93 protein-coding genes, 6 tRNA genes, 1 other RNA gene and 1 riboswitch (2 of these 101 running past the window's edge) are annotated in these 115,343 nt (G+C 39.6%); of the genes, 58 read left to right on the forward strand and 42 right to left on the reverse strand.

Translation table 11 applies throughout. The features are described 5' to 3' along the window. On the reverse strand, positions 1-141 hold the beginning of the coding sequence (locus tag V6R21_RS10330) for a tetratricopeptide repeat protein (RefSeq protein ID WP_334243413.1). The gene continues 591 nt to the left of window position 1, outside the view; only the first 141 of its 732 coding nucleotides appear in the window; the start codon lies at positions 139-141; the stop codon falls past the left edge of the window. Between the two features lie 255 nt (positions 142-396). Beyond that, on the reverse strand, positions 397-1,305 hold the full coding sequence (locus tag V6R21_RS10335; RefSeq protein ID WP_334243416.1) for a nucleoside phosphorylase: 909 nt from the start codon (positions 1,303-1,305) through the stop codon (positions 397-399). A 389-nt stretch (positions 1,306-1,694) separates the two neighbouring features. Here V6R21_RS10335 and V6R21_RS10340 point away from each other — a divergent pair, with 389 nt between their 5' ends. From V6R21_RS10340 to V6R21_RS10355, 4 genes are all read left to right on the forward strand, one after another. Further along, positions 1,695-2,042, forward strand: coding sequence for a hypothetical protein (locus tag V6R21_RS10340; protein ID WP_334243418.1), 348 nt, complete (start codon positions 1,695-1,697; stop codon positions 2,040-2,042). Between the two features lie 546 nt (positions 2,043-2,588). Further along, positions 2,589-4,124 (forward strand): helix-turn-helix domain-containing protein, encoded by a 1,536-nt coding sequence (locus V6R21_RS10345; protein WP_334243420.1) that lies wholly within the window; start codon positions 2,589-2,591, stop codon positions 4,122-4,124. Between the two features lie 82 nt (positions 4,125-4,206). Then, positions 4,207-6,879 (forward strand): TonB-dependent receptor, encoded by a 2,673-nt coding sequence (locus V6R21_RS10350; protein ID WP_334243423.1) that lies wholly within the window; start codon positions 4,207-4,209, stop codon positions 6,877-6,879. Positions 6,880-6,889: 10 nt separating this feature from the next. Further along, positions 6,890-7,738, forward strand: coding sequence for a DUF4249 domain-containing protein (locus V6R21_RS10355; RefSeq protein ID WP_334243424.1), 849 nt, complete (start codon positions 6,890-6,892; stop codon positions 7,736-7,738). On the opposite strand, the gene V6R21_RS10360 is transcribed toward V6R21_RS10355, so the two are convergent. From V6R21_RS10360 to V6R21_RS10375, 4 genes are all read right to left on the reverse strand, one after another. Continuing rightward, a complete protein-coding gene (locus tag V6R21_RS10360; RefSeq protein WP_334243426.1) occupies positions 7,710-8,426 on the reverse strand; it encodes a hypothetical protein in 717 nt (238 codons plus the stop codon). The genes V6R21_RS10355 and V6R21_RS10360 overlap by 29 nt on opposite strands. Before the next feature lie 8 nt (positions 8,427-8,434). Continuing rightward, positions 8,435-9,289, reverse strand: a complete 855-nt coding sequence (locus tag V6R21_RS10365; RefSeq protein WP_334243428.1) for a hypothetical protein — start codon at positions 9,287-9,289, stop codon at positions 8,435-8,437. 93 nt (positions 9,290-9,382) lie between these two features. Then, positions 9,383-9,805, reverse strand: a complete 423-nt coding sequence (locus V6R21_RS10370; RefSeq protein ID WP_334243430.1) for a hypothetical protein — start codon at positions 9,803-9,805, stop codon at positions 9,383-9,385. A 110-nt stretch (positions 9,806-9,915) separates the two neighbouring features. Next, positions 9,916-10,977, reverse strand: coding sequence for an endonuclease/exonuclease/phosphatase family protein (locus tag V6R21_RS10375; RefSeq protein ID WP_334243432.1), 1,062 nt, complete (start codon positions 10,975-10,977; stop codon positions 9,916-9,918). Between the two features lie 345 nt (positions 10,978-11,322). Between V6R21_RS10375 and hpt the strand changes: the two genes are divergently transcribed. Both hpt and V6R21_RS10385 read left to right on the forward strand, forming a co-directional pair. After that, positions 11,323-11,850 carry a hypoxanthine phosphoribosyltransferase gene (hpt, locus tag V6R21_RS10380; RefSeq protein WP_334243434.1) on the forward strand — a complete coding sequence of 176 codons (528 nt, stop codon included), beginning with the start codon at positions 11,323-11,325 and terminating at the stop codon, positions 11,848-11,850. A 256-nt stretch (positions 11,851-12,106) separates the two neighbouring features. Further along, positions 12,107-12,757: an AlbA family DNA-binding domain-containing protein gene (locus V6R21_RS10385; RefSeq protein WP_334243436.1), complete on the forward strand. Its 651-nt coding sequence runs from the start codon at positions 12,107-12,109 to the stop codon at positions 12,755-12,757. 719 nt (positions 12,758-13,476) lie between these two features. Here the strand turns inward: V6R21_RS10385 and pulA are convergent. The 5 genes from pulA to V6R21_RS10410 form a co-directional block, all read right to left on the reverse strand. Next, positions 13,477-15,483 carry a type I pullulanase gene (pulA, locus tag V6R21_RS10390; protein WP_334243439.1) on the reverse strand — a complete coding sequence of 669 codons (2,007 nt, stop codon included), beginning with the start codon at positions 15,481-15,483 and terminating at the stop codon, positions 13,477-13,479. Between the two features lie 113 nt (positions 15,484-15,596). Next, on the reverse strand, positions 15,597-16,538 hold the full coding sequence (locus V6R21_RS10395) for a hypothetical protein (protein WP_334243441.1): 942 nt from the start codon (positions 16,536-16,538) through the stop codon (positions 15,597-15,599). Between the two features lie 32 nt (positions 16,539-16,570). Then, positions 16,571-17,515, reverse strand: coding sequence for a hypothetical protein (locus V6R21_RS10400; protein ID WP_334243442.1), 945 nt, complete (start codon positions 17,513-17,515; stop codon positions 16,571-16,573). 170 nt (positions 17,516-17,685) lie between these two features. Beyond that, positions 17,686-18,522 carry a hypothetical protein gene (locus V6R21_RS10405; RefSeq protein WP_334243446.1) on the reverse strand — a complete coding sequence of 279 codons (837 nt, stop codon included), beginning with the start codon at positions 18,520-18,522 and terminating at the stop codon, positions 17,686-17,688. A gap of 145 nt (positions 18,523-18,667) precedes the next feature. Next, positions 18,668-19,600 carry a hypothetical protein gene (locus V6R21_RS10410; protein WP_334243448.1) on the reverse strand — a complete coding sequence of 311 codons (933 nt, stop codon included), beginning with the start codon at positions 19,598-19,600 and terminating at the stop codon, positions 18,668-18,670. Between the two features lie 228 nt (positions 19,601-19,828). Between V6R21_RS10410 and V6R21_RS10415 the strand changes: the two genes are divergently transcribed. The 19 genes from V6R21_RS10415 to V6R21_RS10505 all read left to right on the forward strand — a co-directional run bounded on the left by V6R21_RS10415 (position 19,829) and on the right by V6R21_RS10505 (position 38,914). Then, positions 19,829-20,239 (forward strand): hypothetical protein, encoded by a 411-nt coding sequence (locus V6R21_RS10415; protein WP_334243450.1) that lies wholly within the window; start codon positions 19,829-19,831, stop codon positions 20,237-20,239. Positions 20,240-20,414: 175 nt separating this feature from the next. Beyond that, on the forward strand, positions 20,415-21,215 hold the full coding sequence (locus V6R21_RS10420; protein WP_334243452.1) for an inositol monophosphatase family protein: 801 nt from the start codon (positions 20,415-20,417) through the stop codon (positions 21,213-21,215). Positions 21,216-21,326: 111 nt separating this feature from the next. Next, entirely contained in the window at positions 21,327-22,409 is a 1,083-nt protein-coding gene (locus tag V6R21_RS10425; protein WP_334243454.1) for a branched-chain amino acid aminotransferase, read from the forward strand. 208 nt (positions 22,410-22,617) lie between these two features. Then, positions 22,618-23,032: a transfer-messenger RNA gene (gene ssrA, locus V6R21_RS10430) on the forward strand. A gap of 164 nt (positions 23,033-23,196) precedes the next feature. Continuing rightward, positions 23,197-23,718, forward strand: coding sequence for a hypothetical protein (locus tag V6R21_RS10435; RefSeq protein WP_334243456.1), 522 nt, complete (start codon positions 23,197-23,199; stop codon positions 23,716-23,718). A 135-nt stretch (positions 23,719-23,853) separates the two neighbouring features. After that, complete coding sequence (locus V6R21_RS10440) at positions 23,854-24,942, forward strand: helix-turn-helix domain-containing protein (RefSeq protein ID WP_334243458.1); 1,089 nt, start codon at positions 23,854-23,856, stop codon at positions 24,940-24,942. A gap of 189 nt (positions 24,943-25,131) precedes the next feature. Continuing rightward, positions 25,132-28,014 carry a TonB-dependent receptor gene (locus tag V6R21_RS10445; protein WP_334243459.1) on the forward strand — a complete coding sequence of 961 codons (2,883 nt, stop codon included), beginning with the start codon at positions 25,132-25,134 and terminating at the stop codon, positions 28,012-28,014. A 73-nt stretch (positions 28,015-28,087) separates the two neighbouring features. After that, complete coding sequence (locus tag V6R21_RS10450) at positions 28,088-29,212, forward strand: tyrosine-protein phosphatase (protein WP_334243461.1); 1,125 nt, start codon at positions 28,088-28,090, stop codon at positions 29,210-29,212. Positions 29,213-29,364: 152 nt separating this feature from the next. Next, a complete protein-coding gene (locus V6R21_RS10455; RefSeq protein ID WP_334243463.1) occupies positions 29,365-29,970 on the forward strand; it encodes a TetR/AcrR family transcriptional regulator in 606 nt (201 codons plus the stop codon). A 72-nt stretch (positions 29,971-30,042) separates the two neighbouring features. Next, complete coding sequence (locus tag V6R21_RS10460; RefSeq protein ID WP_334243466.1) at positions 30,043-31,326, forward strand: TolC family protein; 1,284 nt, start codon at positions 30,043-30,045, stop codon at positions 31,324-31,326. 2 nt (positions 31,327-31,328) lie between these two features. Next, positions 31,329-32,246 (forward strand): HlyD family secretion protein, encoded by a 918-nt coding sequence (locus V6R21_RS10465; RefSeq protein ID WP_334243468.1) that lies wholly within the window; start codon positions 31,329-31,331, stop codon positions 32,244-32,246. A gap of 3 nt (positions 32,247-32,249) precedes the next feature. Beyond that, positions 32,250-33,161: an ABC transporter ATP-binding protein gene (locus tag V6R21_RS10470; protein ID WP_334243470.1), complete on the forward strand. Its 912-nt coding sequence runs from the start codon at positions 32,250-32,252 to the stop codon at positions 33,159-33,161. After that, positions 33,148-33,888: an ABC transporter ATP-binding protein gene (locus tag V6R21_RS10475; RefSeq protein ID WP_334243472.1), complete on the forward strand. Its 741-nt coding sequence runs from the start codon at positions 33,148-33,150 to the stop codon at positions 33,886-33,888. The genes V6R21_RS10470 and V6R21_RS10475 overlap by 14 nt, the downstream gene beginning before the upstream one ends. A gap of 23 nt (positions 33,889-33,911) precedes the next feature. Continuing rightward, entirely contained in the window at positions 33,912-35,036 is a 1,125-nt protein-coding gene (locus tag V6R21_RS10480) for an ABC transporter permease (RefSeq protein WP_334243474.1), read from the forward strand. 2 nt (positions 35,037-35,038) lie between these two features. Then, a complete protein-coding gene (locus V6R21_RS10485) occupies positions 35,039-36,157 on the forward strand; it encodes an ABC transporter permease (RefSeq protein WP_334243475.1) in 1,119 nt (372 codons plus the stop codon). Between the two features lie 56 nt (positions 36,158-36,213). Continuing rightward, positions 36,214-36,762, forward strand: coding sequence for a uracil-DNA glycosylase family protein (locus V6R21_RS10490; protein ID WP_334243476.1), 549 nt, complete (start codon positions 36,214-36,216; stop codon positions 36,760-36,762). A 10-nt stretch (positions 36,763-36,772) separates the two neighbouring features. Continuing rightward, the gene (locus tag V6R21_RS10495; protein ID WP_334243479.1) at positions 36,773-37,489 is read left to right on the forward strand and encodes a hypothetical protein; all 717 of its coding nucleotides are present in this window, start codon (positions 36,773-36,775) and stop codon (positions 37,487-37,489) included. Between the two features lie 408 nt (positions 37,490-37,897). After that, positions 37,898-38,311, forward strand: coding sequence for a VOC family protein (locus tag V6R21_RS10500; protein ID WP_334243481.1), 414 nt, complete (start codon positions 37,898-37,900; stop codon positions 38,309-38,311). A 24-nt stretch (positions 38,312-38,335) separates the two neighbouring features. Beyond that, positions 38,336-38,914, forward strand: a complete 579-nt coding sequence (locus tag V6R21_RS10505) for a DinB family protein (RefSeq protein ID WP_334243483.1) — start codon at positions 38,336-38,338, stop codon at positions 38,912-38,914. Positions 38,915-38,962: 48 nt separating this feature from the next. On the opposite strand, the gene V6R21_RS10510 is transcribed toward V6R21_RS10505, so the two are convergent. Next, positions 38,963-39,853, reverse strand: coding sequence for a sterol desaturase family protein (locus tag V6R21_RS10510; protein ID WP_334243484.1), 891 nt, complete (start codon positions 39,851-39,853; stop codon positions 38,963-38,965). A gap of 151 nt (positions 39,854-40,004) precedes the next feature. On the opposite strand from V6R21_RS10510, the gene V6R21_RS10515 reads away from it, so the two are divergent. Further along, positions 40,005-41,450, forward strand: a complete 1,446-nt coding sequence (locus tag V6R21_RS10515; RefSeq protein WP_334243486.1) for a leucine-rich repeat domain-containing protein — start codon at positions 40,005-40,007, stop codon at positions 41,448-41,450. A 61-nt stretch (positions 41,451-41,511) separates the two neighbouring features. Here V6R21_RS10515 and V6R21_RS10520 read toward each other — a convergent pair whose 3' ends face one another. Further along, positions 41,512-42,069: a porin family protein gene (locus V6R21_RS10520; RefSeq protein WP_334243487.1), complete on the reverse strand. Its 558-nt coding sequence runs from the start codon at positions 42,067-42,069 to the stop codon at positions 41,512-41,514. A gap of 194 nt (positions 42,070-42,263) precedes the next feature. Here V6R21_RS10520 and V6R21_RS10525 point away from each other — a divergent pair, with 194 nt between their 5' ends. After that, positions 42,264-43,292 carry a threonine aldolase family protein gene (locus V6R21_RS10525; protein ID WP_334243489.1) on the forward strand — a complete coding sequence of 343 codons (1,029 nt, stop codon included), beginning with the start codon at positions 42,264-42,266 and terminating at the stop codon, positions 43,290-43,292. A gap of 181 nt (positions 43,293-43,473) precedes the next feature. Further along, positions 43,474-43,884 carry a hypothetical protein gene (locus V6R21_RS10530; protein WP_334243491.1) on the forward strand — a complete coding sequence of 137 codons (411 nt, stop codon included), beginning with the start codon at positions 43,474-43,476 and terminating at the stop codon, positions 43,882-43,884. A gap of 49 nt (positions 43,885-43,933) precedes the next feature. On the opposite strand, the gene V6R21_RS10535 is transcribed toward V6R21_RS10530, so the two are convergent. The 7 genes from V6R21_RS10535 to V6R21_RS10565 all read right to left on the reverse strand — a co-directional run bounded on the left by V6R21_RS10535 (position 43,934) and on the right by V6R21_RS10565 (position 45,516). Further along, a tRNA-Phe gene (locus V6R21_RS10535) sits at positions 43,934-44,006 on the reverse strand. Positions 44,007-44,084: 78 nt separating this feature from the next. Continuing rightward, positions 44,085-44,157 (reverse strand) — tRNA-Phe (locus tag V6R21_RS10540). Positions 44,158-44,221: 64 nt separating this feature from the next. Beyond that, positions 44,222-44,294: transfer RNA gene (locus V6R21_RS10545), tRNA-Phe, on the reverse strand. 80 nt (positions 44,295-44,374) lie between these two features. Then, positions 44,375-44,447 (reverse strand) — tRNA-Phe (locus V6R21_RS10550). 80 nt (positions 44,448-44,527) lie between these two features. Then, positions 44,528-44,600 (reverse strand) — tRNA-Phe (locus tag V6R21_RS10555). 79 nt (positions 44,601-44,679) lie between these two features. After that, positions 44,680-44,752 (reverse strand) — tRNA-Phe (locus V6R21_RS10560). 149 nt (positions 44,753-44,901) lie between these two features. After that, the gene (locus tag V6R21_RS10565; protein WP_334243494.1) at positions 44,902-45,516 is read right to left on the reverse strand and encodes a SprT-like domain-containing protein; all 615 of its coding nucleotides are present in this window, start codon (positions 45,514-45,516) and stop codon (positions 44,902-44,904) included. Between the two features lie 83 nt (positions 45,517-45,599). On the opposite strand from V6R21_RS10565, the gene mazG reads away from it, so the two are divergent. The 3 genes from mazG (at position 45,600) to thrC (ending at position 49,548) form a co-directional block, all read left to right on the forward strand. Then, positions 45,600-46,403: a nucleoside triphosphate pyrophosphohydrolase gene (mazG, locus tag V6R21_RS10570; protein WP_334243495.1), complete on the forward strand. Its 804-nt coding sequence runs from the start codon at positions 45,600-45,602 to the stop codon at positions 46,401-46,403. 266 nt (positions 46,404-46,669) lie between these two features. After that, complete coding sequence (locus V6R21_RS10575; RefSeq protein ID WP_334244920.1) at positions 46,670-48,061, forward strand: alanine/glycine:cation symporter family protein; 1,392 nt, start codon at positions 46,670-46,672, stop codon at positions 48,059-48,061. A gap of 182 nt (positions 48,062-48,243) precedes the next feature. Next, complete coding sequence (thrC, locus tag V6R21_RS10580) at positions 48,244-49,548, forward strand: threonine synthase (RefSeq protein ID WP_334243496.1); 1,305 nt, start codon at positions 48,244-48,246, stop codon at positions 49,546-49,548. A gap of 63 nt (positions 49,549-49,611) precedes the next feature. Here thrC and V6R21_RS10585 read toward each other — a convergent pair whose 3' ends face one another. The 4 genes from V6R21_RS10585 to V6R21_RS10600 form a co-directional block, all read right to left on the reverse strand. Continuing rightward, positions 49,612-50,649 carry an OmpA family protein gene (locus V6R21_RS10585; RefSeq protein ID WP_334243497.1) on the reverse strand — a complete coding sequence of 346 codons (1,038 nt, stop codon included), beginning with the start codon at positions 50,647-50,649 and terminating at the stop codon, positions 49,612-49,614. Between the two features lie 288 nt (positions 50,650-50,937). Next, positions 50,938-52,998 carry a thioredoxin domain-containing protein gene (locus V6R21_RS10590; RefSeq protein ID WP_334243498.1) on the reverse strand — a complete coding sequence of 687 codons (2,061 nt, stop codon included), beginning with the start codon at positions 52,996-52,998 and terminating at the stop codon, positions 50,938-50,940. A gap of 185 nt (positions 52,999-53,183) precedes the next feature. Then, positions 53,184-53,885, reverse strand: coding sequence for a rhomboid family intramembrane serine protease (locus tag V6R21_RS10595; RefSeq protein ID WP_334243500.1), 702 nt, complete (start codon positions 53,883-53,885; stop codon positions 53,184-53,186). A 115-nt stretch (positions 53,886-54,000) separates the two neighbouring features. Continuing rightward, complete coding sequence (locus V6R21_RS10600; RefSeq protein WP_334243502.1) at positions 54,001-54,981, reverse strand: PhoH family protein; 981 nt, start codon at positions 54,979-54,981, stop codon at positions 54,001-54,003. 484 nt (positions 54,982-55,465) lie between these two features. On the opposite strand from V6R21_RS10600, the gene dacB reads away from it, so the two are divergent. After that, a complete protein-coding gene (gene dacB, locus V6R21_RS10605; RefSeq protein WP_334243503.1) occupies positions 55,466-56,914 on the forward strand; it encodes a D-alanyl-D-alanine carboxypeptidase/D-alanyl-D-alanine endopeptidase in 1,449 nt (482 codons plus the stop codon). 235 nt (positions 56,915-57,149) lie between these two features. Continuing rightward, positions 57,150-58,643 carry a tetratricopeptide repeat protein gene (locus tag V6R21_RS10610; RefSeq protein ID WP_334243504.1) on the forward strand — a complete coding sequence of 498 codons (1,494 nt, stop codon included), beginning with the start codon at positions 57,150-57,152 and terminating at the stop codon, positions 58,641-58,643. A 25-nt stretch (positions 58,644-58,668) separates the two neighbouring features. Here the strand turns inward: V6R21_RS10610 and V6R21_RS10615 are convergent, their stop codons facing one another. Both V6R21_RS10615 and V6R21_RS10620 read right to left on the reverse strand, forming a co-directional pair. Then, positions 58,669-59,157: a nuclear transport factor 2 family protein gene (locus V6R21_RS10615; RefSeq protein WP_334243505.1), complete on the reverse strand. Its 489-nt coding sequence runs from the start codon at positions 59,155-59,157 to the stop codon at positions 58,669-58,671. A gap of 138 nt (positions 59,158-59,295) precedes the next feature. Then, the gene (locus tag V6R21_RS10620; RefSeq protein ID WP_334243507.1) at positions 59,296-59,901 is read right to left on the reverse strand and encodes an outer membrane beta-barrel protein; all 606 of its coding nucleotides are present in this window, start codon (positions 59,899-59,901) and stop codon (positions 59,296-59,298) included. Between the two features lie 245 nt (positions 59,902-60,146). Between V6R21_RS10620 and V6R21_RS10625 the strand changes: the two genes are divergently transcribed. Further along, the gene (locus V6R21_RS10625) at positions 60,147-60,839 is read left to right on the forward strand and encodes a cytidylate kinase-like family protein (protein WP_334243509.1); all 693 of its coding nucleotides are present in this window, start codon (positions 60,147-60,149) and stop codon (positions 60,837-60,839) included. A gap of 45 nt (positions 60,840-60,884) precedes the next feature. On the opposite strand, the gene cysM is transcribed toward V6R21_RS10625, so the two are convergent. After that, a complete protein-coding gene (cysM, locus tag V6R21_RS10630; protein WP_334243511.1) occupies positions 60,885-61,769 on the reverse strand; it encodes a cysteine synthase CysM in 885 nt (294 codons plus the stop codon). A 560-nt stretch (positions 61,770-62,329) separates the two neighbouring features. Continuing rightward, a riboswitch (SAM riboswitch) is annotated at positions 62,330-62,436 on the forward strand. Positions 62,437-62,746: 310 nt separating this feature from the next. On the opposite strand from cysM, the gene V6R21_RS10635 reads away from it, so the two are divergent. The 15 genes from V6R21_RS10635 to pheA all read left to right on the forward strand — a co-directional run bounded on the left by V6R21_RS10635 (position 62,747) and on the right by pheA (position 81,432). Beyond that, positions 62,747-64,063 carry an O-acetylhomoserine aminocarboxypropyltransferase/cysteine synthase family protein gene (locus tag V6R21_RS10635; RefSeq protein WP_334243513.1) on the forward strand — a complete coding sequence of 439 codons (1,317 nt, stop codon included), beginning with the start codon at positions 62,747-62,749 and terminating at the stop codon, positions 64,061-64,063. A 41-nt stretch (positions 64,064-64,104) separates the two neighbouring features. Continuing rightward, complete coding sequence (metX, locus tag V6R21_RS10640) at positions 64,105-65,193, forward strand: homoserine O-acetyltransferase MetX (RefSeq protein WP_408612986.1); 1,089 nt, start codon at positions 64,105-64,107, stop codon at positions 65,191-65,193. After that, positions 65,177-66,361 carry a homoserine dehydrogenase gene (locus tag V6R21_RS10645; RefSeq protein WP_334243515.1) on the forward strand — a complete coding sequence of 395 codons (1,185 nt, stop codon included), beginning with the start codon at positions 65,177-65,179 and terminating at the stop codon, positions 66,359-66,361. Before metX ends, V6R21_RS10645 begins: the two co-directional genes overlap by 17 nt. A 216-nt stretch (positions 66,362-66,577) precedes the next feature. Then, complete coding sequence (locus V6R21_RS10650; RefSeq protein ID WP_334243517.1) at positions 66,578-66,745, forward strand: hypothetical protein; 168 nt, start codon at positions 66,578-66,580, stop codon at positions 66,743-66,745. A gap of 423 nt (positions 66,746-67,168) precedes the next feature. Further along, positions 67,169-67,999, forward strand: a complete 831-nt coding sequence (locus V6R21_RS10655) for a CheR family methyltransferase (protein WP_334243519.1) — start codon at positions 67,169-67,171, stop codon at positions 67,997-67,999. A 34-nt stretch (positions 68,000-68,033) separates the two neighbouring features. Then, positions 68,034-68,627 (forward strand): chemotaxis protein CheB, encoded by a 594-nt coding sequence (locus V6R21_RS10660; protein ID WP_334243520.1) that lies wholly within the window; start codon positions 68,034-68,036, stop codon positions 68,625-68,627. Then, positions 68,628-69,638 carry a GAF domain-containing protein gene (locus V6R21_RS10665; protein WP_334243522.1) on the forward strand — a complete coding sequence of 337 codons (1,011 nt, stop codon included), beginning with the start codon at positions 68,628-68,630 and terminating at the stop codon, positions 69,636-69,638. Positions 69,639-69,800: 162 nt separating this feature from the next. Next, entirely contained in the window at positions 69,801-73,280 is a 3,480-nt protein-coding gene (locus tag V6R21_RS10670) for a PAS domain S-box protein (protein WP_334243524.1), read from the forward strand. 180 nt (positions 73,281-73,460) lie between these two features. Next, positions 73,461-74,006, forward strand: a complete 546-nt coding sequence (locus V6R21_RS10675; protein ID WP_334243526.1) for a SiaB family protein kinase — start codon at positions 73,461-73,463, stop codon at positions 74,004-74,006. A gap of 12 nt (positions 74,007-74,018) precedes the next feature. Then, entirely contained in the window at positions 74,019-74,381 is a 363-nt protein-coding gene (locus V6R21_RS10680) for a DUF1987 domain-containing protein (RefSeq protein WP_334243527.1), read from the forward strand. A 285-nt stretch (positions 74,382-74,666) separates the two neighbouring features. Further along, entirely contained in the window at positions 74,667-77,798 is a 3,132-nt protein-coding gene (locus V6R21_RS10685; protein ID WP_334243529.1) for an ATP-binding cassette domain-containing protein, read from the forward strand. 110 nt (positions 77,799-77,908) lie between these two features. Then, positions 77,909-78,814, forward strand: coding sequence for a hypothetical protein (locus tag V6R21_RS10690; protein WP_334243531.1), 906 nt, complete (start codon positions 77,909-77,911; stop codon positions 78,812-78,814). Between the two features lie 64 nt (positions 78,815-78,878). Continuing rightward, on the forward strand, positions 78,879-79,310 hold the full coding sequence (locus tag V6R21_RS10695; RefSeq protein ID WP_334243533.1) for a hypothetical protein: 432 nt from the start codon (positions 78,879-78,881) through the stop codon (positions 79,308-79,310). Positions 79,311-79,503: 193 nt separating this feature from the next. Then, on the forward strand, positions 79,504-80,196 hold the full coding sequence (locus V6R21_RS10700) for an ABC transporter ATP-binding protein (protein WP_334243536.1): 693 nt from the start codon (positions 79,504-79,506) through the stop codon (positions 80,194-80,196). Between the two features lie 171 nt (positions 80,197-80,367). Continuing rightward, positions 80,368-81,432 carry a prephenate dehydratase gene (gene pheA / locus V6R21_RS10705; protein WP_334243538.1) on the forward strand — a complete coding sequence of 355 codons (1,065 nt, stop codon included), beginning with the start codon at positions 80,368-80,370 and terminating at the stop codon, positions 81,430-81,432. Between the two features lie 79 nt (positions 81,433-81,511). Here the strand turns inward: pheA and aroQ are convergent, their stop codons facing one another. Next, positions 81,512-81,934 carry a type II 3-dehydroquinate dehydratase gene (gene aroQ, locus V6R21_RS10710; protein WP_334243540.1) on the reverse strand — a complete coding sequence of 141 codons (423 nt, stop codon included), beginning with the start codon at positions 81,932-81,934 and terminating at the stop codon, positions 81,512-81,514. Between the two features lie 223 nt (positions 81,935-82,157). Here aroQ and V6R21_RS10715 point away from each other — a divergent pair, with 223 nt between their 5' ends. Beyond that, on the forward strand, positions 82,158-83,705 hold the full coding sequence (locus V6R21_RS10715) for a hydroxymethylglutaryl-CoA reductase (protein WP_334243542.1): 1,548 nt from the start codon (positions 82,158-82,160) through the stop codon (positions 83,703-83,705). A 70-nt stretch (positions 83,706-83,775) separates the two neighbouring features. Here V6R21_RS10715 and V6R21_RS10720 read toward each other — a convergent pair whose 3' ends face one another. Further along, on the reverse strand, positions 83,776-84,630 hold the full coding sequence (locus V6R21_RS10720; protein WP_334243546.1) for a sterol desaturase family protein: 855 nt from the start codon (positions 84,628-84,630) through the stop codon (positions 83,776-83,778). Between the two features lie 274 nt (positions 84,631-84,904). Then, a complete protein-coding gene (locus tag V6R21_RS10725) occupies positions 84,905-86,095 on the reverse strand; it encodes an MFS transporter (RefSeq protein WP_334243548.1) in 1,191 nt (396 codons plus the stop codon). Between the two features lie 175 nt (positions 86,096-86,270). Between V6R21_RS10725 and V6R21_RS10730 the strand changes: the two genes are divergently transcribed. Together V6R21_RS10730 and V6R21_RS10735 are read left to right on the forward strand one after the other, a co-directional pair. Further along, positions 86,271-87,593: a glycosyltransferase 87 family protein gene (locus V6R21_RS10730; protein ID WP_334243550.1), complete on the forward strand. Its 1,323-nt coding sequence runs from the start codon at positions 86,271-86,273 to the stop codon at positions 87,591-87,593. 109 nt (positions 87,594-87,702) lie between these two features. Next, positions 87,703-89,028 (forward strand): pyridoxal phosphate-dependent aminotransferase, encoded by a 1,326-nt coding sequence (locus V6R21_RS10735; protein ID WP_334243552.1) that lies wholly within the window; start codon positions 87,703-87,705, stop codon positions 89,026-89,028. A gap of 138 nt (positions 89,029-89,166) precedes the next feature. Here V6R21_RS10735 and V6R21_RS10740 read toward each other — a convergent pair whose 3' ends face one another. The 6 genes from V6R21_RS10740 to V6R21_RS10765 all read right to left on the reverse strand — a co-directional run bounded on the left by V6R21_RS10740 (position 89,167) and on the right by V6R21_RS10765 (position 93,766). Then, complete coding sequence (locus V6R21_RS10740; RefSeq protein WP_334243554.1) at positions 89,167-90,171, reverse strand: DUF4097 family beta strand repeat-containing protein; 1,005 nt, start codon at positions 90,169-90,171, stop codon at positions 89,167-89,169. After that, positions 90,152-90,913 carry a hypothetical protein gene (locus V6R21_RS10745; protein ID WP_334243556.1) on the reverse strand — a complete coding sequence of 254 codons (762 nt, stop codon included), beginning with the start codon at positions 90,911-90,913 and terminating at the stop codon, positions 90,152-90,154. Before V6R21_RS10745 ends, V6R21_RS10740 begins: the two co-directional genes overlap by 20 nt. 29 nt (positions 90,914-90,942) lie before the next feature. Next, a complete protein-coding gene (locus V6R21_RS10750; protein ID WP_334243557.1) occupies positions 90,943-91,458 on the reverse strand; it encodes an RNA polymerase sigma factor in 516 nt (171 codons plus the stop codon). Between the two features lie 145 nt (positions 91,459-91,603). After that, positions 91,604-92,020, reverse strand: coding sequence for a Fur family transcriptional regulator (locus V6R21_RS10755; RefSeq protein WP_334243559.1), 417 nt, complete (start codon positions 92,018-92,020; stop codon positions 91,604-91,606). Between the two features lie 159 nt (positions 92,021-92,179). Further along, entirely contained in the window at positions 92,180-92,800 is a 621-nt protein-coding gene (locus tag V6R21_RS10760) for a hypothetical protein (RefSeq protein ID WP_334243561.1), read from the reverse strand. Between the two features lie 12 nt (positions 92,801-92,812). Continuing rightward, on the reverse strand, positions 92,813-93,766 hold the full coding sequence (locus tag V6R21_RS10765) for an MlaD family protein (protein ID WP_334243563.1): 954 nt from the start codon (positions 93,764-93,766) through the stop codon (positions 92,813-92,815). 598 nt (positions 93,767-94,364) lie between these two features. Between V6R21_RS10765 and V6R21_RS10770 the strand changes: the two genes are divergently transcribed. Together V6R21_RS10770 and V6R21_RS10775 are read left to right on the forward strand one after the other, a co-directional pair. Next, positions 94,365-97,490, forward strand: coding sequence for a putative LPS assembly protein LptD (locus tag V6R21_RS10770; RefSeq protein WP_334243565.1), 3,126 nt, complete (start codon positions 94,365-94,367; stop codon positions 97,488-97,490). A 163-nt stretch (positions 97,491-97,653) separates the two neighbouring features. Continuing rightward, positions 97,654-98,604, forward strand: coding sequence for an L-threonylcarbamoyladenylate synthase (locus V6R21_RS10775; RefSeq protein ID WP_334243568.1), 951 nt, complete (start codon positions 97,654-97,656; stop codon positions 98,602-98,604). A 59-nt stretch (positions 98,605-98,663) separates the two neighbouring features. Here V6R21_RS10775 and V6R21_RS10780 read toward each other — a convergent pair whose 3' ends face one another. The 4 genes from V6R21_RS10780 to V6R21_RS10795 form a co-directional block, all read right to left on the reverse strand. Continuing rightward, complete coding sequence (locus V6R21_RS10780) at positions 98,664-99,239, reverse strand: NUDIX hydrolase (RefSeq protein ID WP_334243570.1); 576 nt, start codon at positions 99,237-99,239, stop codon at positions 98,664-98,666. A gap of 125 nt (positions 99,240-99,364) precedes the next feature. Continuing rightward, positions 99,365-100,390 (reverse strand): pseudouridine synthase, encoded by a 1,026-nt coding sequence (locus V6R21_RS10785; RefSeq protein WP_334243573.1) that lies wholly within the window; start codon positions 100,388-100,390, stop codon positions 99,365-99,367. Between the two features lie 275 nt (positions 100,391-100,665). Further along, complete coding sequence (locus tag V6R21_RS10790) at positions 100,666-101,031, reverse strand: Hpt domain-containing protein (protein WP_334243575.1); 366 nt, start codon at positions 101,029-101,031, stop codon at positions 100,666-100,668. Positions 101,032-101,218: 187 nt separating this feature from the next. Next, positions 101,219-102,052, reverse strand: coding sequence for a queuosine precursor transporter (locus V6R21_RS10795; RefSeq protein WP_334243577.1), 834 nt, complete (start codon positions 102,050-102,052; stop codon positions 101,219-101,221). A gap of 133 nt (positions 102,053-102,185) precedes the next feature. Between V6R21_RS10795 and V6R21_RS10800 the strand changes: the two genes are divergently transcribed. From V6R21_RS10800 to V6R21_RS10810, 3 genes are all read left to right on the forward strand, one after another. Continuing rightward, positions 102,186-103,250, forward strand: coding sequence for an aminotransferase class V-fold PLP-dependent enzyme (locus V6R21_RS10800; RefSeq protein ID WP_334243579.1), 1,065 nt, complete (start codon positions 102,186-102,188; stop codon positions 103,248-103,250). A gap of 357 nt (positions 103,251-103,607) precedes the next feature. After that, positions 103,608-104,435: an energy transducer TonB gene (locus tag V6R21_RS10805; RefSeq protein WP_334243581.1), complete on the forward strand. Its 828-nt coding sequence runs from the start codon at positions 103,608-103,610 to the stop codon at positions 104,433-104,435. A 208-nt stretch (positions 104,436-104,643) separates the two neighbouring features. Continuing rightward, entirely contained in the window at positions 104,644-106,545 is a 1,902-nt protein-coding gene (locus tag V6R21_RS10810; protein WP_334243583.1) for a M23 family metallopeptidase, read from the forward strand. A gap of 34 nt (positions 106,546-106,579) precedes the next feature. Here the strand turns inward: V6R21_RS10810 and V6R21_RS10815 are convergent, their stop codons facing one another. Next, positions 106,580-107,299: a hypothetical protein gene (locus V6R21_RS10815; protein ID WP_334243585.1), complete on the reverse strand. Its 720-nt coding sequence runs from the start codon at positions 107,297-107,299 to the stop codon at positions 106,580-106,582. Between the two features lie 451 nt (positions 107,300-107,750). Between V6R21_RS10815 and V6R21_RS10820 the strand changes: the two genes are divergently transcribed. Further along, positions 107,751-113,534, forward strand: a complete 5,784-nt coding sequence (locus tag V6R21_RS10820) for a S8 family serine peptidase (RefSeq protein WP_334243586.1) — start codon at positions 107,751-107,753, stop codon at positions 113,532-113,534. Between the two features lie 42 nt (positions 113,535-113,576). Here V6R21_RS10820 and V6R21_RS10825 read toward each other — a convergent pair whose 3' ends face one another. After that, on the reverse strand, positions 113,577-115,343 hold the 3' portion of the coding sequence (locus V6R21_RS10825) for an OmpA family protein (RefSeq protein ID WP_334243587.1). 288 nt of this gene lie beyond the right edge of the window; the window shows 1,767 of its 2,055 coding nt (coding positions 289-2,055); its start codon lies beyond the right edge, outside the window; it ends in the stop codon at positions 113,577-113,579.

The following is a 115,343-nucleotide window of genomic DNA, read 5'->3' on the forward strand; positions in this document are numbered from 1 at the left end:
AATGGCTTCTCTGTATTTTCCAAGATCCATTTTGGCTTTCGCTTGCTGCGTATAGTCCTCAGATGAGGTAGATTGGCAACTTGTAAGTGCGACGCCTGTAAGCGAAAAAAATGTCAGTGCTTTATAGATCAGTTTTTTCATGCTGAGTTTATGTTTATCAAAGGTGCAATGCGGCAAACTTGTTAGCCACTTATACACCAAAAGTGAATGGTTATATCCGATTTTGAATGTGGTAGTTTGCGATTTTTGTCTCTAACACACTTTCTATAAGTGATTGCAAATTTAATATTTCTTTTGAATAGGCAGCCGTTTATTGAATCTCAAAATAAGAAGCCACAAAAAAAGAACGACTCCAAATGCCTGAAGTCGTTAGGTGTATATCAAAAATACGGAAGACTACTTGGTCTTACTTTTATGAGTAAGGTTACGGAGTAGTTTTTCTATCATAGGCTCGAGTGACTTATTTGGATTGATAGCTGTGTTGCCAGTTACCAGATTTGACGTGATGATACCAGCCGACATTGCATTGTGCCCAAGCAGACGTGAAATGGCATAGAAAGCAGAAGTTTCCATGTCCATGGCAGAAATCCAGAAGTTTTCCTTGTTGAATCTTGCCAACTCTGTCTGTAAATGTGGAAAACTTACCTTGTACCGGAGCTGCCTTCCTTGGGGAGCATAATACCCTGGCATCGTTACAATGTTGCCTTTCTGAATTCCAGTTCCAGCCTTTTGAAGCAAACTCTCATCACCAAAGGAACAGTAAGGTGTTTCGGGTAGTGCTACTTCTGATTTGAGCAGGTTGCAGATGTTCTTTTCCTTGTCGCTCATTTCCCACTCATAAAACTTCATCAGGTTGTCCAGCCCTATGGCATATTCATTGACGAAGTGACTGCCTACAGGGATGTCTTCCTGAAGGCTAGTAAGTGTACCGATACGGATCAGGTTTAGCTTTCTTAATGAGTCACGCTGTCTCTTAGTCTCTAGGTTGGTGTTGACCAAGGTATCTAACTCATTTAGCAGGATTTCAATATTGTCAATACCCATACCTGTTGAAATGACAGTGATGGGAGTACCTTTGTAAAGTCCTGTATGCGTAGCGAATTCCCTGCGAACCACTTCGTGCTCAACCCTGTCAAACAGGTTGCTGACCAAGTGTACATTTCCCAGATCACTCACTGTAATTACTGTATCAGCTACCTGTTCCGGATGCAGGTTCAAATGCAGAATACTTTTGTCGTGATTCAGCACCAATGAAGTATCGTTGAATTCAGGTTCAGATGTTTTTTTCTTGCTGAATAGAGACATGATTGGTGAAAAAGTTTGGTTTAAAGATAAATAGTTTTGGATTAGCTAGCTAAAACGCTTTTTGGAATAGTTGTTATCACCAAAAAAGCTGCCTATTGTTTTAAAAATAGCACTTTTCCAATAATTATTTAATTAACGATTAAATTCTTAATAAATATATCTGTTTCGTAATATGTCTTGAAATAGACCAAGAACCTGTGTATATTTTTAATTAGGATTAAACACTTTCATTACATCATACAGATTAGCTACATAATCTTTCTGATTGGGCGTGTAAGTGTTTTGTCTGAAAACCCAAAGCACACATAAACAACACAGGAGTGATAAGTCAATACTATCACGAGATCACTCCCAAAATAATTGCACGAACAGTATAAATAAACCAAATAATGAAGACAATTGAACAATTTAGCCTACGGAATATCGTCCTGATTGAAAGATACTTGAATGATTCAATGAATCCGAAGGAAAAAAGAGAGTTTCTTGTCCGACTGAGTGTAGATGATGAATTGAGGGAAGATTTTGACATGGTCGTGGATGCATTTTTCCAAGGAGAAGAGCAAGCAACCGAAGATGAAAACTCATTTTGGTTTAAAATCAAGCAGGCTCGACAGAAAAGTATCGTCCTGAGTAAAGCTGATATTGCCCGCGATATAGTAGGGTATGGAATGTTTGCAGTTGGCGTAGCAGGAGCACTTGTATTGATATGTAGTGTAGTGGTCTCCGTGATTTCATAAGTGTGTTGAAAAGTAATTTCTCAGTTGCTGCTAACGATTACCTTTATCAGGTTTTACTCCCTTAAAAAATTAGTAACAAATACAACTATTTACCCTTTCAGCGAAAATTTGCCCAATGGGCATAAAAAAGGCTACCTTAAAAATAAGGTAGCTTTTTTTTGAAAACGAAAAATTAAATGTCTGATTGACAGCGTTAAGCACCTTTATATGAATAATAAGAGGTGATTAGAATTCTATTCTTAGGAATATATTGCAAACATAATTAAACAGATTTATAACTCAAAGCGAAATTTCGCTTTATGGCGTAATTTTGCTCAATACGTAATGGAAATTAGTATTTAAGTGATATTTTTACAGAAAAACCAAGTATCAGCATTGCTGAGATAAGATGCTCGCTGGAATGAGAGCAAAGCGGCAAAACCTGTTTTTTTACCACTGAAAACAAGCTAAGCCAATCTAATGGTCAACTTACTGTACTAACCAAGCTGGTCACGTCTTATTCCGGAAAAATCTAATTTGTGCTATTTCAGCAATTTTTTATCAGCTGTGACTGGCAGTATCAACACGCATAATACCAACAAACAAGTGATAAGGGAGGAAAATATACGTTTGATTTTAGGGCTGAAGGTAAGGATGAAGCGACAGGAGTTGCAGATGTCCTTGTCTGAACTGGCTAAAAAGGCAGATATGTCCGTATCATACCTGAATGAGATTGAGAAAGGGAAAAAGTACCCGAAAAGAAGCAAGATTCTGGCATTGTCAGGGGCATTGGGTGTTTCATATGATCAATTAGTATCATTGAAAATTTCCAAAAAACTTGGTGCGCTATCAGATCTGCTGACGTCTGATATCTTACATGAGCTTCCGCTTGACGTTTTCGGTATTGAGCCTAGAAACCTGATAGAGCTAATGTCTGATGCACCGGCTAAACTGAGTGCATTTGTCAATACTATTGTGGAGATCTCTCGAAACTATGCCTTGACAGTGGAGAGTCTTTACTTCTCTGTGCTAAGGTCTTATCAGGAGATGCACGACAACTATTTTGAAGAGATTGAGCGTTTGGCCGACTCTTTCCGAGAGGAGTTTCTAAGTGGAGAGCGGAGTAAGGGTGAAGTGCTGCGTGAGTATCTTCAAAAGGAATGTGGTTATGCAATTGATGAGGAAAAGCTAGGACAAGAGGAAGTCTTGAACAGTTTCCGCTCAGTGCTGAAAGAAGAAGGAGGGAAAAAGCTGCTGCTTGTCAACAAGAACCTGAATGAAAGGCAGCGTTGCTTTATTTTTACTCGTGAGATTGCTTACCACCTAATGGAGCTGGAAGAACGTTCCAATACATATTCATGGTTGAAGGTAGCTTCTTTTGATGTATTGCTAAACGATTATAAGGCTACTTATTTCGCAGGAGCTGTGGCGTTACCGGAAGCAATGCTGGTTGAGGACTTGAATGAAATTCTCAATGCAGATGAATTCAGGGCTGAGACTTTTGTTGAAAAGATGAGGTTTAGAAAAGCCTCTCCAGAAACCTATATTCACAGGTTGACGAGTATGTTGCCGAAAAACTTTGAGTTGAATAAGCTGTTTTTCCTGAGACTGGACCATATGCCTGGTGAAAATCAGTACCTTTTGACCAAAGAATTGCATCTTGATGGGTTACACAGCCCTCATGGTACAGTTTTGAGTGAACATTATTGCAGAAGGTGGGTTTCTCTTAAAGTGTTTCAACAACTTGAAGAGCATCTTGCACAAGGAGGTGACTCAAATGCTGTGGTTTGTTCAGCTCAGATTTCAAGATATATTACTTCAGGGAAAGAGTATTTTTGTATCAGTATAGCAAGGCCTACGCCTTCACCTTCTACTGAAAAAACGCATACTAGTATCACGATAGGGTTCTTGATGAATGATGCCTTTAAGCAACGATTCAAGTTCTGGAGATCGGAGAAATTGAAAGTGGAGTTTGTAAACGAAACATGCGAACGTTGTCCTGCTTCCGACTGTTCGGTCAGGGCGGCAAAACCATCTGTGCTCGAACGGCAAAAGAAAGAGACAGAATTGAATAAGGCACTTACCTCATTGATGGCTGAATAAATCAGAATCAGGCAGCAAAAGGTGTTTTTTGTTGCCTGATTTGTATTATTGTGGTGAGAATGTAACTGACTGGCTGGTGTATATGCGCTTTTTTGACCAACATATCCTAAAGATATTACTCATATTTTTTATCTGGATCGCAGGATTCACTTTTTCCTTTGGGCAAAAAGCTGATCAGCAGCTTTATACCTTTCGGATGATTGAAGAATCATATCCGGCTCTAATTGACACGCTTTCCAAAGTTGCCAACCTCAACTTCATTTATAGTGATGATAATATTCCATTGATCACCAGAGTTACCATTGACTTGCGGAATGAGCCTATTACTGCTGCATTGGATGAAATGTTCGATGGGCGTTTTCTTGCCTATGAGTTAGACGGTCAGGATGTGATGATCAAGGTCGTTAGGCAGCCTTTTGATTCAAGGGCAGGGCAAAAGTTGAAAAGATACACCATTAGTGGGACTATCTTTGATGAAGAGACCGGAGAAGAACTGATTGGAACCACGATCTATATTAAAGACCTTTTGAGTGGTACGGTGGCGAATGACCACGGTTTTTATTCCTTGTCATTACCTGAAGGTAACTATACATTGGTTTTCAGTACTGTTGGTTACGGAAAGCGAGAGTTGACAATCAACTTACTGGAAAACCGAGGGATCAGCCAGTATTTGACGCCTGAACAGCAGGAGTTGAAGGAAGTAGTGGTCATTGGAAGCGACGAAGTGAACGGGGAAGACTTACAACGTTTGCACAGTTCAACGAGAATAAACCCACTTTCAGTCCGTCAGATGCCCATGCTTTTAGGTGAGGCTGATGTAGTAAGGGCTCTCCAAATGATGCCAGGTGTACAAACTCAATCCGAAGGAGCTGCGGGTTTTTCTATCAGGGGAGGTGGTACAGATCAGAACCTTGTCTTGGTGGACGATACACCTATCTATAATGTATCTCACTTATTAGGGCTATACTCTATTTTCAATTCGGATGCATTAAAGGATGTGGAGCTTTACAAGTCGGGTATTCCACCTAAATATGGTGGAAGGCTATCCTCAGTGCTGGATGTACGACTGAAAGAAGGAAACAAGAATAAGTTTAGTGTAGCTGGTGGAATAGGCACTATTGCTGGCAGGGTTATGCTGGAAGGTCCTCTTGTTCAGAATAAATCATCTTACATTCTTTCTGCAAGAAGAACTTATCTGGATTTGTTGTTTCCGGGAGGTGGTTATAATAGTGGCAATTCAGCAACCAATGTGTTGAATTTCTATGATATAAATTTCAAGGTAACACATACATTGGGCAAAAATGATAAGCTAAACCTGTCGTTCTACTCCGGCAGAGACAAGTTTGGTATCCGTGATATCCAAACGAGTGACTGGGGAAATAATTCATTATCACTGAGGTGGCGTAAGGTGATAAATCCTAAGCTTTTCAGTAATACAAACTTGTGGTATACAGACTATAAGGCAACGTCACTCCTGAATTATGTAGAAGACTATGGTTACCAAACGACTTACAGCCTTCAGGATGCTGGAATCACTCAGGACTTTACCTACTTCATTGCGCCTAAGTTTACATTTGATTTTGGAGCGGATATCACTTTCCATTATTACACATTTGGTGAAATTACGCCCGTATCAGAAAATACCTTGCTCGAAGCAGAAGATGCCCGCCCAGTCAGGGCATTGGAATCAGCATTTTATGCTAATCTTGAACATGAATTGACTCCAAAGTTACGTGTGAGGTATGGCTTGAGGTATTCCCGTTTTGATTCTTTCTCCAAGAGAAGAGAGTACATTTATGATACTGAAGATATCGTAGCGCCAGGAACATCTGAAGCGAATATTGTAGATACCTTATTCAATGCGAATTCCAGCGAGATTATCAATACCCATCAAGGATTTGAACCTCGACTGGCAATGAATTACCTGATTGATGACAACAATTCTTTCAAGGTAGCTTATGACAGGACAAGGCAGTACTTGCATCAACTAGCGGTGTCTTCAATACCAACTCCGACATCAGGTTTCTGGATTCCGGCAGATAAGTATATTCCTCCTCAAATAGGGAATCAGACATCTTTTGCTTACACACGATTGTTGAACAATAAGTCGCTGGAATTGACCTTGGGTGGATATTATAAGAATATGGATAACCAGATTGACTTTAAACCAAACTCTGGTTCCACAATTACAGACCATGTAGAGACAGATGTACTGATTGGAGAAGGAGAAGCTTATGGATTGGAATTCTTGCTTCGAAAACAGAAAGGTAAGTTTACTGGGTGGACCAGTTATACATGGTCTTCAGCAACGAGACAGATTGAAGGGATTAATGAAGGGGTAGCCTACCCAACCAACTTTGACCGGACCCATAATTTCTCTCTGGTCATGGATTACAAAATAAGTGAACAGCTTAACTTAACTGCCAGTTGGTCATTTGCTTCTGGTTTGGCTTATACATTCCCTGTCGGAAAGTATGGTGTAGGGGATTTTCAAGTGCCTGTTTATTCAGGTCGAAATGGTTTCAGATTACCAGCAACTCACCATTTGGATCTTTCCTGCACGATTTTCAGAAAGATGTCACCGGACAAAAAGAATGAAAGTAACTTCAACTTTTCGATCTACAATGTATATGCACGCAAAAATACCTTTGCTTATGTATTTAGACAAAGTGTAGAAGACCCGACAAGAACAGAAGTCGTAAAGCTTTACTTGTTTAGTATATTGCCGGCATTCTCATACAATTTCAGATTCTAGCTTGATACAGATGAAAAACCTGTTGTTCTATATCCTTTTACTATCCACTTTGTCAGTTTTTTGTTCCTGTGAAAAACTGGTAAACCCAGACCTGATTACAATTGATCCGGTGGTGGTAGTGGATGCGCAAATAGGAAATGATACTTCTTACGTTCGTCTTACGCGAACTACAGCTTTTTCATCTGCTGAACCAATACCAGTTATTCAGGAGGCGTCAGTACGTTTGAAGGAAGATGGGAAAGATGTAGAATATCTTTTCAGGGAACAGTTTCCCGGTTGGTATATTCCAATTTCCAAAAACTTTGAACCTGTACCGGGTAGGAGCTATATATTAAGTGCCGTGACCGAAGGTGTTTCTTATGTAGCAACGTCACAGATGCAACCTCAGCCAGTCTTGGATACCGTGATGGTTAATTTTGTTGAAGATGGTAGAGATGATTTCAGAGATGAAGGGTATTATATCTCTCTGCTTTTTCAGGATACGCCTATCAGGTCTGACTACTATCGGGTGGAAGCATTTTTAAATGGTTTTAACCTAAGCTTATTGCCTGATGTAGGTATCATGTTAGAGAGTGATAATGGAAAGGATGGAAGGCTACTGGTGTATGAAATTCCTTATGCATTCTCTGATGGCGATAGTGTATCTGTAAAATTAAGGTCGTTGTCTGAAGACTCTTTTGAGTATTACAATAGTCTGAAACTCCTTTCAGATGCGGGAAGCCCCTCGCAGGCAGTTCCTGAGAACCCTCCTTCCAATGTGAAAGCTGATGCGGATGATATCAAGGCGTTAGGGTTGTTTTCAGCAGAAAATACCACCAGTATTGAAGTAGTTATTGGCGGTGTTGACGAAGAAGAGTAGGCTGGTGCTTCTTCTTCCTTTGTTTATTCATGAAATAGGATAATCCCCATCTTGCTGTATTGTAAAAAAGCTGAGAGGCTGTAGGTTTTAGGTATTCTTTTGATAACCACCATGAAATAGCGCTGACACCTGTGCTCACCATACCACTTTCCGCAGAAAGGTTTGTCAGTAATGCATAAGAGGGAGGAAGGAGATGGGCACCTATTAGCATAGTATCCAATACACGATCCCAACTGTTGCTGGTACTTTGAAAAATACTGACAAAATCCTGAAGCTTTTTGAAATGGATTTTTTGGAACGACGTATAAGCTTCTCTAAATGCCGCATCTCCCCAATGTTTTTTATAGTCTGGCAGAAGGTTAATGATGTCGGCATCAGGTTGAATAAGCGTCGAGAATGTAAACACTTCAGCGGTAGCCCTGTCATTTTTATAAGAGAAGGCAGTCTCGATTTCATAACAGCCCTCAGTCATCATGGTTCGGATAATACGATAGCCACGCAAAGGAACAGGAAACCGGTTTTTCAGTTCTCCCATTACTTTTACTTCACCAATACGTTCCTGAAAGGATTGCCATTGCATTTTGAAAAAGGCAGGAGAGGTATTGCGCATTTGCCTTTTTGCATTTGAAATACCTTTAACCTTGGTCAGAGTAAAGGTTTTTAATGATTGCCACTTTCGCTTCTCCATTGACCCACTTAGTTTTTGCCAAATAGTTGACCCAATGCTTTGCCTGCCAATTGAGACACAGTTTTAAAGAGTGTGCTCCATTGCTTGGTAGCCTCATTAGTAGCGTCATTATGCAGGTTCAAAGCAATGCTTCTGATGTCCTCAGGTAAACTGATAAAGTGATTGGTCATGTAATTGGTGACATCCCCGTCAATCTGAATGACTGTTTGCAGCAATATTTGCTGTGTGCCGATTTCCCAAGCTTTTCGGATTACGGTGATGTTGTCAGGAGCAAGATCCATGTCTTCCACCTTGTTGATGTCCCTTAAAGAAAGATCGTTGTTCCACAAGTGAGAAGAAAGCTGAGAGGTAAACGGCAACAGTTCATTGGAGGTCTCGGCAGGCAGTGTAGCCTGTGAGGAAAACCCTTCTTGAGCCAGTTCTATCTGTTCACTGAAACGTTTGCGGCGAATTTTGAATATACCAATAATGTTACTGCTTTGGCTTTCGATTCGGGCTAGCAGTCTGATCCTTTTTTTAAGGACATCTTTTGCATTGTCGTCTTGAAGCATGGGCACGACACCTTCATAGTATTGCTTGCCAGCAGCAGCTTGCTGCTTAATTTCTACAAATGAATACTCACCGGCACCTTCCCAGCGGAGGAGTGTCTTGGGTCTACCATCTTTGGCTTGTTGTGGAGGACGACCATCCGCTTTTTGGCAAAGTCCATATTCTATCAACAGGTGTCTGTATTCGTTGGCAATTTCAAGTAGTGCTACCCTTTTATTGGAAGGCATCTTGGCTCCAGTCGTATTTTCCTTGATGATCGTGTTGACTTCAAGGTTGAGTAGTTCTCCAGCTAAATTCTTCAGGTATTGGTCCATCTTGCAGGGGGGTAAGCGCAAGACCTCCAAGGTCTAGGCCAAGGAGGTCTTGAGGTTGTATCTTATCTTTTTCTTCTTGGTATGAAGTATTGGTTAGATCGCGTCATAACTAGGCCAGTAAGGGCTGTTGCTGTCCTGTTTCTGTGCTGTGATAGGCTTGTTCTCTTTCAGGTTTTGAGCATTCTGATAAAGCTCAAATAGTGAATAAAGGGCCTTCACATTTCCTTCAATGATCATATGTCCCTGCTCCTCTTTTCTAGAGTGAAACTCTCTTAACCAAGTGTATTTATCGTCAATAAGTCCTTCACTGACATGCGTCGTTACATCTCCCTGAATCAGGTTCATGGAACTGCTGATCACTTTTACATCTGCCTCTTCTTTTCTTGTAACATTATTGCCATCCACCTCATAGTCACTGACAATTGTTTTGACTTCAAGGTTAACAAGGTTGCTGATGTGTTTCTCTATATTATTAAGGAAATCAGAAAACAGGTTCTGTTCTTTTTGTTCAGACATATCTATGTATGGGGTTTATGTTTCTAGCTTTATCGTTCCTGTATTCAATTTTAATGATTGAAAATGAATTTTACACAAAAAATACCCGCTATTTTTAAATTCAGTGTTGCCTACCTGTTTACCAATCGGTAATTGCCTTTGATCGGGAAGTGATCAGAATAGGGTACTTGAAGAGTGTTGAAATTGTTGGTTTGTAGCCCTTTACTGTAAAACTGGTTGTCTAATCTAAGGAAGAAAAGCTTAGAGTGGTTCAGGGTGAAGCCAAGGCCAATTCCTTTTTCTTCAAAAGCATTTTTTAGGATTGACCTGATTCTCTGATAGGGATAACTGAAAGGTGTATCATTGAAATCTCCACAAAGGATTGTGCGGTAAGGGCTTTCCTGTATAAACTTATATAGGATATTGACTTGTTCAGCCCTTCTGGATTGACTTTTTCGGTACTTGGTTAGCATTCGCCAAGCTTTCATAAAAATACCCGCATGTTGAATGTTGCGGTCCTCGCTAAACACCATTGAGTGTAGGTGAGTATTTATGATTCTGACTGTTTCTTTACCTATCTGAACATCTGCATAAATAGCTCCATTGGATGTGCCTTTTGTATAGGGTAGTTGGATCTTTCCTGTGTTGGTGATGGGAAATCGGCTGAAGATGGCGAGACCAAATTGATCGCCCATATGGTTGGTGGTAATCGGTACTGCATGAGCGTTGTAACCATTTTTTTGAAGTCTTTCAATTGTTCTGAATAGCCCTTCTGGTTGGTTTTTCCCATTTCGATCCTGATTGTAAAACTCTTGAAAACATTTGATATCGCTTTGATCGTTCTCTAGAAACTGTAGAATAGCTTCACTTTCCTGAAAGTCATTGTTTAGGTGCTTGTAAACATTGAAAACCTGAACGTTGTAACTCAATACAGAGAGGTCAGTCTTTTTGGTAGATGGTACTCCAGTGCCAACAAAGGCATTGATGAAGTGTGCTCCATAAGTAAGCATCAGGATAGAAGGGATGGCTTTTTGCCATTTGCGGTTGAAAATCCACCATGTAGCAAGTCCGCTCTGAAGCAGTACAACAGCAGGTAGTGCGAGCGTCAGCCAAGTACTGAACGGGACGTTTTCAGGAGATATCTGAGCGGAGAGAATAGCCAGCGCAGAAATGACAATAGTAAACCAATACATGTGTGCAGGAGAGTAAGTGTGACAATAGGAGTGTCAATATCCTTGATTTTCTTTGTTAAAAAGTGATTTCAGAGGGGCAAACCAAAAATATTTAACTTTAGTAACAAAATTCCATAGCAGTTTTTTTAATGATCCTTTAGCTTTGCAGGCTTCGTTATAAGTTAGCATCCATTGCTGCTGATAACTATCATAAGATTCTAGGGTTGTGCCAAACAGTTTATAAATCATTTTGTCTAAGATGGAACTGTAATGCATATCCCGTATCTTTAATAATAAGAATACATCATGAGGGTGTGTTCACTACAAAACCACAAAATAGCAGTACTTCTGTAAATACGAACCATAATGAAAATCTGGAATAAAGAATTTGTACCTTTTATTAGTAAGGAAGAGATAGCGAAGCGTGTAAAGGAACTGGGTGAGCAGATCACGGATGTATATAAGGGGGAGGAGCTAGTCATTATTGGCGTTCTGAATGGATCCTTTATGTTTACATCAGACTTGGCTAAAGAAATTGCCATGCCTGCTGAGGTACAGTTTGTGCGCTATGCGTCTTATGAAGCCACTGAAAGTACAGGAGTAGTCAGAGAGCTTATCGGTTTTACAGACAATGTAAAAGGTAAGCATGTACTGATTGTAGAAGACATTGTTGACAGTGGTCGTACAATGAAGAAGTTACTGGAAGAAGTAAACCAATTTGAGCCAGCTTCAGTGAAAGTAGTTTCCTTGCTGTTTAAGCCGGAGGCTTTGAAGGTTGATGTTCAAGTGGATTATGTTGGTTTTGAGATTGATCCAAGGTTTGTTGTTGGATATGGCTTGGACTATGACGGATTAGGTAGAAATATTGAAGAGATCCTTGTGCTCAAATCATAAGGCTTGAAACAGGATAGAATCAAGGATATAGAAGCTTCGCAGACAATTAGGTCTGCGAAGCTTTTTTGTTAATTAGATCATTTCTGTAGTATTTTACGACCTTGCCTTTCTTGATATTGCCATTTTTGGGAAGAGTTGAGTTGATAGTAAATGTTGCAATATTATTAGGCTGTGGAAAGACATTTTTGGCTTAAACCTGTTACACAATTTGTTACTGTTGGTAACATGTGTGTACAGCTAAAAATATTGATGAGAAGTGGAACTATCAGAATTAAGAAGGCTGGTCAACAGCGGAGAGGGAACTCATATTGAGTTTAAGAAAAAAGTGGCAGATCCACTGAAAATCACAAAAGAGGTAGTGGCTTTTGCCAATGCTACAGGTGGGTACCTGATTGTAGGGGTCAGTGATGATGGGAAAATAGATGGCGTGAGGGAACCTGAAGGAGAGCTCTATATTCTGGAGGAAGAAATCCGAAAGCGTTGCAAGCCATCAGTTCACTATACTGTTCATAAGGTTCCGTTGAATAGAAACATTCATGTACTGGTATTGGAGATAAAAGAGAGTACTCAAAAACCCGTGTTTTTGGCATATAACCTCAAGACAGGTAGGGGAAAGGCTTATATCAGAGTTGCTGACAAAAGTGTACAGATGAGTAAGGTTGTCAGGAATATCCTGAAAGAAAGCAGGAGAGAGTTGATACAGGGATTCAGTTACGGAGTCAATGAGCAGTGGGTATTGAGGTACTTGGACGAGCATGAGAGGGTTACGCTGAAAGAGTTTTCAGAGAAGGCCAAGATCTCACAGGAAGACGCTGAGGCGGTACTGGTGAGTTTGACGGTTTCAAATGTGTTGGAAGTTTTGCCAAGTGAAGTGCAGGATATCTTCCGTCTGAAACCGAATGCATAAAAATCTTCTTTTTTGGTTTAAAAGAAGTACAATTTATTATACAGATATTTATGTTGATAACGCTGTGAATAATGTTGATAACTAGGTTGTTAACAGTGGAGAAGCATGTTACTTTTCTTTGTTGATAACTTTATGATATATTAAATCTATAGCGTTGAATATGCGATTAAAGGCAGTTAGAGGTGTTTTTTCATAGTTATCAACAACTTACTCACACTGTTGGTAACTTTTTGTGAAACATTGTGGAACATGTTGATAAATTAACTACAATAATCTATTGAATTGTTAATGAAAATTGGAATAACAATCTGTTTGTTGGGTTCTTAAAGGGAGGGCTACAGAACAGGTCAAATGGAAAAGCAACTACGATAATTGGAGACATGCTTTCCTTTTTACGATTATTTAGCTAAAATTGCTGCAAATATTAGGACTGTGTCCATAATCAGTAGCAGAATTTTAATATCCTGTTACTTATTAAATAGATCGGAAAAATATTTTTTTCAACAACCAAACATCATCCAAAAAATGGAAGTTCTAGGTATCGCGGCTATCGCATTTATGGTGCCTCCTATGCTGGGCGCTATTGCTTACGGAGTAATAAACTTTATGAAAGCAAAGAAAGAAATTGGCTTCTAATTAAAGATTAGTCAAACAAAAAAGCAGTAACCTTCAAGCTGAAAAGCATCAAGGTTACTGCTTATTTTTTGTCTTATAAATGCTTATTTGACCATTACCAGTGCTGTTCTTCCCGGAACAGTGATGTTACCACCTTCCAAACGTCTAACTCCTGTAGGATCGGCTTTCTTGTCATCCACAATCACCAACCAACGTCCTTTGGGAACATTCAGGTTTTGAGGGCCTTTGTTACCATTAAAGATGACCATGATTTGTTCTGCCTTATCTCCATTGGCATGTCCTTCTATGGTATAACCTACTGTCAAAGGGTTTTTGAAAGACATAAACTTCAAATGCTTTTGAATCATTTCAGCAGTAGGCATTCTGAAGGCAGGGTGTGCCTTGCGTACTGCGATCAGTCCCTTGTAGTAATCTACTACATCTTTGTTTTCAACTTTCCACTCCCAGCGAATGCGGTTGATAGAATCAGGACTGTTGTATGAATTTTCTACGCCGAATTTGGTTCTCATCATTTCAACACCTGCATGTAGGAATGGAATACCTTGAGAGGTTAACACAATAGCGTTTGAAAGCTTATGCATTTTCTTGATTTCTTCTTCCGAAGCCTCCTCATTTGAAACCTTCAGCTTGTCATACAGTGTGTGGTTATCATGGCAGGATACGTAGTTGATGGTCTGAGCAGGTTCGTTAGCCCAAGGCTCTTTGGAGTAATTCACTGCTGCATAGTTGACATCAGGGTGCTGTGTAGAGGCAACAATCCCGAACTTGACACTTTCAGCTGTACCTTCCTTGCCCGATACAAAGCCTTTGCCTTTCTCTTCAGACCAATGCCCCTTAATGGCATCACGCATATCATCTGAAAAGGCTGCTACCTGACCCATTTGTGGCATATGTGCTTTGAGGGCACGTTTTTCTACAGGCAATGGACTGTCACTAGCGGTCCATCCTTCTCCATATACATAAATACTTGGGTCAACTTCCTTGAGTGCCGCTGTAAGCTGATTCATGGTCTCAATGTCATGAATTCCCATTAGGTCAAAACGGAAACCATCCAAATGATATTCTTTTGCCCAATAGAGAACCGACTCAATCATGTACTTACGCATCATGGCTCTGTCTGAAGCAGTCTCATTGCCACAGGCAGAAGCATCTGAGTATTTGCCATCTTCCCAATGGCGATAGTAATACCCTGGTAATTCCTGATTGAAGTAAGCTCTGTCTCTATCAAAAGTATGGTTATAAACGACGTCCAGTACTACTCTTAGCCCTTTGTCATGCATAGCCTTGACCATTTGCTTAAACTCTTTGATTCTAACAGCACCATCAGCAGGGTCAGTAGAATAGGAGCCTTCAGGAACATTGTAATTTTGGGGGTCGTAGCCCCAGTTGTATTGTGGTTGGTCCAACTTGCTTTCGTCAATAGTCTTGTAATCGAAAGCTGGTAGAATATGGACGTGAGTAACACCCATTTCTGCAATGTGATCCAAACCTGTAGAGACTCCTTCTGGACCTTTTAGGCCACTTTCTGCTAGCCCCAAAAACTTACCTGGATATTGGCTTCCGGCATTTTCAGAAATGGTGATATCCCTTACATGCAACTCATATAAGATAATGTCATTGATATTCTTAAGTGGAGGTCGTGTATCATTTTCCCACCCTTCAGGGTTGGTGGATGCCATATCTACAATCATGCCTCTCAGACCATTGGTACCTACCGCTTTTGCATAGATTCCAGGTGTCTCATTGAGCCATTTACCTTCTGACTTTACCTCAAATGTATAGTACTTGCCTTTGAGGTCTTCATTTATGCTAAGACTCCAAACGTCCTGTTCCCCTTTTTCAAGTGTGTAGGTTTTAGTTGGCTTTCCGCCTAGGTCATTGTCATAAAGGTTTACCTTGACCTCTTCAGCAGCCGGTGACCATAATTTAAAAGCAGTGGCATCTGGGTGGTATGTTATGCCAAGGTCTGTGCCTTTGTAAACAGGCATTTGGTCATAATCTTTGTATTGTGGCTTTTCAGCCTGTTGGCAGCCGCCTAAAATTGTTGATCCTATTAGTATGGCACTAGTTAAAAGCTGTTTTTTGTTCATATTCAGTGTGGTAACTGTTGATTGTTATTTTTTGTCATAAACAGGATACAAGATATAGGATTTTTTGAGGATTAATGTTGATATAACTCATTCCAAATAAGATCGACCATTATTTATTCCCTTTTGTATAGAAATTTATAGGTCAACCCCAACTCGATGGTGATGATGATGACTCTATTCACTTCTGAGATGCCTTGGTTGAAATAAGCAATAGCGTTCTCATTATTGGGGTCTCGAAATGAGGTCTCTTCCTCCTTATTTGGCAAAGTAATACGCTCAGCGAAAGCTTGGGCATCAGGTCCTGTTTTGGTGAAAAATGTAACCTCCTGTGTATTGGGAAAGCTGACTCTATTTATAATGTCAGAAAAGAAGATACTGCCATACATAGCAAACTTACGGTTGATGTTCCAAACAATTCCTCCCATCAAACCTAGGGAAACCTTATCTACATGTTGCTTGAAAGGAACCTCTACAATCTCTGAGGAAGTGATTCCTGGAGCTGTAGTGGCATAACCATATTGGGCATTTCGGAGACTGTTTAGGTAAGCATCCCCTCCGAATGTGGACACGTTTAAAAAAGGTTCAATTTCTGTCCTGCGCTGATTGTAGGAAACCACTAAACAGGTGTAGGGATAGATTTTCCTGAACCTTTCGAAGTTATACCTGAATATCAAGCTATAAGTGTTTACCAAATAAATGATGTTTTCTTCAGGAGCGGTAGTGAAAACTATGGCACCTTCATCAATTGCTAGGTTATTGTTTTCATTCACAGTAAGAATAAAGTTACTGGCTTTTTGAACAGTGTATATATCCTTGTGCCTGTTTCGACCATATCTAAAACCCAAGGTGAAAGTTTCATTAACGTTGTAGTGAAGTGAATATGACTGATTGAATTTCCTGTTGAAACTTAAACTGGGAGTGAGTGGAATGGAAATAGGAGAAATGGAAATTTCAAATAACTTGAGGTCCTGTGCTTTAGAGGTTGATGGTTTGAAATAAAAAAACAAGAGCAGCACAATGGGGTACAGTCTGAAAGCATATTTGTTATAGGCCATGTCAAAATGGGTAATAGATAGGAGGTTTAGGTTTATTTTTTGAAAAAGCACTTGAAGATAAATGATACTTCAAAGGTGATGACAGCTCTTGTGACCTCTTCTGAAGTGCTTTGTCCAAGGTAGGCAATTACATTGCTTGTGTTAGGGTCTTTGAATATTTGATCATCTTGTAAGTTAGGCAGCGTGATCAGCTCGGCTACAGTCTGTGCATCAGGTCCAGTCTTACGGATAAACTGTACTTCTTCTGTATTGGGTAACCCAATCCTGTTGATGAAATCTACAACAGTAAAAGCAGCATTGATGGAAAATGTCCTGTTTATATTCCATTCAATGCCAGCTAAAACTCCAATGGACATGTTTCTGTGTGACATGTTAAAGGGGACAGGGACTATATCATCTCTACTGGTAAAGTCTGGGGGGCTGGAGAAGTCAAATCCTTCACTTGCATTTGACAGGTCTAGCAGGTATTGTTCATTGCCAAAGTTTGAAACACTAGAGAACTTTTTTATGCGTGTAGATCTATAATTATAGGAAATAGGAATCGCAACAAATGGATTAATTGTTCTGAACTTAGCAAAATTGTATCTAAACAGGAGGCTAAACGACTCGATAGAATAATTGATGTTTTGTTCAAGTGCTGTAGTTACAAACAGGTTGCCTAGGTCAATATTAAACTCTCCATTTGGTTCTTCAAGTAATACAAGATTTGAATTGTCTTGAGCAGTATATATATCACTGAATCTTGAAATGCTGTATCGTACTCCAATAGCAAAGTTTGAGTTGACATTGTAAAATAAGGCATAGGCTTGTTCCAACTCACGGTTAAAACTGATAATTGGAGCCAAAGGAATTACAAGAGGCGAGACCTGAATCTCAAATGTTTTGAGGTCTTGCGCTTTGAGTTCCTTTTTAGGTAAAATACAAAGTGAAATAAAGGTAACTAGGAATAAGTATAGAGTAGTGATTTGTTTTTCCATATCAGGGTTTTTTGGAAAAAAACCGGTTGAAATACTTGGGTATTCTTGGATGTGGTAAGAAATGCTTGTGTAGCAGGATGTAAGTCTTCTGTAAAATACTAATTATTTTATCAATTCATGTTTTCAATGCTCAGGTTAAATCTCATTAAGCGGAACTTCAAATAATACAGTCATTTTTTGTAGAACAGTTTCATAATAAAAGAAAGCTCAATATAAACGATAGGAGATCGAACTGGGGTACCAGAGCTTGAGCCTAAAAAAGCAATAACGTTTTTAGAGTTAGGGTCTTTGAATTGTCTGTTTTCTCTGGGATTGGGAAAAAGTACATTTTCAGCAAATTGTTGTGCATCAGGACCATTTTTAAAGACAAAAACGGTTTCATATATATTTGGAATAGTTACCCTGTTAATTAAGTCAATGGCTATAACCTGAAATTGTAAAGCAAATGACCTTGAGAAATTCCAATCTATACCAGCGACTAGACTTCCTGAAACATTATGTCTTGAAACCAAAAACTCATTGGTAACAAATGGGTCAACAGTAAGAATTTCTTCTGGAGAGAAAACCCCTGTATTGTAACCTCGAGTGGCTTCTGAAAGGCTTTTGGCTCGTTGATCTACCCCAGTGCTTGTATCTTCCTCAAACTGTTTAATTTCAGTGTATCGATGGTTTAGAGATACAGCAAGGCCAACAAAAGGATTGAAATTTTTAAGTCGTGAAAAGTGGTACTTTAGTAAAAAACTATAGGAGTCAACATGGTAGTCAACATTGTCTTCAATAGAGAAGAATACAAGCGTTTTGGCTAAGTCTAATGTTCCATCAGTGTAATGTAGATCTGAAAATTCCTTTATAGTGTATTGGTCATTGAAACTATTGTTTTGGAATCTGAAGCCAATAGAGAACTTTCTAGAAAGGTTATAGTAAGCAGCGTAGCTTTGAGAGAGTTGTCTACTTGTTGCAATGAAAGGTTGAAAAGGCGTTCCTAATGGTGAAACAGCAATTTCCAATGCTTTCAGGTCTTGTGCTTTTGATGAAGGTGAAAGCAAGGGAGCTAAAAACAGTAACCATACTATAAAAAGGACATTGTGCTTTTCCATATGCTTTGTGCTGTTAGGGTTTAAACTGTTTGCGTAATGGAAACTGGGCGTAGGGCTACTTCTTGTAAAAAGCCTTTATAATAAACGATACTTCAAAATAAATAATCGGAGCAGTGTTAGGTGATCCTGAGCTTGATCCAAAATAAGCAATGACCCTATTGTTGTCTGGATCCTTAAACAACCTATCCTCTCTTGGGTTCAGGAATGTAAGTCTCTCTGCAAAACCCTGTGCATCTGGACCTGTTTTTAATACAAATATGGTTTCTTGTGCATTAGGTAGGGTAACCCTGTTGAACAGGTCAATCACCATGGTTTGGAACTCGATGGCAAAAGTACGTGAAAGGTTCCAGTTGAGCCCCGCTACAAACCCAACAGAAGTATTGTGTTTTTGAATAAGGAAGTCAGTCTCATGAATCTCTTCATCAAAGAACTGTGGGTTCCTGTTTCCTGTATTGTATCCTATGGTTGCTTCAGAAAGGCTTCTGACCCTTTCATCAGTACCAAGGTCAGAGGCATCTCCAAATTCCTCAATTTGCGTAAAACGATGGTTGAAAGAGACTGCGATACCAAAGTAGGGGTTGAACCTCTGGAGTTTTGTGAAGTGGTAACGTAAGATAAGGCTGTATGACTCGACATTGTATTCGATATTCTCATCAAAACTGAAATCAAGAAAAGCGGCGCCGGCATCAAAGTTCTGGTCTGGTGTAAAGGTCAGGTTGGAGTACTGCTTAATCGTATAGAGATCATTGAAAGTGTTGTTTTGGAACCGTAGCCCTAGAGAGAACCTCTTGGAAATATTATAGAAAAGCGCAATGCTTTGAGAGAGATTCCTGTCAGTGGCAATAAAAGGAGAATAGGTAAGCCCTAATGGTGAAACGGCCAGCTCCAATGCACGTAAATCCTGTGCCTTTGCTGAATTCAAGGGGGGGGCAATATAGGCGAATAGCAGAAGTATAAATAAGATGAGATTATTTTTGTAATTTTCCATGACAGGATTATTTGGAAAATAAGAATATAGTTGAAATATTTAGTAAGAGATTGGTAATATTCATATAGTCAGGAATTTTAAGTATTGTATTATTACTCGGTTGACTAATTCTTTAAGGAAAGGTTTAACTAAAATACTGATTATTTTTTCAATGCGCAGTAAGCAAAGGGGGTGGATATGAATTACCCATTGATAGCAATCATATTCTTTACCTAAATAATCACCGACATGATCCAAAGCGAAAAAGACTACATTAAACGTATTGTTGATCAGTTAGCCCTATTTTTAGCCAAGGCACTTAAACTTTCACAAGAAGGTAAACACATGGAAGCACTGGAGACTATTTCAATAAATATTGAAAAAGTATCTGACCTGAAAAAAGCAGAGATCGATGCCTTTTCAGCAAGAGAACTGCTGGAAGTGATGATCAGCAAAGGCTTTTTTCTGGAACAAGTAAATGCCGTGGCAGAGTTGCTTTTATATGAAGTACAGATCAAGGAAGAGATGACAGGGAAGTCTGACCGAGTCAAATTGGAGAAAATCCTAAAACTGATTGAATATATTGATCAGCAGGAAAAAAGCACATATTCATTCGACAGACAATTTAAAATAGAGGAAATCAGAAGGAAATTGAGATAATGATATGACGATTATAACAATATCCATGAGCCTCTGTATATCTTGATACGGAGGTTTTTTTATGAAATCTTGCCGAAATACAAAAATAAAGCGGAAATTTAGAGTGTATTAAAATAGGAGAGTATCTCCTATCGCTATAAAAGATTAATTGTTGTATTCTTTCTAAACAAGAGTTATGGATTTAGCAAGTATAGCCAGACAAGTTAAAGAACTCTCTCAGCAGGTTCGAACCTTTATTATGGGGGAATTCAATGGGTTTGACCGTGATCATGTGGAGTATAAAGGTATGAATGACATGGTCTCCTATGTGGATAAGACTGCCGAGAAGATGTTGGTGGAAAAACTGAGTCAGATTGTACCGGAGGCTGGATTTATAGCAGAAGAAGGAACAGGGGAGAAGAAGGAAGGTGATTGGAACTGGATAGTGGATCCCCTTGATGGAACTACCAACTTTATACATGGTGTACCGACATTTGCCATTAGTATCGCCCTGATGGATGAAGAAAACGTGGCTTTTGGGTTGGTGCATGAATTGAACTTGGACGAATGTTTCTATGCTTATCGTGGCGGAGGCGCTTACCTGAATGATAAGCCAATGATGGTGTCCAAGCAGACAAAGCTTAAGAAAGGGTTGGTAGCAACAGGCTTCCCATTTATTGACTTTGTCAAAATGCCTCAGTATATGGAGATCCTGACCGATATGATGAAACATTCACACGGTCTGAGAAGGATGGGATCAGCGGCTGTTGATATGGCTTATGTCGCAGCAGGCAGGTTCGAAGGCTTTTTTGAATATAACCTGAAACCTTGGGATGTAGCAGCAGGAGTAATTCTGGTAGAGGAAGCTGGAGGGAATGTCACAGACTTCAAGGGTGGAACGGATCATATATTTGGTAAGGAAATGTTGGCAGCAGCACCCGGTGTACATGCCGATATGCTGAAAGTGATTCAACACTGGTGGTTTGACAAAGAATAGCCCCTGCTAGAATCCTTAAGCGCCTATGCATTTTTGCACCTTCAATAATTATTCTGGAAATTGCGTGGCGGATAGAGAATATCCGTTTAGTACTAACAAAACAACATCACGATGCAAGACCTCGCAGTAGACATCAAAATCACACAAACAGAGCAGTCAAGACTGCCACAGATCGATTTCAACGATATTCCGTTCGGAAAGCATTATTCAGACCACATGTTTGTGGCTGATTACAAGGATGGAAAATGGCAAGACCTTCGAATCGTCCCTTACAGTGATTTTTCACTGAGCCCCACAACATCCGCACTGCATTATGGTCAGGCAATCTTTGAAGGACTGAAAGCTTTCAGAAATGAGAAAAATCCAAAGGAGGTATTGGTATTCAGACCTGAAGACAATGCGCTTCGTTTGAATGAGTCGGCAAAACGTATGTGTATGCCGGAGCTTCCTACAGAAATCTTTATGCAAGGATTGCATAAACTACTTGATCTTGACAGAAAATGGGTACCTGATACACAAGGTAGCTCACTGTACATCAGACCGTTTATGTTTGCAACTGATGCCTTTTTGGGTATGAGACCATCCAATACTTATACTTTTGCTATTGTAACAGGACCTGCAGGAGTTTACTACAGTAAGCCTGTAAACGTAAAAGTGGAGAAAGAGTACTCTCGTACATGTGCTGGAGGAACTGGTTTTGCTAAAGTGGCTGGTAACTACGCAGCTTCACTGTTGCCTGCTAAACTAGCAGCAGAACAAGGCTACGACCAGCTGTTATGGACAGACTCTAGTGAGCACAAGTACATCGAGGAGTCAGGAACAATGAACGTGATGTTCCAGATTAATGATACGATTGTCACAGCACCTACTGTACCTGTAGAAGACACAATCCTGAGAAGTATTACACGTCTGAGTGTACTGGAAATTCTTGAGGGTATGGGCTTGAAAGTAGAGGAAAGAAGAGTGTCTGTAGCAGAAATCATTGAGGCTGCCAAAAACGGAACATTGAAAGATGCATTCGGTACTGGTACAGCTGTAACGATTGCTCCTATTGCTTCTATCGGAAACGATGGTGAAAAACTGGAATTGCCTCCAGTAGAGAGCCGTACCGTTTCAGCGAAAGTGAAGGAGACATTGCAGGGCATCCAAAGAGGATTGATTGAGGATACGAAAGGATGGGTTTACCGTATCTGATCTGATACAGGGAACTCCTGAATAATAATACAGTATTCAAGGGCTGCTTTCTGAAAAATGGAAGTAGCCCTTTGTATTATCCAACTTTTTTCTTTCGGTTACGTATTTGATAAGAAGAAAATAGTTATTATCTTTGCAGTCCTCTCAATGGAGAGGAAGTCGCTCCTAAGCGTAAATATATATTCTCCAATAAGGAGAGACCCAGTAAGGGGTCGACTGGATTTGACAGGTTGAGTAGTTGCGTACGTAAGCATGCAGGGTGGCGAGTGTACATCCTTGAAAAATTCGCTCGAACCATAATTGGCGAGTCTAACTACGCTATGGCTGCCTAATCTCCTCTTCTGAGTTGAGAATTAGAGGCATAATAGGTTGAGTTGCCTAACCGCACTCCCTGGCCACATCCCACCGCGCACTGATCTATCTGTGCGGATTTTGGGGTGTCGAACCGATAGATCTAGCTTGAAGCGATGTTACTAGCAGATAGCGAAACTCTCAGTAACTAAGGAGTTTGGTTGGTTGTTGCCTACCTGCCTACTCTCGAAAATTTAAAGTGTAACTAAGCATGTAGAAGGTCCGACAGCTCCCTTCTCTGGACGAGGGTTCGATTCCCTCCGACTCCACAATAAACCCTCCTTACGGTCTCGTAGGGAGGGTTTTTCTGTTTCTAGGGGGGGACAGAGTATGATTATTCTTTGGATTAGTGGTATACCTCATTTTTTAAGAAAGTATATTAGAGTTTGATTTACTTGATCCAATCGATCACTTTTTTAATGAAAAATAAAACCCAATGAGAAAACTGCTGGTATCAATTGTTGCATCCGTCCTGTTTGCAGCATGTACTTTTATGAAACCTATTACTATCTCGCCTAAGTCAGGGATTGAAGTAGCAGGATTTGACTTCAGAAAATATTTGAATAAAGGATTCCTTTTCAGTGACCAATCTTATTCTGGACCACATCAAACATTAGCCGTTCTTAACTTAAAATACACGCCTGATATAGAAATACTTTTCAATGGAAAGATGGTCGAGAAGCACGTGATTATCAATTATGTTGAGCAAAATATGCCTAACTATGAACCTATGTATGTGCGGGGTTCAACATACTTCTGCTATGGTTTGGCTGTAGAAGAAATGAATATGGACAATGTATTGTATAGGGCATATAATGAGGCAGTTAAAAGAGGAGGTGATGCTTTTGTAAGTTTGGAAATTGACTTGGTTGAAAAAGAGGCGCTTATTTATGATCAGACATATACGTACACTGAAGTGAGAATTTCGGGTACTGTTATCAAAAGAACCTCAATTTAATATCAGGAATGCCTGTTTTTTTTGATTGATGCCCTGTTGTCAGCAAGGTAAGGGGAGTTGTTAATCCTTACGCAACACTGAGGTAAACTTCATGTATTTATTTTGGAATAATTTTCATTATAACCGTTAAGTACTATGGAGTTTATTCTTACTGTGGCGATGACACAGGCATCAATTGCAAGCTTTTTACTGTGGAAAGGTCTTTACCAACAAACTGCCAAAAAATACCTATTATACCTGCTGGTCCTGATTTCCTTACACCTCTCAATTAAGTTTATCCTGTTGGAAGTATTACAATACGAGTTACTGTTCAAGTACCTTGTTACTTCGTTTGCAGCGGCATATGGACCATTGATCTATTTTTATGTCCGTACTGAGATCAGGCAAGAATCCCCATCCAGACTATTCCATATCATTCATTTTCTCCCTTTCCTGCTTCTTTCTGTAGTATATATAGGAGTGCTGATTCATACTTATCTTGAGGCTGATATTGTCCTGTTGAAAAACTATGCGCAATGGGGTGGTTCTTATATTATGCTCTCCTCCATGATATATGTCTCTTACAGCATGTATTTGGTACAAAAAAGTGAAGTGAAAGAGGTCAAATGGATATTGGTGCCGATCGTGATTAACATGGCAGCGGTATTCTTGATCAATGCTTGGTTATGGCTAAACTTCCATTGGGTAGAGGATGCTGAATCGTCGTCATTTGTCCTGAGGTATATCGGATACTCCAACCTTTTGTTTTTTGTGTTCTGGATTTTGAAACACAATACGTTGAGTATTGGCACCCATGCTGTCGTAGAGCAAGGCGTGATGTCTTCCTATAGTGATATCACACTTGAAGACAGACCTCAGAAAAAGAAATATTCAAAGTCAGGTCTTAAAGAGGAAGATGCAATCCGTCATATGGAGCAACTGAAAGACTTGATGGAAAAAGACCGCCTCTATCTGGAGTCAGAACTGACATTGGCAGACCTAGCAGACAAAACCGGTATTTCGAAACATAACCTGACCGAAGTACTGAACAAGCAGCTAGGAAAAACTTTTTACCAGTTTGTCAATGAATACCGAATTGAGGAAGCCAAAAAGCAAATGGCATCTGACAAACACGACAACTTATTGCAGTTGGCATTAGCCTGTGGATTCAACTCCAAGTCTACTTTCAATACCTACTTCAAGAAAATTGAGGGAGTTCCTCCATCAAAATATCAAGTGATCTAATGGTAATATAAACGAAATAGAAGCTTAATAATGGTTATGATATTAATAATCAGTTAGTTGTGTGTGTGATCCGTTGGGTTTGTACGCCAAGTTGACCGAGCCAATTGGTACAGACGCATATTTTTTTGAGTGGATTTAACCTTGCATCGTCAATTGAAAATCCATTCAAAAGTTTTTAAAACTGATTCAATGAAAAAATTATTCTACGCTATTTTCTTAATGATTTTGGCGGGCGTTATGGGAGGAGAAGCCCTGGCGCAAGGTACAGCTAAAGTTGTAGGTTTAGTCAAAGATGCTTCTGGTACACTTCCAGGCGTAAGTGTGGTCATCAAAGGTACCAGCAATGGTGATGTAACTGATGTCAACGGTAAGTTTATGATCAAAGGTTTGGCCGCAGGTGCTTATACCTTGAACATGTCTTATGTCGGTTATGAGGCAACAGAACTGAACTTCTCTATCAAAGATGGAGAGACTTTAACACTGGATCCAATCAGCTTGAGTGAAGACTCAGAGCAATTGGAAGAAGTACTGGTAAGAGGTACCTATATGCCATCTCAAATGAGAGCTTTGAGTATTCAGAAGCAATCATTGGCAATCCAGAATATTTTGGCAGCTGACGGTATTGGTAAGCTTCCGGACAGAAACGCAGCTGAGGCGGTACAACGTGTTCAGGGTGTTTCTATCGAGAGAGACCAAGGTGAAGGACGTTTCGCTATCGTAAGGGGTACGCCAATCTCTTGGAATGCTACCTTGCTTAACGGTGACCGTATGCCTTCATCAGACTTTATGAATGGCGGTCGTGGTACTGCATTGGATATTATCCCTTCAGAACTGATCGAATATGTATCGGTAACTAAAGCACTGACACCTGATATGGAAGGTGACGTAATTGGTGGTGCGATCAACTTCCAGACACGTACAGCTCCTTATGAGAGAATGCTGAACGTAAGTGCAGCAGGTGGTTACAATGCACAGGCAGCAGACGGATCGTACAATGCATCGATCATCTACGGTGACAGATTTTTTAATGATAAGTTAGGTGTAATTGCATCAGCAGCTATCTGGGACAGAAAGTGGGCTTCAGATAACTATGAGATGGAATACAACTACGAAAAAGAAGGTGCCCAGAGTTACTCAATCAACAACATGCAATTGAGAGACTATAATGGTTCAAGAAAAACAATCGGTCTGAATCTGGGTACTGAATACAATATCAATGTCAATAACAAGGTATTCTTCAAGGGACTTATTAATAAGTTCAATGACAATGAATATGTAAATCAGCACAATTTCTACTTCCCAGATCCAGAGAGTGGTTCAACTGGCGAAGCACAGGTAATGACAAGAGAAGCAGCTTTCGTAACAGAACTGTACGGTGGTGAGTTTGGTGGTGAGCACGAACTGTCTTCAAACTGGAAGATGGATTGGAAACTGTCTACATACAAATCAGACTTCTACAATGCTATTCCTGAGAACCTTCCAAAGGATGAAAGAGGTTTGCCAATTATCATGTTTACTCAGAGTGCACAGTACAATGAACTTGGAAGTGATGGATATAAATACTGGGATTTCGATTCACCAAACAGTGTAGGTGGTTCAGGTGATGTTTTCCTTCCTGAGATGCAAGGTACATTTGATGCAGATGAGCAAATAATGGATATGATCTACTTCTATGGTATGAATGCCACAGAAGAAGACCGTAATGCACAACTTAACTTTGAAGTGACTCCTTCTGACAGACTGAAAGTTAAGTTTGGAGGTAAATACAAAAACAAGGAGAGAGTATCGAGTACAGTAATGAACATTTACCTTTCATTGGGATCGCTGCTAGGAATAGAGGAAATGCAATTGCCAATGTCAAACTATGCGCTTAACGAGCTGGATACCAAAGGAGGATTGCTGCAGGAACTGGGCTCACCTTATGAGAACTACCTGATTCCACAGATCACAAGTGAGGAGATTCTGAATATCTATGAATTAGCTAAAAGTGAGGAAGGACAGGGCTTGTTTTTCAATGCTAGTGACCCAACACAAAATTCACTGACGGCAATTAATGCGACTGAAGACGTATATGCAGGTTATGCAATGGCAGAGTGGAATATCTCAAATGCCTTGACTTTTGTAGGTGGCGCTCGTCTGGAAGTGACAGACATTACCATGGAAGGTGCTCAGCTGTCCACTAATGAAGAAGGTGAAGTAGCTATGACACCGATCTCTTCTCACAGCAATTACGCAAAGCTGTTGCCGATGGCACACTTGAAGTATGAGATGAACAAGAATGTAAACCTGAGAGCAGCTTATACAAGATCACTGGCAAGACCATCTTTCAGCGACTTGAACCCAAGTGAAACAGTATCTTCTCTTGATGGTATCCGTGAGATGAGCAAAGGTAATACAGAGTTGGCGCCAACGATCTCAGATAACTTTGACGTAATGGCAGAGTATTATCTGGATGATGTAGGATTGATCTCTGGTGGAGCATTCTACAAGAATATTTCTAACGTGATTTTCACAAACGTAAGACAGGATGTGATTGATGGTCAAACGACTCGTCTGACACAGCCTGAAAACCTAAAAAATGCCTTCCTGTTGGGCGTTGAAGCGGGTATCTCAAAGCGTCTTACATTCCTACCTGGCTTCTTGAGTGGTTTTGGTGTAAATGCCAACTATACTTTCACTAAGTCAGAAGTGGAAGTGCCTTCATATGATGCTGAAACTTTGGAAGAGGTTATCAATGTGCAGCCTTTGAGAAAACAGCCTAAGCATATCTTTAACGCAGCATTGTTCTACGAAAAGTATGGCCTGACTGCAAGATTGGCAGCGAACTACAAAGGTAGCTATGTAGATGAGTACAGAATTGAGGCTGGTCCTGAGCACTACAGGTGGTACGACAAGAACCTGACACTAGACTTCAATGCTACTTATACTATCTCAGACCACTTCAGAGTGTTTGCTGAGGTAAACAACCTGACAAACGAACCATTGAGATATTACCACGGTGACACAAGTCGTCCTGAGCAAGTGGAATACTACTCAATCAAAGGTCAAATGGGTATCAGATTTAGCTTGTAATTTTTTTAGAGAATGTATTGTATGTGGGTGTCTTCCAAACAAACACCCGCATACTTTTAAATCCTATCATGAGATGAAATCAAACAAAATGAAATTGATGGCGGTTGGGGTAGCTTCATTCCTGATGGCTGCTTGTGGAGAGTACAAAGAAGTAGAAAAACCAGCTTATACATTGCATGAATCAATATTGTTGAGTAGAGACGAAGCTGCAAACTTACAGGTGAGTTTCAATGATTCAATTGAGTATAGCCTATATAAGACAGGTGCGTCAGGACAAATAGGAGAGCAGGTGGCAGTCAGTGAACAAGGTGTACTTCAAGGAACTTTTACAGATCCAAGAACTGTATTTGCAGCCATCTCAAAAGAAGATACCCTGTTTGTATCAGAGCGTCATATCCAGTTGGAAGGTGCACACAACTTCAGGGATATCGGAGGGATTAGAACAACAGAAGGATATCAGGTGAAATGGGGGGTGATCTACAGATCGGACAAACTATCAGAACTGACAGAAAATGACTTTAGTAAGTTGGCGAAACTGAATGTACAGACTATCTGTGATTTCAGATCTGGTGTGGAAGTGTCTGAAGAGCCAGATACTTGGCCTAATCTGGAGCAGGTCAATGCCGTGAGCTTGCCTATTGGAGATTCTACCATGACTGATAAAAAGGAAATGTTGGCAAACTTGAGAAGCGGTAATTTTGATGCTGATTCTATGATGTATGAAGCCAATAGAGGGTTTGTTTTGACGTATGCAGACAAATACAAAAAGTTTTTCAGTGTGCTGTTGGAAGATCAAAGCTACCCGCTGTTATTTCACTGTACAGGAGGTAAAGACAGAACTGGATTGGCATCAGCGCTTATTTTGTCAGCTGTGGGGGTAGACAGGGAAACGATTACAAGTGAATACTTGATGACAAATTATTTTACCTACGGAAAAACAGAAGATATGCTGAAGAAAGCAGCCTTGCTGTACGGTATTGACTCTGATGTTTTAAGAAAAATGATGGGTGTGAAAAGAGAGTTTATTCAAGGTGCTTATGATGCGATTGCAGAAAAATATGGTACTGTGGATAACTTCTTGGAGCAGGAATTGGGCGTTGGAGCAAGAGAAAAAGAATTGCTGAAAGAAAAATTACTCTATGGTTATCAGTCAGTAGCGATTGAAACAGAAGTAGTGGCTAAACAAACGGAATTGTAATCCGTACATCTATAAAACCGAAAGGTGGATTAGTTGGAGGCACTTATACGATGCCAAATGAATTTGTTAAAGAAATCCTGTAAACTTTATATTTACAGGATTTTTTTATTTTAAATGAAAGCGGGATTCTTTTTCATTAAAAACAATTCATGATGCAAAACGATACGGAACGTCAGATTCTGGAAGCAGCCAAAAACATCTTTGTCAAAAAAGGCTTTGCAGGGGCAAGAATGCAGGAAATAGCCAATGAAGCCAACATCAACAAGTCTATGCTCCATTATTATTTCAGAAGCAAAGAAATGCTTTTTGAAAAAATACTGGATGATTCAGTTGAAATGATGATTCCTGAGTTGTTGAAAGCCATCTCCGGAGAAGGGGCTGTGATGGAAAAGCTCGAACGTTTGGTGGAAGTTTATATTGATACAATCTCTCATAATCCGCACATTCCCATGTTTGTGTTGAATGAACTGGCTCAACAGCACCTGAATTTTGTGGATAAGGTAAAAGCGAAAATGAGTGGTCATCAGGCATTTGTGTCATTTTTTACTCAAGTCGCTGAAGAACAGCAAAAAGGAATTTTAAAACCAATCCCTCCTCATCACCTGATGTTGACTGTGATGTCTTTGATTGTTTTTCCATTTGTAGCCAATCCGATTTTTAGAAATATCCTTGAAATTCCTGCAGATCAGTACAACCAAATGATGCTTGAGCGAAAAGAAATTGTAATTAATTTTCTAAAGGATGGACTGCTAGTATAATTTTTTTACCTTTATATCAACCAAATGGTTGAACTATATGGTTGATTAAAAAAGTATTATTTTCAGATACTTATGAGAGAGATAAGAAAAATAGTCAAATCCTGCTTGCTCTGTACATTCATTGTACTGATACAACCCAAACTTTTTGCGCAGGAAACTTTAGCGCTGGAGGATGCTTATGCTTTAGTTGAAAATAATTATCCGTTGGCAGGGCAGAGACAGCTAAATACCCAACTTTCAGAAATCAATCAGCAGTTGCTGGATAAGGAAAGATTTCCGGTGGTGCGAGCCAAGGCAGAAGGAACGTTGCAAAGTGATAATATCTCGCTGGCAGGTGACTTGCCTTTCGGACTCGATCTGCCATTGGAATCTTATAAGGCATATCTTGATATCAACTACAGTCTGTATGATGGAGGAATCGTCAAGGCACAGCGGGAGCTGGAAGAGGCACAACTGAACGTCACGCAGCAAAATCTTGAGGTAAGGCTTCGTACTTTGAAAGACCGTGTGAACCAACTGTTTTTTGCCATTCAGCTTTCCCGTCAGCAACAGCAGTTGCTTTCCACTTCCATCAATGACATCGAAACCAATATGGCTACGATGAAGGCTGGACTCGCCAATGGCGTAGTGCTGGAAAGTGAGGTAGCAAAGCTTCAGGTCAGAAAACTGGAACTGCAATCTGATTCGGTAAAACTGTTGGGAGATGTAAAGGCATATTTTTCTGTTCTGGAAAGATTGACGGGAAAATCACTCTCCACAACAACAGAACTGAAGTTGCCCAATATGACGCTTTCGGAATTGGATACTGCCATCACAAGACCTGAACAGCAGCTTTATCAGTTTCAGCAGGAGCTGATCAGGGCAAAGGAAGCTACCATCAGTGCAGACAAAAGACCTAAGTTGATGCTTTTTGCACAGGGTGGTATCGGTTATCCGAATCCCTTGAATTTTCCTGATATCAGTAATAGCCTTTATGCTTTGGGAGGACTTCGCTTGGACTGGAAACTGATAGATTGGGGAAAGGCGAACAGGGAAAGAGAAAAACTGCAGGTGCAGGTACTGGAAAGTGAAGCAGATAGAAAGACATTTGAGTTTGATATAACATCTCAGCAGAGAGAGTATATGGAAAAGGTGGTTGCACTCAGGGTACAGCTTGAAAATGATCAGCAGATTGTAACCTTGCAGCAGCAGATTCTGGAACAGACGGAAGTGCAGTTACAGGAAGGCGTAATAAATTCCAATGATTACCTGATTCAGGTCAATGCAGAACTGGCAGCCAAGCAAAAGCTGGAACTTCACAAGGTACAGCTTCAACAACTTCAAATCACTTACCTGACGCTAATCGGAAAACTTTAATCATGATGAAAAAAAGAGGAACACATTTTTTACTGAGCCTCGTCCTACTAGGGTTATTTGCCTGTGGCAAGAATGATAAGTCAGATGCCTACGGCAATTTTGAGGCGACTAGTGTGACCGTAAGTGCCAAAGGAAGCGGTGAGCTGGTTCAATTTAAGGTAGAGGAAGGAATGGTGCTAAAAGCGAATTCTGTGGTAGGACTGATTGATACAGTTCAGCTGCATTTGGAAAAGTTGCAGTTGGAGGCAAGGCTGGAAGCTTTGGATGACAAGCTGAACGATGCAGCACCCGAGATAGCGATCCTATTGGAGAAAAAACGCAATATGGAAAGAGAACGGGAACGTACCAAAGCATTGATTGCTGCCAAGGCGGCAACACAAAAGCAGTTGGACGATTATGATGGAGAGATTCAGGTAATTGATCAGCAGATTACTTCCACCAAAAGACAGATAAGCATTGCCAACCGCAGCATCCTGTCGGAGCGTAAACCACTTGAGGCACAAATCAAGGTACTTGAAAACAGAATCAAAGATCATCAGGTCACCAATCCGATTGAAGGAGTCGTGCTGTCAAAATTTGTAGAGCCTGCCGAATTTGTGATGCAAGGCGCACCGCTTTACAAGATTGCTAATCTTAATACACTAAAGGTAAAGGCTTATGCAAGTGCAACGTTGCTTCAGCAAGTAAAGCTGAATGATAAGGTAACTGTGTTGGTGGATGATGGGAAGGAAAATTACAGGCAGCTGGAAGGGGTAATATCGTGGATTGCTTCTGAGGCAGAGTTTACTCCCAAGACGATTGAAACCAAAGAGGAACGAGTAAACTTGGTATATGCCTTGGATGTCAAGGTGAAAAATGATGGAAGTCTCAAGATTGGAATGCCTGCTGAAGTAGTGTTTCAATCCAAATCAGCGGAATAAACAATGGCAGCCATTTCGGTAGAACATATCAGCAAGCAATACGGCGAGACAAAGGCGCTGGAATCGGTCAGCTTTGAAGTTAAGGAAGCAGAGCTTTTCGGACTGATTGGTCCTGATGGCGCAGGCAAATCTACCCTGTTCCGAATACTGACGACCTTGCTGTTGGCAGATGAGGGTGAGGCTTATGTGGCAGGACATCATGTGGTAAAAGACTACAAGGAAATCAGGAAAAAGGTGGGGTATATGCCGGGAAAGTTTTCCCTTTATCAGGATTTGAGTGTAGAGGAGAATCTATCCTTTTTTGCGACCATTTTCGGAACGACTATCGAAGAGAACTATGAGCTGATCAAGGATATCTACGTTCAGATTGAGCCTTTCAAGAAGCGACCTGCGGGTAAACTTTCGGGTGGTATGAAGCAGAAGCTGGCGCTTTGCTGTGCCCTGATTCACAAACCTGAAGTGTTGTTTCTAGATGAACCAACAACGGGTGTGGATGCTGTAAGCCGTAAGGAATTTTGGGAAATGCTGAAGCAGCTGAAAGCCAAAGGTATCACAATTCTAGTCAGTACGCCTTATATGGATGAGGCAAGCCTTTGTGATCGGATTGCGCTGATTCAGTCGGGGAAAATCCTGACCATCAATACACCGAAAGGACTGATGAATGAGTTTACCAAACCGCTTTATGCTGTCAAAGCCGAAAACACTTACAAGCTGTTGACCTTCTTGAGACAGCAGGATTTTACGGATACCGTTTTGCCATTCGGGGAATTTCTTCATCTGACAACGGAAGAAGATATGCCCGAATCAGAAATTGAAAATCACTTGAAGGCTGACGGATTTGAAAAAGCGGAAGTAAAGCGAATTGAACCTACTGTGGAGGATATTTTTCTTGCCCTAAGCAGTGAAACTGAGTAAGGATATGGTGGAATATGCAATCAAGGTAGAAGGACTGACCAAGCGGTTCGGAGATTTTACGGCAGTGGATGCGATCACCTTCGAAGTGAAACGAGGGGAAATCTTTGGTTTTCTAGGTGCCAATGGCGCAGGAAAAACCACCGCTATCCGTATGCTGACAGGCTTGAGCAAACCAACGGAAGGAACCGGTGAAGTGGCAGGTTTTGATATTGGACATTCCTATGAGAAGATCAAGCAACGAATCGGTTATATGTCACAAAAGTTCAGCTTGTATGATGACCTGACCGTCAGGGAAAATATCCGTTTCTATGGAGGAATTTATGGGTTGGATAAGAAACAGATCAAAGAAAAGATTGAGCATATTCTGCATGACCTAAACCTTGGAGAAGTGGAGAATAAGTTGGTCGCTTCCTTGCCTTTGGGTTGGAAGCAACGGCTGGCATTTGCTGTCTCGATGGTGCATGAGCCTGACATCGTTTTCTTGGACGAACCGACGGGCGGTGTAGACCCACAAGTCAGAAGGCAGTTTTGGGAAACCATCTATCAAGTGGCAGAACAGGGCAGAACGGTATTCGTGACCACACACTATATGGATGAAGCCGAATATTGTGACAGGGTTTCCATAATGGTGGCAGGAAAAATCGAAGCAATGGATACACCTGAAAACCTGAAAAAGCAGTTTGAAGCAACTTCCATGGATGAAGTGTTCCTGAAGCTGGTTCGTTGATCTGATCTAAAGTCTCTAGTCTTATGTCAAGTATCTCAATACTTAAAATATTTTGGGCATTTGTCAAGAAGGAAATCTACCATATCCTGAGGGATAGGCGTACCCTGTTGATCCTTTTCGGAATGCCCTTGGCGCAAGTACTGATCTTCGGTTATGCGGTGACCAATGAGTTCAAGGATGCCGCTATCGATGTGTTGGATCATGCCAAGGATGATGCAAGCCGTGAACTCATTTACCACTTGCAAAGTTCTGGCAACTTCAGTTTGCACAAGATGCTGCATTCGGAAGCGGAGTTGGAGGATAGCTTTAAGGAAGGCACTTCCAAACTGGTCATGGTGATTCCTGAAGACTTCTCATCGGATTTGTACGGGAGCAAGGATGTGACCATCCAATTATTGGCAGATGGTTCTGACCCGAACAATGCCAATACTTTGGTCCAATATGCCACGGTCATGATTAACAGTTTTGTGAAAGACAAACTGCATCTGGGTAGCAATCCCTATCAGATCAATGTCGCCTCAAGGATGCTGTACAACCCACAATTGGTGAGTGCCTACAACTTCGTTCCCGGAACGATTGCCATTATCCTGTTGATTATCTCTGCCATGCTGACTTCTCTGACCATTGCTAGGGAAAAGGAACTAGGTACGATGGAAATCCTATTGGTGTCTCCCTTGCCGCCATTGCTGATCATCTTGGGAAAAGTAACCCCGTATGCATTCCTCTCATTCGTGGATGCCGTGTTGGTACTGATTGTCGGTTATTTTGTCTTTGAAGTGCCGGTAGTCGGCAGCCTTTTTCTACTGTTGCTGATTTGCTTGCTGTATGTGGTGACGGCACTCTCATTAGGAACGTTGATTTCTACGGTATCCAAGACACAGCAAGATGCCATGATGCGCTCGCTGATCGGTTTGATGATGCCTTCCATGATCTTGTCAGGTTTTATCTTCCCCTTGACAAGTATGCCGAAGCTGTTGTTTTATCTGGGGCATATCATTCCTGCTACTTATTTTATCGAAATACTGAAAGGGGTGATGTTGCGTGGAGTGGGCTTGCATTTTATTATCACGGAGGTTTGTGTATTGATCGGGATGACCTTGTTCCTGTTGATGCTTACATGGAAAAACTTTAAAACAAGACTGGAATAGGTATGAGAATCTTAGGCTATCTGATACAGAAGGAGTTTATCCAGATTGTCCGCAACAAAGCTTTGTTGCCAATGATGACGATCCTGCCGATTGTGCAGCTGATCCTGCTTTCCAATGCCGCTTCCAATGAGATAAAGGATGTTAGGGTTGTGCTGGTAGATATGGATCAGTCTGAAACTTCCCGCTTGCTGGTAAGAAAAATAACTGCCAATGACCGCTTTACCATCGTAGATGCTCCTTTTAGTCAGGAGCAGGGAATGGAATTATTACAGGCAAATAAAGCGGATATCATCCTTGAAGTACCATCCAATTTTGAGAAGGAATATATCAGGGGAGAGCAACCCGAATTGCAGATGTTGGTCAATGCTATCAACGGACAGCAGGCAACAGTAGGTTCTGGTTACCTGAACAATGTGATCCGTTCTTTCAATCAAGATATCATGCGTGAGGTGGCAGTGAGAATGAGACAGGTTGGAGGGGCACAGGTTAATATTGTCACCCGAAACTGGTACAATCCCGAAATCAAGTATAACCACTTTATGGCACCGGGTATTCTGGCGGAAATCACAGCCTTGCTGACTATTGTGCTGTCTGCCATGAACGTGGTGCGGGAAAGGGAAATCGGAACCATTGAACAGATCAATGTGACACCTATTCAGAAATGGCAGTTTATCCTAGGTAAGCTGATTCCGTTTCTCTGTGTAGGATTGGTACTGTTGACCGTAGGATTGACCGCTGCCAAGCTGATCTTCGATATCCCGATCAGGGGAAATATTCCGTTGATTTTCTTCTATGCCATCTTTAACCTGATTGCTGTTTTGGGATTGGGACTACTGATCTCCAACTTTGCCGATACGCAGCAGCAAGCCATCTTTGTCGCTTTTTTCTTTGTGATGATCTTTATCCTGATGTGCGGTCTTTTCACCCCCATAGACAGTATGCCGAAATGGGCGCAACTGCTGACCATCCCAAATCCGTTGGCGCACTTTATTTCGGTCTCAAGAAAAGTCCTGATGAAAGGAAGTGGTTTGGCAGATGTAAAGTGGGAGTTTATTTATACCATTATGTTGGCGATTGTATTCAATAGTCTGGCGATATGGAGTTATAGGAAGCAGGTGTAAGAATTTGCCAAGTATGAGGAGAAAAACAATTCCATTGAAATAAGTATTGATATTATATGTCCATCGAAACCCACCCTTTCGGTTATTTTTTACCTGCTTTTCCTAAAACTCTGATTCTAGGAAGCTTTCCCTGTTTCAATGGGACAGATTATGGTGACTGGTTTTACAGTGGAAGCGGAAAAAATCATTTCTGGAAATTGCTTTCGGATATATTTGAAATGCCAGCTAACACTTTAGAGGAGAAAAAGTCTCTTTGTGAAAAGCATGGATTAGCATTGACAGATATTGCACACAAGATTGAACGAAAAAAGGGAAACTGCTCGGATAGTAACCTTAGGATTGTCGAGATCAATAAGGAAGCTATTGAAAGGTGTCTTGCTTCGGAAATTGAAAAAATCCTCTTTACTAGCCGATTTGTGGAGCGACATTTCCTTAGGCATTTTCCAAAGGTCAAAGTCCCTTCAGGGATATTGGTGTCTCCTTCCCCAGCAGCGAATATCCATATAGCAGGTTTGGCTGAATATAAACAGCTACGAGCTGATGAAATAGTTGTTTCTCCCTATGAATATCGTTTGTTGAAGTACAGGGAGTTGCTTATGCAATAACAACCTGTTTATGAGTAAGGTCATATTTGAAGAATGGAATAATAACTATTTTGAAAGGACTACATTCAACCAAATATGCTATACTATGAAACCCTACCTGAATATATTGATCATTTGTCTATTGGTTTTACTTGGGTGTACGCCAACTAAAATGACTACCTCTTGGCAAAACCCTAAGATTAAGGAACCTGCTTATGAAAATGTTTTTGTGGCAGCCCTGACCGAAAACATGGGTATTCGGCAGCGGGTCGAGAACGAGATTGCTTATCAAATTCAGAAGGAAGGAGGAGCAGCTGGACCAAGTGCTGAACTTTTTCCTCCTAAGCTGGATGGACATATGCCTCAAGATAAAAACGTGATATTGGAGAAGGTAAGGGCTGCAGGTTTTGATTCAATACTGACAGTTGCATTGGTCGATTCCAAGAATGAGACACGTTACGTTCCTGGTGCCGCAGGGTATGCTCCAATGGGTATGTATGGGTATTATGGGACTTTTGGCGGTTATTATGGATATAGGTATCCTTATGCTTATTCACCTGGCTATTATACGCAGGACAAGGTCTATTTTATGGAGGCAAATCTTTATGATGTAGCTACTGAACAGTTGGTTTGGTCTGCTCAGTCAGAATTCTATAACCCCAGCGATTTGGAAAGTTTTGCCAATGACTTTGCTGATAGAGTAAGTAACAGCTTACGGTGGGATAGGTTAATTGCGATTAAGAAATAGGCAGTTTTTCTGATCAATAATAGTAGCCGTAGGCAAAAGCCTACGGCTACAATGATTCAATCCCATTGGGATTTTCTCTCTTACAGCAAACGCTGTATCCGAAGGAAACAAACCATATTAGCTCCGGATGGTAATCCGGATTTTACAGTATTCATTATATCATAACACTGAAAGGGTTGAACAGTATAAAAGCATCATTTAGTAGATCATAATATGTGAAAGGGTTAGCATAAAAAATCTCTATTCCAATTCAGTTCTTGCTTAAAAGGCTTCATGGATATCTAAGATCTGTGAAGCTTTTTTGTTGCTGAAAATCATAAAGATAACTGGGTTTTTTTGACTGATTTTCAGTCAAAATTGTAAATTGCCTGTACATGAATTTTTATGCTACTTAACCACTATCAACAAATGAAGCGAGTAACAGGCATTGGCGGCATTTTCTTTAAATGTACTAACCCTACCGAAGTAAAGTCATGGTACAGTAAACATTTGGGGCTGAATACGGATGAGTATGGAACCAGTTTCGAATGGCGCAAAGCAGAGAATCCAAATGAAAAAGGTTATACGGCATGGAGCCCAATGGATGAAAAGACAGATTACTTTGCGCCTTCAGAGCAGTCTTTTATGGTCAATTTCAGGGTAGAGAATTTGGAAGCACTTATAGCTGTTCTAAAAGAAGAAGGAGTTCAGGTAATAGGTGAAATCCAAAGCTATGAATATGGTAAGTTTGCCCATATCATGGATCCGGAAGGGAATAAGGTAGAGCTTTGGGAACCTGTTGATGAGGAGTATGACAAGGTTGCAGACAAGAAGACTTTCTAGATCACTTTTCAAATACAATTTACCATGAAGTTTAATACCCAAGAATTGATTAAAGAACTCTCAACTGCCATTATCAGCCAACAACAATGGATGGAAAGAGAAATTCAAACCCTCTCTGAGGAAGAACTGAACTGGAAGGCTGCACCTGATTCATGGAGTATTCTAGAATGCGTGGAGCACCTTAACCGTTATGCGGAATTTTATCTGGACAAGTTTGAAGCGAAAACTAAATGTGGGGAAGAGACAAAGTCTGATGTTTACCAGTCGGGTTGGCTGGGAAATTATTTTGCCAATTCCATGTTGCCCAAAGAAGGAAAAGTAACTAATAGAATGAAAACATTTAGTGACAAGAACCCTTCAGGAAGTAACCTGACAAAAAAGGTATTGGAAGTGCACCAAAGAGATCAGGAAAGGCTGGTGGAAATTTTGAATGATTCATCCCATCTAGATTTTGGGAAAAACAGGATTCCAACAACCTTGGGAAGCTGGATGAAACTAAAATACGGAGATGCATTGCGTTTTATCATCAACCATATTGTTAGGCATTATGTACAGCTTCACAGAATAAGAGAAGGAGTTGAGGCTGCCAAACAGGCAAGCTGAAAAGACATGAGTCACCATTGAAATCTGATTTCATGGTGACTCATGTTTTTATTTATGTGCTTTATCTTCGTTAGCTAATATTCCATGTGTGCTTTGCCCAATAAAGTCTTTCGGGAATTGGTCATCCCCTTCAAAGCCTAATTCAATGTCTCGTCCATCATAAGGGATATAGGCAGTTCCAAACAGGTAGTCCCAAAGGCTTAGGGTTAGCCCGAAGTTTACCCCGTTTTTATACTTCTTTGGCAAGTGGTAAGCATGGTGCCAAATATGCATCTGTGGGCTATTGAGAACCTTTTGCAGAGGACCTATAGGCAAGTAGATGTTAGCATGGTTTAAGTGACCTATAGCCAAGGTGATAATATGAATTACAAAGAAGTCATATAAGCCGATGCCAATCATGGCAAGTGGAATGTATTCGATGGTGCGATAAACGACAGTCTCCATCCAGTGAAAACGCAGGTGTGCAGCAAACCCCATTTCTTTGACCGAGTGATGTACCTTATGAAACTCCCAAAGCCACGGTACGGTATGTAGCAGTCGGTGCGTCCACCATTGTATAAAGTCCCTTATAAAGAAGCCAATCAGCCAGACAGCCCAAAGAGGTAGTGATTGGAGGTTTATGGCTACCAGATTTTTGATTCCAAAAATCCCTAAAAAATCATTGAAAAACTGTACAACTACATCTGATGTTGCATTGTAAATGACAAGGGAGAACAGGAAGAAATTGAACAACATGTAGAATGCATCTAACCAGAAGTCTTTACGAAACTTGGGTTGGTTTTTCCGCCAAGGGCGTATCAACTCCAACCCAAATACAAACACAGACAAACCGATGAGCCAATAGAAGTAATTGTGCCAGCTTGGGTGTGTGATTTCATGCCAGAGGTAATTGGCATAACCAGTATAGCCATTGATAAATGTGTTCCAATAGTTGGTCATAATTTTATATCTCTCTTTATATAGAGCAAAAGTAACATTTTGAAGATGTAAACACATCTGGTCAATTAATTCTTTAAGGTATAAGTTTTTGTAACTAATTTCTTAGTTGGTATATTGTACGGAGAATTTTATAACCCTGTAATGTACTATTATGAAAAGCCTTTATTTTTTCATCGGATCATTATTACTGCTCTCTGCTTGTAACCCACGATACTACGTACTGCTGAAAAGTGATCAAAGAAAGGAGTTGAAATCTAAAATAAATGAACATACCGAATTTCATATCAGGAGAGAGGAGGAGCGCCTGAAGAGAATGGAGGCATCAAAAGAGATGCTTAAAAAGCCTGGTGTCAAGTTGGGAGACAATAGTAAGAGGGAGGCTGAATATGCAATTCAACGATTGGAGTATGACAGTTTAGCAAAAATAGCACTGTCTTCTGGGACGGATACCATTATAGCGTTGAGTCTTAAAGGAGCAGGGTATCAGCAGCTACCGATTTGGCTCAAGGAGTTTAAGAACCTGAAAAGGCTTGACCTGAGTAGAAACAAGCTTTCAGAAGTTGACCTACCTTATTTACCTAATCTTGAAGTACTCAACCTGTCGCAGAATGAGTTTGAAAAGATTCCTGAATGCATATTTCAGATGCCGCATCTCAAGAAGGTTTATCTTTTCAGAAATAAGCTGAGTAAAAATGTAAAAAGGTTGAGAGCTGGAGAATCAGATTCTATTGAGCTACTTGATTTGAGCAGGAATAAACTGACTCGTTTTCCCGCTGAACTGAAAAAACTGAAAGCAATCAAAAAGTTGGATATCAGTGGGAACAAGATTGGCAGTTTGAAAGGAGTCTGGAAAATAAAATCCTTACAAGATTTGACTGCTGATGAGAACCCGCTGTTTTTGCATCCAAAAGATGTAGCAGAACTTAGAAGGCTGAAACGTTTTTCGGCAGCTGTATGTCAACTTAACTATGTACCCGAACAGATAGGTGATGCGGTTTTTCTGGAAAAATTGGTTTTGACTGATAACCGACTGGAAAACCTGCCTTCTTCCATTGGGAAACTTCAGCGGTTGCAAAACCTGACTTTGTATAAAAATAGCCTGACTACGGTTCCCGAAGAGGTTTACACGATCAAGTCTCTAAAGTGGCTTGACCTGTACTATAACCAGCTTACTGAACTTAGTGCTGCCATTGGAAACTTAGAGCACCTTGAAATTCTCTACACTTCTTATAATAAGCTACAGGCTTTGCCGAATGAAATCTCAAAACTAACTAAGCTGGAGGAGTTATACGCCCACAACAATCATTTGATGCAGGTGCCAGCATCGTATGGTTCACTGAAAGCGCTCAAGGTGCTTCACCTTCAGAATAACCTGCTTACCGAGTTTCCTGTATTTGTATTGGACTTACCCAAGTTGAAGGAACTGAATTTAGCCTCAAACGAATTGAAAATGGTTCCTGAGGATCTTTTGAAACTGGAAAACCTGAATATGTTTTTTGTAGAAGACAATCTTATAGAGAAAGGAACCGAAGCGCATGAACAGGTGAAGGAAGTAATGTCTGTGTTATCAGAAAGAAGAGTCTCTACTCGGTTCTGATATTAAAAAAATACCCCATCCTTTTCAGGTATGGGGTATAAAAAACCGATTTGGTTGAATACTACAATGGAATTCTAACTCCAAAATTAGCGTAGAATGCGTTTGGCTTTGCTTTGATGTCTTCTTTGATAATATCATTGATGCCCCACTCATAGTTGAGGTCTAAAAAGAACATAAGGAAGTCAACACCTGCACCGACTCCGACACCCCAAGAGACATCATCAAAATCAAATTGGTTTTGGGTACCATTTGAATCAGTGATAAAGGATGCCGAGCCACCAACAAATCCTCTGACATTGAGTGCTGCATCAGGTTCGAACAAACTCAGACCAAAGTTGAGAGGGACTCTGATCCCTTTAAATTTTGTCTTATAATCTGTTCCATTGTCTCGGAACTCTCCTTCTCTCCTGAACCATTGTACACCAGGCTCAATGTAAAGGTGATGACCGAACATGACATTACCACCAAATTGGTAGCCAATGTTGGAGTCGTTGCCATCTAGGTCACGTAAAGAAGTTGTGTTAATTCCTGCCAATGGTTTAATGACCAGTTGTGCATACCCTTCTGAAACAAAAAATGCCATCAGACAGACAAAAGTAGTAAGTAGTAGCTTTTTCATAGTTGGCTGTATTAATTAAAAATGGATAAATAATATCTTCAATCTAATAATCTTTCGTTGTCTGTACGATGTTTAAAATCATGCAACTTGATAGTCTTAATAAGTGTTTACCACTTGTCTTTGAAATAAGGGGAGATGTTTTTTGCTTTTTCTGAGAATGGGTGAAACATTTGCATTCTCTCTAAATAGCTAAAATGATGAAAGGATTTGCAAGTGATAATTATGCAGGCGTCTCTCCTGAAATAATGGAGGCAATTGCAAAGGCCAACTTGGCAGAGCATCAGGGTTCTTATGGGGCTGATGAGTTTACTGGACGTGCAGTCGGGATGATCAAGGAAATCTTTGGTGCACCTGATGCGGAAGTGTTTTTTGTCATGAATGGGACAGGTGCGAATGTGACAGCACTTCAGACCATGTGTCGTTCTTATGAGGCGGTCGTATGTACTGAGATGGCGCATATCAATACCGATGAGTGTGCAGCTGCTGAAAAGTTTATAGGCGGTAAATTGCTTTACTTACCTTCAAAGATGGGCAAGCTGAATATTGACCAGATTAGACCTTTGCTTGGGGGCAGGGGAGAGCATCAGGCGCTACCAAGGGTAATCTCCATTACACAGGCAACCGAAGTTGGTACACTCTACACAGTGGAAGAGATCAAGGCTTTTGCTGAGTTTGCACATGAGAATGGACTGTATTTGCATGTGGACGGAGCCAGAATTGCCAACGCAGCAGTTTCCTTGGGTGTAAGTTTTAAAGAAATGCTGACAGACACAGGTGTAGATGTAGTGTCGTTTGGGGGTACTAAAAACGGGATGATGATGGGAGAGGCTGTCGTCTTCTTGAATCCTGAGTTAGCAAGAGATTACCGATTTGTCAGGAAGCAGGGTATGCAGCTGTTGTCTAAAATGCGTTATGTAGGCGCTCAATTTGAGGCTTACCTTTCAGATAACCTGTGGTACAAAAATGCGAGACATGCCAATATGCTTGCACAGAAGCTGGGAGAAAAGCTTTCCAAGCTGGATGGAGTTGCATTGATGTGTCCTGTTGAGGCAAATGGTGTTTTTGTTGAATTGCCTAGAGAAATTACGTCAACGCTTCAGGAGCGCTTCCCTTTCTATATTTGGAATGAGGAAACCAATGCTGCCCGACTGATGGTTTCGTTTGACACTACTGAAGTAGAAGTGAATGAGTTTGTACAAATGGCGGAAGAACTGATCGGTTAAGCTGTTTGGCATAATTCCAAGATAAAAAAGGTCTGTCTGCTAGAAGTAGGCAGACCTTTTTGTGTTTTTATCCTGATATCGTTTCGTATGTAAGGTTATGGTGAGATGAAAATTGAATATGTACGCTGAAAGTAGCTAAATGGTGAAGTAAATTATTTGGTGTCCAACTTTCATGTCATTAATGATGCGACGAACAACTATCTATGAAAGCGATTTTTCTCAGGTTGACTTTGAGTCCGAAAACAATTTGATCATTACTACTTATAAACCTGCAACCGCCTTAATGTCCGATGAGGACTATCGTAAGGAAATCAAGAATCAGTTGGCGCTGATGGGAAATTATAAGCCTGAGTTTGCATTGGAGGATTTGAGAGATCTGTCTTTTGTGCTATCGATAGAGTTACAGGAGTGGGGAAGAACCTATGTAAGGAATGCACTTGTGGAGGTGGGGATTCGAAAGACGGCGAATATCTATAGCCAGAAGTTTTTTGTTCACCTATCTGTGGAAACACAAGCCGAAGGAATAAAGGAGCCTGCCATTAGCTTTTTTGAGAATGAGGAAAAAGCCAGAAGGTGGTTATTTGAAAACTGAAATGCTATAAAAAAAGAAAAGCCTAAGATAAACTCTTAGGCTTTGTTTGTGGTGTTGAGTGGATTCGAACCACCGACACACGGATTTTCAGTCCGATGCTCTACCAACTGAGCTACAACACCGAAATTGGTTTCAGCACTTAGTGTACTGTAAAAGTTTGTATTGTTAAAGTGACTGACTAACGTTTAAGTCAGTAAAAGTGGTGTTGAGTGGATTCGAACCACCGACACACGGATTTTCAGTCCGATGCTCTACCAACTGAGCTACAACACCGAAATTGGTTTCAGTACTTAGTGTACTGTGAAAGTGACTGACTAACGTTTAAGTCAGCAAAAAGTGGTGTTGAGTGGATTCGAACCACCGACACACGGATTTTCAGTCCGATGCTCTACCAACTGAGCTACAACACCGAAATTGGTTTCAGTACTTAGATGCACTGTCAAAGTTTGCTTTATTAAAGTGACTGACTAACGTTTAAGTCAGCAAAAAGTGGTGTTGAGTGGATTCGAACCACCGACACACGGATTTTCAGTCCGATGCTCTACCAACTGAGCTACAACACCGAAATTGGTTTCAGCACTTAGATGCACTGTCAAAGTTTGCTTTATTAAAGTGACTGACTAACGTTTAAGTCAGCAAAAAGTGGTGTTGAGTGGATTCGAACCACCGACACACGGATTTTCAGTCCGATGCTCTACCAACTGAGCTACAACACCGAAATTGGTTTCAGCACTTAGATGCACTGTTCAAGTTTATATTATTAAAGTGACTGACTTCGTTTAAGTCAGCAAAAAGTGGTGTTGAGTGGATTCGAACCACCGACACACGGATTTTCAGTCCGATGCTCTACCAACTGAGCTACAACACCAATGCGTTAGTCCGTCTGACTTTCGTGCCCCATTTTCCTTTAGAGCGGTGCAAAAGTGGGTAATTTTTTTTGTTTAACAAAACGTTGATCTAAAAAAAACTTAGCAAAACACTATTCACTTGTTAATAAAAATGCCGTTTTTGACGCTTTTAAAGGGGTTTTACCTGAATTAACCCGCTGATTCTGAATGTTCTTTCTGTTTCCTTTTCGGTGCACTTAAAATGCTTTCGGAGCAGGTGATTTTTTTTGAAAATTCTTCCGTCTTCAAGGGAAAAGTAACTTCCATCGGGCAAATCTTCGAGCAAAACCACTTGGTCTTGGTCCTTGTCATAGCGCTTCAAAGTTTTGTACAAGGCAGGGTCAGCACAGCTTGAAGCCAACGGATTTTTCAGGTAAGCGACCAAGGCTTGTCTGATATCATCCGGAAAAATGCCAACATTGAGAAATGGTTGCATCAAATGTGCAAATGCCATCTTCCATTCCTTGCCATGAGGTTGTACCTTGTTTTGATATTTTTCCCAAACAGCTAAATGTGCAAACTCATGTACAAACGTAACCAGAAAGCTATAGGGGTTTAGGCTGCCATTGACACTGATTCGGTGTCCTTTTCCCATATAAGGAGGTCTGTAGTCTCCATTGATGGTTTTTCTTTTGGGCTTGATGGTAAAGTGTACTTTGTAGTCCTGAATCCACTTGGCACCAAGTGGAGCCGCTTCAACAGGCATATATTTCGCTAGGGCGTTAACGATTTGTTCGTATTCCATTCAGTTTTTGATTTCGTATCTTTGCTCGTGCCCTAGGAAGTCCCATAGGGTTTTGTTCGAGATGTAAAATAAATCCAATTCTGATGAAAGACCAAACGAACGATCCTAGGCTGCTTGCCTTCAAGCGATTACTGGATATTATGGATGACCTGAGAGAGAAATGTCCTTGGGACCGCAAGCAAACGCTGGAATCCTTACGTTACCTGACCATTGAAGAAACTTACGAGCTTTCTGATGCCATTATAGAAAAAGACATGGAGGAAGTCAGAAAAGAGCTTGGTGACCTGATGCTGCACTTGGTGTTTTATGCTAAAATAGGTTCTGAAACCAATGATTTTAACATCACAGATGTATTGAATGGTATCTGTGAAAAGCTGATTGTACGCCACCCACACATATATGGAGATGTGGAGGTTCAGGACGAAGAAGATGTAAAGCGAAATTGGGAACTCATCAAACTCAAGGAAAAAGGAAATAAGAAAAAGACAATTTTGGGAGGTGTACCAAAATCGTTGCCTGCCATGATTAAGGCAATGCGGATTCAGGAAAAGGCTAAAGGCGCGGGCTTTGATTGGGACAACAAAGAGCAGGTTTGGGATAAGGTAGAAGAGGAAATGGCTGAATTTCAGCATGAATATAAGGACGTCAACAATATAGATCAGGATAAGGCAACAGGGGAGTTTGGGGATCTTCTGTTCTCGTTGATCAACTATTCTCGATTTGTAAATATTGACCCTGAAACGGCGCTGGAACTAACCAACAAGAAGTTTATCAGGCGTTTCAACTATCTGGAAGAAAGAGTGCAGCAAGATGGGAAGGAGTTTGGACAAATGACGCTGGAGGAAATGGACGCTTATTGGAATGAGGCAAAGACAAAAGGGATCTAGATCGTATAGGTAATACTTTAGAAGAGACCTTTCAGTAGTCGAGTTTAATGGTTTTTTGCAAAGCTGATTCAGAAATGAGTCAGCTTTTTTTATATTCACAATCATTGAGATTGATTTTTAAAAATCTTATAATTTATTGTATTTTGTGGATTCGCAAAAAAGTGTCAAATAACACGCTTGGTACAACTTTAACGGAATAATACAAACCGTAGCCATTTTCAGAGCGGGTTAATAAAAACAAAACATCAAAACGATCGGATTTTATGATGAAAGAAATTGAAGCATGGTGTGTGGCTTTTGGAAACTATGCATGGGGGATGCCTTTGCTGACATTGTTATTGGGTGGAGGAATATTTTTTATGATGTATTCTCGTTTTTTACCTTTCCGCTATTTTGGTCACGCTATTAATATTCTTAGAGGTAAATACGATGATCCTGACGATCCGGGAGAAATCGACCATTACCAAGCCTTGTCAGGTGCTATTGCAGCAACTGTAGGGATGGGTAATATCAGTGGTGTTGCGGTGGCAATTGCTACTGGTGGACCAGGTGCGTTATTCTGGATGTGGGTAAGTGCTTTATTCGGCTGTGCAACCAAGTTTTTTACATGTACACTTGCCGTTATGTATAGAGGAAAAGATACTGAAGGCAACCTTGAAGGAGGACCGATGTATGTCATCACCGAAGGCTTAGGTAAGCAGTGGAAACCACTGGCAGTATTTTTTGCTGTAGTAGGTTTGTTTGGTGTTTCGCCAATGTTTCAGGCAAACCAACTGACACAGGTTATCCGTGATGTGGTACTGACTCCAGCAGGAATGTTAGCTCCTGAAAGATGGATGACAGACGTGATTATTGGTACTGTAATTATGCTGGTAGTGTCATTGGTTATATTCGGAGGCATTCAACGTATCAGTAATGTAGCAGGTAAGTTGGTGCCTTTTATGATTGTGTTATATACAGGTTTTGTACTGTATATCATCTTCTCAAACTTCGGTCAGGTACCTGTCGCATTTGAGATGATCTTTGAAGATGCGTTTACTGGTGATGCCATATTAGGAGGTTCTTTGGGGGCTATCATTGTTGCCGGAGCCAGAAGGGCAGCATTTTCAAATGAAGCAGGAATTGGTACAGCCCCAATGATACATGGCGCTGCCAAGACAAAAGAGCCAGTTCGTGAAGGGCTTGTGGCAATGCTTGGCCCTGCGATTGATACAATCCTTGTTTGTACGATGACGGCCTTGGCAATTCTGATCACAGGTGTTTGGCAAACGAGTGATTCAGATGGCGTAACGTTGACAGCAGCAGCCTTTTCACAAGCAGCACCAATGTTAGGACATACCATTTTGGTGATTTGTGTTTTGATCTTTTCGATTACCACATTGTTCACCTTCTCTTATTACGGGACAAAGTGTACATCCTTCCTGTTAGGAGCAAAATACAAAGGTTTGTACAACTACCTGTATGCTGCTTTGATCGTTTGTGGAGCGGTGTTCCCAATGAAAGCCGTGATTAGTTTGATGGACGGTATGTACGCCATGATGGCTATTCCGACAATGGTGTCAGCTTTGTTGCTTTCACCAAAAGTAATGAAGGCTGCAACGTCCTATTTCAAGCGTGTCAATGAGATGGAACAAGAAGAGGTTTTAGATGTTAAGTAACCAAGGTTGCTGACAGTGTAAATATAATCCAAGGTACAAGGTTCAATGCCTTCTACTCTCAAACAAATTGGGCAAAAGTATATCGGTTTCATCGAATACTTTTGCCTTTTATAGTCTTAGTGTCCGGAATGCTTGTTGTCAAGGAAACAGGATACACTGAATGAACTCAAACTTTGAACCCCATGAAACTTTATAGTACTAAAAGAGAGGCACCAGAAGTGACACTGAAAGAGGCAGTGTTCAGAGGGTTGCCACAGGACAACGGTCTCTATATGCCTGAGCATATCGGAACGCTTCCACAGTCATTTTTTGATCATATAGAGGAACTGAATTTTCAGGAAATTGCCTTTGAAGTATCAAAAGCATTGTTGGGAGATGAAATTCCTGAAGATAAGCTGAAAGAAATTGTAGATGATGCCATCAATTTTGAGGCTCCTGTACGTCATGTGCATGACAATATCTATAGTCTTGAGCTGTTTCATGGGCCGACCTTAGCTTTTAAGGATTTTGGCGCCCGCTTTATGTCAAGGCTAATGTCTTATTTCCTGACAGAGGATGAAGAGCTTCATATTCTTGTAGCTACCTCAGGAGATACAGGTAGTGCTGTTGCTCAAGGTTTCTTGGGGGTTCCGGGTATTAAGGTGACCATTCTATATCCGAGCGGTAAGGTGAGTCATATTCAGGAACAGCAGCTGACTACGGTTGGTCAAAACGTACAAGCCTTTGAGGTAGAAGGAACATTTGATGATTGCCAGAGAATGGTTAAAGAGGCATTCCTAGATAAGGAATTGAGCCAAAAGTTAAGACTAAGCTCTGCCAACTCTATCAATATAAGTAGGTTGATTCCTCAGTCTTTCTACTATTTCAATGCTTATGCTCAGTTGAAGCGCCAAGGGAAAGACAAGGTGGTTTTCTGTGTACCTAGTGGTAACTTCGGTAACTTGTGTGGTGGGTTGATTGCTAAAAGAATGGGATTGCCTGTTATCCGTTTTGTGGCAGCTACGAATGTCAATGATGTGGTGCCAACTTACCTGAATACAGGTGTATTTAGCCCAAGACCTTCAACGGCTACAATTTCCAATGCGATGGATGTGGGGAACCCAAGTAACTTCCCTCGAATCCGAGAGCTGTACGATCAGTCTTTTGAGGCAGAGACTACAGATATTTTGGGTAAGCATTATACCGATCAGCAGACAAAAGAAACAATCCATACTGTATTTGATCGTGCAGACTATATCATGTGTCCTCATTCAGCTATCGGTTATATGGGGATAAAGGAGTATTTGGATGAATTGGATGATGAAGCAGTAGCGGGAATCTTCCTTTCAACGGCTCATGCTGCAAAGTTTGGTGATGTGGTAGAGCCAATCATTGATGCACCTGTAGAAATCCCGGAGAGACTTGTTGAGATCGTCAACAGGGAGAAAGTGGCTGAGTTGATAGCCCCTGATTTCGAAGTGTTGAAACAGAAGCTTCTGAACATTTAAGCACTCTATTTTAAGTCATAAAAAAACCGAAACAGTTCCAATAGCTGTTTCGGTTTAAAAATTTTATTCCATTGAACCAATGACCTTGATCGTTACACGTCTATTGGTTTCGTGTTCCTGTCTGCTGCACTTCACACCATTGTTACAGTGGTTGACCAATTGGGTTTCGCCATAACCTTTGGTGATAAGCCTGCTGGAATCAATTCCCATTTTGATTAGGAACTCAGCGATGGCATCTGCTCTTTCTATAGACAGTTGCATATTGTAACCATCATCTCCACGGGCATCGGTATGACATCCTATTTCTATATTGACATTTGGATTCTCCTCCATCATTTTCTGTATGCCCAATAGCTCATTGGCTTTACCTTCAATAATTTTAGCACCATTCACTTCAAAGAAAAAGCTATTCAATGTAGTGACCGCTCCACTTTCTATGCGGTTTAGCCTGAAATTATATGATAATACCTCTTCTTTTTTGTCATTGACAGAAATGGCTTGAATAGTCTTGAAATAGCCATCAGCATTTGCGCTAATTTCATATTGTTTCTGTGGCTGGAGCATAAAGGAATAGACACCGTTTTGGTCTGTAGTCAGTAGTTTGGTGTTGCCTTCGTCTTCTTGGTGGCTTAAAGCTACTGAAGCTTCTGAGATCGTTTCACCTGACTTTGCATCTATCACTCGACCTCTCACCAGGAAATTGGCTGCTTTTTTCATTCCTACTTTGATGCTGATATGTTCACCTAAAGCAATGTTTCGCTTTTTGAAAGGGATTTGGGTAGGGACAGATAGAAACCCTTCTTTCAGAAAGGTCATCAAATATTCCTTTTTTCCATCCATCACAAAAGCAAATTTACCGTCCTTATCAGTTGTCGTCGTATAGGATGTGTTGGGTGCAGAATATTGTGTCACATGACCGTCATCATTTCTGATTACTTCATAGACAGTAATGAATACATCAGATAATGCTTTACGGTTCTTTTGGTAAAACACCTCACCTGTTACTTTATACCCTTTTGATGCTTGGGCGTAAAGGGGTGTTCCAGCTAAGACCGTTACAGTTAAAAACGTAATAATAAGTAGCAAATGTCTCATATTCATCGACGCACCTTGGTTATGATACCATATTTTAGCTCTAACCCCATTTTAAAGAATGCCTAGATCCTGTATTTGTCATGTATAGGTTCTATTTTGATTTTATCAACAAAATTTTTGCCCAAACTGGTCTTGGGGAAGGTTTTGGTATTTAAAAAGGTATAATTGTTAGGCGCAAAAGATAGTCTATATCCTTTCGAATATAAAAATAGTGCAAAATTATAAGGAAAGAAAGGAGAGGGTGTTTTAAAAAGAACCCCATGCAAGGGTAAATCTCGTTGCATGGGGTTTAGTTTATTGTTTGATTCCTTTGATGTCTCTTAATGCTTCAGCCAAAGAATGTACGGGTCGTAAACAGCTTCTGTTACGGCATACATACACAGTGGTTTTCCCATCAATGGCATCCCTGTGGTGCAAGAGCGGAATTTTGGAAGCTTGCTCTTCAGGAGTATAGGCTCCTGCTACTACCTTGTTTGGAATAAATTCCTGATGGATTCCCTGGGCAAAAGCAATCAGCTCATCACCTGCAATTGCTACTTCGGCAGTAGGTGTGACCTGTGCCGTATAAAGGCAAGCCCAATTGGCTAGGTATTGTACCTCTACCTCCAGCATCTTGTTCATTTTCCCTAACATATTACGGGAAGTGTTGAGCAGGTCTTCACGCTCAAGCAAAATGCCCAAGAAATAAAGGTTTGTAGCCATCATGGAATTTGAGGAAGGAATGACATTGTCAAAGATTTCCTTTTTCCTTGCGATTAAAGTTGAGGCGGCATCTTGGGTGAAATAGAACATCTCTTCTTCACGGTCAAAGAAGTGCTCCAAGGTATAGTTGACCATCTTTTCTGAGCGCTCAAGCCAGACAGCATCAAAGCATACCTGATAAAGTGCTGTAAAGCCCTGTATAACCGCAGCGTAATCTTCGAGGTACGGTTCGATACTTGCCTTTCCGTTTTTATAGCTGTGCCAAAGTTTGCCTTCAGGTGTCATCATTTTGGAGGCAATGAAATGCGCATTTTTCTTGGCAAGGTGCAGGTATTTGGTGTGACCTGTTGCGGCATAAGCATCAACAAGCCCTTTTAGCATTAATCCGTTCCATGAAGCGAGGATCTTATCGTCAAGTCCGGGACGTATACGCATTTCTCGGATCTTGAGTAGAGCCGTTTTCCAGTTCCTGACTTTATCGTCAAGCTCCGTAACAGTCATCTGGTGCTTTTTGGCAAATGCCTCTTTCGATGTTGACCTGTGAAGAATGTTGAAGCTGTGTTCCCAGTTACCTGCTTCTGTAGCATTGTAATAGTCACAGATTAGCCTCAAGTCTTCCTCTTCAAATACTTCCTCCAACTCCTCGTATGTCCATACATAAAATCGTCCTTCAATGCCTTCGCTATCCGCATCCAAAGCAGAGTAGAAGCCACCTTCTTCGCTCATCATTTCGCGTTTTAGGAACTTGATGGTATCTCCGATCACCTGCTCATATTCCTTGTCTCGTGTTAAGGCATAAGCATCAGCATAAAGACTGACAAGTTGGGCATTGTCATAGAGCATCTTCTCAAAATGAGGAGCAAACCACTGTCCATCGACAGAATAGCGTGCAAACCCGCCTCCAATCTGATCATAGATACCACCCCAAGCCATTTTATTTAGCGTAAGCTTGGCATGGTCCAAGGCATTCTCATTGCCGCTTACATCATAATAGCGAAGCAGGAAATTCCATATGGTAGGCATGGGGAATTTGGGAGCCTTATTGATTCCACCATTTTGCGGATCAAACTGATGAGAAAGCTTTACAAACATCTCATCAAGTCTTTCGGCAGTATATTCATGCTGAATCTTTCCTATGCCGTATTTTTCAAGCTCACTTTGGTTGATGGCTTGGACAAACTTTTCGGCAGATTCTTCCAGTTGGCTTTTGTGCTCTGTATAGGCTTTAGCTACCTGTACCAAAACCTGTTGCCATTGTTGGGGTGGAAAATAGGTGCCTCCATAGAAAGGTTTGGCATCAGGAGTAAGGAAAACGTTGAGTGGCCATCCACCCTGAATTCCCATTACCTGAATGGCATCCATATAAATCTGGTCTATATCAGGCCTTTCTTCCCTGTCGACTTTAATACAGATATAGTGTTGGTTCATCAATGCAGCCAATTGATCATTCTCGAAAGATTCCCTTTCCATGACATGGCACCAGTGGCAGGATGAATATCCTATACTGACGATGATTGGCTTGTTTTCTTTTTTGGCTTTTGTTAAGGCCTCTTCCCCCCAAGGATACCACTCCACAGGGTTATAGGCGTGTTGAAGCAGGTAAGGACTGCTTTCTTGAATCAGGCGGTTGGCCTTTTTCTGTGTTGATTCCATTTCTGTCAAATATCTATAATATCAAGCCCACTAAGAGTTGACTGAAGCGTGTTGGTTTATTTGTATTCAGTAAACCCGTTTCAAATACAATGCATTTAAAAAGTAAAAGGTGTCATAAAATAAAGACACTCCTTAGCATACGGGTATTCCTGTTATAAAGATAGCCGATTGCACGTGAAAAAAAGCTAATTTTTTTCAGTGCTACTATCTAACGGTTGTTTGTCTTCTTCTTTGTTTTTCTCTCCATTTTCAAGGTAAGTGTACTTGTAATGAGGCGTTTCAATGTTGACATATCCTTCAAAATGTACCTCTCCCACTTGGGTTGTGATATGCCTGAACATTTCAGTTGTTGCATTACGGAAGTAGTATGCGACAACTGCTCCAACAAAGGCTCCAATCAGGTGAGACTCCCATGATACGCCTTCCTGAGCAGGTAGTATTCCATAAAGCATACCATTGTAAAGCAAGGCAATGATAAGGGAGATTATCAACGAGTTGGAGTTTTTCTGGAATACACCAATAAAGAACAGAAAGGAGGCAAATCCATAGATCAGCCCACTGGCCCCGATGTGGTAGGCAGGTCTAGCAAGTAGCCATACGCCAAATCCTGTAAGCAGGTAAATCGTCAAGATCACACGCCTCGAAATACGTGGGAAAAAGAAAATGATACTGCTGCAAAGAAATATAAAGGAAAAGGTGTTGGATGCTAAGTGCTTCAGGTCTCCATGTAAAAAGGGGTGACAAACAATGCCAATAAGACCACTTGGGTGTCTTGGGTAAATGCCTAAACTATGGAACTCATGTTGTAGCCCCATTTCCATAAATTCAATAACCCAGCAGACACCAGCCAAGATAAGGGGGATTTTAATGCTTTTGCTTAATTGCATGATAGGGGGTGTTGTAACAGGTAAACAGCGCAGCAAAGCCAGAACGGATGCTGGTGTGTTAAGGCGATAATGATGCTCCTGCCACATAAGGTTTTGTGGCAGGAGCAGTTAAAATCTATTGGCTGTTGTTGTTTTCAGGAACTTCTGTGACACCTTCATCAGCAGCATCTTTATATGCAGCAATGATGTTTTTCACGAGTCTGTGCCTGATGACATCTTTACCACTAAGTTGGATGATGCCAATTCCTTCGATTCCTCTCAGGATGGTAGTAGCTTCAAGCAGGCCGGACTTGACTTTTCTTGGCAAGTCAATCTGTGAAGTATCACCAGTGACAATCATCTGGGATTCTGCACCCATACGTGTCAGGAACATCTTCATTTGCATTGGGGTCGTATTCTGGGCTTCATCCAAAAGAATGAAAGCATTGTTTAGGGTACGACCACGCATATACGCTAGTGGTGCAATCTCAATGATACGGTTTTCGAGATAAAAGTTAAGCTTTTCCGATGGAATCATATCATCCAAAGCATCATAGATTGGACGTAGATACGGATCCACTTTTTCTTTTAGGTCACCCGGTAGGAAACCAAGGTTTTCACCTGCTTCAACAGCAGGACGGGAGATGATAATCCGTCTGACCTGCTTGTTTTTAAGTGCTTTTACAGCCAAAGCTACTGCTACATAGGTTTTACCGGTACCAGCAGGGCCAATAGCAAAAACCATATCGTTCTTGCTGGCAGTCTCGACCAAAGTCTTCTGATTGGCAGTTTTAGGTCTGATGGCAACCCCTTTGGCACCGTATAGGATAATCTCATCTTTGAGGTCAGCCTGTTCCTTGCTGACATTGGTTTCGATATAGTCCAATACGTTGTCAGTTGTGACCTTGCCGTATTTTTTGTAGTGAGCCAGCAGCTCGTTAAAAGCGTTGTTTATTTTAATTATCTCAGGACCCGTGCCCTGTATTCTGATTTCGTTTCCCCTGGATATAATCTTGCTTTTTGGGAAGGCGGTGGAAATTTCTTTAATGTTCTCATTTTCCACTCCTAGGAAATCAACCAGTGAAACACCTTCCAGGTTAATGACTTTTTCGATCAAATGCTTTTCATGTTTTAAGTTGATGATCAAATAATGGCGAGTGCGAAGCTAATTTTGTGATAGCTGTACTTGTCGCCCTGTAACTGACTTAAATGTGCAGTCACACTTTGGTTCTTAATTATGCGGTTTGACCGTCTGCCGTAGCCGCCACCTAATCTGCAATTCAAACAGCTGGTAGTATTTTTGATCTCCAGCTACCTTTATTTGGAAATAACAAATTTGATAACTTTACACCAATAATATAGGATAAAAATCTTAGGTAAAGTTTACATTTTTTCATTGATCAGCACAGTACTTGAGATAGAAATAATACTATTGATGCATTAAATGATCCATATTTCGTATACTGTGACTGTGTAGTCTTATGGTAAATGACTTGTAATCAGAATGTAATTATTCCTGTAAGTGCCCTGACCTAAGATCATAATTAAGATATATAACAAAACTAATATTTAATTCATAAACAAAAGAACCTTTCAGATTTATGAGAAGCCTTTCATCGATAATAACTGTTTTCGCCTGCTTGTTGTTGGCAACTGAAGTGTTGGCAGGTGGCGGAGACCCTACAGAAATAGTTGATTTACGGAAAATGGTAGAGCAGTTACATAAAAACAGGGATATGGCATCTGCCTCTCTCGGTATTTGTGTGACAGATGTCGAAACAGGGGAGGTGCTTTTGGGATATGGACAAGAGCAGTCATTGGCGCCTGCATCTGTGATGAAGCTGGTGACAACTGCTTCGGCACTGATTGTACTGGGAGAAGACTACCGTTTTGAGACAGTTATTGAGTACGATGGGAATATCTCAATGGATGGTGTTTTGGATGGGAACCTGTATATACGAGGTGGCGGAGACCCAACTTTTGATATTAGCCAATTGCAGGAATTTGTTGCTGGAGAGTTGGGCATCAAAGAGATAAAGGGAGGAATAGTGGCAGATGCAACATTGTTTGATTACCAATTGGCACCATCAAAGTGGAATTGGGAAGACTTGGGTAATTATTATGGTGCAGGGGCAAGTGGACTTTCATTCTGCCGTAATACCTATGTTTTAAGGTTTAAATCTACAGCACCAGACTCCTTGACAACAATTTTAGGTGTAGAACCTGAAATTCCGGATCTAAAGTTTTTTAATGAGGTGAAAGGAGGTCCAAAGGGTTCAGGTGATAATGCTTACATTTTTGGAGGGCCATACTCATATGACCGTTACGTTAGGGGTACTATTACTCCGTACAGAAACGAGTTTACAATTAAAGGGTCAGCACCTGATCCTGCTTATTGGGCTGCTTGGACTTTGGATAAATTACTTCGAGAAAAAGGTGTTGCGATAAGTAACCAGCCAACAACGCTGAGACTTACACCTACCGCAAATAGAATGTTGAAAAGAACCCTGCTGAAGAGTTTTAGATCTGAGCCATTGCATGAAATAGTGAAGGAAACAAACGAAAAGAGTGTAAACCTGTTTGCAGAAGCAATGCTTAAGATGATGGGGGCAAAGGTAAAGGGAGAAGGCAGTACTGAAGCAGGGATTGAGGTAGTGGAAGAGCTTTGGGAAGAGCGAGGTTTGGATTTAAATGGCTTTTTTATGGAGGATGGCAGCGGACTGTCTCGCTTCAATGCCATTACAGCTGAGCAGATGGTAAACCTGCTAGTGAAGATGCAGCGCACCAAAGAAAAAGATGCTTTCTTTAGCTCTTTAGCAATAGCCGGCAAGACTGGTACTTTCAAATACCTTTGTAGGGGTGAAGCTGCTGCCGAAAGAGTATTTGGAAAAAGTGGTACCATTAAGCGGGTCAAATGCTATTCAGGTTATATCAAAACTTACAGCGGAAGACTTTTGGCATTTTCAATGCTGGTGAACAACTATGAAATGAAAACCCGTCCGATGGTGCAGTCATTGGAAGGTATCCTGAACCAGATGGTCAGGTTATAAGAATATTAGTATTGGAATGAGGTAAAAGCGACTTTCTAACTGTTAGGAAGTCGCTTTTTATATGAGAAATACATGATCGAATTTAATGCCTTTTAGGTATTTGGTGTATCAGCAAAGTGAATTGAACCCATATAATTGATGTTGCTGTTTTAATGTAAAGCATGGTGTCGCAGACTGAATAATTGCTTTTGCTTAGACTGTACTGGATATTTTAAACACCAAAACCATAAACAACATGATGAACGGATGTGTCAAATTATGCAAGTGCCTCTTTTATGTGGTGCTTCTTGCCAGTTTTGTGGCATGCTCAAGCAACAGTGGTGATACAGGAGGCGAGAATGTGGAGGAAATAATGCTGCCGGTTACAACAAACTCTGAGGAGGCAATGAGTTTATTTGTGGCGGGGCGGGACCTGCTAGACAATGTACGGAAACCAGAGGCCAGAAGAATGTTTGATGAGGCTATTGAAAAGGATTCCTCATTTGCGCTTGCTCATCTTTTTAGAGCGTGGTCAGGAACTTCTGAAGAAGATGTCTTTCTTCATCTCAACAAAGCTTATGCGTTAAAAGACAAGGTGACCCCTGAAGAAAAAATGCTGATTGAAGCGTCTTATATGGGGTATCACAACCAACTGGAACAGTCGATTGGAACTTGGGAAAAACTCTCTGAAAAAGTGCCGGAAGACAAGCGGGTACTGAACAGTTTGGCTTATGCCTATTCTGACGGAAAGGAAGATTATGAAAAAGCAATAGAGTTACTTAAGAAGTCGATTGCTTTAGACCCGGACTTTCCAGCCAATTACAACTCTTTGGGGTTTGCTTACCAGAATATGGGAGATGTAAGGAAAGCTGAAGAAGCATTTAAAAAATATGTGGAGCTGATTCCGAATGAACCTAACCCCCATGATGCAATGGGTGATTTTTATAGGAAGAACGGGCAGTTTGATAAAGCAATTGAAGAATACAGAAAAGCCTTGGAGCTGAATAGTCGCTTTGATGAATCCCAACACAAGATAGGAGAAAGTATGTTGTATTCAGGCAGGTATGATGATGCTATTAGAGAACTGGAGCATGCTGTGTCTATCGCAACTTCTGAGCAGAATAAGATCTGGCATATGGCAGAGATAGCAAGAGTTTATCTCCATAAGGGAGATCAGGAACAGGCTCTGGCAAAATATGTAGAGGCTAAGAGCGAAGCGCAGGAACTGGGTTTGCAAGCTTATACAGCTAACCTGATTCTGGATATGAGCACCATCTACATGTACAATTCAGAATATGCCAAGGCAGCAGAATATTTGGCAACGTTTGAGGAGTATGTAGGTAACTCTAGTTTAGCTGAATCTGTGAAAGAAAACCTGAAAGCGAGGGAGTTGTATAACAGGTCTTTATTATATGCTATGCAGCGTGAGCCAGAAAAAGGAATGGAAGAGGCTAGTTTGTTGAAAGAGCATATTTCAAACAGTGATAACCCTGAAGAACTGGAGCCTTACCATCAGGCAATGGCATACCTGTATTATATAAAAGATGATTTAGGGAAAGCCAAAGAAGAGTTGGAGGTATCAGAAAAAGATTCTCCTTACACTTACTACCTGATGGCTAAAGTAGCTGAAAAAGATGGTAATGGACCTCAAGCCAATCAATATTACCAGCGGGTAATAGATTGGAACGAGGATGATGATATTTACTATTCCATGATCAGGCCTAAAGCCATGAACAAAAATAAAATGTGATTTAAAGTGAAATAGGGTCAATATCCTATCCTTGAGATAAGGAGCGCTCCCGGGCAAGCTTAGGCAGGTCCGGGTTTCCTTCTTGATGGACCAATGTAAAAGTCAGCCGATCAATTTTCCATCCTTTTACTGTTTTGTTGAAATGATGATGATACTGACCAAATACGGTCCATGTATTATTACCTGAGTCATTGGGTAAAATATGAATAGCCTGTAAGTAAGAGAAGCACTCAGCTTCCTCTTCATGAATTGTGACAGAATGGTTGGTGACCATATGTTGTGTAGCGGTATATCCTGGCAACGCATGTTTCCATCCGTTTATAATTTCTTGTGGGGAACAGACAGTTGCTGGATTTCCACTTAAGGAGCTGTAATCCAACGTGACACTGCTGTCAAAAGCTTTTTTGACAAGTTCCCAATCCCTCTTGTCTGCTCCAATACAAATGTTGTTGACCAAGTCAATAATGTCAGCCCTGTGCTGAAGGTAGATGGTGCTAAGTTGTAGAGTGTCCATGGTTAATTGTGTTGAAATGTTAGCCTACACTGTTCAAACAAATTGAAGAAAAGTTGAGGTCGTTGTAATGCTGATTTTAGAAAAAAATAGACCTGACGAATGAGTCAGGTCTGCGTATTTTATAGAGAAATAGAAATTCTACTCTCCTTTAAGCTCTTCTCGAAGTTCTTTGTCAACTGGTCTGCTAGAACTTTTGATATGATATAGCAAGCCAATATTTAAGAGGAAGAAAGAGCCTTGGTCTACGAAATGGTAATTGATTTTGCCGTTGATGTCCAGTTTGTCTTTGATCGGATAAAGAATACCTCCACCGAAGTTTAAGCCAATTTTACCTTCTGAATCATCAATGTCTCCAACACCTGGTACATTATCGATGTTGACATCGATATTGTAGTAACCGATAGCAGCATTCACATAGGGCCTCAGGTTTTTGAGTGTGCTGGTATATTCAGGTTGAGTATAATAACTGGCACCTACCCTTATGGAAAACAGGTTGGTGTTGACATTGCTTTCTTCAGCGAAAGGCGTATAGTCGATCTGGGCATCAACAGATACTTGATCTCGGAGGAAGTACCTACCATCTGCACCAAAGTTAAACCCTGTGCTTGCTCCATCAGAGAGGTCACCTGTAGGGAATGCTACACCAATATTACCACCTACTAAAACTTGTGAAAAAACATTCGATGACATTGAGATACAAGCCAATAGCGATACAGAAAGTAGTAAAGAGAAAAGTCGTTTCATGTGGTTGTGGTTGAATGAATTGAAATAGTTTAATTGCTATAAGTTTTAATAAAAAATTGAATTAAATAATGAATTAAGTCATTGTTATTTCTTGAATAGTGTTATGTGGTTGTTTTTATTTAAGTATTGGTAATCAATGTGTTGTTTGTTGTTTTGCTTTCGATTGCAATGGGAACATTGCATTAATCTTTGTAAATTATAAAAGGATTATTTTCAGATATTAGGATTAAGTAAACAGACAGGAGATGGAAACAATATCATACGATTACTTTAGCCAGTACTTTAAAAAAACTGATGAAGAGCTGAATAAGCCTATTGAGTGTAATGGAAAAGTGGTTACAATAGGCAGGGACTATGGTTGTAACGCTATGGAGGTGGCTCAGCAGCTTGTGGATAAACTCAATACAAATGAGATGTTTTTTGGTCATCCAAGAAGGTGGCAGGTAGTGGACAGTGAGGTGATAAGGGCTGTAGGAAAAGAGATGAAAATGAACCTTGATCGTGTGACAGATCTGAGTACACCCCAAAGGAAAGGACTGGTGGATCAGCTATTGAGTGCATTCAATGAATATCAGCCTCATAAGGAGTTGAAAAGGGCAATGGGAGGCGTTATTTCTGCTTATATGGAGAGAGGGAATGTGGTGTTTGTTGGACGCGGTGCTGGCTTCTTTGCTGAAGAAAGTGTCAATGTACTAAATGTAAAGTTGTTTGCTCCTCTTAGGTATAGGGTCAGGATGCTGATGCAAAAGGAAGGTATGAGTGAAGATAAGGCGATTGAGCTTGTAGAACTGATGGATGATAAAAGGAGCAGGTTTAATGAGTTTCTGTCAGGGGCAAGTGAGCTTCATTATGATATTTTGCTTGACCGCTCAAGGATAAGCACCAATGGGATCGTCAATATGCTATATTCAACGCTTGAAGAGATGCCGGAATTTTAAAGGTAAAACCCTGTTCAGTTTATGCATGAACAGGGTTTTTTGTTGCTATTCTTCAAATAATGGTGAAGATAAATATCTGTCGCCTCGGTCACATACAATAAATACGACAACCCCTTCCTCTAATTCTTCAGCTACTCGAAGTGCAGCTACGGCAGCACCTCCACTACTCATTCCTGAAAATATACTTTCTTCCTTAGCCAGTTTACGAGCCATCGTTGAAGCCTCTTCCTGAGAGATGTCAATGATTCTGTCGACTCTTTCAGGTTCAAATATGGCAGGTAAGTATGCTTCTGGCCATCTTCTGATGCCTGGAATCCGAGAACCTTCAGTTGGTTGCGTACCTACAATCTGAACGTTTGGGTTTTGCTCTTTCAGGTAACGGGACACACCCATAATAGTACCTGTTGTTCCCATAGCAGATACAAAGTGTGTGATTTTTCCTTCTGTTGCTTCCCATATCTCAGGTCCTGTGTGACGATAATGAGCCTTGTAGTTGTCAGGATTGCCAAACTGATTAAGCATAAGGTATTCTCCTGTCGCTGCTTTTTCTCTTGCAAGGTCAATAGAACCTTCCATTGATCGCTCAGAAGGCGTAAGGATTACTTTGGCACCATATGCTTGCATGGTTTTGACCCGTTCTGCTGTGGCATGCTCAGGCATAATCAGTTCAATTTCTACACCAACTGCTTTAGCAATCATGGCAAGTGCAATTCCTGTATTGCCGCTGGTGGCTTCAACCAGTTTCATTCCTGGTTTCAGTTCACCTCTGTCAATAGCCCCTTGTATCATACTGAGAGCAGGTCTGTCTTTGACACTACCGCCGGGGTTATGACCTTCTAATTTTCCATAAACCTTAACATTTGGGTTAAGGTTTAGATGTGTAACCTCTACTAATGGGGTGGATCCTACCAAGTCAAGGATTGATGGCATAATATATTTTCTTTGTGTTTTGAATTCAATTTAACGCTGTCACTGTTATAAATTCTATATTCAATTGAAGAAAAGCATACTTCAAATTAGATCAATTCATAATTGAATGCTAAAGAATTTATTTATTGTATCAAATAATAGAGCTTCCTGAGTTGCTAATTTTCCACTCCCTTTCTTATCGATAGCCTAGTTGTTATATAGGGTATTGAGGCAAATTTACGCATGTCATCTGTTTCTATCCAATTTATGAAATCAGAAACTGTCTGTAATCTTTGTACCTATTTGATAATCTAGGTGATAGAGTTATACCGTTTCTTGTTACAGTTTGTAAGTTTGCTAGCTATAATCATTATCAAGGCTTTTTTGTTTTGAATTTTTTGTATTCAGCTAGTTCATTGGTAAGAGAAAAGTAGGATAAGCTTTTTCTCATCGAAGCTTTTGGTATAGCTCCTTAGGATTAAAATAAATCTTAATTTTTTTGTGATGTTGTTTGGTTTTTTTCAGAAATGGTCAGTATGTTTGTGGCACATACAGTCAATTACCTCACATCTGAAGTAATTGGTTTATAAAGAAGAGGCGAGAGACTAGGCTTTAAGACCCTCTAGCAACCCCCTCACTCGTGGGAAAGGTGCTAATTCCTAGCCTAAGTTTTTAGGACATATAAACTAATTAGGCATCATGAAAGCATTTAAAATTCTTTTTGTTGACGCAGCAGCGTTGACCCAATTTTTTGCATCTCGCAACACGTACAATTTCTCATACCGAATGTGTATGCGAATGCGAATGTGTAGCTAATCGCACATACACTCCCCACACCTCCGTTTCCATCTCCTAAGATGTATTGTTACGTTTCGCACCAAGTGACGCGCGGCTTGGTACAGGCGTTTCTTTATCCTTAGCACAAGCAGGAGGCTCGTTTTGGTCTACAAAACGTGTTTTAAGAACCATTGTACCATTTTATTAAAATCCAAAGAGCCATGTCAGATAATAAATTAAGATTCGAAACACTACAAGTGCATGCAGGTCAGGAAGTTGAAGCTACTACGAATGCCCGTGCAGTACCGATTTACCAAACTACATCTTACACATTCAACGATGCAGAACATGGTGCTAACCTGTTTGCCTTGAAAAAGTTTGGCAATATCTACACTCGAATCATGAACCCAACAACGGATGTGTTTGAGAAGCGAATCGCTGCACTTGAAGGCGGAGTGGCAGCACTTGCAGTAGCTTCAGGACAGGCAGCGCAGTTTATTGCACTGAATAACCTTTGTGAGTCAGGAGATAATATTGTTTCTACAACATACCTATATGGCGGAACTTATAATCAGTTTAAAGTGTCTTTCAAAAGGTTAGGCATTGGGGTGAGGTTTGCAGAAGGTGATGATGCAGAGAGTTTTGAGAAGCTGATTGATGAGCGTACCAAAGCACTGTATCTGGAAACTATTGGGAACCCACAGTTTAATATTCCAGACTTTGAAGCAATCGCAAAAGTTGCGCAGAAACATAATATTCCATTGGTGGTAGACAATACTTTTGGAGCAGGGGGGTACTTGTTCCGACCTATTGACCATGGTGCCAATGTTGTAACGGCTTCGGCTACGAAATGGATTGGTGGACACGGAACATCAATTGGTGGAGTCATAGTAGATGCGGGTAATTTCAACTGGGCAAATGGTAAGTTTCCTCAGTTTACAGAACCATCAGAAGGATACCATGGATTGAAGTTCTGGGAAGTTTTTGGAGAGGGTGGTCCATTTGGAAATATAGCTTTCGCAATCAGAGCGAGGGTAGAGGGACTGAGAGATTTTGGTCCAGCATTGAGTCCATTCAATTCCTTCCTTTTATTACAAGGTTTAGAAACACTTTCTCTTCGTGTACAAAGACATGTTGATAATGCTTTGGCTTTGGCAGAGTGGTTAGCATCACATGATGCAGTTGAGTCAGTGAATTACCCAGGCCTGAAAACAAGTCCATACCATGAGCTTGCGAAGAAATACCTGACAAATGGTTTTGGAGCAGTATTGTCATTTGAAGTAAAAGGAGGAAAAGAAGTTGCCAAAGACTTTATCAGTCAGCTAAATCTGGCAAGTCACTTGGCTAATGTAGGAGATGCTAAAACACTGATTATTCATCCAGCGTCAACTACGCACCAACAGCTTTCAGATGAAGAGCAGGTGGCAGCTGGAGTTACCTCTGGATTGTTGAGAGTATCTGTAGGAATTGAACATATAGAAGATATCAAAAGTGATTTTCAGCAGGCATTTGAAAAAGTTAGCCTGACTGTTAGCTAATAATAAATATACCACTTGCCATGTAGCGGCTAGCATGGCAGGTGGTTTGGAACGAGAACCGAGATAAGATACAAAAGATGGAAGCGCATTATTTTCACTACAATGAGGATTTCCAGTTGGAATCCGGAGATCAGCTTAAAGGCTTTACGCTTAAGTACTGTACGTTTGGAAAACCTAACCATGACTTTTCGAATGTGGTATGGGTTTGCCATGCACTTACAGGAAATGCAGAAGTGACAGACTGGTGGGCAGGACTTTTTGGAGATGGAAGTCTTTTTAATCCTGACGAACATTTTGTGATCTGTGCAAACGTCTTGGGGTCTTGTTATGGTTCTACTGGACCTTTGTCTATCAATCCTGATACAGGAGAGCCTTATTTCCATGCTTTTCCTCAGCTTACAATCAGAGATATTGTAAATGCATTGGATTTGTTACGTGAGAGCTTAGGCATCACACATATTCAGACATTGATTGGAGGGTCGTTAGGTGGGCAGCAGGCAATCGAATGGGCTTTGAAACGCCCTAGACTGATGGAAAACCTGATTCTGGCAGCGACCAATGCAGTACATTCACCGTGGGGTGTGGCTTTTAATGAAACACAGCGTCTGGCTTTGGAAGCTGACCCGACTTGGCTTGAAAATAATGAGAAAGCAGGGCAGAATGGGTTGAAAGCTGCACGTGCAATTGCCATGCTTTCATACAGAAACTACAACACGTATGATGTAACTCAACAAGAAGGAACAAATGAAAATATAGATGAGTTTAGAGCTTCTTCTTACCAGCGTTATCAGGGCGAAAAGTTACTCAGTAGGTTTAATGCTTATTCATACTGGTCGCTTTCCAAAGCAATGGACTCACATAATGTAGCAAGAGGAAGAGGTAGCTTACAGGATGCTCTCCAAAATATTGAAGCTTATACCCATGTGATTGGGGTAACAACGGATATTTTATTTCCTGTATCGGAGCAAAGGTTTATCGCTCGGTATGTGCCTAATGTGACGTATGAAGAAATCAACTCCACATACGGTCACGACGGTTTTTTGGTTGAGACCGAAAAAATTGCATCAGCCATAAAAGCTTTTTTCAGACATAAAGACAAAAAAAAATTAGTATATGACCAAGGATGTTAACATTGGACTTTTTGGATTTGGTTGCGTTGGTAAAGGACTTTATGACGTGCTGAATAATAGCCGCAATTTTTCGGCAGACATTTCTAAAATTGTAGTAAAGAACCGCAATAAGAAAAGGTCTCTTCCAGAATATGCATTTACTTATGATAAAAGTGATGTACTGAATGATGAGCGTATCAATTTGGTTACAGAGCTAATTGATGATGTAAATGAGGCATATGATATCGTGACTCAGGCGCTTAAAAATGGTAAGAATGTAGTAAGTGCCAACAAGAAAATGATCGCTGAAAACCTTGAAGAGCTTGTTGCTTTACAGCGCGAACATGGTACATCATTACTTTATGAAGCATCGGCATGTGCAAGTATTCCGATTATCAGGACTTTAGAAGAGTATTATGATAATGAGTTACTGCATTCTGTAAGAGGGATTTTCAATGGTTCATCCAATTACATTTTAACCAAGATGTTTGAGGAAGGTGTGAGCTATGAGGATGCTTTGAAAGAAGCACAGGACCTTGGTTTTGCAGAAACAGACCCAACATTGGATGTTGGAGGTTATGATGCAAAATACAAGTTGGTAATTCTTACTTTGCACAGTTATGGATTGTACCTAAACCCTGCTGAGGTATTCAATTACGGAATACAGTCTCTAGCTGATTTTGATATGCAGTATGCTCGTGAAAAACGACTTAAAATCAAGCAGGTAGCTAAGGTTTTTAGAGCGAGTGATGATGAGATAGCGGCTTATGTTCTGCCACATTTTATATCTGAAGAAAGTGATTTATACACTGTTGATTATGAGTATAATGGCGTGATTGTACAGGGTGCGTTTTCTGATAAGCAGTTCTTTAGAGGAAAAGGAGCTGGAGGGCATCCAACTGGTTCAGCGGTATTGTCTGATATTTCAGCCAACCGTTATGATTACAAATATGAGTACCGTAAGAATGGAAAACACAACGGTGTCCGCTTCTCAAATGATGTAGACCTGAAGATATATTTCCGTTATGCGGAAGAAAGTCAATTTGATAGATCCAAGTTCGTACAGATTTATGAGCGTTACGAAAATGGTAATGGACTGAATTATGTAATAGCTGATGTGAACTTACAGACACTCATTAGTGATCCTTACTTTACACAGCAAAAAACATTTTTAGCAGAAATTGAATAGCCTATTGTGAACTTTAGCCGATCTTTTGTATATATGTAGCTGTTTCTAAAACACAGGCATTTGCCTGTGTTTTTTTTCTGTTTGATTACAATGTATCTACCCTTTACAACGTTTGTAAAAAGAAAGCAGAATCTTACACCTTAGATGCTAAAAGTCTAAAAAGAGGTATTTTTTTTGAGGAGTACCAATACCGAACATTCATAAAACTTCATTATAATGAAAAGACTTATTCTATCAATTCTTGCTTCAGGAGCACTGATGGTAAGCTTGGGATCTTGTAGCCCATATGGTAAATCTCATTCGGCTTACTATAAAAAGCAACGTATGAAGTACGAGATGCTTGACTTGCATACAGATTGCCCTCAGCTAAACAAGAGAAGATAACTTTAAGCTTTTTAGCTGAGTTGAAGTCAATTCCTTTTTTAAGTCAAGCACTTGGAAAAGGGATTTTCTTTTTATGAGTGAATGTTACAATTTTACCAGCTTTATATTCAGGAAATATTATCTATTTTTAAGGCGTTAGCATTTTGTGAGAAGCATGTTTAAGGCTAACCAAAAGAGTATTAGACTAAAGTAATTGGGAGGTCTATAATTTTAAGTAGCATATTTTTTACCTAAAGCCATACAATAAGGCACATACATTATATTATTTTCGACCAGTTTACAGTTGTATGTTTAACCTGATCAAGGTATTTAGTGAAGTACCAGACCTAATCTTACAATTTAACTGTAAAGGTTGTTGGATCAGTGTTTATCCATTTTAATGAGTGCCTTTTTGTAGCGGGAGTCTTTTAAAAATTTAGCCAAATGATGATGGAGGAAATAGAAATTGCGGAACTGAGGAAGTTGACACAATTTATAGAGGACAAGTTTGAATACGATTTCAAGAATTATGCAATGTCTTCCTTCAAGAGAAGGATAAAAAGAGTACTTGAGCTATATAAATTTCGCTCTGTTGACTCGCTAATCAATAAACTGACTACTAACCCATCATTCTTTCAGGAATTTGTTTCGGAAATCACTGTGAACGTAACAGAAATGTTCCGTGATCCAACGTTCTGGAAAGCCCTTCGAGAGTCTATCTTGCCAGAAGTGATTCAAGAACACCAAAAAGTGAACATTTGGCATGCAGGCTGTTCTTCAGGAGAAGAGGTTTACTCCATGACAATTCTATTGGAAGAAATGGGAATGTTGGATAAGGCAAACATCATTGCAAGTGATATAGACTTGGCTGTTATTGACAAGGCAAAAAGTGGTGCTGTAAGCCTGAAAAATATGGAGCTTAACCAACAAAACTATGAAAGGTTTGGTGGAGAGTATTCCTTGTCAAAGTATTTTAAAGAAGAAGGTGGTAGAGCCTATTTGCTTCCCCGTCTTATGGATAAGGTTTCATTCAAGAAGCATGACTTGGTAAAGGATAAGGCATTTTCAAAGTTTGACCTAATCTTATGCCGAAATGTGATGATTTACTTTAATCAGACACTACAGAATGACGTGCTCTACAAGCTCCATGAAAGTTTGTTTAGGTATGGAAATCTTGCAATTGGGTCTAAAGAATCCTTGATTTGGTGCGATATAGCAAATAAGTTTATTGTGGTTAACAACGAGGAAAAAATCTACAAAAAGGTTAAAGAGTAGCCAAATATTTTATTTTGATATTGCAATCGAGCTAATGAGTGATTATAGGCTGAGTGATAAATACAATGCAATTGTGATAGGAGGATCCGCAGGAAGCTTTCAGCCAATAACAAGGTTGCTCGCTAAGCTGCCCAAAGATTTTCCTTTACCTATATTCCTGTGTCTCCATAGACTGAAACATGTACGTCATGGGTTTGAAGAAGCTTTATCTATCAAAAGCTCTAAGAAAGTACAGGAACCAGAGGATAAGGAACTGATCAGAAGTGGGGCAGTGTATCTGGCACCAGCAAACTATCACATGGCTATAGAGTTAGGGAACTCTGTAGCACTTTCAACAGAAACTTTAATAAACAACTCCAGACCTTCTATTGACGTTACTTTTGAGTCGGCTTCTTATGTGTACAAGGATAGTTTAGTTGCTATTCTGTTGTCAGGAGCTAATAAGGATGGAGCAGCAGGAATAAGTAGTGTTAAAGCGAGAGGTGGACTAACAATTATTCAGTCTCTTGATGAGTGTATGATTAGTACGATGCCCGCTGCGGCAAAGGATATAGCCGAGATTGATTACGAACTTACATCAGATGAAATAATCAATTTCTTATTAGAGCTGTATAAACACTACACTTAAATGAAAAGCAAAATTCTGATAGGGATAATTGGAGTTGTAATATTCCTTTTATCCTCTTTTCTCACTATTGACTCCCTATTTCCCGAAGTACTGTCATTTATTGGATTAATTGAGGCCGGAGAAGAACGGGAACGTTTCCAAACATATTCATCTTGGCTCAAAATCATTGATTTCTCCCTTGTACTTTTTATTTTATACAGTCTGCTACCTAAATATTTCTCAGTTATTTTAGGTGCAGTCTTTTTTTGTGTCACCATATACGTTGCCATTGATTTAGTTGCTTTACCTTCAACAATCTTGGATGTTGCCGCACAGACAGATGATACAACTAGGAAAATGGCGGTAAAAGCCGTTAAGCCAACATATTATATTCTTTTTGTAGATGCTGTATTGTTGTTGGTGCTTCTTTTTAGACTTGTGGCTGTATCTATGAGAGTACAAGACTATAAAATTGTTTATGTGCCTAAATACTTGGATAAGGAAGAGGATGGTAATTCTGAGCAGTCTTCGAACGAAACATGGGAGAAAGAAGAAGCATTCAAGAAAAAAATGCAGTTGAAGTTGGATGAATCAGATGATCCCCTGCAAGACTTTTTAAACGGAATATGTCAGCACTTCGAAATAGGTGCGGCATTGCTTTATGAGGCTAAATCTGTAGAGGGAAAAAAAGTAATCAAAGCAATTAAGACATATGCATACTTTATCCCTGAGAGCCAGACCATGCTTTTTGAAGAAGGAGAAGGTCTTGTTGGACAGGTTATGGCAACAGGAAAGCCTCTTATTTCAAATGTAGTTCCCGAAGGGTACATAACGATCGCTTCAGGGCTAGGAAGTACCTCACCTACCTCAATAGCTGTAATGCCTCTCCTAGATAGTCAGACAAATGCCATAGGAGTATTGGAATTGGCGTCTTTTAGACATTTCACTCAACAGGACCTATCCTTGCTAGAAGAGTTAGCAAACTGGATGGCCGAACTTTTGGCTGACCAAGACAATACACTAGTTGTATAACCCATCAAACCTGATAACACTTCTAGACTGTTTTATAGGGTTATTTAAGTTGTAATAACCTATAAAACATACATCTTCCATTCTGGCTGCTTTTGTATATTATTTAATAGAACCCGAAATATATACTTAAAGCAGTATAATTCTTCAATACAATACTAACCTATGTTTTTCAGGGATTTAAAAATCAGGACTAAGATTACCCTGGTGGTGCTACTGGTTGTAATTATTTCTGTGTTTGCAATCAGCTACCTCTCTTATGTACAGACTAAATCTTCTGTTGAGAAGAAATACTCCGATACTTTCAGTGTGATCAGTAATATGAAAATGGAGCAAATCGATAAGATTTTCGAGGAGCTAGATTTGAACATTAAATACATGTCTAAATCTAGACCTGTAGTTGATAACTTGAAAAAGTTGAGGTACTTACGTTCTTACAAAGACTCCACTTATTATAATATTAAAGGAGAGTTAGATAAAGAGTTATTTCCTAAACAGGTGATCAATGGGTATACCAATATTATTCTTACAGATAATAATGGGAAGGTACTCTATACTAGCTATCGCTTTCCTACTTCAATAGTAGTTGGGGAAAGAAACAATAAAGAGTTCGATAAACTAATCAGTTTGTCCAAAGAAGATAAATCTTATTTCGGTGCTCCATTTTTTATAGATAAAGAGGTTTACCAATATGTAGTGTCTCCATTGATGAAAACGGGAGGGGTTAGCTTGGGTTATGTAATCGTGTTGTACAATTTAGAAAAGAATATTTTTCCTATTGTAGAGAGCCATACTGGATTAGGTGAGACAGGAGAAATACTGTTAAGTAGAGTGAGTGATAAGCGGTTAACTTTTATCAATCCATCAAAGCATAGGAGCTTTGGAGCGCTTACAGAGATTTTATTGGAAGCACCTGATAATAATGCCGCCAAGAAAGCTGCTATGGGGGAATCCGATGATTTTGGATATGATATAGATTATCGAGGAGTTAAAACTTTGGCCTACTGGAATTTTATTCCTTCAGTGAAATGGGGTTTGGTTGTGAAAATGGATTATGATGAAGTGAAGCACGGCCTGGATGGATTGGTGCTGATTTTTATTCAATCTTCAGTAATTATCATCCTTCTATCAACATTGATAGCAACGATTTTTTCTAAATACCTTACTTCTCCAATTGTCGCACTTAAGAATCATATAAGCTTAGTGGCAAGAGGGGTTCTTCCTGATAATATTGTTGAAAATGCAGAAAACGATGAAATCGGAGAGATGAGTTTAGCTGTTCATGATGTAGTGAATGCAATGAAACGGACAGCCAACTTTGCAGGAGATATAGGTCGTGGAGATTACAGGTCTGATTTTGAACCGATGAGTGAAGATGACACTTTAGGAAATGCCCTGTTGGCTATGAGAGATAGTATCAAGAGTGCAGAAGATAAGGATAGTGAACGTACTTGGATTGTATCGGGAGTTGCCGAAGTTGGTCAAATTTTAAGGTCTTATTCAAACCTGGAAGATTTAGGAAGTGAAGTACTGTCTTTTGTAAGCTCTAGAGTTAGTGCTTTACAAGGTGCTTTTTATGTAACGGATACGGATTACGAGTCAGACGCAGATAATGATTTACTGGATGGTAATTTGGTAATGAAAGCAAGTTACGCCTATGGTAAAAAGAGGTTTTTGCAAGGCTCATATAAATTCGCTGAAGGGTTGGTAGGACAAGCAGCAGCTGAACAAGATACGATTGTGAGAGTTGAAATTCCTGATGATTATATGAAAATAACCTCAGGCCTTTTTGGAGAACAAAAGCCTAAATGCATTTTAATAGTGCCCCTTATTGCAAATGAGAAGGTCTATGGCGTATTGGAGTTTGCAGGGTTCAGTCGTTTTACGCCAGTACAAGTTACTTTTGTTGAGGAGATCAGTGTGATCATTGCTAGAACAATATTTAATATTAAGGTGAATGATAGGACTGTGAGGTTACTGCAAGAATCTCAGAAAATGAGTCAGGAACTCAAGCTTCAACAGGATATTCTGAGACAGAATGCAGAAGAAATGGAAGCAACTCAAGAAGAGTTGAAACGCACCAACAATCGGCTCGAAGAAAAAGTGAAAGAAGTAAGTCATTCTCAGAAAAGAATGCAGGTGCTGTTAGAAAATGCATCAGAAGTAATAACGATTTTTGAGGAAAATGGAAGTATACGGTATGTCAGTCCTTCAGTAAAGCCTATCCTTGGTTATACCACTGATGAGGTTACCGGTAGTTATGGGCAAGAATTTGTACATCAGGATAGTATGCAGCATTTTCAGAAATTTTTTGAACAGTTAGCTTCAGATAACACCTCTACTACACACACAATCCAATATGAATTTAAACAGAAAGATGGTAGTACAGTTTGGCTGGAGGCGACAGGGAAAAACCTCTTGAGTGATCCTGCAATTAATGGGATTGTAATGAACGCAAGAGATATAACTGAAAGAAGAAGGGCTGAACAAGAAAAACGGATGAGAAGTCAGATGCAGTCATTATCTGAAAATTCACGTGATTTGATTCTCAGAATTAACTCAGATGGCGTGATCTTCTATGTGAATCCTACTATTAAGGCATATACAGGGAGTAACCAGGAATTGTTATTGGGTAAGTCCTTAAAGGAAATTGAATTGCCAAAAAGAGTTGTTGCTGAGTTTGATAATTTAGTGACAGAGGTCGTCAATACACAAAGTAACTGTGACAGGGAAATGGAAATCCCAACAGTAGAAGGTGGTAAAATTGTGCTAGTAAATGCTATTCCTGAGTTTAATGAAGTAGGAGAGGTAGAGTCAGTACTGCTTGTTGCCCACGATATTACAGCTAGGAAAAAGGCTGAGCTAGAGATTTTATCTACAAATAAGAAAATTAAAGAGAGTATTAATTATGCTCAACGAATTCAACGTGCAATATTACCCGATAATGACGTTATAAGAAAAGAATTGAAAGATTCGTTTGTTTTATATAAACCTAGAGATGTAGTTAGTGGAGATTTTCCTTGGTATTTCAAGAAAGGTGATGATCTTTACATCGCAGTTGTAGACTGTACCGGACACGGCGTACCTGGCGCATTAATTTCTTTGATAGGTTATTTTATATTGAACGATATTGTAGGGTCTGGGGATAAACTGACGACTGGTGAAGTTCTTGACCGGTTGGATGAAGGAGTGACCAAAACACTTAGACAAGATGTTAATGGTGATACACGAGATGGTATGGATATCTCGTTATTAAAAATAAACTCCAAGAGCAACCAAATAGAATATGCGGGAGCTCATCGCCCATTGTACTACTATAGTGTATCGGAAGAACAACTGATACAAGTAAAAGGAGATCGATTGTCCATAGGAGGTAGTCGACGTAGAAGTCAAAATTCTTTTTCTTCTACACAATTAGAAATGAATGCTGGAGATGAACTTTATCTTTTTTCTGATGGACTAACAGACCAGTTTGGTGGAAATGATAATAAAAAATTTGGTCCTCAGAAGGTTAGGGAGATAATTTCAAGTCGTAAACATAAAGACATGACGCAAATGAAAGATCTGTTTGAAGATAATTTCATTCAGTGGAAAGGAAATAATCGACAGACTGATGACGTTTTGCTAATTGGAGTGAAGTTTTAATATATGTTACGAACATAGTAAATCTCTACTAAGGTTGTTTGCAAATAAGGATATTTTTGTAGGTTTGTGAATGACTGTTAAATGTTATATTTTGGGGCTGATTTATTTAGCTTCTATAGACTGACTTTTAGAGTATTTTTTGAATATAAACAAAGGCTAAGAGCCCTAATGGGAATAACTATGAAATACATTTATGACCTGCATAAAACAATGCTGGACAAAGATCTCATATTAGTCTATGAGGGTGAGTTCACGCAGGAAATTACTAAATCTGTATTGTCAATGGCCGAGCGTAATATGGATGCTTATGGAGAGGAGTCTTCTACTAAGCGTAAAGTATTTAACGTGATGGTCGAGTGTTTACAGAATATCAGTAAGCATGCTGAAAAGTTTGAAGAGAATAGCATGACTAAAAACAATGCAATCTTCATGATTGGTAAAAAAGATCATGCTTACTTCATTACATCAGGGAATGCTGTAATGAACAACGATGTGGCGGTCATTTCCTCAAAGCTTGAAGAAATTAATGGCCTCGACAAAGATGGTCTGAAAGAGCTTTACAAAAGTGTCATCAAAAACGGCAAACTGTCTGAAAAAGGAGGAGCTGGTTTAGGTTTTATCGATATGGCTAAGAAGTCAGGGCAAAAGCTTCGCTTTGATTTTGAGCCAATTGATGAGAGTTTGACATTCTTTTCATTGAAAACAACTGTTCCAAGAAAAAAATAAGGTAAAAAGGCAATGAAAGTTTTAAATCTAGAGGGTACAGAGGATACTCCAAAAATCATTCTTGATAAGGAAAATGGCGTGTTTGAGATTTCAGGTCGTTCACTTCCTGAGGATTCTGCCGAATTTTTCAATCCTGTTTTGGAGTGGCTGGAAGAATATAAAGACAGTGCCAATGGTGAAACAGTCTTTAACTTCAAACTGGAGTATTTCAATACGGCTTCATCTAAGCTGATTCTGGATATCTTGTCTAAATTGGAAGCTGTGGAAGGAACCAAAGTTGTTTGGTATTTCCACGAAGATGACGAAGATATGGAGGAAGCAGGCGAGGAGTTCTCAGACTTAGTTGAAGTGCCATTTGAGTTTGAAACATATTAATCCACAATATTTTTGTGTATTATCTAATAAAACATCTGGCAGTGATTCTTCTCGTTAGGGGCTAAGCTGTCAGATGTTTTTATTATACAAGCAGTTGCCCTTTTGCAATGGTTGGAGCCGTTGAAGATTAATTTTTTCACAAAACTCATACAATAATATCTTGATAAATAGCATTATTTGTATGAATTCTTGTACAATTTAAGCTGAAACTAGAACCAATTAACTTGGTTGAGTTTGTACTTGTTTACAAGCAAGATTTGGTTAAGAACTTGGTGAACAAAACCTATGAGTGAGGAAATACTAAAGGCACTTACGCAATTATTTGCCATTATCTCAAGTCAAGATGAAGGGATTACGGAGACCGAACGTAATTTCGTGATCAACTTTTTCAAGCAAGATCTTGATCAGCAAACTGTCAAGGAATACGTTGCTTTGTATGATCAGTTCATCAATGAAGAAGAAGAGCGTGCAAAAAAGCGTAAACAAAGAGCTGCCAAAAAGAGAAAAGAGCAAGGAGATGAAGTTGAAGTAGTCAATGTTGCAGAAGACGCTGTAAGTGTTCGTAACTCTGTGCGAACATTATCTCTTTGCCGTAAGATCAATAAAACCCTAGACCAAAAGCAGAAAGTCATTGTACTTGTTAAGCTTTTGGAACTCGTTGCTTCAGACCGATCATTCACTCCTCAGAGAATGGACATCATCAACACTGTAGCTGATGTCTTTAATATCCCTTCCCAAGAATACAAACTACTTGAGAAGTTTGTTTCAGAAGGCCACTCTTCAAGAATTGATCATGAAGATATTCTAATCTTTGATGATGAGCGTCCACCGGAAGGTAGCAAGATCAAGTTTATCGACTCTGGTCTGTTGGATGGTGAAATCATCTTTGTAAGGGTTAAGAGCGTTGGGCTTTACTTTACAAAATATACAGGTAAGGATGCCATCTCATTGAATGGTCAGAATGTATCAAAGGATTCAGTGTTACTGTTTTCTCCTGGTAGTGTTTTCAAAACACCTAAAGGTGCTCCTTTGTATTACAGTGACTTGGTGAGTAAATATAATAGTGATGTTAACCGTGATAATATCACATTTGTCGTAGAAGACCTCGAGTTCAGGTTTCCAAATGGCGAGTTAGGACTTCGTAATATCAATGTAGCAGAAACCTCAGGTGGGCTGATTGGTATTATGGGGGCAAGTGGTGCTGGTAAAACTACATTGCTCAATGTGATGGCTGGGTTAGAAACCCCATCACAAGGAGAAGTTCGTATCAATGGGTATAACATCCATACTGAGAAAGAAAATATTGAAGGTGTAATTGGTTACATCGCTCAGGATGACCTGCTGATAGAAGAGCTTACTGTATACCAAAACCTCTATTACAATGCAAAGTTGTGCTTCAAGGATATGCCTGAAGCAGAAATGCATGAGAAAGTGATGGATGTTTTGGAGAGCTTAGGCTTGGATAGAATCGCTGACCTTGTAGTAGGGAATGTCCTTAACAAGAAGATTAGTGGTGGACAGCGTAAGCGATTGAACATTGCACTTGAGCTAATTCGTGAGCCTGCTGTAATGTTTGTCGATGAGCCAACTTCTGGCTTATCATCTAGAGACTCTGAAAACGTAATTGACCTTTTGAAGGAACTTTCTTTAAAAGGCAAACTGATATTTGTAGTAATTCACCAGCCATCTTCAGACATCTATAAGATGTTTGACAAGATGTGGTTGTTGGATACAGGTGGTTATCCAATATTCTATGGAAACCCTGTAGAAGCTATCACATACTTTAAGTCGGCATCTAGACAGGTTGATAGTGATAGAGGACAGTGTGGGACATGTGGTAACGTGAACCCAGAGCAGCTCTTTAATATCATTGAAGCGCAGGTAGTCGATGAATATGGTGAATTTACCAACAAGAGAAAGGTACAGCCAACGGAATGGCATCAGTTATATCAAGATAAGTATGTCGAGTCTGAGATAGAAGAAGCGACAGAACAACCTCCGAAGACATTGAAAATCCCTTCAATGTTTAAACAGACTGCTATTTTCTCTACAAGGGACTTCTTGGCTAAGATCAGTAATACACAGTATATGCTGATCAATATGTTGGAAGCACCACTGTTGGCATTGCTATTATCTTGGGTTATTCGGTATACTCAGGACGGTGACGAAGGGTATGTATTCAAGCACAATGAGAACGTACCTGCTTATATCCTTATCTGTATTATCGTTGCGCTCTTTATGGGTATGACAGTAAGTGCAGAGGAGATTATAAAGGATAGGAAGATATTAAGACGGGAGAGTTTCCTGAACTTGAGTAGGATGAGTTATTTGTTCTCAAAAGTGATAATTCTATTTGCTTTATCAGGAATTCAAACACTTGCATTTGTACTGATCGGTAATTTTGTCCTGGATATAGAAGGGATGAATATAGTTTACTGGCTGGTATTGTTTACAGTGTCCTGTCATGCAAATATGATAGGATTGAATATCTCATCAGGATTTAATTCAGCTGTAACCGTTTATATCCTGATCCCGATATTGCTTATCCCTCAAATGATTTTGAGTGGGTTGATCTTCGATTTTTCTAAACTGAACAATTCAATCAGTGAGCATGGTAAAACACCACTTCTGTCAGATATCATGGCATCACGATGGGGTTATGAGGCTATCACAGTAGAACAGTTCAGAGGAAATATTTATGAAGAAAAGTTCTTTGACCTTGAAATGGCTGTTAGCCAAAACAACTATAAGGTAGCTTACTGGGAGCCAAAGTTACAGGAGCTGTTAATGCAAGCCCAGATGATGGGGTTTGATTATAATGACTCTGTGGCTCCATTGATACAAGAGAAGTTGGAGGTGCTTAGAAGTGAAGTTACCCGAGACGCATATTTTGATGAAGAGGTTAAAGCTGAAGCGTTCAAATTGATGGAAGTAGCTCCTCTACCAAAAGAAAATATAAAAAGGCTTAGAGAAATTTTCTCTGATGCAGCTCAGTCATATAATGACAAAATGGTAGCCTTTTTAGAAAAGAAAGACTCTGTATATATGGTTCTCCCTGAGGCATTGCCTGAAGGTGAAACAATTGAAGGTCTTCAAAAGCAGCATCATAATGAGAAACTTAGTGATTTATTAAAGAGTCCAGGTGGTATCGAGATGACTGCAATTGTTGATAATAAAATAGTGCAATTAGTCGACCCTGTATTTAATATTAGAACAGATGTTGATGGAGTATTAGATTACAGATCTCATTTTTTTGCACCTAAAAAACATTTCTTCGGTATGTATTTTGATACATATTGGTTTAATGTTGTCGTAGTTTGGCTGATGTCATTAGTTCTTTTTGTAACTTTATATTTTGATCTGATGAAAAAATTGGTCGACTTTCCGTCATATATTAAAGGTCGATTGTTTAAGTAAAAACGAAAATCAGGTATTTTGTATTTCTGGTATCTTTGGGGGATATCAGAACTTTTACAGAGAATACACTTTTAGAACTGAAATCAAATATACAAACCCTGAAAGCAGACATGATGAGAAATGTATATCTAGGAATTTTTACTGCAGCCGCAACAATTTTTGGTTCGGTAAAAGCTTTAGCTAACGTACCTAATTCAGGTGAAGCTAAACCAGTTAAGGAAAATACAGGTAAACCTTACCAACAAGACGTTTTGCCAGTAGAGGAGGTGCTTCAGTCAATTCCTTCTCCACTTGAAATTTCTGTTTTGATCAAAGAGGTGGGGACTGTTTATAATAAAGCAGATTTGAATGATCCGAATTCAGTATCAAGATATAATACTGCTTTTCAAAAAGCATTGAACTTGGGTATCTACGGTACTGACTTAGGTTATGCAAATATCTATGGTAAGAACCAGGATGCTATTAGTTACCTGAATTCAGTTAAAAAACTTGCTGATGGCTTGGGAATTGGTGCTTTCTTCGAGTACAATGAGATCAAGCAATTGGCTGAAAGCTCAGGAAAGTTGGATGAGTTGATTAGAAAAACAACTTACAACTTTGAGAAAATCAACGAACACCTGAGAGAAAGAAAAAGAGAGGATATTAGTATTCTTTGTTTGACTGGTGGTTGGATTGAAGCTGTTTACTTGACAACTCTTGTAAACCAAAGAGTTGAAAACGATGTGCTGAAAGAGAAGATCGGTGACCAGAAAATCGTGTTGGAGCAATTGCTGCTTGTTTTGGATATCTATAAATCTAAACCAGGATTTGGTGACTTGATTAGAGACCTTACTTATCTTCAAGAAATTTACGATCAGATTGAAGTAGAGCGTATCTACGGAAAACCATCTATGAAAGAAGTTGATGGAGTTTTGGTTGTAGTTTCAGGTGAGAAAACAATCGTAAAAGTAACTGAGGCAGATGTTCAGAAAATCACTGTGCTTCTGAAATCAATCAGGGACAAAATTGTAAAGTAAGGATAGCTTAAACACGTAATCCAACTAAATTTATTTTTTGGAAATAAAAAAACTGGTGATATAAATGAGAAATCTTTTTGCACTTTTCGTTATTGGAGTTATGGCTCTCTTTTTCTCACCTGAGGCAAATGCCCAGTGTAATGCAGAGCTATATGTTACCAAAAGTATGAAGTCCCTTTCACAAGGATATCAGTTCTCTAAAAGTTATAGAATTGATGGTAGAAACGGTACTAGGAAAAAAATAGAATATACTTGTGTTTTTGCTAAAGATACGAGCTACCAGATTACCTTGACAGGTAAAGACGGTGGTGCTAAAGGTCTGATCGGAACACTTTATGATTCAAGAAGAGAGAAAATTGTTTCAAGTTATTACAATAACAAGTTTATGAGTTCATGGACTTACAAATGTACAGCTACAGGTATTTATTACTTAAGCTTTACTTTTAAGGACTCAAAAAGTTATTGTGGAGCGGCTGTACTTGGCTTTAAGAGATAAGACCATTCAGTTTTCTTCATTACAAAAACTCCCTCAATATTATAGCTGAGGGAGTTTTTTTGTTTTAAAACCTTAATGAAGGGTTTGAAATATAATTTTATTTTGCTCAGAATTGAATAATTATTAGCTTAATCAACTGATTATAAAAACAAGCATAATTTTAGTAAGTGTCAAATTACCCAAACATTTTATTATGATTCACCTGAGTGATATTACAAAATCTTATCATACTGGAGGGCAGAGCCTTCAAGTATTGAAAGGAATAAACCTAAATATTGAAGAAGGAGAGTTTGTTTCCATTATGGGGTCTTCCGGTTCAGGCAAGTCAACCTTGTTGAATATTCTAGGAATATTGGACGACTATGATGGCGGAGAATATAAACTGGCAGGAAACCTGATGAAAAACTTATCCCAGTCAAAATCTGCTTATTACCGTAATAAGTTTCTAGGGTTTGTATTCCAGTCATTTAACTTGCTTCCTTTCAAGAATGCAATTGAAAATGTAGCATTGCCGCTATATTATCAGCAAGTCAGTAGGAGTAAAAGGAATGAGATTGCTTTGGACTACTTGGAGAGAGTTGGGTTAGGCAAATGGGCTCATCATTATCCCTCTGAAATGTCAGGTGGTCAAAAACAGCGTGTTGCTATTGCAAGAGCACTTATTGCAGACCCGAAAGTGATTCTTGCCGATGAACCAACAGGAGCATTGGATACTCAGACATCCTATGATATCATGGAGCTTTTCAAGGAAGTTAATAGAATGGGAAAAACCATTGTTATTGTGACACATGAGAACGATATTGCTGACATGACAGACCGTGTAATTAGATTAAAAGACGGCTTGATTGCTTCAGATGGCGTTGAGGTAGGAGAGGTACTACAATAACATTAGGCAATAGAAGACGATAAAAAATATTTCTACTTATATTGGCTGCTCGGATTAAGTTCTGAGCAGCTTTTTTTCTAGGTGAAAAGCTTGAGTGTACCTGAAAATGGTTTCACTATTTTTTTATGAAGCCTAGCTGTAAGTGTGTTTATAACTGAATTGATGAATACAATGGATTTAAATGAACTCAGAGGAAAGATTGATGGACTGGATGACCAACTGCTAGATCTGCTTTCCAAAAGGATGGAAGTGGTAAAGGCAGTTGGAGAGCTAAAAAAGCATGAAAAGTCAATTATCTACAGACCAGAAAGAGAAAAGGCAATTATTGACCGTCTGACTGAGCTGAGTCAGGGGATGTTGAGCAGATCAGCGATTGAAGCAATCTTTTTGGAGATTTTTGCGGTAAGCCGTAACATCGAACTGCCAGAAAAGGTAGCATATTTGGGGCCTGAAGGTAGCTTTACCCATCAGGCTGCAGAGAGTCGATTTGGTGCCATGAGTGAGTATATTTCATTGAGAACCATCAAGTCAGTGTTTGATAATGTAGAGACAGGACGAGTAAGGTTTGGTGTCGTACCTATCGAAAATAACCAAGAGGGGTCTGTTGCTGAAACGATTGACATGCTTTGTGAGCGTGATGTAAAGATCGTGGCTGAAATTCCAATGGCAATCAATTTTACCTTTGCCAGTATGGAAGACAACCCTAAAAAAATCAAGAAGATTTATTCAAAGGATATTGCTTTCAGACAGTGTCGTGAATTTATACAAGACTACTTTGGAGATGATATAAAGCTTGTAGAAGTAGCTTCAACTTCTAAGGCAGCTAAGTTGGCTTTGGAAAATGAAAACTCTGCAGCAATCTGTTCCCATATAGCAGCGAAGTTGTACGGTCTGCCTATTCTGTTTGATAATATTGAAGACAGTAAGCATAATACAACGCGCTTTTTGATTCTTGCACAGGATGTATTGAATCAGAAGAGTGAAAATGATAAGACGTCCATTCTAGCCAAATTGTCAGACAGACCAGGAGCATTGGTGGATTTCCTGAAAGAATTCAGTTTCAGGGATCTGAACCTTACTAAGATTGAGAGTCGTCCTGCAAGAATCAAGGATAGTTTTAAGTACTGGTTCTTGATTGATTTTGATGGGCACTATCAAGATGAAAAAGTTCAGCAAATTTTGGAGAAATACGGTGACTCTCTAGTATTCTTAGGTAGTTACGTGAAGTTATGTTAGTAAAATTACTGACTTACTAAATTCAAAAGCGAAACATAGATGGAGTTGTATTTGAAGCAAAGCCATCTATGTTTTTTTATTACTTTCTTTTTATCAAAAAGTCGATTGCCATTTGGTAACCGTAAAGGCCAAAACCAGCCATGACCCCAATACAGTTTTTAGCAAGAAAGCTTTTGTGTCTAAATTCCTCTCGGGCATGGACATTTGAAATATGTACCTCCACAACAGGAGTATTAACGCCAGCTATCGCATCTCCTATAGCAACAGATGTATGTGTATAAGCGCCTGCATTCAACACTATTCCGTCATAGGCAAAACCGACTTCATGGATAAAGTCAATCAGTTTACCTTCAGAGTTGGATTGTTCATATCTAATCTCAACAGAAGGGAAAGCGGCTTTGATGTCAATAAGGTAGTCTTCAAAACTTTGTTTTCCGTATATTTCAGGTTCTCTTTTTCCAAGCAGGTTGAGGTTTGGGCCATTTAGAATTAATATCTTCATAATTGTATTATTTCAATATTTATTAGTATAATAATAAAGATGAGTTAAAAGCAAATATGCGCTGTATTCTCTGATTATTAAATGATGTAGATTAGAATTGTACCAAATATCAGACTTTCTAATAACATTTATTAGGATTTTTACGGGAATATGACATTCTTGCTTTACTATCAATCATGACTATTAATTTAGACGAACAACAATAACTCAAACAGAGATCCCAATGTTTATTCCTAGCATTTTACTGAAACAGCTCTACACAAGAGGAAGCCTAACTAACGTTGATGGAGGGGTGAAGTTTTCTTTGAAAAATAGACTTAAAGACGCTAAGCTCCTTGAGATTCTCAGTGTAAAACTCAACAAAAAACCCATTCCACTGGAAGATGTATCCATTCTCTTTGGAGACAAGGAAGCGATTGCCGCCTTGGAACTGAAACATGCTGGAGAGTTGGATTTTCCATTAAGAAAAGTAGTAACGCTACTGATGAAGGAGATATCTCCGCTTCCTGCCGAAAAGCACACCATTGATTTGGAATTCAAAGCAGAACCTTTTGGGAAATTAAAAGTCAGTGTCGATGATGTGATTACAGACAAAAAAGACTTTGAAGTTAAAATCCCTCGTAATGATGAGGATGACTATTCGGATGATGCAATCAAAACACGTCAGGATTTCCTAAAAGAACAGACAGGAAAAAGCATTCAGCATATTAATCAGTATAGCATTGACCCGCACTCCCTTCAAGGAAATATTGAGCACTTTATGGGCGTAGCACAAGTCCCAATGGGAATTGCAGGTCCAATCAAGGTAAATGGGGAGCATGCAAAAGGGGAGTTTCTGATCCCGATGGCTACAACGGAAGGAACCTTGGTTGCCTCTTACAATAGGGGTATGAAAGTGGCAAATATGTGTGGTGGCATCAAGTCAACCGTACAGGATGATGCCATGCAGCGAGCACCTGTGTTTGTTTTTGATGATGCCAGAGGTGCACGTGATTTTGTCCAATGGATAAAAGACAACTTTGATAAGATAAGAGAAGAGGCTGAAGCTACCTCATCAATAGCTAAACTGACATATATAGATCATTACCTTTCCAACAAATTTGCCTTCCTCCGTTTCAATTTTAAGACGGGTGATGCAGCTGGACAGAATATGGTTGGTAGAGCAACATTTGCAGCATGCGGCTGGATTTTGGATCATTACAAAGGTGGTATCAAAAACTTTTACCTTGAGTCAAATTTTGCTACCGATAAGAAAGCCTCTCAGATCAATATTATGCGTACGAGGGGCAAGCGTGTAACGGCGGAAGTAACGATCAAGAAAGAAGTACTTGAACAGGTGATGAGGGTAGAGCCTGCTCAGCTTGATTATCACAACCGAGTAGCTTCAATAGGCTCATTCTTGTCAGGAGTAAATAATAATGGATTACACTCTGCCAATGGCATTACAGCGATGTTTATTGCAACAGGTCAGGATGTGGCAAACGTATCTGAGTCTTCGGCTGGTATTATTTACACCGAACTGACAAAAGAGGGAGACCTTTATCTTTCTCTGACAATTCCATCGTTGATCGTGGCTACATATGGTGGTGGAACCGGAATCGGTACACAAAAGGAATGCCTTGAGTTGTTGGACTGTTTTGGAAAGGATAAGGTATATAAGTTTGCAGAAATAGTGGCAGCTGTTGCCTTGGCAGGAGAGATTTCGCTAGCCTCAGCTATATCATCTTCCGATTGGGTATCCTCTCATGAGCAGTATGGCAGAAACAGATAGAAATCATAATTTTCACGATATAAAAAAGCCGCAAGTTTGATGCTTGCGGCTTTTTCTTTTCAAAATATTCTTAAGGTCTTCCTAAGAGGATCTTGATTTTGTTTTTCAGTCCTTTGGTTTTACCCATATCTTTAAGAATATCTACGAGTTCATGGAATACAAGTGTAACAGGGTTGTAGCTGTTTACAGGTTTTGTAATGCCATAATCTGGTTGCTCCTCTTCAGGTTGAAATGTGTTGAACATTCTGTCCCAAATAATCAAAGTAGATCCATAGTTTTTGTCAATATATTTAGGGTTCCTAGCATGGTGTACCCTGTGGTGTGAAGGCGTAACAAAAATATACTCAATAGGTCTTGGTAGTTTACGGATAACTTCAGTATGTATCCAAAACTGATAAAGTACTTCAATCTGGTGAGCGATAAAGAAAATAAAAGGATCAAAGCCCATTGCTGCTACGGGCACAAAGAATATAAACTTTACAAACTGAATCCAAGAAAGACGGAATGATACTGAAAGGTTATAATATTCGGACGAATGGTGCGGTACGTGAGTAGCCCAGAAAAATCGATTTTCGTGCGCAACTCTGTGCGCCCAATAACGAGCAAAATCAATAGCAATCAGACATGGAATGATTGTCCACCAACTTGAAGGTAACTTAAAAGGAGCAAACTCATAAGCAGTATATACCAGTACGAAAATAATTCCTTTGATGATGGAGTTAATCAGGACGTTTGTCAGACCAATTCCAACAGAGGCTGCCAGATCGTATTTATTGTAAAGATTCTTGTTACGCTTAATTGAGTAGATGAACTCAATCATTACAAGAAGAAACATGACAGGAGCTGCCCATATAATAATTTGAGGCAATTCTAGCTGATTGACTTGTTGCAAAATCCTGTCATAATGACTCATCAAAAACTGCATAAATAACTTGAAATTAAATTTGGATAGTTTATTGAAAGGCTTGACTATCAGTTGGACATAAAAATGGAAAAGAACGGAAGCTTTTAGATAGCCAACCTAATTAAATAGCTAAACACACATGAGGCTTCTTCCGAACAAATCTATGTTACTCTATCACGTATTTAGTTTTTTGCTAAACCGGAAGTTTTCAATAAAAACAATCAGGAATAGTCTTTTAGAATAATCCCCAATATAATAAACAAATCATGGATTTGTATTTATTGGAGGAAATCCTTCAATATTGCTCTTTGACTTTTTTCAAAATAATAACAGAAATAATGGTCAGTAAAACGCCCACATAGCCCGCTATTTCATAGTGGTCATATTTGCCATCAGGTGTTTGAGTGAGGATAAAACCAGCACTGAATGCAGCTGTAGCTGAAGCAAATTGTTGTACTGCAGCTCTGATACTCATAAAGCTTCCTCGTTGAGCAGGAAGCGCTGTACTGAGAATAATGGCATTTCCAGGGATTGACCTTCCTCCTGTAATAAAGAAAACAGTGGTAAATATCAGGACGAACCAAACTGGAGCAGATTCAAGGTTTGTAATGATGACCATAGGTATTGTAGCGAGAAAAGCTAAAATAGCCATAACAGGAAACTTGCCAATTTGGTCTGAAAGCTTCCCAATAAACGGAGAAGTGAAGATAGTGATCACACCGCCGGCAAAGTAGATCCAAGTTAACTGTACTTCTTCAAAACCAACGTTGGAAACCATATAAGGAGCAAGAAATGGTACAATGATAAAGTGTCCGCAAAACATAGCGAAAGCACCGGCAAGAGCTTTAAGCTGATTTGGGTTTTTAAATACCTGTAATAGTTGTGGGAGTGGGGATTGCCCTTTATTCAACTTTACATGTGTATCCACTACGGGAATATAGCGAAAAAGCAAAACCAACAAAACTAATCCCATCGCTGCAATAGCAAAAAATGGTACCCGCCAACTAAACGTTACGCCAAAGTACAGTCCGAAGGGAACTCCCAAAGCTGAGGCAGGAGAAAAGCCCATCATCAAGATCCCAATGCCTTTGCCTCTGTCCTGTGGTTTGATTAGGTCTCCAACCAGTGCAAACAGTAGCGCATTGATTACACCTCCAAAAATCCCAGTAAATGCTCTGGCTGCAACCAATGTATAGTACCCTTGAGCAAGGCCACAGAATATGGTTCCTATAATAAAACCAATATATAAGGTCAATAGGAAGCGCTTTCGCTCAATTTTATCAATAAAGAAAATAGAGGTAACTCCTGAGATACCAGCGGCAAAAGTATAAGCAGATACAACAGTACTCCATTGTGGAGGTGATAATGAGAAGACAGTTTGAAATTCGTGCCCTAAAGGCATCATAACCATGAAGTCCAAAATATTGGTAAAGCTAACAGATGCCAGCAGGTAAAGAATGGTTTTTTCTTGCTTGCTAAAAGCCATAAACTAATCTGACTTGCAGATGATTTCTAGTGGAATATTAATTTTAAAGCTTTTCTCTTTTAGAAATCGCAAGGGGAGCTTTTTAAAGAAGAAAAGACTAGCTGGTATAAAAGGATAAGCACTATTTCAACTGTACCTTTGGCATAATAAAACTTGAAACAAACTAATGCTAAAAATGTTTGAGAAGCTTCAAATAGGGCAAAATAAAAAATTAGCTTTTTACTTGCTGCTTTTGCTGTCACTAGTAGGTTACTATTGGCTGATGTATGAAAGCCCTAGGGAACATTTTTTTACGTTGATTCTGATTTGGGGTGGATTGTTTTTGATGTATTGGTTAATGATAAAATCAAAACCAAATAATAGAGACATATGGATAGCAATCATGGCTTTTAGAGCCATTTTGCTTTTTGCAATCCCAACTCACTCAGATGATATTTACCGTTTTATTTGGGATGGAATACTCAACCTTGAAGGGGGGAATCCATTTGAAAAAGTGCCTTCAGAATGGATGAATATGGGAAGCCATGCGTTGGTACAGGATGAGTTTCTTTATAAGCAGATGAATTCCCCTGAATTCTTTACAATCTATCCACCAGTATGTCAGGTGTGGTTTACCTTGGGTGCATTTTTCTATCAGAAAGGGGGAATGCTATCAGCCGTAGTTGCTATGCGGTTTGTTACGCTACTTGTTGAAGCTTGTACCTGTATACTGTTATTCCATTTCTTAGATAAAAGCACGAAGAAACTATCTCTTTATGCACTTAACCCTCTAGTGATTATTGAACTGACAGGGAATCTCCACCCTGAAGTGTGGATGGTGATGGGACTTATAGGCTCGTTTTATTATCTAAAAAGGCAAAACCTGTTCATATCTGCACTTTTATTTGCAGTGGCTGTATGTGCCAAACTGTTACCTTTAATGTTTTTACCCTTATTGCTTTTTTATCTTGGTTGGCGTAAAGCATTGCTTTATTACCTGGTAGTAGGGGGGATCACAATCATGGCATTCCTTCCATATATTGATTTTGAAACACTCCAACATCTGGTTGAAAGTGTAGACTTATATTTTAGGAAGTTTGAGTTCAATGCGTCTTTCTATTATGTGGTCAGGTGGATCGGTTTTCAGGTAAAAGGATACAATATCATAGCCAAAGCAGGACCTGCTTTATCATTGGTTACAGTGACAGTCATTCTGACCTTGATGGTAAAATCATATTTTGACAAGAATGGTCTTAATGGGTACATAAAGAATGTCCTAGTTGTGCTGACAGTCTATCTATTAATGTCTCCGATAGTCCACCCATGGTACCTTACTACATTGGTAATGTTAGGTGTCGTTTCTGAGTTCAAGTACCCCTTGATCTGGTCATTTACAGTTATCCTTTCTTATTGGGCTTACCAATGGGCGGATTATCATGAAAGCATGATTTTAATATTTGTTGAATATTTATTGGTTTTTCTTTTCATTTTTAAAGAAAAGAGTAAAATATTTGAATGATTAACTATAAAAGTCATTTGTAGCTGAAAAGAATGTATTGAAGGTTGAACTTCAAAGTACCTCTTTTGGCAACCGACGACACATTTGGAAGAACAAATTTGCACGCGATATGAGGCAGAAACTGTTGAGAGCAGGTGCTGATGAATTGAATTATGAAATTCGTGGCATCGTAAAAAAAGCGGAACAACTCCAGAAACTCGGCAAAGAGATTTACTGGGAGAATATTGGTGACCCTATCCAGAAGAACCATCGTATGGCCGCCTGGATGAAAGAAATAATTGGAGAATTAGCCCAAGAGGATGCCACATATGGTTATTGTCATTCCAAAGGTGTTTTGGCCACAAGAGAGTTTTTGGCAGAAAGAACAAACCAGCTAAATGGTGTACAGATTACTGCGGATGATATACTTTTCTTTAATGGATTGGGAGATGCCATTGCAAAGCTATATCAGTTTCTGGTACCTTCTTCTCGTATTATAGGTCCATCACCTGCTTATTCAACACATTCATCAGCAGAAGGCGCACATGCCAATGCGCATCCACTCACTTATAAACTGGATCCTGAAAATAACTGGTATCCAGATATGGATGACCTATATCTGAAGGTGAAGTATAATCCGAATATTGTTGGGATTCTGATTATCAATCCTGATAACCCTACAGGAATGGTTTATCCTTTGGAGATTCTACAGCGGTTTGTGGAGATCGCGAAGGAGTTTGACCTGTTTTTGGTATGTGATGAAATTTATTCGAATATCACATATAATGGTGCCAAGGCTTATAAGCTAGCTGAGTACATTGAGGATGTGCCTGGTATATCGCTGAATGGTATTTCTAAAGAACTACCTTGGCCGGGGTCTCGCTGTGGATGGATGGAGTATTATAACCGTGATAAGGATGAGCAATTTAACAGGCTTTGTAATACACTTGACAATGCCAAAATGATTGAGGTATGTGCCACTAAGTTGCCACAGCTTGCTATTCCACTTATTCTGTCTGATGAGCGTTATCAACCATACCGTGATGCACTTAATGAGAAAATCGGTCAGCGTAGTAAACTGATTACAGAATTACTTGGGGACTTGCCACAGCTTCATTTTAACGAGACATTTGGCGCATTTTACAATACCATCATCTTTAAGGATGAAGTACTGAAAAAGGGACAGGAGATTGAAATTGAAGATCCGAAAGTAAAGGCACTGTTAGATGGCTGGTTGGAAAGTGACCCTAATATGTCACTTGACAAGCGCTTTGTATACTACCTGCTAGCATCTAAAGGAGTTTGTGTGGTGCCAGTTTCTTCTTTCTGTTCAGATTTACAGGGTTTTCGAGTGACGTTGCTGGAAGAAGATGAAACATTGATGAGAGAAACTTTTACCCATATTAGAGAGGCAGTACTAGAATATACGGGAGCTTATAGCTATTCAAGTAAATGACGGTATGAGCGTTTTTAAAAAAGGGGAGCCTGATATATTTCAGTCTCCCCTTTTTAGTGCTTAATGATCTATTCAAATCAAATTGAAAAGGCCACCCATAAGGTAGCCCCTCAATCAGAAAATTTACAACCATTTCAATTATCTGAAAGTGACACTTCCATAATTTGCATAAACAGTTACTTTTTTACCGGAGCCTTCACTGCCTTTTCTACCTTCATAATCTCCGGATGTATTTCTGGTTATTTCTTTGTAAATATCTACACCATCCAATTTTGAGGAGAAACCACCATAACGGGTGTGAACCTCAAAATCAAAATTGCTGGAATCTTCAAAACCTAGTTTTACTGATCCGTAAGAAGAGTCTACCATAATTCCAGAGAAACTTTTATGGGTGTCATCTACTTTTACAGACCCATATTTACTTTCCAGCTCTAGCAGAGTCTGCAAGTTCCCGATACTTAAGCTTGCATAGGAAGAACTTCCTCTGACCTGACCAGCACGTTCGATAGCGATGCCTCCATATTTGTCATCCATTTGTAGGTCACCAACTTCTTCAATTTTGATAGTACTGCAATACCTTGTACGCATATCTCCACGCTTGATACTTTCGATTTCGCCACCACTGTAACTCAACTTTATATCAGCAATAGGGCTTTCAATACGTTGCGCTCTCAGTTGTCCATAAGCAACATCCAGTTCTAGCTTGCCATTGAAGTCACCAAGCTCAACATTACCATACTTGTTGGATACATCAAGTGGGTTTCCTTTCGGCATTTTTACATAGTAGTTGATTTCAAACCCCTTGTTATTGTTTGACCAGTTATTATCTGGTGGACTTGTTTCGTAGAATATTACACCACCTGTGTGATCTTTTTTGATCTTGATCATGTCAAGGATGCTTTGGGCTTTCTCTTCATTTTTAGCCCAAGCCTTGATTTCTACTTTTACTATAATAGAATTTGTAGCACTGGTTTCAATGAAGACCGTACCGAACTTATTATGTAGAGAGAGTTTCTCATCTGAGTTAACCTTGTACGTATCTTCAAATTCTCGTGAAGCTTCTTCTTGCGCCCAAACTGGAATGTTGAAGGTGAGAAGTCCTATCAGTAATAGTAAGTATAGCTTATAAGTTGATCGTTTCATCTTGTTCTACTTTTCCGTTTTTGTTGATGGATTGAAGAATAAAAATCTGCTTGTTAAGCAAGGCAATCCTGAGCTGTAAGTTCTCTACAAGGGCTTCAATCAGAATACCTTGTTGTTGAGTTGAAGACAACTCATCTTTTAGCTGATTATATGCTGAGTCGAGAGTATTCAATTCTTTGTCAAAGTCCTTTAGCATGTCTGCATCGGCAGATTTGAAAGCCATCACTTCCTGCTTTTTCAAGCTGATTAGAGAAGTGTAGTGTCGTTCCGCCTCCTGTAGTTCAGGAAGTACTACTTCTGATGCTATATCCTGTTGTGTAGAAGCATTCCAAGAGTACTGAAAGCCGATACCAAGCATCAAGCCAGCTACTACAGCCGCAGCTACAGATTTCCATAGCATATTCAATGATACCGTTTTGGCTTCCTTGGGTTGCGCTACAGGCTGATCCAATTCAGATGTGATATTTTCCCAAAGTGCATCATCTGGCTCATGAATATCCAAGTCCTTTGTGAAGTGTTGCAGTGAGTCTTCGAAAGAGGAAAGCTCAGGCAACTGTGGCGCAAGCCTATCCCAAAGTGTTGAAGAAGGGCTTTCTGTATCCAAACTACTCCTGTTGGCTCGAACAAAGTTTTCAAGGTCGTCTGCCATCAGTTTTTCAAACTGCCCATAAGAGACCGTTTTAGGAGTGTGTCTGTCCAGTTGCTCTCTATGTTGAAGAATATATTTTTCCAGTTTGTCCATAACGTATTCTTAGTAAGGAGATCATGAACTTATGAGGCCAATAGTTCTCTGAGTTTCTTTTTGGCTCTGCTGTACTGTGACTTTGAAGCAGACTCTGAAATTTGTAATATTTCAGCAATCTCACTGTGGTCATAGCCTTCCAGCAGATAAAGAGAAAAGACAATTCGGTAGCCATCCGGCAATAGTTGAATGGCTTCCCTTACCCTGTCAACACTAAGGTGAAGGTCTTCCTTGTCTTGTGCGCCAGCCTCGGGTAAGTCGTGCTGCATCTCATCCATACTGAGTACAGATAGTTTGCGTCGTCTGATATGGTTGATACTCTCATTGACCACAATTCTTTTGAACCAGGCTCCAAATGTAGCATCACCCTTATAGGACTCAAGACTTCTGAACATCTTCAGAAAAGCTTCTTGCATTACATCTTCAGCTTCTTCTATACTGTTGGTGATTCGGACACATACGTTAAACATCGGTTTGGCATATTGCTTATAAACCTCGTATTGTGCTTTTCTGTCACCTGTTTTACATCTCTCTATTAGTGTCATTGAATAATCAGTAGCATGTTACAGTTGAATTACCCGGGTATTCTGAATTAAAGACAGGAAGAATTATCATAGGTTGCATTAATTGGAAAAAATAAAGATCCAAAAAAAAGCTTTGCCATCAGACAAAGCTCTTACTCAAGTATACTTATGCATTACATTTATTACACGTTCCAATGACCAGGAAGTTTGCTTCTTGCATGGTATAGCCATCGGGGAGTTTGACATGCTGTATCGGAATCTGGTCCATGCAGATAGTGTGTCCACATTTATCACATTTGAAGTGTACGTGCTCATGATTATGTACATGGTCTGTACAATGGTCGTGGTTACACATCGCATACTTTACAATATTGTTTTCATCCAATACCTTATGGAGAATGTCATTTTCCAGAAATGTCTTTAGTGTTCTGTAAATCGTAGCTCTATCACACATGCCATGGATATTTGCCTCTATGTCATTTTCAGATAATGCGATGTCTGAGCGCATAAAAATCTCCAGAATAGAGGTACGGCTACCTGTTCTCCTTAATCCATGTGCATTTAATATTTCTAATGAGTTCATACGCAAGGTGCTTTATTTTCAATCTCGAAAGGTTCATCTTTCGAAGCGTGTCGCATTTGCAAAAATAAGGCTTTTCAAGCAAAAGGAGAAATATCATTGATGGATAAAAAAAAAGGCATTCTCCACCGAGAATGCCTTTTCTTTAAATGAGGCTCGAAACTATTCCATTTCTTCTCTTACACGGAACGTATAACAGAACGCTTGGAAGATTGGAACGTTATCAATTTCCAGTTTTTCACCTATTTCAACGATTTTGTCAAGCTCTACCTTGTTGATAGTACGCTCATTAAGCAAGTCGTCATCCTCTTCAAGGAAAAGGAAAGAAAGAAACTTGACAAAAATGTATGGCGTGTTCAGGATGTCTCTTCTGATATCTCCAGTCAAAGCTTCTGGATTCTTCAAAGTATTCAGGACAACATTGTTGCGCTTCAGAGATGAGTGCATCGTCGTCTTGATTACCTTGTAGAAGCGGTCTTCCCACTTTGAGAAGTTCTTGACAAGATATTTGACAGATTGCGTAAGTGCATCAGAGTTCAGGAAAAAGCTTCTTCTAGAAAGCTTTCTCACCTTTTTGTTAAGGGAAAGCTCTTCGTACAGGCTGACACTGCCGTTGGCAAGTGTAACACCAATTGTTGGCGCCATCAGTACGAGAGAGATAAAGTCTGAATCACCAATATCCATAAATGAATCTTCGGTTTTCAGAAAGTCTCGTTTCAGGTTCAGGATTTCATCCATAACATCCTGATCTCGGACAAGAGTAACCAATTCGCTACCAGTCATGTCTATTCAGTTTTATTTGGAGTCTTTTGTTGAGTCTTGTTCTGTAACCTCTTTAGGTTCGTCTTTTTTACTGCCTTTGTCTTTTTTGCCAAAGACAGAGAAGTGTACATATCTTTTCGGATGCTCTTTAAAATCAATCAGTAGGGCATCCAAATCTTGCATTGTTTGTACCATTTCAGTATGTAGCGTCTGATCTTTGACCAGTTTACCCATCGTTCCTTCAGCCTTATTAATGGCATCCAATGTTTTCTGAAGCTCATTCACTGTTTGCTGTGCATCTGCAATAGTTGAAGGAATATTCGACTGGTTCAGACTGTCAGTAAATGTCTCAAGTTTGGTAACAACAGAAGGCAGTGTCGTATTCAGGGTATTAAGCGTACCTTGGAGTTCTTTCAGAGAGTTGTTGAGCACGATTTGATTTTGCGTAATCATCTTTGTGGCTTCTATCAACATACCTTGTGCCTTGATACCAACTTCAGCATAAATAGCCATCAGTTGCTGTGCACTGTCCATTGTACTCTGAAGTGAAACAGCCAAAGGGTCTGCCTTTTTCTGAAGAGCAGACAGTACACTTTCTTCGATTTTACCAGGAAGAGTGTCTCCGCCTTCATAATAGCCACCTTCTCTATTTTTGATCGACAAGTCGATCATTTTCTCACCAAGTAACCCATTGTCGGCAAGCATCGCAAGCGTATTTCTAGGGATTCTAATATCACTGTCGATGGAGAGTGTAACTTGAATCTTGTTTATATCACTTGGAAGGAATGCTATATCTTTAACAGTACCTACTTGAACACCATTCATTTTGATGGCATTAGATTCCAGTAGTCCAGGTGTCTGGTCATAAATTACATAGTAGATATCTTCATCAGAGAATACATCAATACCTTTCAAAAAATTAAAACCTATATATAAGATCGCACCAGCCAGTATTGTGAAAAGGCCGACTTTAATTTCTTTCGTCACGATTAGATTTTTTTTGGTTATTTATCTAGAATAAAAAAGTCAAACAATTAAATAGGCTAAAGTTGAAAGAGCCTAATGCAATTTACAAGGGTCAAAGATATAAAAAACCTGCAATAAGGAATTTTTAGATGACCCTAATCTTAGGTCATATCTGACTATTGCTTGAGTATGAGTTGCTTAATATAATAACAGCAATATGCGTATTCTTGGTAACAATAATGTTGAAAATCTGTAACTATCATTTCATTATAAATAGATTTGGATAATACTTAGCATAAATCTTTCTTACTAACGATTGAAAAACCAAATAGTTAATGAATTGTGACAACTGTCAGGTTAATTTTGTCTTAAGATATTCACATTCACATTAACGATAACGAGCGATTTTTAGATAAAATTTATATAGCCCTGTTAAATACGTTAAAGAGTCCATCCGTTATTGATGAATCTTATATGTTTAAAAAACTGCTTTTGTTGTAGGTGAGTATCAGCCTGTTGAAACGCTTACCCCAACAAGCAGTAAGGGAGGCCTTTGGCAGTTACACTTATCCCTTTATTTTTGCGAGAGTATTTACTTTTTTCAATCCTTTTGAACTTGATGAAATTTCCAGCACTGGAGCTTATTCCTGTTTGGTTGAAGTGTCTTCTGACACTATTTTTTATAGCTGTTATCAGTTTGTGCAGCACTGAAGAAGTTTTTGCGACACCTTTTGAAATAGAGGATGGCCGCAAGGCATTGGTTGCCTATGCACCAAACAAAGTGGAAGGTGATACTTCTGAAATACGTAAGGCAGTACGAGCGTTAGCGCAGACGATCCAAGAAAAAAATCAAGGTGTTGAGAATGAGGTGTTGACCAAGTTGACAAATGCCTTATTCATTTTTGCTAATGAACCTGTCTTTAGAGGAGACCGCTATAAGCAGGAAATCATGGATGAATTGGCTACTGAGGAGAAGATAGCAGCATTTCGTAAGCTGAACCAAACTCTTCAAGAGCAAGATGAAAATACTTGGGAAGAACTACTTGGAAGTGATATCATTGCAGACATTTTTAATATTGGGTATGAGTTTGATCCAAATTTTGATGTTGAGGAAGATACATTAAATGAGACATTGGATAATTTGGTGCGAAAGGGAGCATCTGCTATTGCTAAGCCTAAAAGTATGTTAGATACGGATTTGAGATACGGAGCAAATGGCCCAAATGCCAAGACAAGAGTAGATGCACGTACTCAGGTTCTATATATTGAAGATGAAGCTTTTGTTGACTATGGTGAAAGAAGCCTAAAGGCAGGGAAAATCGAGCTTTCATTTGTAAGTAATACAGTTCGGGCATATGGTCTTAAAAATGATTCAACTGGAAAGGTAGAACAGAAGCCGATTTTCAGTGAGGCAGGACAAACTTTCAATGCCAATGAAATGCTATACAATTTTGATACTCAAAAAGGAGTCATCAAAGGGATTGTAACAGAAGAAGGTGATGGAATTATTCAGAGCCATATTGTCAAAAAGACTCCTGCTGCAGCTGTATACATGGAGGACAATATTTACACCACTTGTAACTTGGAGCACCCTCACTATGGTATTAGAGCGAAGAAACTAAAAATTGTTCCTAAGAAAAATATCGTAACAGGTCCGTTTTTGTTTGAACTTAATGGCTTGCCTTTGCCATTAGGTTTGCCATTTGGATTGTTTCCTGCAACTCAAAAGAGAGCTTCGGGAGTAGTAATGCCAAGTTATGGTGAAGGCTCTACTCGTGGGTTCTATTTGCAAGATGGTGGTTTTTACCTAGCATTGAATGATTACCTTGGTCTAAGGGCTACAGCATCTATCTATTCGTTAGGTGGTTGGGATGCCTCTATTCAGACAACCTACCGAAAGCGTTATGCTTTTTCCGGCTCATTCTCATTTAACTATGCGAATAATACTTTCCTGCTTGATGATGGGACAAGGGAAAACAATGTGAAGGACTATAGGTTACAGTGGAGTCACTCTCAGGATAGCAAAGGTAGTTCACGTTTTACGGCAAGTGTGAATATCGCTTCGCAGACTTATAACCAGAATAACGTCACCAATGTGTATCAAGGCTTACAGGCATCAACTAACTCCAGTGTCCGTTACTCGAATAGCCTAAATTTGGGGGGAGTAACATTATCGGGAAATGCCAGTTTGCGTCACAACCAAAATATCACAACAGGAGCTGCTCGTTTGAACCCTGATGTCAGTTTGACGATGAGTAGGGTAAGGCCTTTTGATAATTTATTCAAGAAGAAGAACCCACTCTCTCAATTAAGTATTCAATATACAGGTCAGTTTACTGGTGAAGTAAACAATGAAGAAAAAGATCCGGGTGATGATTTCAATTTTGATATTGTGACTCCGGAAGAAGAGGTTGTAGTACCGCCAACAGTAGGGGATGAAGATGAGACATTACCAGACCTGTTTGCCAACTTTGGGGATTATATAGGTGATTTTGAATATGGTATCACCCATACTATTCCAATCCAGACAACGGTTACACTTTTGAAGCACTTTACGATAACGCCATCAGCAAATTATCGTGAGTATTGGGTGCCAAATAAGTTCAATTATACATGGAATGATGAACAGAATGCTGTAGAGGTTGATACATTGTCAAAGTTTGCACGCTACTATCAGTTTAGTACAAGTGCAGGCTTGAGTACCAATATGTATATGTTCTACGACTTTAAAGGAGGTTCTAGGTTAAGACAAGCTATTCGTCCAACGATCAGTTATACTTTTACACCTGATTTCAGTACCCCGAACTTTAACTTTTACCAAGAAGTACAGACAGATGCAGATGGTACCTCTGATCTTGTGCTTAGGTCAGGTAGTTCTTATGTAGGTCAGCCTTCTTCAAGCAGAAGCTCTGTATTAAGTTTTGGAGTTACCAACCAGTTTGAACTAAAACTGGGTAAGAAAGATGAGGATGGTAAAGCCAAGAAAATAACCTTGTTGGATAACCTGTCAATCAGCTCATCTTATGATTTTGAGCGGGACTCACTTAACCTTTCCAATTTTAGGGTCAATGCCCGTACAAGATTATTCCAGAAAGTTGATATCAACGTGAATGGTACTTTTGATCCTTATAAATATGTCGCAACAGGTTACAAGTTTGATGAGGAGTTGGAGAAAGTAGTAGTGTCGTCTCAAATAAAGACAAACGACTTTTTGTGGAGTACAGATGGGAAATTAGCCCAACTGACAAACTTAAACGTGTCTATCGGAACAAGGCTAGCCCCTTCAAAAGCCAAGAAAAAATCAGAAGATAAGCTTGCAAACACCGCACCTCGAAATGAAACAGAGGCAGCTATTTTGGAAGATATGAGGCGAAACCCTCAGGATTATATTGACTTTAATGTACCGTGGTCCCTTTCTGTCAACTATAACTTGAACTGGAACAAAACAGGTTTGGCAGAGTCGAATGTTACACAAGCTGTAACCTTGAGAGGTGACTTAAGCTTGACACCTAAATGGAAGCTGGGTTATAACACAGGTTATGATATTGAAGAAAGGGCATTTACCAGAACTTCCTTGGACTTAAGTAGAGACTTGCACTGTTGGCAGATGACGTTGAACTGGGTGCCATTTGGACGTTTGCAGTCATATAGTATAAACATCAATGTGAAGTCTTCTATGCTACAAGATTTGAAATGGCAGAGAAGGCAGACTTGGCAGGATAACCCAAACAGTTTGATCAGGTAATTTGCTAACAAGCCTTTATCATTGTGACATAATTGTCATAAAAGTTATATATCAACTTTCTTGTGCTTAATTTTGCAGGCACAACCAATAAAAGTTCAAAGTTCACTGCTACTGGCATTGGGTTTTGAACTTTTCTGATTAAGAGAATCTACTATTTGAAAAGATGATAGGAAAAGATATAGGAGAAGCGAAAGCGCATTTAGAAGCAGGAAGACTTGTAGCCATTCCAACAGAGACGGTTTATGGGCTGGCTGGCAATGCGCTAAATCCAGAAGCTGTCGCAGATATTTTCAAGACAAAGCAGCGTCCCTCTTTTGACCCATTGATCGTCCATTGTGATTCTGTGGAGAAAGTCAAAAGCTATGTATCAGCGTTTCCTGAATTGGCAGAAAAACTAGCAGACCATTTTTGGCCAGGATCGCTGACGATGATTTTGCCTAGAGGTGAAATGATTCATGACCTGGTGACTAGTGGGTTGGAAACCGTAGCGGTCAGGGTTCCTAATCATCCGTTGACACTGTCCTTGTTAGAGCAATTGGACTTTCCTGTAGCTGCTCCAAGCGCAAATCCATTTGGATATGTAAGCCCTACATCTGCTCAACATGTAGATAAAAACTTGGGACATCTGGTTCCTTATATTTTGGATGGAGGAGAATGTGAGGTAGGTATTGAGTCTACCATAATTGGTTTTCCTGAAGGAGTGCCAACGATCTATAGAAAAGGGGGAATCAGTATTGAAGATATTGAGGCCGTTATTGGTAAGGTCGAGGTAAATGCTCATTCAAGCTCAAAGCCATCTGCACCAGGGATGTTGGATCGTCATTACTCTCCGGGTGTACATATGCTTATTGGAAACGTAGCAGAAATGTTGCCTGAATATCAGGGTAAGAAAGTAGCTACACTGACGTTACAGTCAGCTTTTGAAGGAGTAGAAAAAACGCATCAGTTTCAGCTTTCGCCTAAGGGGGATTTGGCTGAGGCAGCTAAAAACCTATTTAGGTATTTGCGTGAGTTAGATGTGCTTCAGCCGGACGTAATCTTGGTGGAGTTAGTACCAGAGAAAGGATTAGGTGTTGCAATCAATGATCGTTTGAGAAGGGCAGCAGCAAAATAAAATATAGTAAATAGAAATGGCAGGAGTATAAGTATACCTCCTGCCATTTCTGTTTTGATTTATAACTTCTTTTTGATCTTCACCCACTGAATGCCAATAATGGTTTTGGCATCTTCTATTTCGCCATTCACAAGCATATCCCAAAGTGTATCCCAGTCATAGTAAACCACTTTAATGTCTTCGTGTTCGTGAAGTACACCACCTCCTTCAGATATCTTATTTTCATCCATAACTTCTGCATAAAAAATAAAAATGCGCTCTGTCAGGCTACCGGGAGAAGCATAGCAAGTATAAAGGTGTTCTATATGATCAACCTTATAACCAGACTCTTCCTGAATTTCTTTAATCATGCACGACTCAGGTGTTTCCCCTTCCTCAATAGAGCCTGCGACCATCTCAAGTAGCCATCCTGGACCTTTCTCATAAGTAGCGTGGCGAAACTGATTGACCAATACATATTGGTCTTTTTCACGGTTGTAGATAATTCCTGCACAGGCATCCCCTCTTTCAACACTTAACCTGTTTACAGGTTCACTCATAGTACCGTCGAACTTCTCGAACTTCAGTACTTTTTCATCTACTTTTAAAAATTTGTTCAGTACTCGTTTTTGTTCTAGTATCTCTACTTTCTTCATGGAATCTAGAATATTTATGGGGTTATTGATTTACTGTTCCGAAGGTAAATGATTTGTCAAAAAAAAATGCTGTCAGATAAGTTCTAACAGCATTTTTGAAGAATATTCATAAGTCCACATCCGGACTATTTTTGCATATACTTAAGGCGAATGATTTCCTGTTCAGTAAGGAACCTCCATCTGCCTCTAGGTAAATCTTTTTTGGTAAGACCTGCCAAAACAGTTCTATCAAGCTTTTCAACTCTATAGTTAAAGTGCTCAAAGATACGGCGGACAATTCTGTTTCTTCCTGAGTGTAGCTCAACACCAATCTGTCTTCTGTCAGTTGTATGAACCGAGAAGCCATCCAAATCAACAGGGCCGTCCTCAAGCTCGAACTTTCTGTTTCTGATAGTGTCCTCGTCCTCTTCCGTGATAGGTCTATCCAACTCTACATAATAGATCTTATGCGTATTGCCGGATGGGTGCGCCATTTTCTTGGCAAAATCACCATCGTTGGTAAATAGCAACAGTCCTGTTGTAGCACGGTCTAGTCGTCCTATTGGGTAGATTCTTTCATCACAAGCATTTTCTACCAGTGACATCACAGTCTTACGCTCTTCAGGGTCTTTGGTGGTTGTGATAAAACCCTTTGGCTTGTTAAGCAGTACGTAAACCAGCTTTTCTCTGTGAAGCTTTTTCCCTTGATAAGATACAACTTCATTGGGTTTTACTTTATAACCCATCTCAGTGACCACCTTACCATTGACCTTGATTTCTCCATTTGCAATCAGCGAGTCGGCTTCTCTTCTGGAGCAAACTCCTGAGTTGGAGACATAGCGGTTCAGACGAATACCTTCTTGCTTTCTTGTTTCTTTTTCAGGTGAAGTGTTTTGCTTCTCCAGTTCCCTGAATTTTTGAGCATTGTAGGTTGGCGTACCTTTCACTTTGTCCTTCTTACTGAAAGAGCTTTTCAGCAGTTCAGCTTCTTCAAGGTGCTGAATCTTTTTCTTGAAAGTCTTCTTTCCATGAGAAGATTTTTTAGGACCTCTTTCACTGAAGGATGTGTCATCTTTTTTATCCTTCTTCTTGATGAATTTAGCGAAAGGCTTTAGCCCTTTACCAGAAGACTTACCTTTGGAAGGTCTTGAGTCTTTGTGTGATTTACTCATTGAAATAAATATAAAATTGTAGGATATGCTGCCCTCACGCTTACAGTTAGTAGTGTTGTCAAGCTCGGCAGTAGTCTGGAGTCAATTCGTCAATAACGTTAACAGTGACTCTTTTCTAGGTGCAAAAATACGCTAATTTATTAACATAGTGTTAGAATAGTTGAAAATAAGCGTTAAGTCTTGATGAGAATATTTCTTGAAAATAAGGTATGTGAGAATGGAAATAAAAAGCCCCTCAGGATTTGATATCCTGAGGGGCGAATGTTTTGATAGGTCTAAATCTTGATTTCTAATAATTTGTCTGTTACATACTCTAAAGCATGAGTAGAAAGTAGGTTAATCTCCTCCATGACGGTATGGGTATCTACTTGTTCTACATTATCGGCTTCCAGTTCGGATAACAGTTCATCCAAAGGTGGAAAACCTAAATAGGCAGTGCTAGACTTGAATTTGTGTGCCAGTTTGGCAAATTGAACAAGGTTTTGCTCATCAATTGCCTGCTGCATATCATTCGGAAATGAATACAGACTGTTGCTGATTGCCTGTAGTAGCTTGGCCATAAATTCTTCGTTTCCGTCTGTAACGTCATACAGACCTGTAAAGTCCAGTTGCCCTAACGCGTTGGATTTAGGGATACTCACTTTAATTGTCGGTTATTGTTGGCTATTCAAAAAGCTTTCTGATTAGTAGAAAATCAAACTAAATGGATTCGCCAAAAATGCATCTAGCAGGTTGGACATCCATTATGTTTGGTTTGGATCAGAAATGTAAAAATCACTAGTAGAATGTATACAACATTCAGAAAGTTAACAGGCTCAAAAATATGAATTATTTGCGAAAAAATTTTGATTTAGCGGCATCTTCTACTAATTCTTCTGCAACTTCTTTCCCTAAGTACTTGTCAATCAGTGAGTGTGCTACGTAAATTAATGGGGTGGTAAGTACGGCAATAGCAAATTTATAGATATAGTTAATGATGCCTACAGCCATAACCATCTTAAAGCTCCAGTTGCCCAAGAAGTAGAATGCAATGGTCAGTACAACAAAGCTATCGATAAGTTGAGAAACCAATGTAGATCCCGTAGCCCTCAGCCAGATTTTAGAACTGCCGGTCAATTTTCGAAACCATTGGAAGGTGAACACATCTACCATTTGACCTACCAGAAAGGCAATCAATGAACCTATAATAATATTGAGTCCTTGTGTGAATACCTTATAGAAGGCTTCATTCATGTTAAAAGGGTTGCCTTGGCTATCAGTGGCATTGACATCCAACCAGAATTGGGCAGGTGGTAAGTGGGTGACGCACCATAAAACAATAAAGGCATAGGCAATAAAGCCAACTGTGAGGAATGAGATTTTTCGGACACCTTCCTTGCCGAAATATTCATTAATGATATCAGTTGTGATAAAAACGACAGGCCAAAGCACGACACCGGCACTCAAGTTAAAATCAAGGACAAAATCCTTAAGCAAGTGAATTTGTGCAGGAGCAGTGCCGATAAGGGCTTCCAATGAAAAAATCTTGGAACCGATTATTTCAGCCAATAATGCATTGGTCAGGAATATACAAGTAAGCACAATATAGAGCGTACGTTTTCTTTTTTCGCTTTTTGTGGCTGTTGCCATAGTGTTTTCTTGCTCAGTGAGTAGCTTTGTCATGAAAAAATTCTGAATTATTAGAGATGTAAGATTTTTCCGAATAATAATAAATTTATTGTGAATGGTTGAACAACGGTTAAATCAAGCCAGTTGTTTAACTTTACTTTTGCATTTTATACTGAATTCTGTTCTAATGATATCATTTTACCCCGGACCTTCGAAGGTTTACCCAGAATTAAAGCATTTTATGATGGAGGCAATGGACAGTGGCATTCTGTCTGTTAACCACCGAAGCCCTGAGTTTGTGGAGATGTGCCGCAAAACGGTTTCCCTGCTTAAGCAGAAATTGGATATTCCATCAAATTATTCGGTCTATTTCACATCTTCAGCAACGGAATGTTGGGAAATCTTGACGGAGTCTTTTATCGATCAGCGGAGTTTGCATGTATACAGTGGCGCTTTTGGTGAAAAGTGGATGAACTATCGAAAAAAGCTTACTGATAAAGGGATGACAGAAGGGCTTTCATTTCCTTTCCATAGAGAGATAGGTATCAATAAGTTGCTCTCAGGTTCGGGTAAGGATTATGATATACTCTGCTTGACGAGTAATGAGACATCTAATGCGACCAAGGTAAGCAGTAAAACGATACATGATATTCATAAGCGTTTCAAAGATGCTTTGGTAATGGTGGATGCTACTTCATCTATGGCAGGTGTAGTACATGATTGGATTAGTGCAGATGTGTGGTTTGCTTCTGTACAGAAGTGTTTTGGTTTGCCGGCAGGTTTGGCAGTGATGGTATGCTCTCCTAAGGCAGTTGCAAAAGCTAGGTCATTAAACCATAACTTGCATTATAACAGTTTGGCTTTTATTGATGAGCAAATGCAGAATTACCAGACTACCTATACACCTAATGTCCTTAATATCTACTTGTTGATGCGTGTGATGGAGATGCGACCACATATCAAGGAGGTGAGTAAACGGACAAAGATGAGAATGCAACTGATCAACCATTCATTGACTAATGCAGGCTTTGAACTGCTAGTGCCTTACACAAAGCTAAGGTCAGATACAGTGACTGCCGTAAAAGCATCAGTAGATCGGGTTACAGAAGTGAAAGCCAAGGCAAAAGCAGAAGGATTTATGCTGGGCAATGGGTATGGTCATTGGAAACCAAGTACATTTCGGGTTGCTAACTTTCCTGCAATATCCGATAGGGAAGTAGATGATTTACTTGCTTTCATGAAGACGGTATAACTCCAATTGTAACCAAGTGTTACTTCTATGTAAATTTTTAGGAATCTATTAATAAAATATTGATCTATTTATAGTCTTGATAATTAGTGAGATATTTATCTTATGTTGAAAAATATGTAGCTTTTGTAGAAGGATTATCTACAGGAGAAATAGGATAGAACAAGTGTTTTTTTTGAATTTAAGTGGCAGGATAGTACCTTTACGTTTGAAAAGCTTAAAAATTGGGTTGCGAATAGTGACTGTAAAATATTTGACTGCTTTCGTTGTCGAAGTTTGCTTAAACACATTTATTCGCAGTTTGAAATGAATTAAAGTTTTCAAAATAGTTCTTTCTTTTTATTAACAAAAATTCATTCAATGATTCACGTACTGCACACACTCGGAATTTGGGGTACCGTGATTGCTTTTTTTGCATTGGTTATTGGATTGATTTTCCTGTTTAAGTTTATCATTACTAAATCAGGAAGTGACATTCTGAACCAAAAGAAAGAGGCAAGGGATGCTTCTAATGTACTTGTTAAAAAGTACAATGATGTCGATGTGTCCAAGTACTCTTCCATGTTTGGTCTGATTGGTTTGTCTCTAAGTTTGCTGGTTATGCTAGTAGCGTTTGAGTACCCAAGCTTTGATGAGACTAAACTGGTTGATTTGGGTACAGTTGACCTTACTGAAGAAGAGGTACTGGAAGTCCCTCCGACTGAACAGAAGCCGCCTCCCCCACCACAAGTAAAGACTCCTACGATCGTTACAGTTCCTGATGAGGAAAAGATCGAGGATCAAATGGAGATCGACTTCATGGAAGAATTTGACGAAGAAATGGTCGTTGAAGAACTTCCGGAAGAAACCGCTGTAGAAGAGGTTGTTGAAGATGAGATCTTCGAAATCGTGGAGGAAAATGCTAGCCCTAAGGGTGGTATGGGTACCTTCCTTAAGTGGGTAGGTAAAAATATCAGATACCCTAGCCAGGCAAAACGTATGGGTGTTGAAGGTAAAGTATACGTACAATTCGTCGTTGACAAAGACGGTACACTTACTGACATTAAAGTAGTAAGAGGTATTGGCGCTGGATGTGACGAAGAAGCGGTACGCGTACTTCAAAAAGCACCTAAATGGACTCCAGGTAGACAAAGGGGTAGACCAGTTAAGCAGAGAATGGTACTTCCAATCTCATTCAAACTGGGATAAGCTTAACATTTAATATGTAAAGAAGCCTGACACAAATTGTGTCAGGCTTTTTTTATGTCGAAATTTGAATGTATTGAGTAATAATTGCATTATAGAAGGGGTGTATCGACATTTTCTTTTGTAAATAGTAGGAATATGGTCTTAAAATTGAGATTCCTCTAAAGCAAAAGTAAATTCCCGATTAGGTAACCGAGTCATCAGACCAACAATGAAAAAAGGACAATTCTTCAGACGTATTAATCTCTATCTGCTTATATGTTTCTTCTCATTACTGTCAGTAAATACTGCTTCCGCTCAGGATGGGTATGAGAAAGATTATTATATGTTTCCAATCAGGCCCCATCAGCTAAATTATTTTGCTGGGACAATGGGTGAGTTGAGAGGAAGGCACTTTCATGGCGGGCTTGATGTGAAGACTGGTGGAGCGGTTGGGCTGCCAATTCATGCAGCAGCAGATGGTCATATATTCAGGGTTAGAGTTTCTCCTACAGGGTATGGAAATGCCGTGTATATCAAGCATGCAAACGGTCAATTTACTGTTTATGCCCACCTGCAACGTTTTAATGAGGAGCTTGCAGACTTCGTATTGAACTCTCAGTACAGCAAGCAGTCTTTTACTGTAGACCTTTACCCAGAAGCAGGGAGGTTCACCTTTAAGAAAGGAGATGTGATAGGGTTTTCAGGAAACTCAGGGTCTTCAAGTGGACCTCACCTTCACTTTGAGGTGCGAGACTCGGTAGAACGACCGATGAACCCTGTCAAGTTTGGGTTTACGGAAGTCAAAGACAATATCCCTCCATCTGTTCGTGCAATTACCTTGAAGCCATTGGACATTGAGAGTAGGGTAGAAGGTCGTTTTGAAGGAGAAGAGTATAGTGCCTATAAATCCGGAAGTGTATTCAAGTTAAAAAGAAGGGTAAAAGCATATGGTCGGGTAGGTATTGAGATCGATTGTTACGATCAAGCAAATGGTACCTATAATAAGTATGGTATCAATAAGATAGAGCTGTATGTAGATGGTCAGAAGCGCTATGAACATATTATTGACCGTATACCGTTTGATGATAACCATTATATCAATGCGTACATTGATTATGAGAAGTATGTAAAGCGCCGAAGAAGGTTCCAGCGTCTGTACAAGACAGAAGGTAATAAGCTTCCAATTTATCCTGAAGATGCATTGGATGGGTGGCTCAATCTGAAGGATGGAGAACAGAAGACAGTAACACTTAAACTATGGGACAGCTTTGGGAACATGGGAGAGTTGGAGTTTGAACTGGAAGGTACTGTTGGACACCCTCAGATTTCTAGCCGTTACTTGCCGGAGAAAATGCATATTACAGGTAATACACTTGAAGTAGCTTTTGACTCGTTGACATCAGGTGAAAATGCTTCAGTGATTTTGCCTTTTAAGAAAGTAGAGATTTCTCCTGCTTATAGAGTGAATAACCGCAATGTGTACCTTTGGGATTTACGCAATGGCTTGCCTGTTAGTGTAACAGCAGGTTCTCAGCATCGTATTCCTGACTTAAAAATCATGATTCCTTCAGGGTATGATTTTACTTATTATGACTCAGCTGCTGAGCTTCACTTTACAGAAGAGTCCCTTTATGATACGTTATTCCTGCAAATGCAACGACAAGGTGACACTTTAGAGATAGGAAGTGAATATGTCCCATTAAAGGGAAGGTTCAGTGTTGTGTTTGCGCCTAAAGGCAAGATTGAAGACAAGGAGAAAGTAAGGGTATATCAGCTTGAGAAAAATGGCAAGTTATCTTTTGTTGGAGGAGAATGGGTAGGTAACCAAATCAAGTTCAGCACTAGGTCATTTGGTACATTTGTACTAGCAGAAGATAGAACACCTCCTTCTGTAAGGCCTTTAAGAGTAAATCAAAAAAATATCGTGAGGTTTAAAGTGGATGACAAGGATTCTGGTATCCAAAATATTGAAGCTAGACTTAATGGGAAGTACCTCTTGATGCATTATGACCCGAAGTATGACCTGATTTACTCAGAGCGTCAGGATAAATCAGCGCCTTTGAAAGGGAAATTCAAGTTGGTAGTTACTGATGAAGTAGGAAACAAGACGGAATTCCTGAGAGAATATTAAAATTAAAAAAGCCACTTAAAAGTGGCTTTTTTAATTATCTCCCTGAAGCTGAAAACTCTTCTATATAGTAGATCTTATCATCTTTAAAGAGGTTAAAGCTCAGTGAGAAGTAAAATACGTTTACATCAAGGTCTTTATAGCTAAGGTTTGTTCGGGACATCAGCTTATTGTAGTCGTTACTGAAGAAGTCACTGACATAATATTTGAACTTGATATTGGTACCATGAGGAAAGTTCAAGCCAACAAAAAAGCTATGCGTGAAAGTGTCAACTCGGTCTGAGAACCAAACATTGAACTTGTCTTTCTTGTCTTCGTTGACGAAGGTCTTTTCTTTATAATGTATAGGTAGCTCAATTTCATATCCACCATAGATAAAAAAGCCATCAAGTTTGCCAATCTTAATTCCAATAGGAACCCCAAGGTTATAGGTTCTTACTTTTTTGCGAATGTCATTATCCTGTTGGATATCTGTGGCTTCTCTCAAATCATCAGGTACATCGAAGATAAATCCAATATTACGGATAGAAAGCCCTCCAAAGAAACCTAGGTATGGATTGGAGTCAAAGTTGGCAACAACCTGTGCATTAAAGAATCCGGAGAAACGTACTACCTGACCATCTTCTTCTTCACCAATATTGAGGTCAGGAATTGAGAAAATAAGCTCTCCGCTTGAAGTAGTATAGAATTTACTACTCTGGGCAGACACCGAAAGTGATAGGGTTAAAAGAATAAGGGTTTGAAAAATCCATTTCATGGTGTGGAAAGTTAGTGGGTTATATTTCTGGGGAATTGTTCCTGATTAATTTAGGGAATTCACTTTGTAGACAAAGAGTGCTTTAGATATAAAAGGGAATAATTGAAAGTATTGACAAAAATAAATTACAGAGAGGATTGTGACTATATTTTGCACCACTTTTTGAAATACCTTACACCTAGCAAATTTACCTTAATATTGTAAGCGCAATAGACTTGAACATTCAGTAGGTTTAGTTTCAACCATTCTAAACCATGCTTAAATGAAAAAGTCATTATACCTACTTCTGTACTATTTTATAACTACCTTTTTTATCCCCCCTTTATTATTCTCACAATCACCTACTCAATATTATAAGGGTAAGAAAATAGTAGCCAACAGTATTTTGGTTTTTGAAGAGAGTGCTGTTATTCAACAAGCTATATCTAAGAAAAAACCGAATTCGAGTATTTTGGATCAATTAAATTTACCAGCAAATGTAACATTGTCCAAAAAGTTTAAACATAACCAAGTTGAGCAATGGGATATTCAGGAAGGTGACATGACCACACTACTAGAGACACTCAATGCACAACCTGGTATCAAGGCATTTCCAAACTATATATTTCAATTGGAAGAGGAGGAGACTACTCCGTTGGTGATAGGTAGCAACACAACCCTAAGTACGGATGATGCCTATTTAAGCCTCCAATGGGCATTGAATAATGATGGAACTTTTGCAAGTGGTGGTGCAACAGCAGGAGCGGATATAGAGGCTTTTAACGCTTGGAATATCACGACAGGCAGTGAAGATTTGGTAGTAGTGGTAATGGATGACGGTGTTGATGTATCACACCAGGATTTGAAAGAGAACATTTGGGTAAATCCAGGGGAGGACCTTGATGGCAGTGGAGAAATAGAAGCTGATGAAGTAAATGGAATAGATGATGATGGAAATGGATATGTAGATGATTTTTATGGGTGGAGTCCCGCATATAATGATAACAGGACCTTTTCTTCAGGTAGGTCTCATGGAACCCATGTAGCAGGCATTATTGGGGCAGTGAGCAATAATGGTGTAGGGATTTCTGGTGTTGCTCAGCATGTGAAAATGCTATCAGTGATGATCTTTGATGCTAACGGTTCGGCAACCAGTGCTGATATCATTGAGGCATATGACTATATAAGTACATTGCTGGACAGCGGAATCAATATTGTAGCTGTCAATCAGTCATGGGGAGGTAGTATGTATTTCAGTAATTCTACCCTTACATCGTTTATTGAGCTAATGACAGGTTATGCATTGGATCATGATGAGCATGAAGCTGTTTGGGTAATTGCAGCAGGTAATTCTGGATTAGATAGGGATAACCAGAGTTATTATTCATATCCGGTCAATATAAATGCGCCAAACATTATCACCGTAGGCAGCTCAACCTATATAGAGTCACTTTCTGGTTTTTCTGATTTTGGGTTGGCGAATGTCGATTTAGCAGCTCCGGGGCATTCAATTCTTTCAACAATACCTGCTGACTCATATGGGTACAAAAGTGGGACGTCTATGGCAGCTCCAACAGTGACAGGTGCTTATGTGTTAGGGAAGTCCTACTTTGGTAATGAAAATCATTATGCTATGATTTCACGGATATTGGCTTCTACCGAAAAGTTTTCAGCCTATTCGGTTTTAGGAGAAGGAGGACGACTGAATGCTTATGCTATGCTTTCACCCACAGATGCTGGATTAGGAACAGGTCTTTTGGCAAGTCATACAACAGAAAAATTTCTGTATAACATTGCAGATACAGATAGTAGGCAAACGGTGGGTTTTATCAATAATACAGGGGCTACAATTACCTTATCAGATATTGAAATCAATGGGGCAGGAGCATCGGCTTTTTCATTAGGGAAGCCTTTTAGTACGCAAACAATTTCAGCAGGAGAGGCTTTTGGTATTCCGGTTACCTTTTTAGCGTCAAATGGCATTCAGTCATATGAGGCTACTTTGACATTTATCACATCTGCAGGAGATCTATCTATTACATTGAATGGAGAGATGCAAAAGGGTCACCCTGAATTGACACTTTTAGATATAGTCAAAGAAGAAGGTAATATAGCTCAAGGAGATACTGTCGATTTAGCTTATTCAATTCAGAATACAGGCAGTGATACATTGGCTTTTACCATTGTTAATTCTCTGTTGCAATACAACGAAGAGCTTACTGAGAAGGTAAGTAATAAAGCGACTTTTGATGCAGCAGCCAACGTAGGTATATTGTCTACTGACCAAAGTGCAGATATACTATTGATTCAATCTATATTGTCACAGACACAAGCACTTTCTACTTCACCAACAAAAGTTACAACCTTAGAGTCGACGGAATTATATCTGGAGGACTTTGATAATAGCGATTTGTCAAGTTGGACTTTTGAAGCTTATGGAATGGATGCAGGAGAAGGGCAGACATGGAGTGTTCGTTCTTTAGGTGCTGATGACTCAGCGCTAGTAGTTGGAAGTTTTGAGGAAGGATACCAAAACAATACAATCGCAATAGCAGTGGCTCCGACATTTGATTTGTCATCAATAGTTACAGCAGCGGATACATCCATATACATGGAATTTGATTATAGCACAGCACTTCAACATCAATGGGACTATCTGACAGTATTGGTATATATTGATGGAAACTTTTATGGCTATTATGGATTGACGGATTATGATCTGATAGCTGATAGTAAAGCGTACCACACTTTTGTTGATATCAGTGAGTTGTTAGGAAACACCAATGTGTCATTTCAGTTTCTTTTTGCTTCCGATGGTAATACAGTAGGAGGATGGGGCGCTATGATTGATAACTTTAAAATTACTGAAAGACCAAAGTTAGCTACTCAAAATATTTTTGCTGACAGTCTTAATACTAGTGAAAGTGTACCAATCGAAATGAGCATACGTACCGCTCAATTAGAAGAAGGGAACTATCAGTTTTACAATGCCATTTACTCCAACACTAAGGGTGGTGACTGGACTCCAGAAATGTTTAGTTACACATTTGATGTAGCCAATGCGGATTTAAGCCTTTCAGTGGATAGTCTTTACTTAGGGGGATTTCAAAAAAGTATAAGGTCCATCCGAGATTCAGTAAAACTAATCAATGGAGGTAATAATACATACAGCATAGAAGCGACAGGAGCATTGCTTAAGCAGTTTAGTGAAAATGAATTGGAGGAAGTATCACTTTTAGCTTCACCTTTTACATTGGAAAACACTGTACTATCTGAAAATTCATCAAAAAAGCCATTTGATCGACATTCAATCGAGCAGTTGAATATAGGTTCTATGCCACTTTCTACAGAAGAAGGGATTAGTTTAATGTCTGCTGATTCTACATTCATAGATGAAAGCTTTAAGCAAGGTACTTTGCCTGAGAATTGGCAGACAGTCGACTATGCAACAGGCATAGGCAGTAGTTTTAAGGTAGAGAATATTTCCTCAGTATCGGCTCCAAATTATGCATTGACAGTGGGAGATTTGGAAAGCAAAAAATTAAACAATGAGACTTATGCTTTGGCTTACTCTCCGATTATTGATCTTGGGTTGGCTTCCAACTTTCAGGATCAAGTAATGTTACAATTTGATTATAGCGTACTGATGGAAGTGAGCTATGATGTAGCAGGTGTGAATATTCTTACAGTAGATGATAGTGGTAACATCCTTGAACAAAGTACACTGTGTAGTAGTGAAGCAGGTCTTGTCAACTCAGGCTCATTTTACCATGCCTCATATGATTTGGAGAATTGGAAAGGGAACAAGATCGCATTGATGTTTTGGGTTGTAACAGACTATTCAGTAGAGTCAGGTTGGGCGGTTTGGGATAACATTAAATTAACTTCTGAAGAGGCATTGTTTTTAATTTCTCCTCAAGTCTCTAATTTATCAGGTCTTTCAGAACAGGCTTTTGATTTTTATATCAATACAGAAAAGCTTGAGGTAGGCGATTATCAGTTTGTCACATACCTTGACTATTCAAATGAAACAGGTGTGGGAAGTGGACAATTGTCTCATCAGACTTACTTTTCAATTACAAATCAAGCACCTCTTACAGTTCCAGATACCTACACAATCTATGCAGGCGATACGCTTCGGTTAGTAGGTTCTCAAGGTGTAGTACTTAATGACGCTGATCCGGATGGTGACTCATTGACAATTACAGATTTTACCGATCCATTATTTGGAATGTTAAAGCGATTGGAAAGTGGCAGTTTGCCGACCCATTATGTTGCACCTTTTAGGAGTGTCACTGACAAATTTAGTTATTCTGTATCAGATGGGTATGAGGAAGTTAATGAAGAGGTGACCATTCATGTGCTATATCCTCATTTTAAGACCGCAGATATTGAAGCATCCATTTTTGTAGGAGATACCTTATCCATTGATTTATCAGATTATACATTGGACTTGACTGAAGATATAGCCTTTGAAGTGGCAGGAGATAGCATGGCAATTGTTTGGTTACAGGATACAACGTCACTTGCAATTAGGGCAAATGATGACTGGGTAGGTAATGAGTATTTATCTGTATATATGAAAATGGGAAGTCAGTACATTGACAGTCTACTGATTGATTTGACTATTGAAGAAGTAGAGAGGTCGTTACCATTTTTTAATCAAAATGTATTAGTTCAAAGTCTTACAGAAGGGGATACTTTAAATTTTGACCTTTCTTCAGTAGTAACCAATTATCAAAGTGGTCTTATCTTTTTAGCCAACTCAATAGAGAATGTCGAAGTGCTATTTTCAGATAGTTTGATGCAGGTAACTAGTAAATCACCTGATGACTATTTCTTTAACCTTTATATGATAGATGAAGGTGATACTGTGGATTACCTTTCAGTATTATTAGAAGTAAGTGCAGAGCCTACTTCTATACCAATATTACCAAGCTTTAAAAAGAATACATTACAGCTTGAGATACAAGAAGGAGGCACCTTGTCTTATGATTTTTCGAGCTTGATCAGTAATAACAACTCAAATGTGAGTATAGGTGTTGATAGTATCGCAGGTGTAGAAGGAAAAGTAGATGTGCTCCTTTGGGAGTTTACCAGTCATATGCAAGGTGATTATTTACTCAATGTGTCATTGTTGTATCAAGATACAGAAGTGGACAACCTGATCGTATGGATCAAAGTGAAAAAGCAAGAAGTTACATTTCCTGAATTTAAAGAAGATTTGATTACCCTTAACATGATAGCAGGTAATAGAGATACATTAGATATTTCTACATATATCAATAATTCAAGGGAAGGTCTGAGTTTACAGGTTACTTCTTCAAATGTCAATGTAGAAACTCAAACAGATGGGTTTGTTCTAATAGTAGTTCCAAACGAAGAATGGTATGGGGTTGAATTGGTAAAAGTTTCGTTGAATTGGGGAAAGAATCAATTGGATCAACTTCAATTGCTGATTAATGTGGCAGAAAAGGAAGTGCCTTCATTGAGTTTTGTTCAAGGACAGTATTCTTTTAGGGAAGATTCATTTTTAAAAATTAAAAAAGCGTATCTGTACGATGTGGAAAAGAAAGATTATTCGCTGGAGGTTAGTAGTGACCATACAGAAGTGAAGGTAAATGTAACAGAAGAAAGTGTAGAGTTATCCACATCTCCTGATTACAATGGGCAAAGTAAGTTAACCTTTACCCTGAAAAATAATGAAGGGACTACGGTTGATAGTGTAAGAAGTGTATTGTTAGTAGAAGCCGTAAATGATCAGCCTGTTCCAGACTTTAATTATTCAGTGAATGGTCAGTTTGTCTCTTTCTCAGATTACTCATTTGATGTAGAGGGGGAGATTGATTATTTAAGGTGGGATTTTGGAGATGGTAATGCTAGCACTGAGAATTCTCCGACATATGCATATCCCCAATCAGGTGTTTATTTAGTAAGACTAACAGTGACGGATAATGAAGGGTTGTCAGCTATGGTTGAAAAAGAAGTATCTATTGAGATGGTTACAGATTTGGATGAGGTAATTGAATTAGGAGAAATGAGTGTTTATCCTAATCCGGTTTCTGATAGAATCACGATTTCAGGAATCAAGTCTGTACAAGATATAAAGGTGTTTAATACAGTAGGAATACCAATAACGCCAAAGTGCTACAAATCAGGTGAAAAGTGGGTGCTGGATGTTTCCAAGTTGCCGAGAGGAATTTATATGTTGAAGGCAACGGACGGTAAGTATCAAACAAGGTTCACGGTGAAATAAGTAAAAAGCCGTATGACAGTATTATGTCATACGGCTTTATTTTTAGTTGATGATTTTTAATTCAGTTCTTCTGTTCATTTTCCTACCTTCTTCAGTTGTATTGTCAGCGATTGGCTGTTCAGCGGCATAACCAAAGTATTTCATTCTGGAGGCAGGGATTTGCATATTCTTTAAAAACTCCACCACAGACCTAGCCCGTTGATGAGAGAGTTTTTCGTTTTGATTAACAGAACCTGTATTGTCAGTGTGACCTGAGATTTCTATCTGAAGTTTTGGGTTTTCCCTCAAAAACTTCGCAATGTTCTCCAGTTCTATTTTTGACAGTTCAGAAAGCTCATAAGAGCCAGGCTTGAAGAACATGTTTTTCAGCACAATCTTACTCCCTTTTTTAAGTGGTTGAAGTTTGAATACCACAGAAGTGTCACTGTTTGCCGCAGTGAAGTTTTCAGAGTAAAACAAGTACCCATCAGATTTGATTTCAGCACCGTAGTTTTTGCCTTTTGGTACTACAATGACCACTTTTCCGGCTCTATTTGTTGCAAACTTACCTGTCACTTCCTGTTTTTCATTATTGGAGATTTGTACCTGAGCATTGAGCGGTTTTCCTGTTGCGGCATCTACTACAGTTCCTTTTACGATGGTTAAATCTAAAGTGTAAGGCTTCAGCTGACCGATAGGGTCTTGTTGTTCAAAATAGGTTTTGGTATCTGTCAATAGCGTTTCTACGGATATCAGTTGCGGTTGTCTGCGTGTACCGATAATGGCAGCACTGTAAATATCCAAATAGCCATAGCCTTCAGGGCGATCCGATGAAAAGTAAAATTGAGAGAATCCATTAGGGGCAGAAATATAAACTTCATCATATGGGGTATTGATCGGAACGCCTAAATTCTCAGGTGTTTGCCATTCACCATTTAGGTTTTCAGATACAAATAAGTCAAACCCACCTATACTGTTATGACCTTTGGAACTGAAAAATAACTGTTTTCCATCCGCTGTAAGATAAGGTCCTTCTTCATCATAAGGTGTGTTCAGTGCTGATAAGTTGGTAGGAGTAGACCACTGTCCATTTTTTCTTTCACTTACATAAAGATCCTTTCCTCCTTTACCATCAGGTCTGTCTGACGAGAAGTAAATAAAGCGTCCATCAGGAGAAAAGCATGCAGAGGTTTCAGCATATTCACTGTTGATAGGTGCTGGTAGCTTGACTGGAGAAGTGATTGTCTTTTTGCGCTTACCTTCAATTTTACTGAAGTATAAATCTCCTTGTTTGCTGCCTTTGTGTACCAACAGGGTTTTGCCCGAATTAGAGATGCTGACTACAGATTCATGACCTTTGCTGTTTAGGTTGTCATCAGCCAACTTTCCTCTTTTCCAGTCATCTTCTTCACTATATCTTTTCGAAATAAAAATATCTTCGTAGTACAGGTTATCGTCAGCTATTTCAAAATAGTCCCTATTTTTTCTTCGGGAACAATAGTACATGGTCAAGCCATTAGGGTGTACTACAGGTCCATAGTCAGGGTACTTGGTATTGAAAAGGTTTCCGAGATTGGAAATGAGACTGTTAGTGGGTTGTGCTGCTAGTTTTTTACCACTTTGGCATTCCTCAAGGTATTTATTCGTCAGTATAACTTCTTGTACATGCGTTTTTTCGTCAACCTCTTTCAAGAAGTTTTGATAATAAGAGATAGCCTCATTCCATTCCTGTTTTAAGTGATAAACCCTTCCAATATTGAAATAGACTTTAGGCGTGAAAACAGGTTGGATATCAATGGATTTTTTCCAGTGAATCAAGGCGCTTTCTGT

This window comes from Limibacter armeniacum (genome assembly GCF_036880985.1).
GTDB lineage: Bacteria > Bacteroidota > Bacteroidia > Cytophagales > Flammeovirgaceae > Limibacter > Limibacter armeniacum.

Excerpts from the sequence above, each read along its gene's own strand:
- V6R21_RS10530 (WP_334243491.1), top strand. The coding sequence starts at position 43,474 with ATGATGCGACGAACAACTATCTATGAAAGCGATTTTTCTCAGGTTGAC.
- V6R21_RS10700 (WP_334243536.1), top strand. The coding sequence starts at position 79,504 with ATGATTCACCTGAGTGATATTACAAAATCTTATCATACTGGAGGGCAG.
- V6R21_RS10720 (WP_334243546.1), bottom strand. The coding sequence starts at position 84,630 with ATGCAGTTTTTGATGAGTCATTATGACAGGATTTTGCAACAAGTCAAT.
- V6R21_RS10685 (WP_334243529.1), top strand. The coding sequence starts at position 74,667 with ATGAGTGAGGAAATACTAAAGGCACTTACGCAATTATTTGCCATTATC.
- V6R21_RS10620 (WP_334243507.1), bottom strand. The coding sequence starts at position 59,901 with ATGAAACGACTTTTCTCTTTACTACTTTCTGTATCGCTATTGGCTTGT.
- V6R21_RS10680 (WP_334243527.1), top strand. The coding sequence starts at position 74,019 with ATGAAAGTTTTAAATCTAGAGGGTACAGAGGATACTCCAAAAATCATT.
- V6R21_RS10350 (WP_334243423.1), top strand. The coding sequence starts at position 4,207 with ATGCGCTTTTTTGACCAACATATCCTAAAGATATTACTCATATTTTTT.
- V6R21_RS10400 (WP_334243442.1), bottom strand. The coding sequence starts at position 17,515 with ATGGAAAAACAAATCACTACTCTATACTTATTCCTAGTTACCTTTATT.
- V6R21_RS10755 (WP_334243559.1), bottom strand. The coding sequence starts at position 92,020 with ATGAACTCATTAGAAATATTAAATGCACATGGATTAAGGAGAACAGGT.
- V6R21_RS10785 (WP_334243573.1), bottom strand. The coding sequence starts at position 100,390 with ATGAGTAAATCACACAAAGACTCAAGACCTTCCAAAGGTAAGTCTTCT.
- dacB (WP_334243503.1), top strand. The coding sequence starts at position 55,466 with ATGAGAAGCCTTTCATCGATAATAACTGTTTTCGCCTGCTTGTTGTTG.
- V6R21_RS10470 (WP_334243470.1), top strand. The coding sequence starts at position 32,250 with ATGGCAGCCATTTCGGTAGAACATATCAGCAAGCAATACGGCGAGACA.
- V6R21_RS10650 (WP_334243517.1), top strand. The coding sequence starts at position 66,578 with ATGAAAAGACTTATTCTATCAATTCTTGCTTCAGGAGCACTGATGGTA.
- V6R21_RS10805 (WP_334243581.1), top strand. The coding sequence starts at position 103,608 with ATGATTCACGTACTGCACACACTCGGAATTTGGGGTACCGTGATTGCT.
- V6R21_RS10745 (WP_334243556.1), bottom strand. The coding sequence starts at position 90,913 with ATGGACAAACTGGAAAAATATATTCTTCAACATAGAGAGCAACTGGAC.
- V6R21_RS10360 (WP_334243426.1), bottom strand. The coding sequence starts at position 8,426 with ATGGAGAAGCGAAAGTGGCAATCATTAAAAACCTTTACTCTGACCAAG.
- V6R21_RS10515 (WP_334243486.1), top strand. The coding sequence starts at position 40,005 with ATGAAAAGCCTTTATTTTTTCATCGGATCATTATTACTGCTCTCTGCT.
- V6R21_RS10525 (WP_334243489.1), top strand. The coding sequence starts at position 42,264 with ATGATGAAAGGATTTGCAAGTGATAATTATGCAGGCGTCTCTCCTGAA.
- V6R21_RS10625 (WP_334243509.1), top strand. The coding sequence starts at position 60,147 with ATGGAAACAATATCATACGATTACTTTAGCCAGTACTTTAAAAAAACT.
- V6R21_RS10675 (WP_334243526.1), top strand. The coding sequence starts at position 73,461 with ATGAAATACATTTATGACCTGCATAAAACAATGCTGGACAAAGATCTC.
- V6R21_RS10480 (WP_334243474.1), top strand. The coding sequence starts at position 33,912 with ATGTCAAGTATCTCAATACTTAAAATATTTTGGGCATTTGTCAAGAAG.
- V6R21_RS10695 (WP_334243533.1), top strand. The coding sequence starts at position 78,879 with ATGAGAAATCTTTTTGCACTTTTCGTTATTGGAGTTATGGCTCTCTTT.
- V6R21_RS10450 (WP_334243461.1), top strand. The coding sequence starts at position 28,088 with ATGAAATCAAACAAAATGAAATTGATGGCGGTTGGGGTAGCTTCATTC.
- V6R21_RS10750 (WP_334243557.1), bottom strand. The coding sequence starts at position 91,458 with ATGACACTAATAGAGAGATGTAAAACAGGTGACAGAAAAGCACAATAC.
- V6R21_RS10575 (WP_334244920.1), top strand. The coding sequence starts at position 46,670 with ATGAAAGAAATTGAAGCATGGTGTGTGGCTTTTGGAAACTATGCATGG.
- V6R21_RS10420 (WP_334243452.1), top strand. The coding sequence starts at position 20,415 with ATGGATTTAGCAAGTATAGCCAGACAAGTTAAAGAACTCTCTCAGCAG.
- aroQ (WP_334243540.1), bottom strand. The coding sequence starts at position 81,934 with ATGAAGATATTAATTCTAAATGGCCCAAACCTCAACCTGCTTGGAAAA.
- V6R21_RS10595 (WP_334243500.1), bottom strand. The coding sequence starts at position 53,885 with ATGCAATTAAGCAAAAGCATTAAAATCCCCCTTATCTTGGCTGGTGTC.
- V6R21_RS10375 (WP_334243432.1), bottom strand. The coding sequence starts at position 10,977 with ATGTATTGGTTTACTATTGTCATTTCTGCGCTGGCTATTCTCTCCGCT.
- V6R21_RS10800 (WP_334243579.1), top strand. The coding sequence starts at position 102,186 with ATGATATCATTTTACCCCGGACCTTCGAAGGTTTACCCAGAATTAAAG.
- pheA (WP_334243538.1), top strand. The coding sequence starts at position 80,368 with ATGGATTTAAATGAACTCAGAGGAAAGATTGATGGACTGGATGACCAA.
- V6R21_RS10815 (WP_334243585.1), bottom strand. The coding sequence starts at position 107,299 with ATGAAATGGATTTTTCAAACCCTTATTCTTTTAACCCTATCACTTTCG.
- V6R21_RS10715 (WP_334243542.1), top strand. The coding sequence starts at position 82,158 with ATGTTTATTCCTAGCATTTTACTGAAACAGCTCTACACAAGAGGAAGC.
- V6R21_RS10635 (WP_334243513.1), top strand. The coding sequence starts at position 62,747 with ATGTCAGATAATAAATTAAGATTCGAAACACTACAAGTGCATGCAGGT.
- V6R21_RS10670 (WP_334243524.1), top strand. The coding sequence starts at position 69,801 with ATGTTTTTCAGGGATTTAAAAATCAGGACTAAGATTACCCTGGTGGTG.
- V6R21_RS10740 (WP_334243554.1), bottom strand. The coding sequence starts at position 90,171 with ATGAAACGATCAACTTATAAGCTATACTTACTATTACTGATAGGACTT.
- V6R21_RS10365 (WP_334243428.1), bottom strand. The coding sequence starts at position 9,289 with ATGGACCAATACCTGAAGAATTTAGCTGGAGAACTACTCAACCTTGAA.
- V6R21_RS10735 (WP_334243552.1), top strand. The coding sequence starts at position 87,703 with ATGAGGCAGAAACTGTTGAGAGCAGGTGCTGATGAATTGAATTATGAA.
- V6R21_RS10610 (WP_334243504.1), top strand. The coding sequence starts at position 57,150 with ATGATGAACGGATGTGTCAAATTATGCAAGTGCCTCTTTTATGTGGTG.
- mazG (WP_334243495.1), top strand. The coding sequence starts at position 45,600 with ATGAAAGACCAAACGAACGATCCTAGGCTGCTTGCCTTCAAGCGATTA.
- V6R21_RS10780 (WP_334243570.1), bottom strand. The coding sequence starts at position 99,239 with ATGAAGAAAGTAGAGATACTAGAACAAAAACGAGTACTGAACAAATTT.
- V6R21_RS10395 (WP_334243441.1), bottom strand. The coding sequence starts at position 16,538 with ATGGCCTATAACAAATATGCTTTCAGACTGTACCCCATTGTGCTGCTC.
- V6R21_RS10725 (WP_334243548.1), bottom strand. The coding sequence starts at position 86,095 with ATGGCTTTTAGCAAGCAAGAAAAAACCATTCTTTACCTGCTGGCATCT.
- V6R21_RS10615 (WP_334243505.1), bottom strand. The coding sequence starts at position 59,157 with ATGGACACTCTACAACTTAGCACCATCTACCTTCAGCACAGGGCTGAC.
- V6R21_RS10340 (WP_334243418.1), top strand. The coding sequence starts at position 1,695 with ATGAAGACAATTGAACAATTTAGCCTACGGAATATCGTCCTGATTGAA.
- pulA (WP_334243439.1), bottom strand. The coding sequence starts at position 15,483 with ATGAACAAAAAACAGCTTTTAACTAGTGCCATACTAATAGGATCAACA.
- V6R21_RS10520 (WP_334243487.1), bottom strand. The coding sequence starts at position 42,069 with ATGAAAAAGCTACTACTTACTACTTTTGTCTGTCTGATGGCATTTTTT.
- V6R21_RS10770 (WP_334243565.1), top strand. The coding sequence starts at position 94,365 with ATGAAATTTCCAGCACTGGAGCTTATTCCTGTTTGGTTGAAGTGTCTT.
- V6R21_RS10730 (WP_334243550.1), top strand. The coding sequence starts at position 86,271 with ATGTTTGAGAAGCTTCAAATAGGGCAAAATAAAAAATTAGCTTTTTAC.
- V6R21_RS10565 (WP_334243494.1), bottom strand. The coding sequence starts at position 45,516 with ATGGAATACGAACAAATCGTTAACGCCCTAGCGAAATATATGCCTGTT.
- V6R21_RS10645 (WP_334243515.1), top strand. The coding sequence starts at position 65,177 with ATGACCAAGGATGTTAACATTGGACTTTTTGGATTTGGTTGCGTTGGT.
- V6R21_RS10485 (WP_334243475.1), top strand. The coding sequence starts at position 35,039 with ATGAGAATCTTAGGCTATCTGATACAGAAGGAGTTTATCCAGATTGTC.
- V6R21_RS10435 (WP_334243456.1), top strand. The coding sequence starts at position 23,197 with ATGAGAAAACTGCTGGTATCAATTGTTGCATCCGTCCTGTTTGCAGCA.
- V6R21_RS10465 (WP_334243468.1), top strand. The coding sequence starts at position 31,329 with ATGATGAAAAAAAGAGGAACACATTTTTTACTGAGCCTCGTCCTACTA.
- cysM (WP_334243511.1), bottom strand. The coding sequence starts at position 61,769 with ATGCCATCAATCCTTGACTTGGTAGGATCCACCCCATTAGTAGAGGTT.
- V6R21_RS10490 (WP_334243476.1), top strand. The coding sequence starts at position 36,214 with ATGTCCATCGAAACCCACCCTTTCGGTTATTTTTTACCTGCTTTTCCT.
- V6R21_RS10775 (WP_334243568.1), top strand. The coding sequence starts at position 97,654 with ATGATAGGAAAAGATATAGGAGAAGCGAAAGCGCATTTAGAAGCAGGA.
- hpt (WP_334243434.1), top strand. The coding sequence starts at position 11,323 with ATGAAAATCTGGAATAAAGAATTTGTACCTTTTATTAGTAAGGAAGAG.
- V6R21_RS10500 (WP_334243481.1), top strand. The coding sequence starts at position 37,898 with ATGAAGCGAGTAACAGGCATTGGCGGCATTTTCTTTAAATGTACTAAC.
- V6R21_RS10440 (WP_334243458.1), top strand. The coding sequence starts at position 23,854 with ATGGAGTTTATTCTTACTGTGGCGATGACACAGGCATCAATTGCAAGC.
- V6R21_RS10410 (WP_334243448.1), bottom strand. The coding sequence starts at position 19,600 with ATGGAAAATTACAAAAATAATCTCATCTTATTTATACTTCTGCTATTC.
- V6R21_RS10335 (WP_334243416.1), bottom strand. The coding sequence starts at position 1,305 with ATGTCTCTATTCAGCAAGAAAAAAACATCTGAACCTGAATTCAACGAT.
- V6R21_RS10445 (WP_334243459.1), top strand. The coding sequence starts at position 25,132 with ATGAAAAAATTATTCTACGCTATTTTCTTAATGATTTTGGCGGGCGTT.
- V6R21_RS10760 (WP_334243561.1), bottom strand. The coding sequence starts at position 92,800 with ATGACTGGTAGCGAATTGGTTACTCTTGTCCGAGATCAGGATGTTATG.
- V6R21_RS10370 (WP_334243430.1), bottom strand. The coding sequence starts at position 9,805 with ATGTCTGAACAAAAAGAACAGAACCTGTTTTCTGATTTCCTTAATAAT.
- V6R21_RS10355 (WP_334243424.1), top strand. The coding sequence starts at position 6,890 with ATGAAAAACCTGTTGTTCTATATCCTTTTACTATCCACTTTGTCAGTT.
- V6R21_RS10505 (WP_334243483.1), top strand. The coding sequence starts at position 38,336 with ATGAAGTTTAATACCCAAGAATTGATTAAAGAACTCTCAACTGCCATT.
- V6R21_RS10415 (WP_334243450.1), top strand. The coding sequence starts at position 19,829 with ATGATCCAAAGCGAAAAAGACTACATTAAACGTATTGTTGATCAGTTA.
- V6R21_RS10510 (WP_334243484.1), bottom strand. The coding sequence starts at position 39,853 with ATGACCAACTATTGGAACACATTTATCAATGGCTATACTGGTTATGCC.
- V6R21_RS10495 (WP_334243479.1), top strand. The coding sequence starts at position 36,773 with ATGAGTAAGGTCATATTTGAAGAATGGAATAATAACTATTTTGAAAGG.
- V6R21_RS10655 (WP_334243519.1), top strand. The coding sequence starts at position 67,169 with ATGATGATGGAGGAAATAGAAATTGCGGAACTGAGGAAGTTGACACAA.
- V6R21_RS10460 (WP_334243466.1), top strand. The coding sequence starts at position 30,043 with ATGAGAGAGATAAGAAAAATAGTCAAATCCTGCTTGCTCTGTACATTC.
- V6R21_RS10455 (WP_334243463.1), top strand. The coding sequence starts at position 29,365 with ATGCAAAACGATACGGAACGTCAGATTCTGGAAGCAGCCAAAAACATC.
- thrC (WP_334243496.1), top strand. The coding sequence starts at position 48,244 with ATGAAACTTTATAGTACTAAAAGAGAGGCACCAGAAGTGACACTGAAA.
- V6R21_RS10585 (WP_334243497.1), bottom strand. The coding sequence starts at position 50,649 with ATGAATATGAGACATTTGCTACTTATTATTACGTTTTTAACTGTAACG.
- V6R21_RS10590 (WP_334243498.1), bottom strand. The coding sequence starts at position 52,998 with ATGGAATCAACACAGAAAAAGGCCAACCGCCTGATTCAAGAAAGCAGT.
- V6R21_RS10690 (WP_334243531.1), top strand. The coding sequence starts at position 77,909 with ATGATGAGAAATGTATATCTAGGAATTTTTACTGCAGCCGCAACAATT.
- V6R21_RS10425 (WP_334243454.1), top strand. The coding sequence starts at position 21,327 with ATGCAAGACCTCGCAGTAGACATCAAAATCACACAAACAGAGCAGTCA.
- V6R21_RS10665 (WP_334243522.1), top strand. The coding sequence starts at position 68,628 with ATGAAAAGCAAAATTCTGATAGGGATAATTGGAGTTGTAATATTCCTT.
- V6R21_RS10810 (WP_334243583.1), top strand. The coding sequence starts at position 104,644 with ATGAAAAAAGGACAATTCTTCAGACGTATTAATCTCTATCTGCTTATA.
- V6R21_RS10660 (WP_334243520.1), top strand. The coding sequence starts at position 68,034 with ATGAGTGATTATAGGCTGAGTGATAAATACAATGCAATTGTGATAGGA.
- V6R21_RS10795 (WP_334243577.1), bottom strand. The coding sequence starts at position 102,052 with ATGACAAAGCTACTCACTGAGCAAGAAAACACTATGGCAACAGCCACA.